Source organism: Kitasatospora sp. Ki12, assembly GCF_054601375.1.
Genome location: NZ_BAAIHT010000003.1, coordinates 1,196,146 through 1,310,059, shown reverse-complemented (window position 1 = coordinate 1,310,059; position 113,914 = coordinate 1,196,146). Strand labels below are relative to the sequence as shown.

The window sequence follows — 113,914 nt, the reverse complement described above, 5'->3', positions numbered from 1 at the left end:
CGACACGGCTGGGCCTCGGTCCGGGTGCTGGAGCCGGGGGAGCTGATGACCATGGAGTACCGGCAGGGGCGGCTCAACCTGGCGGTGCGGGACGGTGTGGTCGAGCGGAGCTGGGAGGGGTAGCGCTCGCTCCCCGGGTGGGTCCTGTTCGGCGGGTCCGTGGCCGGGCTGGTCCCTGGTCGGGTGGATCCGTGGTCAGGTGGGGGCTCAGTACGGCAGGGGGCGGCGGCCGAAACGGCGGTGGAGCCGCTGCTCGGCCGTGCCGACCAGGGGTTCCAGCAGCGGCAGCGAGAGCAGTACCAGCAGCCCGGCGGCCCAGCCGGCCAGCACGTCAGTGACCCAGTGGGTGCCCAGGTAGACCGTGGTCAGGCCGATCGAGCAGGCCGTGGCGGCGGCGATCACCGCGCCGGTGCGGCGCCAGCGGACGGCCAGATAGGCGAGCACGCCCCAGGTGACCACGGCATTGGCGGTGTGCCCGGACGGGAAGATGGTGCCGCCGGAGAAGAGCTCGGGCGAGCCGACGTACTGGGCGTAGTGCGGGCCGAGCCGGCCGGTGACGATCTTCACCGCGCCGACCGTGACATTGAGCAGGAGCAGGGCGACGCCCATGACCAGCAGCGGGCGCAGCCGGCCGAGGCGGCGGGCGCGCCAGGCGAGCCAGGCGAAGGCGGCGATCGCGGAGGGGCCGCGCTGCCCGGCGACCACCCAGGTGTCGAGCAGCGGCTCCAGCCGGGGCCACCGCTCGTACGGGCGCAGCAGGCGGACCGACCAGTCGAGGTCGACCAGGGCCGTGTTGAGCAGGACGCCGGCCAGCACCAGCAGGTAGCCGACGAGGGTGGCGGCGAGCAGGGCGGCCTGCCGCCGGCTCATCGGGGGCCAGCCCACCGGTGGCGGGCCCATCGGGCGGCGGCTCACAGGGGTCACGCGCAGGACGGGCTGGCCCGGCGGAGCGAGGCCCACCGGGGGCGGGCCGGGGTCGCGACGGTGGTGGCCGGCCGGGCCGCGGACGCTGCCGAGGGTGGCGGGACGTTCCCGGCCGGTGGTGGCGGTGTGGTGTTCCGACCGCTGTCGCGGAATGGGAGAAGGGGTACTTCCGGATTGCACGGGGTGACCTTACCCATCCGACCGGGGTTATTCCGGGGGTAATTGTCATTTTCCCGTGAAATCGACAATCGGGACGATGCGGGGTGGCCCGGGGAGTGATTTCGGCGATTTCGGGATCGAATGTCCGTGTGGTGTTCGAATGATTCTGCAAAAGCCCCGGTAAAGGAAACGGAGTGGGAGGCCGGTCCGCCCGGCTTCCCACTCCGTGGTAACCCTGTGTAGGTTCCGTGCTCAGTCGAGGGGGCCGCCCGCGACGTAGATCACCTGGCCGGAGACGAAGCCGGCGCCCTCGCTCGCCAGGAAGGAGATGGTGTGGGCGACGTCCTCAGGCTGACCGACCCGCTGGACCGGGATCTGAGAGGCCGCAGCCCGCTTGAAGTCTTCGAAGTCCATGCCGACCCGGGCCGCGGTGGCCGCCGTCATGTCCGTGGCGATGAAGCCGGGGGCCACGGCGTTGGCCGTGATGCCGAACTTGCCCAGCTCGATGGCCAAAGTCTTGGTGAAGCCTTGCAGGCCCGCCTTGGCGGCCGAGTAGTTGGCCTGGCCGCGGTTGCCCTGTGCGGAGGAGGAGGACAGGTTGACGATGCGGCCGAAACCGGCGTCGACCATGTGCTTCTGCACCGCGCGGGTCATCAGGAAGGCGCCGCGGAGGTGAACGTTCATGACCGTGTCCCAGTCGGACTCGGACATCTTGAAGAGCAGGTTGTCGCGGAGTACGCCCGCGTTGTTCACCAGGACGGCGGGGGCGCCCAGCTCGGCGACGACGCGGTCGACGGCGGCCTGGACCTGCTCGGCGTCCGAGACGTCGGCGCCGACGGCCAGGGCCTTGCCCCCGGCAGCGGTGATCCGGTCGACGGTCTCCTTGCCGGCCGCCTCGTCCAGGTCCAGGACGGCGACCGCGTAGCCGTCGGCGGCCAGTCGGAGGGCCGTGGCGGCACCCAGGCCGCGCGCGGCGCCGGTGACGACGGCGACCCGGGGGGCGGTGCTCTGCTCGGTCATGCGCGCTCTCGTCTCTCTCGGGGGTTGCCTCCCGGGGAGAGCCCCCGGAGAGGGTGGCCATACCCTACCGGCGAGTAGGGAGGGCGGCCAGGGTGGAGAGGCGCAGGTGACGGTCGGTAAGGACCGACCGGTCGGCTTTCTGCTGAGAACGCGTTACTGCAAGTGGTTGGCAGCGCGTAAATATGCCAATGTTGCCGAACCTGCGTCTACTATCCGCCCCTGCCTGCCAGCAAGGGCCCGCCGTTTGTATAGTGTCCGCCAGCAGCCACCGGCTGCACGGCTGGAGCGCCCTCCCTCATAGCTGGACGCCCACTCGCCGTTACTGCCCCACCCGGGTGTCCCACACACACCGGGTGTGACATCGGGACGGATACATGGTGCTGGGGGAGATCCCGACAACCCGCGTGTCCGCGCGACTGCAGCAGTCGCCCGGGCACCTGATTCGCGTTGCACAGCAGGTTCACACCCGTCTGTGGTCCGAGCACGTCGGAGCCGATCTCACGGCTCCGCAGTTCGCCGTGCTGCTGGTCCTGGCCCTCGAACCGGGCGCGGACCAGCGCACGGTCGGCGAGCGGGCCTCGCTGGACAAGGCCACGATGGCCGAGATGGTCGCGCGGCTGGTCCGCCGCGGCCTGGTGCTGCGCAGGCGTGACCCGGCCGACGGCCGGCGCAAGCTGCTCGCTCTCTCGCAGAGCGGGGCCCAGGCGGTGCGCGAGGCCACCGGTGGTGTGGTCCGCGTTCAGCGCGTCCTGTTCGAGCCGCTGACGGCGGAGGAGCAGGTCGAGATCGTCCGGGTGATGGCCAAGATAGCCAGGCTGGAGCCCGCGGCGGTCGCCGTCTTCACGGACGCGCGGCCGATACTGGACGCCCAGCGGGCGATCGGCTACCTGATCAGGGTCAGCCAGCAGGTGCACACCAAGCTCTGGTCGGAGCACGTCGGAGTGGAGCTGACGGCCCCGCAGTACGCGGTGCTGGACGCGCTGGAGCTCGAACCGGGCGCCGACCAGCGCACGGTCGGCGAGCTGGCCTCGCTCGACAAGGCCACGATGGCCGAGATGGTCAGCAGGCTGGTGCGCCGCGGTCTGGTGCAGCGCCGGCGCGATCCCTCGGACGGACGGCGCAACCTGCTCTCGCTCTCACCGGCGGGACAGGACCTGCTGCACCGTTCGGCCGCCGGGGTGGCCGAGGTCCAGCGGCTGCTGCTGGCTCCGCTGGAGGAGAGTGAGCACGAGGCCGCCCTCGCGCTCATCGGCAAGGCGGCCAGGTTCTAGGTCAAGCATTGGCAACAGCAGCCAAAACGATTCGCCAACGTATCGAGGGGTGCTGCCCGTTCTGCCTGTCGGTGTCGTGAATGTCGTGAATCGGATACACCGAGGACCGCCCGCTCCCGTTGGGGGCGGGCGGTCCTCGTTCCGGCCGGCGGTCGGGCTCCGTCAGGCCTGGTCCGGCCGTCGGGCTCCGTCAGGCCTGGTGCGGCCTCGTCACGGGCCTGCCGCGGAGGGCCCGGGTCCGGAGTCGGGGTCCGAAGCGGAGCCGGAGTCCGAACCGGGGCCTGGGGCCGGTGTCAGTTCCAGTCGAAGCCCTGCGGGTCCGGGCCGATGCGCTTGCCGGTGGCGACGGTGGCGATCGCGGCCAGGTCCTCGGCGTCCAGCTCGAAGCCGGCGACGTCCAGGTTCTCCCGGATCCGGGAGGGGGTGACCGACTTCGGGATGGCGATCACGCCGCTCTGCAGGTGCCAGCGGAGGACCACCTGGGCGACCGTGCGGCCGTGCTTCTCGGCGATCTTCACCAGGGCCGGCTCGGCGAGCAGCTCCCCGCCCTGGCCCAGCGGGCTCCACGCCTCGGTCGCGATGCCGTGCTCGGCGTGGAAGGCGCGCAGCTCCTCCTGCGGGAAGTACGGGTGCAGCTCGACCTGGTTCAGCGCCGGGACGACCGAGGCCTCGTCGATCAGGTGGGTCAGCTGCTCGGTGCCGAAGTTGGAGACGCCGATCGACGTGGCCCGGCCGTCCGCCTTCAGCTGCTCGAGGGCCTTCCAGACGTTGAGGTAGCTGCCGTGCATCGGGCGCGGCCAGTGGATCAGGTACAGGTCGACGTGGTCGAGGCCGAGCTTGGCCAGCGAGGCGTCGAACTCGCGCAGCACCGCGTCGCGGCCCTGCTCGCCGGACCAGTCGCGGGTGCCCGAGTTCCACAGCTTGGTGGTGATGTAGAGGTCCTCGCGGGCAACGCCGCCCGCGAGCGCCTCGGTGATCGCCGCACCGGTGCCGGCCTCGTTCTCGTAGATCGCCGCGGTGTCGATCGAGCGGTAGCCCGCCTCGATCGCGGAGCGGACGGCGGTGGTGGCCTCCGCGTCCGGGACCTGCCACACGCCGAAGCCGAGCTGCGGGATCCGGGTGCCGTCGTTGAGGGTGACGCTGGGGATGTTGCTCACGGGAAGGGGTGCCCTCCTGGTCGTTGGTGTTTCCAACGGTGGGCAACTGGCGCTGGAACGTGATTGTTCCCGCCAAACGGGCGAATTTTGGGTGGAGTTTTGCAGGGGTCCGACCGGGGCGGAGGGGCCTCGGGGGTGGGGTCGGGGGCTGGGAGGGGCATCGGACCGGTCATCGGGCCGGGGCTCGTAGGGCCATTCGGGTGAACCGGGGTGGGCGGGGCGTGGGCCGGTGCGGGCGGTCGGACCGGGGCGGGCGGGGCCTGCCGGGCGGTCCGGCGGGGGCCGGGCGGCCGTGGGGGCGGAAAACCTGTTGCGGCGGTCACATCGGGGTTGGCAGGCTCGCGGACATGACCTCCTGAGATCAGGGCCCTTCGTGCCCATCCCGTCCGTCCGCCCGTCCGGCAGTCCCGGATGTCGTCGACGCCGACGCGTCCGTTGCGCGCGTCGCCGTCCGTCGCGCCGCTCGTCCGTCCCGTCGCCGTCCGTCGCGCCGACCGTCCGCCGCCCGGTGGCCGCCGCCCGTCGGCTCGGGCCCGTACGTGCCCCCGTTCGCGCGCTCCCCCCGTACCTCCGCACCGTCCGCATCGGAGTGTCATGCCGCTCACCCCACTGCCGCTGGCCGATCCCGGCAGTCCCGACCTCTCCTCGCCGCCGGCCTTCCTGCGTTGGCTGCGGCGCAGCCAGCGGCGCGGGCAACTGCTCGCCACCTGTTGGAACCTGCTCGAGATGGGGTGCCAGGCCGCCCTGCCGATCGCGCTCGGACTGGGCGTGCAGGCCGCCGTCGACGGCGACGCCGGCGGGATCTGGCGGGCCGGCGGGCTCGCCCTGCTGCTCGCCGTGGGAGCCGCGCTCGGCGCCGTCATGACGCACCGCCAGGCGGTCTGGAACTGGATCCACGCCGCCTGCCAGATGCGGCAGTTGGTGTCCCGGCAGGCCTCGGAGCTCGGGGCCGGGCTGTCCCGCCGGATCGCCACCGGCGAGGTCGTGGCGGTCGGCAGCGGGGACGTCGAGCGGATCGGCTGGTACGTCGAGCTGATCGCCCGGGTCCGCTCCGCGGTGATCGTCTGGCTGGCCGTCAGCTCCGTGGTGCTGGTGGTCGAGCCGGTGCTGGGCATCGGCGTGCTGCTGGGCGTCCCGGTGCTGGCGGCCTCCGTCTGGCCGCTGATCGGGCCGTTCGAGCGGCGCTACGAGCAGCAGCGCGCACTCGGCGGCAAGGCCACCGAGCTGGCCGCCGACACGGTGGCGGGGCTACGGGTGCTGCGCGGCATCGGCGGTGAGGAGCTGTTCCTGGAGCGCTACCGGGCCGCCTCCCAGAAGGTCAGGGCGGCCGCGGTCCGCTCGGCCCGGATCTGGTCGCTGATGCAGGCCCAACAGGTCCTGCTGCCGGGCCTGTTCGTGGTCGGCGTCACCTGGTACGGCGCCCGACTGGCGGCCCGTGGCGAGCTCGCCGTCGGCACCCTGATCGCGGTGTACGGCGCGACCGCCTTCCTGGCCGCGCCGTTGCGGATCCTGGGCGAGGCGGCGCACGCCTGGAGCGTCGCCCGGGTCTCCGCCGGGCGGGCGGTCCGGGTGCTGTCCCTCGAACGGAACGGCGGCGCGGGCGAGGCCGCCGCGCTCACCAAGCCGGCCAAGGCCGACCTCCACGACCCGGCCAGCGGGCTGACCGCGCGGGCCGGTGAGCTGACCGCGGTGGTCTGCGGGGACCCGGACTTCGCCGGGGCCCTCGCCGAGCGGCTCGGCGGCCACGTCCCGCTGGGCGAGGGCGAGCGGGGGCAGCCCTCCGTGCGGCTCGGCGGGACGGAGCTGGACGCGGTGCCGCTGGCCGAGGCCAGGGCGGCCGTGCTGGTCCACGACAAGGAGCCGGTGCTGCTCTCCGGCACGCTGGCCGAGCTGTTCGACATCCCGTCCTCGGGCCGGGTCGTGCCCGCCGAGGCGCTGGCGGCGGCCCGCTCGGAGGACGTGCTGGAGGCGCTGGTGGCCGGCTCCCCGGAGTGCGCCGGCGATCCGATGCGGGCCCGGATCACCGAGCGGGGACGCTCGCTGTCCGGGGGCCAGCGCCAGCGGCTCGCCCTGGCCCGCGCACTGCTGGCGGACCCGCCGGTCCTGGTGCTGGACGAGCCCACCAGCGCCGTGGACGCCCACACCGAGTCCAGGATCGCCACCGGGCTGCGGGAGACCAGGGCCGGCCGCACCACCGTGGTGTTCGCGACCAGCCCGCTGCTGCTGGACCAGGCCGACCGGGTGGTGCTGCTGCAGGACGGCCGGGTGGCCGCGGCGGGGCGCCACCGCGACCTGATGCGGACCGAGCAGGCCTACCGGGCCGTGGTCACCCGCGACGAGGAGGCCGCCCAGCCGGTGGGTGAGGCCGTGTGAACGCGATCCCGCACCGGTTCGTCGACTGCCGTGCCACACGAGCGAGGAGTACGTCATGAAGCCCCCCGTCCATGAGGAACAGGGGCCGGCCACCACCCTGCCGGTCGGGTCCCCGGCCGCCGTGCGCGGGTACCTGCTGCTGCTCGCGCGGCGGCACCGCGCCGGGTTCTCCGCGGTGGTGGCGCTGCACTCGGTGGCCACCCTGGCCGGGCTGGTCGGGCCGTGGGTGCTCGGCAGCCTGGTCGAGTCACTGGCCACCGACACCGCGGGGTCCGCCATCACGGTCGCGGTCGCCTGGTACCTGCTGGCGCTCGTGGCGCAGGCCGCGTTCACCGGCTGGTCGCGGATGCGCGGCGCGGTGCTCGGCGAGCGGGTGCTGGCCGACCTGCGCGAGGACTTCCTGGTCCGCTCGGTCGCCCTGCCGACCGGCGTGCTGGAACGGGCGGGCACCGGCGACCTCGTCTCCCGGGGCACCACCGACGTCGACCGGCTGGACAAGTCGGTGCGCGAGGCGGTGCCCGAACTCGCCGTCGCCGTCGTGTCCTTGCTGCTGGTGCTCGGCGCCCTGCTGGTCACCTCGCCGCTGCTCGCGCTGACCTCGCTGATCGGGCTGCCGCTGCTGCTGGCCACCTCCCGCTGGTACTTCCGGCGCGCGCCGCAGTCCTACCGCAACGAGTCGGCCGGGTACGCCGCGGTGAACACCGTCCTGGCCGAGACGGTGGACGCCGGGCGGACGGTCGAGGCACTGCGCCTGGGTGACCGGCGGATCGGGCTGACCGACCGCAAGCTGCACGAGTGGCTGGCCTGGGAGCGGTACACCATGTGGCTGCGCACGGTCTGGTTCCCGACCATCGACGCCGTCTACACCTCGGCGGTGCTGGCGACGCTGCTGTTCGGCGGGCTGTTCACCCTGAAGGGCTGGATCACCGTCGGCCAGTTGACCACCGGCGTGCTGTACGCGCAGATGCTGACCGGTCCGGTGGACCTGATCCTGCGCTGGTACGACGAACTGCAGATCGGTCAGGCCTCGCTGGCCCGGCTGGTCGGCGTGCGCGAGGTGCCGGAGCACGAGGGGGACGAGTCGGCGCGTCCGGACGGCCGCCGGGTGGAGGCCCGGGACGTCCGGTTCGGCTACCGCGAGGGCGCGGACGTCCTGCACGGGATCAGCCTGGACGTCGCGCCGGGCAGCCGGGTCGCGCTGGTCGGGCCGTCCGGCGCGGGCAAGTCCACCCTCGGTCGGCTGCTGGCCGGGATCTACGCCCCCGGCCGCGGCAGCGTCACCCTCGGCGGGGCGGCGCTGTCCCGGATGCCGGCCGAGCGGGTGCGCGGGGAGGTGGCCCTGGTGAACCAGGAGCACCACGTCTTCGTCGGCACCCTGCGGGACAACCTGCGGCTGGCCGCGCCCGACGCGGACGACACCGAGCTGCGGGCCGCCCTGGACGCGGTGGACGCCGGAGCCTGGGTGGACGCCCTGCCCGAGGGGCTGGACACCGAGGTCGGCTCCGGCGGCACCTCGCTGACCCCGCCGCAGGCGCAGCAACTCGCCCTGGCCCGGCTGGTGCTGGCGGATCCGCACACCCTGGTGCTGGACGAGGCCACCTCGCTGCTGGACCCGCGGGCCGCCCGGCACCTGGAGCGCTCGCTGTCCCGGGTGCTGGAGGGCCGGACGGTCATCGCCATCGCCCACCGGCTGCACACCGCGCACGACGCGGACGTGATCGCGGTGGTCGAGGGCGGGCGGATCAGCGAGTACGGCAGCCACCCGGAGCTGGTCGCGGCCGGCGGCCCGTACGCGGCGCTCTGGCGCTCGTGGCGGGACGAGCGGTAGCGCGGCGGGACGAGCGATGGTGCGGCCGGGGGAGTCCGAGCGGCCGGGGGCGGGCGGATCGGCGGAGGTGTCGGCGGAGGCGCCGGTGGAGGTGTCGGAGGCGGCATCGGTGGATCGGTAAACCCGTGCGGGGCCGGATTGCCCCGTGCGGGTTACTCCCTGGCCCGGAAGGGCGCGTAACCGGGCAAAACGGCCACCCGGCCCGCAGACTGCTCCGGTGACCAAGACTTCGGACGGTTCGTCCCGCCCCCCGCGCGGTGAGATCGGCGGGATCCCCACGCGGTACATCGGGATCGGCGTCATCGTGATCCTCGCCGTGTGGTTCCTGTTCGCCAACCTCGACAAGGTGAAGATCCAGTTCTGGGTGTTCACCGTCACCGCGCCGCTCTGGATCGCCCTGCTGGCCACGCTGATCGCGGGCGCCGTGCTGGGCTGGCTGCTGAAGGGGCGGCGCAGCCGGTGACGACAGCTCCGGAACCGGCCGCGGGCGGCGGCCAGACCTTCACCCCGCTGATCGAGCTGCGCGGGGTCAACAAGCACTTCGGCGACCTGCACGTGCTGCAGGACATCGAACTGACGGTGGGCCGCGGCGAGGTCGTCGTGGTCATCGGGCCGTCCGGCTCCGGCAAGTCCACGCTCTGCCGGGCGATCAACCGGCTGGAGCCGATCGAGAACGGCACCATCCTGATCGACGGCGAGCCGTTGCCCGCGGAGGGCAAGGGGCTCGCCCGGCTGCGCGCCGAGGTCGGCATGGTGTTCCAGTCCTTCAACCTGTTCGCGCACAAGACCGTGCTGCAGAACGTCTCGCTGGCGCAGATCAAGGTGCGCGGCCGCCCCAAGGCGGAGGCCGACGCCAAGTCCCGCGCGCTGCTGGAGCGGGTGGGCCTGGAGTCGCAGGCCGACAAGTACCCGGCCCAGCTCTCCGGCGGGCAGCAGCAGCGGGTCGCGATCGCCCGGGCGCTGGCGATGGACCCCAAGGCCCTGCTGTTCGACGAGCCGACCTCGGCGCTCGACCCCGAGATGATCAACGAGGTGCTGGACGTCATGCGCCAGCTCGCGCACGAGGGCATGACGATGATCGTGGTCACCCACGAGATGGGCTTCGCCCGGGCCTCCGCGAACCGGGTGGTGTTCATGGCGGACGGCCGGGTCGTCGAGGACCGTGCCCCGGAGGACTTCTTCAGCGCCCCCGAGAGCGAGCGCGCCCGGGACTTCCTGTCCAAGATCCTGAAGCACTGAGGCGGCGCCGTGAACCGTGAGACGACGCCCGGAGCGCGGGCGAGGAAGGCCGGCGCGAGGGTACGGTCCCGGGTGCTCGCCGCCGCCCTGCTGCTCAGCGCGCTGGCGGCGGGCTGCGGGAAGGCCGGCACCCCGCCGCCCAAGGGTCCGCAGCCCAGCGCGCTGCCCAGCTACCAGGTGCAGGACGCCTCCGCGATCACCGGCTCGTCGACCCTGGACGCCGCCCGCGGCCGGGGCCACCTGGTGGTCGGGGCCAAGGAGGACCAGCCCTACCTGGGCCAGAAGAACCCGGCCACCGGTGTGTACGCCGGCTTCGACATCGAGATCGCCAAGATGCTCGGCGCCTCCCTCGGCTTCCCGCCGGACAAGATCCAGTTCAAGACCATCGCCTCGGCCAACCGCGAGACCGCGCTGCAGAACGGCCAGGTGGACTACTACGTGGGCACGTACACCATCAACGACAACCGGAAGAAGCTGGTGGGCTTCGCCGGGCCGTACTTCGTCGCCGGGCAGTCGCTGCTGGTGCAGAAGAACAACACGAGCATCCACGGCCCGGACGACCTGAAAGGGAAGAAGGTCTGCTCGGCGGCCGGCTCGACGCCGTACCAGCGGATCAAGTCGCAGTACCCGCAGGCCAAGCTGATCGGCTACGACACCTACTCGGCCTGCGTGGACAACCTGATCACCGGCCAGGTGGACGCCGTGACCACGGACAACGCGATCCTGCTCGGTTACGCGGCCAAGGTGCCGGACGAGCTCAAGGTGGTCGGCCCGCTGTTCTCGACCGAGCCGTACGGGATCGGGGTGCCGAAGAACGACACCGTGCTGCGGTCGGCGCTGAACGACGCGCTGGAGCAGCACGAACAGAACGGCGACTGGAAGAAGGCCTTCGAGGCGACCCTCGGCCTCTCCGGTGAAGCCGCGCCGGCCCCGCCGCAGATCAACCGGTACTGAGAGGGCGGCCGCGCCGTGAAAACGCTGACCGACAACTGGTCGACCTACTGGGACGGCTTCCTCGGCACGCTCTCGCTCTTCGCGGTGAGCGCCGTGCTGTCGCTGGTGCTGGGGGTGCTGATCGCGGGCTTCCGGGTCTCGCCGGTCAGACCGCTGCGGGTGTTCGGGACGGTGTGGGTGACGGTCCTGCGCAACACCCCGCTGACCCTGCTGTTCTTCATCGTCGTGCTGGGCCTGCCCCGGTTCGACATCACCCTGCCCTTCTACACCTTCGCGGTGCTCGCGCTCGGCTGCTACACCTCAGCCTTCGTCTGCGAGGCGATGCGCTCGGGCGTCAACACCGTGCCGACGGGGCAGGGCGAGGCGGCCCGGAGCCTGGGCATGAGCTTCGGGCAGACGATGAGCCTGGTGGTGCTGCCGCAGGCGTACCGCTCGGTGGTGGCGCCGATCGGCAGTGTGATGATCGCGCTGGCGAAGAACACGGCGATCGCCGGTTCGTTCAGCGTCACCGAGCTCCTGGGCACCTACCGGACCATCAACGAGCTGGGTTACAGCATCGTCTGGACCTTCGTCTGGATCGCCGTCGGCTACCTGATCATCACCCTGGCCGTCAGCGCCGTCTTCAACCTGCTGGAACGACGAGTGGCGGTGTCCCGATGACGGTCGAATCCTCGGCGCTGTACGACATCCCCGGCCCGAAGGCCCTCGCCCGGCACCGGCTGTACGGCGGGATCGCGCTGCTGCTGATCGCGGCCGTGATCGGCTGGCTGGTCTACATGATGTTCCACACCCACCAGTTCACCCACGCCAAGTGGCAGCCCTTCGAGTACCGGGGCGTACAGGACCTGCTGCTGCGCGGGCTCGGCAACACGCTGCAGGCCTTCGGCTGGACGGTGCTGTTCGCCCTGCCCTTCGGCGCGCTGTTCGCGGCCGGGCGGCTGTCCGACCACCGGGTGGTGCGCTGGTTCGCCACGCTGGTGGTGGAGTTCTTCCGGGCCATGCCGGTGCTGGTGATGATCTTCTTCGTGTTCGTCGCCCTGAAGGTGCAGCCGCTCTGGGCGCTGGTGGCCGGGCTGGTGCTCTACAACGGCTCGGTGCTGGCCGAGGTGTTCCGGGCCGGCGTGCTCGCGGTGCCCCGGGGGCAGCGCGAGGCGGCGTTCGCGCTGGGCATGCGCAAGACCCAGGTGATGACGTACGTGCTGGTGCCGCAGGCCAACCGGGCGATGCTGCCGGCCATCATCAGCCAGCTGGTGGTCGCGCTCAAGGACACCTCGCTGGGCTTCCTGATCACCTACGAGGAGTTCCTGCACGCGGGCAAGCTGATCGCCACCAACCTGGACTACGACCTGCCGTTCATCCCGGTGGTGATCGTGATCGCCCCGATCTACATCGGCATGTGTCTGCTGCTCTCCTGGCTCGCCCGCTTCGTCGAGAAGCGCAGCCGGCGCAGTCCGAGCACCCGGGGCGGAGCGCCGGTGGTCAAGGCGGGCGTGGCGATGGGGCTGCCGCCGTCGGCGCAGCAGTGAGTCGGCGCGGCGGTGAGTCGGCGCGGCGGTGAGTCGGGCCGCGGTGAGTGGGGGACAGCAGAGAGTCGGAACAGCAGTGGGGGGCGTGGTTCGAGGCTTAACCATAGGGACGGGATGGGTCGGGGTCGGGAACTCCAATTTCCTCTTATGATTGCGGGGCCGGCCGGGACCGCCCGACGGCCCGGAGGACGACGACCCGGACGGGAGGGCCATGGAGCCGGTGTTCGACTCGCGGCACATCAGGACCTTCCACGAAGTCGTCCGGGCCGGCTCGTACTCGGCCGCCGCCCGCGAACTCGGCTACACCCAGCCCGCCATCACCCAGCAGATGAAGGCCCTCGAACGCACCGTCGGCGTGCCGCTGTTCACCCGCGCCGGACGCGGACTGCGGCTCACCGAGGCGGGCGAGGCGCTCTCCCGGCACGCCGAACTGATCCTCGGCAGCATGTCCGCCGCCCAGCAGCAGCTCGCCGCGCTCGCCCGGCTCCGTGCCGGGCGGGTACGGGTCTGCGCCTTCCCCAGCGCCAACGCCACCCTGATACCCGAGGCGATGGCCCGGCTGCTGGCCGAGCACCCCGGCGTGCGGGTGGAGCTGCTCGAAGCCGAGCCGCCCGACTCCGTCCAGCGGCTGCTGCGCGGGGAGTGCGACATCGCGCTCGCCTTCCGCTACCCGGGCGCGGCCACCGAGGTGCCGGACGGGCTGGACGAGATCCCGCTGATGGAGGACCTGCTCACGGTGCTGCTGCCGGTCGGGCACCCGCTCGGCCGCCGGCACGCCGTCCGGCTCGCCGACCTCGACGGCGAGCGCTGGATCGCCGGCTGCCCCCGCTGCCGGGCCAACCTGCTGCACGTGTGCGCGGAGGAGGGCTTCGCGCCCGACATCGTCTTCTCCACCGACGACAACCTCGCGGTGCAGTCGCTCGTCGCCGCCGGGGTCGGGATCGCGCTGATGCCCGCGCTGGTGCTCTCCTTCATGTGCCACCGCAAGGTCACGGGGCGCGCCGTCGAACCGCACCTGCGCCGGCAGGTGGGCGCGTACGTGCTCCGGGAGCACCGCCGGATCCCGGCCACCGCGCTGGTGCTGGACCATCTGCGGCAGGCGGCGGCGAGCCGGGTGGGGTGCTGAGGGAGGGGGTCGGCGGGGTGCCGGCGAGTGACCCATAAGGACGGGTAGGGGAACGGCTTACAAACCCTCCTTAGACGTGATAGGTCGGCAGGCCCGAACCTGCTGGCATGACACCCCCAGCCACGGTCGACAGCGACCGGCTCACCGAGCGGATGACCGCGCTGATCAGTGAGATCCGCGCCGTCGTGGACCGCGGGCTGCCCCCGGAGCTCACCGCCTACCTGGTCGGCGAACGCCTCGCCCCGCACCTGCACGCCGACCCGGACGGGCCCGACGCCCTGCTCACCCCCGCCCAGTGCGAGGGCGACCCGCAGCGCTACCGACAGCACGTCCTGCACGCCGAGGAGGACGGCGGCTTCTCCGTCGTCGCCCTGGTCTGGCTGCCCGGACAGCGGACCCCGATCCACGACCACGTCTCGTGGTGCGTGGCCGGCGTCCACCGCGGCCAGGAGAGCGAGACCCGCTACCGGCTGGTCTCCGACGGACGCACCGCCCGGCTGGTCGAGACCGAGCACGTGGCCGGCCCGGCCGGCACCGTCGCCGCCTTCGCCCCGCCCGGCGACATCCACCTGGTCCGCAACTCCTGCAGCACCACGGCCATCTCCATCCACGTCTACGGCGCGGACGTCTCGCGGCTTGGCACCAGCATCCGGCGGGTCTACCGGCTGCCCGCCGACCAGGAGCAGTGAGCGGCGGCGTGGCACTGACCCTCCGGCAGCGCGCTGCCCGTACCCACTCCCTGCCCCCGATGCGCGGGGACGCCCCCGGACTGCTGCTCGCGGCCCTCGGCGTGGCCGCCGCCCTGGGCGTCCACGCGGCCGTACCGGCCGTGCCCAAGCTCACCGCCGCCGTCGTGCTCGGCATGGCGGCGGCCCACCTGCCCGGGCTGCGCCCGGTGGTCCGCGGGATCGCCCGGCCCGGACTGTCCACGGCCGGGAAACGGCTGATGCGGATCGGGATCGTCCTGCTCGGGCTCAAGCTCAGCCTGGACGACGTGGTCGGCCTCGGCTGGGCCACCGTCGCCATGGTGCTCGCTGTCGTCGCGGCCACCTTCGCGGGCACGCTCTGGCTGGGCCGGCGGCTCGGCCTGCCCGGCGACCAGCCGCTGCTGGTCGCCACCGGGTACTCGATCTGCGGCGCCTCGGCGATCGGCGCGGTCAGCCAGGCGGCGGGCAGCGAGGAGGAGGACGTCGCGGCCTCGGTCGCGCTGGTCACCCTGTGCGGGACGCTGGCGATCGCCGTCCTGCCGCTGCTCCAGCAGCCGCTCGGGCTCGGCGAGGTCGAGTTCGGGCGCTGGGTCGGCGCCAGCGTGCACGACGTCGGGCAGGTCGTCGCCACCGCGCAGACCGGCGGGGCGGGGGCGCTGCGGGAGGCCGTCCTGGTCAAGCTGATGCGGGTGGTGCTGCTGGCGCCGCTGGTCGCGGGGGTGGCCGTGGTGGTGCGGCGGAACCTGCGGGTGGCGAGGGCGGGTGCGGGTGTCGGTGCTGCGGGCGGGGCGGGTGCTGCGGGCGGGGTGGCCGGGGAGCCGGTGAAGACCGGGAGCCGTCCGCCGATCGTGCCGCTGTTCGTGGCGGGGTTCCTCGCGATGATCGTCCTGCGGACCACCGGGGTGCTGCCCGAGCGGGCGCTCGGGCTGGCCGGGGACACCCAGGAACTGCTGCTGGCCGCCGCGCTGTTCGGTCTGGGCAGTGCCGTGCACCTGCCGACCATGGCCCGCACCGGTGGGCGGATCGCCCTGCTCGGGCTCGGATCCTGGGTCGTCGTGGCCGGCGTCTCCTACGCGGGAGTACTGATCACGACCTGACGGGCACCGGCGCGGACTCGGCTATTGTCGGGCGGGTACTCGTCCGCACCGGGACGGTCCCGCGACCGCACCGGGACGGTTCCACAGCCGAGTTCGCGCGCGTTCGCCGGAGTTCTCCGCCGTCCGCCCGCATTCGCCGAGGAGAACGCATGACCACCGCACTGCCCGAACGGGACGGCCCCGAGGCCGTCGTCACGCTCGACCGACGGGAGGGCCCGTACGGCGAGGTGGTGTTGCGGCAGCGCGGTGGGCACTTCGAGATCATCGCCAACGGCTGCTTCCTGATGGACACCGCCGACGGGCGCTCGGAGCGGCTGCTCATCCAGGCCGCGCTGGACGAGCTGGACCGCACCGGCAGCCGGACCGAGCGGCCGACCGTGCTGATCGGCGGCCTCGGGGTCGGCTTCTCGCTCGCGTACGCGGTGGCCGAGCCGCGCTGGGGGCGGATCGCCATCGTCGAGCGGGAGACCGCGATCATCGACTGGCACCGGAACGGCCCCCTCGGCGCCTTCTCGGACGGCGCGCTGGAGGACGAGCGGGTCGCGGTGCTCCACACCGACCTGCTGGAGTACCTCGCGGCGGCGGACGGCGAGCGCTACGACGCGCTGTGCCTGGACATCGACAACGGGCCGGACTGGACCGTCACCGACTCCAACAACGGCCTGTACGGCGCCGACGGGCTCGCGGTGCTCTGGCACCGGCTGCGGCCGGGCGGGGTGCTGGCGGTGTGGAGCGCGCAGCCGTCGACGGCCTTCGAGGAGGCGCTGCGGGCGGCGGGCTTCGCGGACGTCGTGACGCACGAGATCCCGGTGTCCCGAGGGGTGCCGGACGTCGTGCACCTGGCCCGGCGCGCGAGCTGAGGACGAACCCGGCCTACGGGTCGGGCAGTTGGTGGTGATCGGCTGGGGGCTTGCCGCCGATCCGGCGTTCCCCCGGGGCAGTTGAGGGTCTGGCGGACGGTGGTGGTGGGTGGTGGCTGAGAGCGGGACTCCCTCGGAGCGGATCGCGGCCGAGCTTCGACGGCGCATCGTGGCAGGGGAGTTGGCGCCCGGAGCACGGGTGCCGTCGACCCGGCGGATCACCCAGGAGTGGGGCGTGGCGATGGCCACGGCGACCAAGGTGCTGAACCGGCTGCGGGAGGAGGGGCTGGTTCGGGCCGTTCCCGGGGTGGGGACGGTGGTGGTCGGTGGATCGGTGGCCGGCGCGACGGTGGCTGGTGGGACGGTGGCCGGTGCGAACGTGGTCGAGGCCAAGGGGTCCGGAGGCGGCGCGGTCGCTCCGGGCGCGCGGGAGGTGTCGGGCGCGTCCGGGGTGCGGCGGGCGAGGGGAGGCGGCGAGCGCGACCTCACCCGGGCGCGGATCGTGGCGGCGGCCGTCCAGGTGGCGGACGCGGAGGGCCTGGCGGCGATGTCGATGCGCCGGGTCGCGACCGACCTGGGGGTCGCGACGATGTCGCTCTACCGCCATGTGCCCGGCAAGGACGAGCTGTTGCGGCTGATGATGGACGTGGCCTTCGGCGAGCAGCCGCTGCCCGAGTCACCGGCGTCGGGCTGGCGGGAGGGGCTGGAGACGGTCGCCCGGCTGCAGTGGCGGATCTACCGGCGGCACCCGTGGCTGGCGTCCACGATGTCCTTCACCCGGCCGGTGCTCGCGCCCGACGCGGCGCTGCACACCGAGCGCTCGATGGCGGCGCTGGCGGGACTGGGGCTGAGCTGGGACGAGATGGCCCAGGCCGCCGTCGCGCTGGCGGCGTTCGTGTGCGGGCTGGCAGTGCATTTCGAGCGGGAGGCGCAGGCCGAGCAGGACAGCGGGCTGTCCGCGGACGAGTGGATGGACCACCTGGGCACCGAGGACCACGACCGGCTGATGTCGGACCCGGAGCGGTTCCCGATGTTCGACGCGATGAACCGGGGGCCGGAGATCGACCTGAGCCTGGAGGCGCTGTTCGAGTTCGGGATGGCGCGGATGCTGGACGGGATCGAGACCGTGATCGCGCGCCGGGGAGCGGCTGGGAGCTGAGCGGGGACGGCTGGCGGGGGACGTCTGACAGGAGACAGCTGACAGCTGACAGATTTCAGATTTCAGATTTCAGCGAACGAAATCTGAAATCTGTCAGCTGTTCGTTGTTCGCGGCCTGTACCCGTGCCCGTGCCCGGGTTCGTGTCCGTGGCTCAGCCGAAGGGGCGGTGCTCCGGCGGTGCGTCGGCCTGGGGTGCCGCCGCGGGCTCCGCCGGCGGTGCGGACGGGACGTCCATCATGGCGAAGGGGTCGAAGTCCGGCGGGGGGATCATGACCGGCGTGCCCTTGGGCCGGTCCTCCTCGCCGTCCGCGGTCTCCGGCGCGGTGGCCGGCGCCGCCGCGACGGGATCCGGGACGATCGGCGGGGCCGAGGGCGGTGGCGGGACGGCCGGGCCCTGCGGGGCGAGGGTGGTGCCGAAGGGGTCGTGCTTCTGCTCGGCCGCGACCGTCGTGCCGAGCGGGTCGGCGGCCGGGGGCGCCGCGGCGGGCTGGACGGCGGGTGCCGCGTCGCCTGCCGGGCTCGGGAGGCTGTCCATGGCGAAGGGGTTGAAGTCCGGCGGGGGGATCATGACCGGCGTGCCCTTGGGCCGGTCCGCCGCGTTCGGCTCGGCCGCGGTGGCGGGCGAACCGGTGGCGGGCGACTCGGCGACCGGCGCGAAGGGGTTGAAGTCCGCGGGCGGTACGCGCACCGGAGTGCCGCGCAGGTGGACCGGCACCTCCTGCGGCTCCTCCGTCCGCGTCTCCTCGACGGGAGCCACGGCCGGGGCGGCCACCGCCGGAGCAGCCACAGCCACAGCCGGAGCGGGTGCCTGGGCCGCTTCGCCGTCCCAGCCGAACTGGATGCTCTTCAGCAGCTCCGCGAACGCCTCGGTGTACAGCTCCCAGTCCTCCGGCCGCGCCGTGGACAGCTGGGCGCACAGCACCGTCCCGCCGTCCGGCAGCGGTACGAAGGCCTGGACGGCCGAGGTGACCACCCAGCGCCGCTGTCCGTCGCCGGCCAGCGGTCCGGGCACCGGGACGGTCCGTCCCTCGACCAGGACGGCGGCCGGGCCGGCCGGCAGCAGGACCGTCCACACCTCGGCGTGCCGTCGGACGGTGGCCAGTTCGGTGGCGAGCGCGGTGATCGGCAGCGGGTGCCGGGCGAGCGAGATGACGAGGGCGGCGTCCGAGGCGCGGCCGTCCAGCTCCAGGGCGCAGATTCCGGCGTACGCGACGCCCGCGTCGTGGGTCAGGTCGGCCAGGGTGGCGGAGAGCACCGCGAAGTCCCGGCGGGCCTCGGTGCCGGTGGCGCTGAACAGTTCCTCGGCGACCTCGGCCAGATGACCGGTCAGCTCCGCGGCCGCCGCCGCGGTGGCCGGGGTGGTCCGGTCGGCCGGGTCCGCGTCGGCGGGCAGCGGGGGCACCGTCCGGGCGGAGACGCCGGGGTGCCCGGCGGGGGAGGTCAGCGGGTGGAAGCCGGGCGGGACGACCAGCCGGACCTCGGCGCCCGAGCCGGTGGGCAGTTCGACCGGCTGCCGGGTCTGCTGTCCGGCGGCCAGCGCGGCCAGCGCGGGGGCGAACGGCGGGCGCAGCTTGGCGTCGGCGAACTCGCCGGTGACCGGCAGCTGGAAGAGCGCTGCCGAGGTGGTGCCCCGGTCGGCGATCGCGCCGCGCACCGCCCCGCCGCCGTAGCGGGACTGCAGTGCGCCGATCGCCCGGTCGGAGATCCGCTCACCGGTGCCGGGCCGGGCGGTGCCGGCGGTGATCACGGTGCCGAGCCGGTCGAGGGCGGTGTACACCGGGCCGTTGGGGGCCAGCGGCAGGCCGAACAGCGCCTCGGCGGCGGGGTGCCCGGTGGCTCGCAGGGCACTCAGCGAGGCCGCCGGGTGGCGCGAGGTGTGCTCGTCGAAGAGGGCGTCGGTGAGCGTGCCGAGGGTCGCGCAGACCTGCTCGGCCGCTGCGAAGGGATTGCCCTCCGCGCTGAACTGGACGTCCTGGGTCAACTGGTGAGCCCCCCGCTCTGCTCCGTCTGCCGTCGGTGGTTCGGGTGGGACCGGGCCCGCCGAGGTGGCGTGCCGTCGGATCCCCGCCCATTCCTATCAGAGCCCACCGTCGGGACCGAACCGCAGGATGACCCGATGATCACTCGGGCCGGTGCGGTGACCGCCGGTCCGACGATCGGTCCGACCGCCGGGCCGACCTCACCCGACGTCACCCGGCCTCAGCCGGTGGCGGTTCCGGCGGCCGGTTCGCCGGGGGTCCCGGTGGCGAGCGCGGTGACCGCGTCGAGGATCCCCGGGACGGCCAGCAGCCCGGCGAGGTCCTGCACCAGGCGCCCGGTCGGGCCCTCCGGGCGCTCGTCGGCGAAGAAGGAGCCCAGTTCGGCGGCGAGCGCCGGCTCCCGCGCCGCGGTGAGGGTGAGCGACGCGACGAACTCCTGCACCAGGTGCAGCTGCAGTTCCTCCAGCGGCACCGAGCGCTCGCCCAGCCACTCCAGCGAGGTGATCTCGGCGTTGGCGATCCAGGCGCGGACGGTCAGTCGCAGCCCGGCACTGGGCGAGGGGAGCGCCAGATGGGCCAGGATCTGCTCCTGAGCGGCCCGGCGCACCTCGTCGATCACCGCCGAGGTGCCCGCGCTGGCCGCCACCGAGCCGCCCCGCAGCAGAGCCGCGAAGCCCGGCCCGTGGCTCTGCACGAAGTCCAGGTAGCGGCCCATCACCCGGTACAGCCGCTCGGACAGCGGCCCCTCCATGGGCTCCTCGAAGCGGGCCGACAGCTCCTGCCCGGCCCGCCGCAGCGACTCCTCGTACAGCGCCTGCTTGCCCGGGAAGTAGTGGTACACCAGCGGCCGGGAGGCGCCCGCGGCGGCGGCGATGTCGTCGATGGACACCTCCTCCGGCGGGCGCTGGCTGAACAGCTCCAGCGCCACGGCGATCAGCTGCTCCCGCCGCTCGTCCACGCTCAGCCGCCGGCGGGGCCGCGCACCCGCCGCCGCCCGGTCGGGTGCGGAGGTCCGTGCTGCTCGGTCGGCCGTCGGGGACGGCGTACGGGAGGCCATGCGCGCCAGCCTATCCGGCGGCCGTCCGGTGGCCCATGCGGCCGGCTCGCCGGGGCAGGCACGGGCGCCACCGCCGCCCGTGCGGCCTACCCGGCCCGGAAGTCCAGGTAGCGGCGGTAGGCCTCGACGCCGTCGGGGACGAAGGTGTCGCGGGTGAGGCGCTCGGCGAGCTCCCCGGGGGTGAGCCAGGCGTGCCAGGCGATCTCGGACTCCTGCGGGGAGACCGGCCCGTCCCAGTCGGCCTCGTACATGTCGCACCACCAGCTGAGCTTGCCGCCGTCGGGCTCCCGGAAGAGGAACTTGAACAGCGGGCGCGGGGCGACGCCGTGGACGCCGAGCTCCTCCTCGGCCTCGCGGACGGCGGCCTCGGGGTAGCTCTCGCCGGAGCCGACGACGCCGCCGACGAACATGTCGTACGCGCCGGGGGCGAACAGCTTGGTGCCGGTGCGGCGGTGGACGAAGATCCGTCCGGCCGGGTCGCGGACCAGGATGAAGACGCAGCGGTGGGTCAGGCCGCGTCGGTAGACCTCGCCGCGCAGGGCGGTCCCGATCACCCGGTCCTGCTCGTCGACGACGTCCAGCAGCTCTTCGGCAGGGTTGGTCATGGTGGACAGGTTAGGGTTTCGGGGCCCGGTTCGAACGGATTTCCACGAACCATCGAACGCGGGCGGACGATCGGGATCGGGACGGGCTGAAGGCGGCACGCGATGGTGGAGATCTGGGGCGAGACGGCCGAGGGGTTCGAGCCCGTACGGGCGGCCTTCGCGCGGAACTTCGCGGAGTTCGGCGAACTCGGCGCGGCCTTCGCACTGTACGTGCGCGGCCGCAAGGTGGTCGACCTGTGGGGCGGCGACGCCCGGCCCGAGGTCGGCGGGCGGCCCGCGCCGGCGGTGCCGTGGACGGCGGACACCGCCCAGGTGCTGCGCTCGGTCACCAAGGGCCTGACCGCGACCACCGCGCTGCTGGCGGTCGAGCGCGGTCTGCTGGACCCGGACGCGCCGGTGGCCTCGTACTGGCCGGAGTTCGCGGCCGAGGGCAAGGGCGGGGTGCCGGTGCGCTGGCTGCTCTCGCACCAGGCCGGGGTGCCCGCGCTGGACGTGCCGCTGCGGCTGGAGGACGTGCTCACCTGGGAGCGCGCGGCCGCCGCCGTCGCCGCGCAGGCGCCCGCCTGGGAGCCCGGCACGGCGCACGGCTACCACCCGTACACCTTCGGCTGGCTGGTCGGCGAGGTGGTGCGGCGGGTGACCGGGAGGACGGTCGGGCAGTACTTCGCCGAGGAGATCGCCCGGCCGCTCGGGCTGGACCTGTGGATCGGGCTGCCGGCCGGGGCCGCGCCGCGGGTCGGCAAGCTGGTCGACCTGCCCGCCCCCGAGGCCGCCCGGACCGGGCCGAGCGGCCTGCGGCTGCGGCCCAAGCAGTCCGTCCGCGACGCCTACCAGGACCCGACCTCGCTGACCGCCCGCTCCTTCGCCTCGGTGCGCCCCGGGGTGGACCTCAACGATCCGGCGGTGCAGGCGGCCGAGATCCCCGGCGCCGGCGGGATCGGCACCGCCCGTTCGCTGGCCCGGTTCTACGCGGCGCTGATCGGCGCGGCCGACCGCCCGGACGGCTCCGGGGCGCTGCTGCCGCCGCTGCTCGGACCGGAGGTGCTGACCCGCGCGGTCGGCCCGGCGGTGAGCGGCCCGGACCGGGTGCTGATCGTCAACTCCACCTTCGGCCTGGGCTTCTGGCGGCACGGCCCGACCGCGCCGATGGCCTCCCCGGCGAGCTTCGGGCACCCGGGGCGGGGCGGCTCGCTGGGCTTCGCCGATCCGGACCTGGGCCTGGGCTTCGGGTACGTCACCAACGGCATGCAGCCCGGGGTGACCGGGGACGCCCGCTCGCGGAACCTGATCCGCGCGGTGCGGGGGTGCCTGGGGCTGTCCTGAGCGCGGGGCGGGCCTGGGCGCGGGGGCCCGGGCGCGGTGGCGTCACCGGACGCGGGGCTACGCCTGGCCGGTCTCGAAGCGGCTGATCTTCCCGCCGTCGACGGTGAAGCGCCAGGCGGTGCGCATCTCGCCCCAGGTCTCGTTGGTGAAGTTGGCGACCAGCGCGTGGCCCCCGCTCGACTCGGTCTGGACGTCCATCCGGCCGTTCGAGGTGAAGATCTCCCGGTCGATCCACTGCGACAGGTCGCGGTCGGAGCCGTCGTCGGACATGGTCGCGTCCGGGGTGAGCGCGGCCAGGAAGGCCGCGCGGTCGCCCGCGTTGACCGCGGTGACGAAGGCGCGGACGGCGGGGTCGCTGAGCTTGGCGGGGGAAATGGTCATCTGCCGGGACTCCCAACGGGGATGAGCGGACGGGGGAGTCCTGTCTACGGCGTTCGCGCGGGCCGTTCGGGCATGTCGGCGGCGCGTCGGAAAAATCGGTGCATTCATGTGCTTAGATCCAGAAACAGGCGATTTGTCCTGACAGTCCGCCACGGGGAGTGGCGGTGGAGCGGGAGGCCGGCCCCGGCCTCCCGCTCCACCTTTGCCGTGAGCCGGGTTCGAGCCCGGCCCGCGCCTGCCCCGGGCCCGGCCTAGAAGAAGCCGACCGCGTCGGGGGAGTAGCTGACCAGCAGGTTCTTGGTCTGCTGGTAGTGCTCCAGCAGCGTCTTGTGGTTCTCGCGCCCGATCCCGGAGTTCTTGTAGCCGCCGAAGGCAGCATGGGCCGGGTAGGCGTGGTAGCAGTTCGTCCACACACGGCCAGCCTGGATGGCGCGTCCGGCCCGGTGGGCGGTGTTGAGGCTGCGGGTCCACACGCCCGCGCCGAGCCCGTACTGGGTGTCGTTGGCGAGGGCGACGGCCTGGTCGAAGCCGTCGAAGCGGGTCACCGAGACGACCGGGCCGAAGATCTCCTCCTGGAAGACCCGCATCGAGTTGTCGCCCTCGAAGACGGTCGGCGTCACGTAGTACCCGCCGGCGAGCGCGCCGCCGAGGTCGGCGCGCTCGCCGCCGGTGAGGACCTTGGCGCCCTCGGCCTGGCCTATCTCGAAGTAGGAGAGGATCTTCTTCAGCTGCTCGACGCTGGCCTGGGCGCCGACCTGGGTCTCGGTGTCCAGCGGGTCGCCCTGGCGCATCGCGCGCACCCGCTCCAGGCCGTCGGCGAGCAGCCGCTCGTAGATCGAGGACTCGATCAGCGCGCGGCTGGGGCAGGTGCAGACCTCGCCCTGGTTGAGGGCGAACATCGCGAAGCCCTCCACCGCCTTGTCGTAGAAGGCGTCCGAGGCGGCGGCGACGTCCCCGAAGAACACGTTGGGGCTCTTGCCGCCGAGCTCCAGGGTGACCGGGATCAGGTTGTCGGCCGCCGCGCGGGCGATCAGCCGGCCGGTCGAGGTCTCGCCGGTGAAGGCGAGCTTGCGGATCCGCGGGCTGGCGGACAGCGGCGCGCCGGCCTCCTCGCCGAAGCCGGTGACGATGTTGAGCACGCCGGGCGGCAGCAGGTCGGCGGTCAGCTCGGCGAGCAGCAGCACCGAGGCCGGGGTCTGCTCGGCGGGCTTGAGCACCACCGCGTTGCCGGCCGCCAGCGCCGGGGCGAGCTTCCATACCGCCATCAGGATCGGGAAGTTCCACGGGATTATCTGGCCGACCACGCCCAGCGGCTCGTGGAAGTGGTACGCGACGGTGTCCTCGTCCAGCTGGGAGAGGCTGCCCTCCTGGGCGCGCAGCGCACCGGCGAAGTAGCGCAGGTGGTCGACGGCGAGCGGGAGGTCGGCGGCCAGCGTCTCGCGGACCGGCTTGCCGTTCTCCCAGCTCTCCGCGACGGCCAGCTGCTCCAGGTTGGCCTCCATCCGGTCGGCGATCCGCAGCAGCACCTGTGCCCGCTCGGCGGCCGGGGTGCGGCCCCAGGCCGGGGCGGCGGCGTGGGCCGCGTCCAGGGCGGCCTCGATGTCCTCGGCGGTGCCCCGGGCGACCTCGGTGAACACCTCGCCGGTGACCGGGGTCGGGTCGCCGAAGTACTCGCCGCGCACCGGGGGCGTCCAACCGCCACCGATCCAGTGCTCGTACCGGGAGCGGTAGGCGACGATGCTGCCGGGCGTGCCGGGGGGCTGGTAGACCGTCATGCTCTGGTGTCTCCTCGCGACGTCGGGCGCCGCCCGGGCCGTACGGCCGGAGCAGCGCGCCGGGCCGCCCGGTCGGGGCGGCCCGGCGGGAGGGGCAGGACACGCACATGGGCCGGACGCCCGCTGGGGGCGCCCGCCGTCGAGCACCCTAACCGCCGGGCGCGCGCCGCGGCTACGGTCCGTACGAGGGTTCGTACGGAGGGTGCGCGTTCCGGCCGTTCTCACGGGTGCGGGCCCGGGTGCGGGGCCGAGCGCGGGCGCGGACACGGGCGCGGGGCACGGGCGGAGGGGGTGCGGCGGCGGTCGGGTGGGGGCGTGACCCGGCGCGGGGGGCGGTGGACCGGCGCGGGGCGGCCCGCCCGCGCGGGGGCGGGCGCGCGGGCGTGGCCCTCGCCGCGGGCGCGGTCGGCTTCGCCGGCCGGCTGCCCCGGTCGGCGTGCGGCGGCCGGTGTTCGACGGCCGGGCGGGCGTCAGACCGCGTGGTACCGACCGGTGCGGGCCTCCCAGCTGAGGTAGCCCGCCAGCCAGGTGAGCAGCCCGTCCGCGTACCGCTGGGCGATCGTGCGCTCGATCCGGGACAGGCCCAACTCGCGGTAGACGTCGGGGAGGCGGTCGCGCAGCTCGGCGCAGCGCTCGACCATCAGCTGCGCCTCCGCGATGACCGCCGAGCAGGCCTCCTCGGCCGAGCAGTGGCGCTCGCGCTGGACGATCATGACGAGGTTGTTCACGTCCCCGCGCGGCGCCTCCAGCGGGTAGGACCGCACGTCGTTGCTGAGCGACGGTATGTCGGCCGCCAGCTGGCGGAGTTGACGCAGCACCGGGTGGTGGAGGACGGCGGCGGGGACCTCGAACTGGCCGATCCGCTCGACCATGTCGAAGATCGTCTCCATCGCCGCGGTGCCCCGTCTGAGTTCCAGGTAGCCGTCCCGGTCCGGGGGTCGGGCGGAGATCCGGCCGGCCGCCTCGGCGGGGTGACTGGCCAGGTAGTACTCCCAGTTGTACGCGGCGCGGGCCTGCCAGCGGGCGGGCATGCCGCGCACGCTGCGGTTCCAGAGGTCGGCGAAGGCGGTCTCGACCGCGGAGCCCTGGTCGGGGCGGGCGCCGTGCAGCACGGCGATCAGGCGTTCGCAGATCGGCGCCACTTCCGAGGGACGGCGGCCGAGCGGGCCGTCGAACTGGTCGTCGAAGAGGAAGTAGAAGCCCATCAGGTCGGCGGCCAGGGCGAGTTCGTCCGGTCCGGCGTCCGGGTAGCCGAGCGCGGCGAGGTCCACCACCTCCCAGTGCGCGTAGCCGGGGCGGTCGGCGTCGGGGAGCAGCGGGTGGCGGACCAGCCAGGCGCGGTGCAGCGCGGTGGCGTGCGCGCCGTGGGGACTGCGGCGGTGCGGGAACGGGATCTGAAGTGAGGTGTCGTCAGACATCGGACTCCCGGTGCAGCGGAGGGTGGGGGCGCTTGTGGTTCGAACACTGAGGGTGTGGGGAGTTGACGCGGCGAGATGTGGATGATGAGGGTGGGGGGCGCAAGATCATCTGAGCCTCGCGGGCCGTAGGGTATCTGATGCAATGATCGGACGTTAGGGATATAGGGCAATTGCCCTTGGCAAGCCGTCCAAACCCTCACCGTCTGCCCCAGCCTGCACGAATGCCGCACGGTGAGGCCCACGCGGCGCTACCCTCGGCTCCACGCAGTGATGGAGCTGTGACGGGTTCGGGCGAGGCGGAGGCGCGACGGTGACCGAGCAGGAGAACGAACTTCGGACCGGAGCCGGTTCCGGTCGGGACGGCGACGGCACCGCGCCCCGGGTCCGACTGCGCGACCGTGACGCCGAACTGCGCTCGGTGGAGGCCGCCGTCGACCGGCTCTGCCGCGACTTCGCCGCCGGCGGCACCGAGATCGGCGACCTGCTCGCCTTCTCCGGCCGCCCCGGCATCGGCAAGACCACCCTGCTGCACGAGGTCCGACGGATCGCCAAACTGCGCGAGGGCGCCACCGTGCTGTTCGCCCGAGGCGGCGAACGGCAGTTCAAGGAGCCCTACCACGTGCTGCGCCAGCTGCTCCAGCCGGTGCTCAGCCACCTGCGGCCGGACGAGTTCCGGCAGGTCATGGGCACCTGGGAGGAGGTCGTCGGACCGGCCATGGGCCTCAAGCAGCCCAAGGCCGGCGCCCGCCGCCTCGACCCGCAGGGCGTGCGGGACGGCCTCGACTACGTCCTCACCCAGCTCGCACCCCGCCGCGCCCCGATGGTGATGATCGTCGACGACCTGCACTGGGCCGACGCGGAATCCCTGTCCTGGCTCACCAAGTTCGCCGTCCGCTCCGGCGAACTGCCCGTCCTGCTCGTCTTCGCCTTCCGCGAGGACGAGAACGACTGGCCGACCGAGACCCACGACTTCCGCCGGGACCTCGTCGGCCTCAAGGGCCGCAAGCACGAACTCAACCGGCTCAACCTCAACTCCGTCACCGACATGATCCGCGCCGAACTCGGCGACAAGGCCGAGGACGCCTTCTGCTACGAGTTCTGGAACGTCGTCAACGGCAACCCCTTCGAGGCCGGCCGCCTGCTCGACCAGGTCCGTGACCAGGAGCTCGAACCGGTCGAGGAGAACTCCCGGCAACTGCGCGAACTCGCCGTCGACGCCACCGGGATGACCCTCAAGAGCTGGCTGGACCAGCTCGGTGCCGCCACCCTGCGGTTCGCCTGGGCCTGCGCCATGCTGGGCACCGACATCCGGATCGACCTCGCCACCCGGATCTCCACCCAGAGCACCGAGGGCGCCCGCGACTCCATCAAGCAGCTGCGCAAGCAGCGCGTGCTCACCCAGTCGCCCAACGGGAACCTCGAGTTCGTCCACCCGCTGATCGCCAGCTCGATCTACAACACCATGCCGGATGCCACCCGCCTGGGCATGCACGGCATCGCCGCCGTCGAGATCGAGAACGCCGGACTCGGCCTGCTCGCCGCCTCCCGCCACCTGGTCGAGACCCACTCCGGCGAGGGCGACGACCGGATCGTCAAGAAGCTGCGCCGCGCCGCCGTCGAGCACCAGCTGATCGGCGCCCCCGAGGCCGCCCAGCGCTGCCTCAACCGCGCGCTCAACGAGCCGCCCGCCGACGAGATCAAGGCCGAGGTGCTGTACGAACTCGGCTGCTCCGCCCTGCTGACCGACCCCGTCGCCACCGTCAACCAGCTCAAGCTCGCCCTCGACCCCGACGAGGTGCCGCTCCGCCCCGAACTGCGGGTGGACGCCACCTTCCGGCTGTCCGAGGTGCTCGCGCACAGCGGCGAGCTGCGCCAGGCCGCGCTGGTCTGCCAGGAGGAGGCGGGGCAGACCGCCGACCCGGCCGGGCGGCAACGGCTCCAGGCCGCCTCGTTCATGTGGCACGCCTTCCGCAAGTCCGAGGAGGACGGCTGCGGCCGCTCCGCCCGGCTCGCCGAGATGTGCGACCGGCTGACCGGCCGGGAGGCCGCCGACCGGGCCGTGCTCGCCATGCGGGCCTGGGACCTCACCCTGCGCGGCGCCCCCTCCGCCGAGGCGCTCGCGCTCGCCGACGAGGTCCTCGACGGCGGCCGGCTGCCCAAGGGCCTCGGCTGGACCGACACCACCTGGGGCTTCGAACTGCCCTCGATGCTCTGTCTGACGTACATCTACAACGACCGCGTCGCCCAGGCCGAACGGCTGGCCGCCGACGCCATCATCCAGTTCGAGATCGCGGGCTGGAGCGGTGCCCACCGGGGCTTCGCGTACTTCCTGATGGGGCTGGCCCGGTTCCGCCGCGGCCTGCTCGCCGAGGCGGAGGACTTCCTGCGCCGGGCGTTCCGCATCTCCGAGCGGATCGGGCGCAAGCTGCCGCTGGCCTGGGACGCCGTCGGCGTGCTGGTGGACACCCTGATCGCCCGCGGCCGGGTCGAGGAGGCCTGGGAGTTCGCCAACGACTTCGGCTTCCACCCGCCGTACCACGCGACCGCCATGGTGCTGCCCGACGCGGCCTCGCTGTACGGCAAGCTGCTGGTCGCCAAGAACCGGTACGCGGGTGCCGCCGCCGCGCTCACCGAGGCGGGCGCCCAGCTGGAGGTCCGCGGCTGGCGCAACACCGTCTGGGCGCCCTGGGCCGGCCACCTCGCCATCGCGATCGCGGACGACGAGCCGGAGCGCGCCCGCGAGTACGCCCAGACGGCCGTCCGGGACGCGCGGACCTTCGGCACCGCCTCGGCGATCGGCAGCGCGCTGCGGCTCCAGGCACAGGTCGAGGACGGCCAGCAGGCGGTCGACCTGCTGGAGCAGGCCGTGACGTACCTCGGGCAGTCCCCGGCCGGCTACGAGCACGCCGTCGCGCTGGTCGACCTCGGCGCCGCGCTGCGCCGGGTCGGACGGCTGGAGGACGCCCAGGAGTACCTGTACCAGGGCATCGAACTGGCCCAGCACTGCTCGGCGGAGGGGCTGGTCGACCAGGCGCGGCGGGAGCTCGCCAACTACGGGCTGCGGCCCAACCGGCTGGGCCTGCGCGACTTCGGGGACACCCTGGACACGCTCAGCGGGCCGGAACTGGAGGTCGCCCAGCGGGCGGTGCAGGGCCTGCCGCCGCAGCGGATCGCCGAGGAGCTCGGGCTGCACATCGGCCTGGTCAACCGGCGGCTGGCCGCGGTCTACCGCAAGGCGGGCAGCGGGCCGGACGGGCTGGCCTCGGCGCTCGGACTGCCGCCGCAGCAGCGGGAGGCGACCCGGCCTGGGGCGGAGGACGAGGAGTAGGGGAGCAGGAGCGGGCGGCCCCGCGCGGACGGTGGCGGTCGGTCAGAGCGGCCGTCGCCCACGGGCGGCTCGTACCCACGGGCGGCGGGTGCCGACGGCGGCGCACGCTGGCGCGGTTACGCCCCCGCCGACGCCGCCCTCGCTAGGCTGACGGACACGGGGGGCTGCCGTGGTGCCCCTCCCGACGGACCAGGAAGCGGGCGGTCGCGGTGCGCCGCGGCCGACAGTGAGGAGCAGGCCATGGCGAGCGAGGCCACCAGCGTTCGGCACGAACCCCTCGACCCCTCGGGAGCGGGGGCCGCGATCGGGCGCTGGACGCTCACGGCCGGCCCGTACGAGGCGAGCGTGCTCACCCTCGGCGCCACCCTGCACACCCTGAGCGCGCCGGACCGTTCCGGCCGCTCCGCCCAACTGCTGCTGGCCTCCGACGAGTTGTCCCAGATCCTCGGCCCGGCCCGGCACTACGGCACGGTGGTGGGCCGGTACGCCAACCGGATCGACCACTCCTCGGTCACCATCGACGGCGAGGAGCACCGGCTCGCCCCGACCGGCGCCGGCATGACCATCCACGGCGGGCCGGACGGCTTCGCGCAGCGGATGTGGGCGGCCGAGCCCGTCGAGGGCGGGGTGCGGCTGCGGCTGCACAGCCCGGACGGGGACCAGGGCTTCCCCGGCGCGCTCGACGTCACCGTCGACTACACCCTGGACGCCTCCGGCGAGCTGGTGATCCACTACCGCGCGGTGAGCAGCAAGCCGACCGTCGTCAACCTGACCAACCACGCGTACATCAACCTCGCGGGTGAAGGCAGCGGCGACGTGCTCGGCCACCTGCTCACCCTGGACGCCGACGAGTACACCCCGGCCGACGAGCGGCAGATCCCGTACGGGCGGACCGAACCGGTGGCCGGCACGCCGTTCGACTTCACGGTGGCCACCCCGATCGGCAAGTCGGTGCACGACCCGCACCCGCAGCTGGCCGGGCCGGGCGGCTACGACCACAACTGGGTGCTGCGCCCCCGCCCGGCGGACGGCGCCCCGGCGCGGGCGGCGCTGCTGGAGGACCCGGCCAGCGGCCGCACCCTGGAGGTGCTGACCACCGAGCCGGGCATCCAGGTCTACACGGCGAACAAGTTCCAGGGCGCGGTCACCGGCGCGAGCGGCGTCCCGTACGGGCCGTTCGCCGGGATCGCGCTGGAGACCCAGCACTTCCCGGACTCCCCGAACCACCCGGCGTTCCCGAGCACCGTGCTGCGGCCGGGCGAGGAGTTCCGCTCGACGACCGTGCTGCGGCTGGGGACCAACTAGCCGGTCCGGCGGCTCAGGGCCGCAGGTCCCGGCGCATGCAGAGCCGGGGCCAGCGGTCCAGGCCGTGCTCGGCCTCCTTGCGGCGGATCTCGCGCAGGCCCGTGGTGGTCTCGGCGTCGGACAGCGGACGGAAGCCGCAGCGCGCGTAGTAGGGGGCGTTCCAGGGCACCTCGGCGAAGGTGGTGAGGGTGAGCGCCGGGGCGTCGGTGGTCCGGGCGAGGTGCTCGATCAGCGCCCGGCCGATGCCGCGGCGGGCGTGGTCGGGGTGGACGGAGACCTGCTCGATGTGGAGTGCGCCGTCCACCGGCTCGGCCAGCAGGTAGGCGGCGATCGTGCCGTCGGGGGCTTCGGCGGCGAGGGCGAGGCCGTGGTCGAGGTAGTGCGCCAGCTCCTCCGGGGCCGGGGGGTCGTCCTCGGCGATCTCCGGCATGCCGATCGCGGCGAAGGGGGCGCCGGCAGCCCCTTCCAGCTCGGTGAGCAGCGGAAGTTCGTCCCTGGTGACGGCTCTGATGCGCATGGGTCCAGTGTGCGGGAGGTGGCTTTCGGCCACGCAGGGTGGTCCCGTCGGTCGACCGGGGAGGGGTGAATCGGGCGAACCGGGGCAAGTGGTGGCGGAAGCCGACTACCGTGTGGCAACGTCCAGGACACGTGGATGTAACGATCGCCATTTCTTGCAGAAACTTGCTGCAAGGACTTTCCGTCGATCTTTCACCGCTGTTAACTTCCTTCCCGAGCCCGACGGCAGCAACGGTGCGGTCGGCACGAGGCAGCCATTATGCGCCTGTCTCCGAACATCTCGGGCACCCCCACCCTCCCAAGGAGTTCTCATGCGGCGTGGCATCGCGGCCTCTGCCCTCGTTGTGGCCCTCGCGGTCTCGATGGCTGCCTGTGGCAGCAGCGGCTCCAGCTCGGACGGCAAGGCCGACGGGCCGGTCACCCTCACGTACTGGGACACGTCGAACGCCACCAACGAGGCGCCGAACTACCAGGAGCTCGTGAAGAAGTTCCAGGCCGCCAACCCGAACATCACGGTCAACTTCGTCAACGTCCCGTTCGACCAGGCGCAGAACAAGCTCCAGACCGCGATGGGGGCCAAGGGCGCTCCGGACGTGTTCCGCTCCGAGGTCGGCTGGACCGCCGCCTTCGCCAAGGCCGGCTACCTGGAGCCGCTGGACGGCACCCCGGCCGCCGCCGACACCTCCGCCTTCCAGCCCAGCCTGATCCAGCAGGCCAAGTACGAGGGCAAGCTGTACGGCGTCCCGCTGGTGACCGACACCCTCGGCCTGCTCTACAACAAGGAGCTCTTCGCGAAGGCCGGCATCACCGCGGCGCCGAAGACCTGGGACGAGCTGAAGGCCGACGCCGCCGCCGTCAAGGAGAAGGCCGGCGTGGACGGCTTCTGGCTGAAGGCCGCCGACGGCTACTACGCGATGCCGTTCCTGTTCGGCGAGGGCACCGACACCGTCGACGCCGCCGGCAAGAAGATCACCGTCACCTCGCCGGAGGCCGTCAAGGCCGTCGAGACCTACAAGACGATGTTCACCTCCCCCGGCACCGCCAAGGCCGACGTCACCACCGACGCCTACGCGCACATGATGGACGCCTTCAACAGCGGCAAGGTCGCGGCGATCATCCAGGGCCCCTGGGAGATCACCAACATCTACAAGGGCTCGGCCTTCGCCGACAAGAGCAACCTCGGCATCGCCGCCGTTCCCGGCGGCTCCGCGGGCAAGGCCGGCGCCCCCACCGGCGGCCACAACATCGCCGTCTACGCCGGTGCGGACAAGGCCCACAAGGCCGCCGCCGAGAAGTTCGCCGCCTTCATGACCTCGGCCGAGAGCCAGGCGTTCATCGCGCAGAAGAACTCCACGCTGCCCACCCGCTCCGACGCCTTCACCGCCGACGTCAAGGCCGACCCGGGCATCGCGGGCTTCCAGAGCATCCTGGACAGCGCCAAGCCGCGCCCCGAACTGCCCGAGTACAGCTCGCTGTTCGCCTCGCTCGGCACCAACCTGGGCAAGGCCGTCCAGGGCGGTTCCACCCAGGACGCGCTGAACACCGTCGCCACCGACTACGCCAAGCTCCTGCCGGGCTTCGCCAAGTAGTCCCCGAGCCCGGCCTGCCGCCCCCGGCAGGCCGGGCCGTCGGCTCCCAGTCGGCTCAATCGGCTCCGTCGGTTCCGTCGGTTCCGTCGGTCCCGTCGGCCCCCGAGAACCCCCCGAGAAGGTGCAAACGATGTCAGTCGCCGTGCAGGGCGCCACCGGCAAGGGCAGCCGGGAGCGCGAGCAGCGTCCGAGCCTGCGGGAACGCGTCAAGCGCTCCTACGCCAAGCACTGGTACGCCTACGCGATGATCGCCCCGGTCGTGCTGGTGCTCGGCGCGCTGGTGATCTACCCGCTCGTCGAGGGCGTCTGGCTCACCCTCACCGACGCCAACAGCCTCAACGTCGCCCGCAAGATCGGCGTCAACGAGATCCCGGCCAGCTACAACTTCGTCGGCTTCCACAACTACGCCGACATCCTCTGGGGCCCCGGCTCGTACGACCGCTTCTGGTCGCACTTCGTCTGGACCATCGCCTGGACGGCGGTCTGCGTCTTCCTGCACTACAGCCTCGGCCTCGGCCTCGCCCTGCTGCTCAACAAGAAGCTGCGCGGGCGCGCCGCCTACCGGATGCTGCTCATCCTGCCCTGGGCCGTGCCCACCTTCGTCACCGTCTTCTCCTGGCGCCTGATGCTCGCCGACGGCGGAGTCGTCAACGGCATCCTCTCCGCCCTGCACCTGCCCGAGCCCGGCTGGCTCACCGACCCGTGGGCGCAGAAGGCGGCCGCGATCCTGGTGAACACCTGGGCCGGCGTGCCGTTCATGATGATCTCGCTGCTCGGCGGCCTGCAGTCGATCCCGGCCGAGCTGTACGAGGCCGCCGAGATGGATGGTGCCACGCCCTGGCAGCGCTTCCGGCACGTCACGATGCCCGGGCTGCGCGCCGTCTCCTCCACCGTCGTGCTGCTGGGCGTGATCTGGACCTTCAACCAGTTCAACGTCATCTTCCTGCTGTTCGGCACCGGCGCCCCCGACGCCCAGCTGCTGGTCACCTGGGCCTACCGCCTCGGCTTCGGCCAGATCCCCCGGGACTACGCGCAGTCCGCCGCGTACGGCGTGATCCTGCTGTCCATCCTGATCGTCTTCACCGCCTTCTACCGGCGCTGGCTCGCCCGCAACGAGCAGGCCAACGGCTGAGGCCCCGGACCCAGTTGACCCACGAAGGCAGGTAACCCGATGAGCACCACCACCGAACGCCCGGCCCCCGCGGCGACCGCGGCCCCGGCCGCCCGGCCGGCCAAGGTCCGCCGGCGCGGCGAGAGCAGCCCGCTGGTCCGGGCGCTGTCCCACGGCACCCTGACCGTGGCCAGCCTGATCGCGCTGTTCCCGGTCGGGTGGATCCTCTTCGTCTCGCTCGGCCCGGACAAGACCGACTACCTCCACCCCGGCCAGATCCTCGACAAGCTCACGCTGTCGAACTACCAGCACGTGCTGTCCGACACCGACTTCTTCACCTGGTTCGGCAACGCCCTGCTGGTCTCCGGCATCACCACCGTCTTCGGCGTGCTGCTCGCCGCGACCACCGGCTACGCCGTCTCCCGGATGAAGTTCCCCGGGCACAAGCCGCTGATGTGGTCGCTGCTGGTCACCCAGATGTTCCCGATCGCGGTGCTGATCGTGCCGATGTACACGATGCTCTCCGAACTCGGCCTGCTGGACAGCTACACCGGTCTGATCCTGGTCTACTCGACCACCACCGTGCCGTACTGCGCCTGGCTGCTGAAGGGCTACTTCGACACCATCCCGGTGGAGATCGACGAGGCCGGCCGGGTCGACGGGCTCAGCCCGTTCGGCACCTTCTGGCGGCTGGTGCTGCCGCTGGCCCGCCCGGGCCTGGCGGTCGCCGCCTTCTACTCCTTCCTCACCTACTGGGCCGAGGTCCCGTTCGCCTCGACGTTCATGCTCAGCTCCGACAAGTACACGCTGGCCGTCGGCCTGCAGACCTTCGTCAGCGAGCACGACGCCCAGTGGAACCTGATGGCCGCGACCGCGGTGCTGATCGCGATCCCGTCCGCGGCGTTCTTCTACCTGGTGCAGCGCCACCTGGTCACCGGCCTGACCGCCGGTGCCTCCAAGTCGTGACGCCTGACGCCGCACACCACGCGCGCAAGGCTCCCCGCTCCTCCGATCCCCAAGGGATACCGTCCATGACCCAGAACCTGGCCGACACCCCCCGGCCTGTCGCCGACACCGCCCACGAGGCGGCCACCCCGGCTCCTGCGGCGGGCGGCACCTCCAGAGACTGGTGGCGGGACGCGGTCATCTACCAGGTCTACCCGCGCAGCTTCGCCGACTCCAACGGCGACGGCATGGGCGACCTGCCCGGCATCCGCAGCCGCCTGCCCTACCTGCGCGACCTCGGCGTGGACGCGGTCTGGCTCTCGCCGTTCTACGCCTCGCCGCAGGCGGACGCCGGCTACGACGTCGCCGACTACCGCGCGGTGGACCCGATGTTCGGCACCCTGCTGGACGCCGACGCCCTCATCCGGGACGCCCACGAGCTGGGCCTGCGGATCATCGTCGACCTGGTCCCCAACCACTCCTCGGACCAGCACGAGTGGTTCCAGCGCGCCCTGCGCGAGGGCCCCGGCTCCCCGCTCCGCGACCGCTACCACTTCCGCCCCGGCAAGGGCGACAAGGGCGAACTGCCGCCCAACGACTGGGAGTCCATCTTCGGCGGCCCGGCCTGGACCCGCACCGAGAACCCGGACGGCACCCCCGGCGACTGGTACCTGCACCTCTTCGCCCCCGAGCAGCCCGACTTCAACTGGGAGAACCGGGCCGTCGCCGACGAGTTCCGCTCGATCCTGCGCTTCTGGCTCGACATGGGCGTGGACGGCTTCCGCATCGACGTCGCCCACGGCCTGGTCAAGGCCCCCGGCCTGCCCGACCTCGGCGGCGCCGACCAGCTCAAGCTGCTCGGCAACGACGTCATGCCGTTCTTCGACCAGGACGGCGTGCACGAGATCTACCGCAGCTGGCGCGAGATCCTCGACGAGTACCCGGGGCAGCGGATCGGCGTCGCCGAGGCGTGGACCCCGACCGTCCAGCGCACCGCCAACTACGTCCGCCCCGACGAGCTGCACCAGGCCTTCAACTTCCAGTACCTGGGAACCGATTGGGACGCCACCGCGCTGCGCGAGGTGATCGACCTCTCGCTCGACTCGATGCGCCCGGTCGACGCCCCCACCACCTGGGTGCTGTCCAACCACGACGTCACCCGGCACGCCACCCGCTTCGCCAACGAGCCCGGCCTCGGCACCCAGATCCGCACCCCCGGCGACCGCGCACTCGGCCTGCGCCGCGCCCGCGCCGCCACCCTGCTGATGCTCGCGCTGCCCGGCTCCGCGTACGTCTACCAGGGCGAGGAGCTCGGCCTGCCGGACGTCACCGACCTGCCCGACGAGGTCCGTCAGGACCCGTCCTTCTTCCGCCAGGCCGGACAGGACGGCTACCGCGACGGCTGCCGCGTCCCGATCCCGTGGTCCGGCACCGAGGCCCCGTACGGCTTCGGCCCGGCCGCCGGCGGGCCGTCCTGGCTGCCGCAGCCGGCCGCCTGGGCCGAGCTGAGCGTCGAGGCGCAGACCGGCGACCCCTCCTCCACCCTGGAGCTCTACCGCAGCGCCCTGGCCGTCCGCCGGGCGCAGGCCGACCTCGGCGCCGGCACCGGGGTCGAGTGGCTGGACGGCCCCGAGGGCACCCTCGCCTTCCGCCGCGGCTCCTTCGTCTGCACCGTGAACACCACCGGCGAGCCGGTGCGGATACCGGCCCCGGGCGCGCTGCTGCTGGCCTCGACCGAGCTCGTGGTGGACGGCGGCGAGACGGTGCTCGCTCCGGACAGCACCGGCTGGTGGGCGGTCTGACGTGGTTGCAATAGGCTCTGGGACCGTGACTACGGCGCGACTCTCAGACATCGCGGCACAGGCGGGGGTCAGCGAAGCCACCGTCTCCCGCGTGCTCAACGGCAAGGCGAACGTCTCGGCGGCCACCCGGCAGACCGTGCTGGCGGCCCTCGACGTGCTCGGCTACGAGCGGCCGACCCGGCTGCGCCAGCGCAGCGCCGGGCTGATCGGGCTGATCACACCGGAGTTGAGCAACCCGATCTTCCCCGCTCTGGCGCAGGTGATCGAGCAGGCGCTCAGCCGGCACGGCTACACGCCGGTGCTGTGCACCCAGACCCCGGGCGGATCCACCGAGGACGAACTGGTGGAGATGCTGGTGGACCGGGGCGTGGCCGGCATCGTCTTCGTCTCCGGGCTGCACGCCGACACCACGGCCGACCACGACCGCTACGCGCGGCTGTCCGGGCGCGGGGTGCCGTTCGTGCTGATCAACGGCTTCAGCGAGAAGATCGACGCGCCGTTCATCTCGCCGGACGACCGGGCCGCGATGTGGATGGCCGTCCAGCACCTGGCCGAACTCGGGCACGAGCGGATCGGGCTGGCCGTCGGGCAGCGCCGGTACGTGCCGGTGCTGCGCAAGATAGAAGGCTTCACGGCGGCGATGCGCGAGGTGTTCGGGCGGACCGAGGAGGAGGCCGAGAACCTCGTCCACCACACGCTTTTCAGCGTGGAGGGCGGACACGCGGCGGCCGGCGCGCTGCTCGACAAGGGCTGCACGGCGATCGCCTGCGGGAGCGACATGATGGCGCTCGGGGCGATCCGGGCGGTGCGGCAGCGCGGGCTGTCGGTGCCGCAGGACGTGTCGGTGGTCGGCTTCGACGACTCGCCGCTGATCGCCTTCACCGAGCCGCCGTTGACCACGATCCGCCAGCCGGTCGAGGCGATGGCCACGGCCGCGGTGGACGCGCTGCTGGAGGAGGTCGGCGGGAACGCCGCCCAGCGCGGGGAGTTCATGTTCCAGCCGGAGCTGGTGATGCGCGGCTCGACCGGGGCCTGCGCGCGCTGAACCGGCCGTACGACCGACTGAAGGGCCCCGGAGGGCAGTTGGCTCTCCGGGGCCCTTCGGCGTGCGGTCGGTGGGCCCTCACTCGCGACGGGCCGGCCCTCGCGGGCGGGGGATTCAGCCCTCCTGGGCGGTGGGGCGGTCGACGGTGAGGCGGTGGCCGTCGGCCGATTCGCCGGTACGGGTCTCGGTGCGGCGGCCGCGGGCCAGGTAGTCGCGCAGGACCAGTTCGACGGCGTCCTGCGGGTTCTTGGTACCGGAGAGCATCATCGCGTCGATCGCGAGGTTCGCGTCGAGCGTGACGGTGACCTGGGCCATGTGACTCCTCCTCGGGTGCAGAGCAGCAGCATGCCCGCCCGCGCGGGGTTCCACCACGGAATTCGCCGGAACCCCGGGGCCTCGCAGGGGAAGCGGCCGGGGCCCGCCCGGCCTTCCAGGCCCGCCCGACCTCCCGGGCATGCCGGAACCCCCGGGGAGGAGCGATCGGACTCTCCCCGGGGGCGGCTCAGCCTTCGGCTGCCCGTCGTGCTCAGACGCGGCCGGCGAAGTCCGGGGCCCAGGCGGCCACGGTCATCTCGCGCACGCCCGCGCTCGGGTTGGCGGCCTCGACGTACTTGCCGCCGCCGACGTAGATCGCGACGTGGTAGACGCCCGAGTCCTGGCCGTTGTTGGACCAGAACAGCAGGTCGCCCGGCTGCAGGCTGTCCAGCGAGACGTGGGTGCTGGCGGCGGCCTGGTCGGCGGCGACGCGCGGGACGGAGATGCCCGCGGCGCGCAGCGCGGCCTGGGTCAGGCCGGAGCAGTCCCAGCCGCCGTTGCCGGTGCCGCCGTAGACGTAGGCCTGGCCGACCTTGGACTCGGCGAAGGAGACCGCGGCGGCCATGCTGCCGGTCGCGGCCGGGGCCTGGGTCTGCGCCGGGGCGGCGGGCTTGGCGGCCGGGGCCTGGGTCTGGGCGGCCGGCTGGGCGTTCACGGAACCGCCGTTCGCGGACTGACCGGACTTCTGCGAGCGGTTGAACCAGGTGAAGTCCGAGCCGGACTTGCCCGTGGTGGCGGCCTGGTCGGTCGAGGCCGACTGCTGGGCCTGGCCGTCGCCGAAGGACAGGTGCTGGCCCGGGTAGATGGTGTCGGGGCCGTCGGTCAGGGTGGCGCGGTTGAGGTCGTACAGCCGCTGCCAGCCGCCCTGCACGTTGTGCTTGTCGGCGATCGAGGACAGCCAGTCGCCCGCGACGACGGTGTAGTCGCCGTCCTGGGTCCACTGGTGACCCTTCTGGGCCCAGTCGCTGGTCGCGGAGCCGGTGGCGGCCTTCGCGTCGTCCTGGGCGGGCGCGGCCGGCTTGGCCGGCTTGGCGGCCGGGGCCGGGGTCTGCGCCGGCTTGGCGGCCGGGGCGGCGGGCTTGGCGGCCGGAGCGGCCGGAGCAGCGGGCTTGGCGGCGGTCGAGCCGGCCGAGGTGTCGACGGCGGCCGGGGCGCCGCCCTTGGTCAGGCCGGCCTTGACGGAGCAGACCGGCCAGGCGCCGGGGCCCTGCGAGGCGAGGACCTTCTCGGCGACCGAGATCTGCTGGTCCTTGGTGGCCAGGTCGGCGCGCGAGGCGTAGGCGGAGCCGCCGAAGGCCGACCAGGTGCTGGAGGTGAACTGCAGGCCGCCGTAGAAGCCGTTGCCGGTGTTGATGGCCCAGTTGCCACCGCTCTCGCACTCGGCGACCTTGTCCCAGGTGGCGACGGAGGCGGCGGAGGCGGTGCCGGTGACGAGGCAGGGGATCGTGAGGCCGACGCCCGCGACGCCGATGGCGGCGATCACGCGACGGGTGCGGCTGGACAGACGGGTGCCATTGGTGGGCAGCATGAAGACGCGATCCTCTCCCACGCCTGCGAGGTGAGCTGTCGGATTCGGGCTGGAGTTGCCCGGCCGCGCGCTGCGCGGCTTCACCCCTAGCCCTGGACCGTTCCGAAGACCGGTCCGGGGCGACTTACCTGTGGGTCCCCCGCTCCTGCCGTGATGCGTTTTCGCGCTGCCAGGACATCCGACGGCAGGACTCGGCGTCGCGGATGAACTGGGTCCGTGTGGCCACGAACGGGGAGCACGTTAAGCAGACTTAAGTTCAAACTGCAAACACCTGTGACGCGCATCACGGTTTAGCGGGAACTGCCAAAATGGCTATCGATCATGATCGGAAATGATCGTTTTCCGGCAATCCTTTTGCGGATGCCCACAACTGTCTTCGCCTCAGACGTGGCGTGACGGTGTGTCGAAGCACAATGCGGCGCACTCGCCGGACCGGGGGAGTGTCCGGGATTCGAGCGCCGGGGGGTGCGCCTGCCATTTACGCCGAAAAACACCAGAACGGACATTACATTTCATTGCCCGCTTAACTCTCGTACGGTGCAAGCCGCAAGGACATGGGGCGTGGCGCGTGGGGCGCGGCGCGTGGCGGGTGGGACGCGGAGGGCGCGCGAGGTGCGGCGGGAACGACGAAAGGGCCCGGAACGGAAGTCGTTCCGGGCCCCGTGAGCGCGCGGAAGGGCGCGCGGTGTCCAGTTACTGCCCGACTGGCCCCTCGGCGGCCGCGTGGGCGCCGCGGACGCCCTCGACGGCCCCCTCGGCCCCGGCGGCGGCCGCGGCCTCCGCCTCGGCGCGCGCCAGGTCCTCGGCGGACGGTGCGGGCAGCGCGGCCAGGTAGGTGGAGGCGATCAGCTGGCCGACGGTCGGGTAGGCGCCCAGCGGAGCCGCCGACGGGCAGCCGGTCTCCTCGGCGGCCGTGGCGAGCAGCTCGGAGTCGGCCTCGGGGCCGATCACCAGCGGGGCCAGCGCGGGGCGCTGGGAGCCGGTCTCCTTGAGGTGGTTGACGGCCGCGGCGACCGAGCCGGGCACGTCGAGGGCGGCGGCCACGACCGGGACGGCCAGCCGGGCGGCCAGCAGCACGCCGGTGATGCCGGCCGCGGCGGCCGCGTCCTCACCGCCGACGGTGGTCAGGACCACGCCGTCCGCGGCGGTCGCGATGGCGAACAGCCGGGCCCGGTCGGCGCGGGCCAGCCCGGCCTCGGAGAGGCGGACGTGCACGGCCTCGGCGAGCAGCGGGTGCGGGCCCAGCGCGTCGGTGACGGGGGCGCCGTACTCGGCGGCGAGCGCGTGGAGTTCGGTCAGGAAGCCGTGCGGGCCGGGCACCAGCGGCACCAGGACGGGCATCGGCAGCCCGGCCTCGGCGGCCAGGGCCAGGAGTTCGGCGACGGTGCGGTCCTCGCCGCCCCCGGCCTCGGCGGAGTCGCCGGGCAGGTAGCCGACGGCGGCCTGGACGCCGTTGTGCTCGCTGCGGACGATCGAGAGCAGCTCCTCGACGACCGACCGGGACTCGGGCCCGGCGGCCGCGGGCACGGCCAGCACCAGCGCCGGGGCGCCGGAGGGGATCTCGGGGCGCTCGGGACGACGGTGGCGCCCCCGCGCACGGGAGCCTGGAGTGCGGACGGGCAGTGGCGCGCCCGGGATGGCTGCGGTGCTCATGCCGGAGATCGTAGGACATCGGCCCGTCAGGCCTGCAGTCGGCTGCCGTACGGGTTGCGCGCGGCCGGGGTGCGGATCCGGTGTGCCCGCGGTGTCGATCCGGTCGGTTTGCCGACAATTCGGACATTCCTCACCCAACCCCCGTGCGGGCGCGGACCATTGCCTTGACGTACTCAATGACGCGTGGCGTTGCAGGTGTGGCGCGTGAGATGTCTCACAGGCTCCAGGTCGCCTGACGGAGCGTCACAGAGATGCGACTCCCGGCATCCGAAGATCAACATTCAGCGGGGAACCGCTCACGGCCGGTTATCGGAGGCTCGACGATTCCATCGGCTATGTCCGTTTACGTACCGTCAGGAGAAGGCCCCGTGAAGACTTCGGGGCTCCGGGTGAAAAGGCCCGTGCACCTGCAATGTCCCGTGCTGATGCACGTGCACTGCGGCTATCATCGCGTCAAGTGAGGCGTTGTGCCGGGCCGGTACGGGGCCGGTCCGTTCGTTCGGCGGTGCCGGGGGCGCCGCGCTGGACGACAACTCCGGAGCTCTTCGGGAGATTTCTATGCACGACTCGCACGACTCGCAGGATTCGCAGCACACGCACGGCTCGTACGACACCTACAACGGGATGGCCGCCGCCGATCTCCAGGGGGTGGTCTGGCAGAAGAGCCTGCACAGCAACTCCCAGGGCAACTGCGTCGAGTTCGCGGCCCTGCCGGGTGGCGACGTGGCGATGCGCAACTCGCGCTTCCCGGACGGTCCGGCGCTCATCTACACCAGGGCCGAGATCGCGGCCCTGCTGCTGGGGGCCAAGGACGGGGAGTTCGACCACCTGGCGGTCTGACCGGCCGCCGTGCTTCACCATCGGGGGGCCGTCGTGGGTGCCGACACCACGACGGCCTTTGTCTTTTGCCGGGTCTTCGCCCGGGTGTCCTCGCGGGTCTCTTCCCGGGCGCCCTTCCGGCGCGTGTCCGGGGCGGCCCTGCGGTGCGGTCCGTCGACCGGGCCATGCGGAAGGGCCCGGGGTGTGGTCCTCCCGGGACTTCCCTCGGCCAGACGCTCGGTCGGCCACTCGACCGGCCACTCGACCGGTCACTCGGCCAGGCACTCGACCGGCCACTCGACCGGCCACTCGACCGGGCATTCGGCCGGCTACCCGTCGCGCCGCCGCTAGGCCGAACGCCGGTGCCGCCCACCGGCGTCGAACGGCCCGCCGAGCGCGTCCAGTGCCGAACGGCCACCGACCCCCGCGTGCGGGTCGAACGCGCCGTCCGCCGGCTCCGCCTCGAACATGGCCCAGACCACCTTGCCGCTGCCCAGCGGGTGCCAGCCCCAGGAGCGGCTGAAGGACTCCACCAGGTGCAGTCCGCGGCCGGATTCGGCGACGAAGTCCGCTTCCCTGGCCACCGGGCCGGCACTGCTCGGATCGCTGACCGCGCAGACCACCTGGGGTGCGCGGTGCACCAGGCTTATTCGGATCGGCAGCCGCCCGTCCGGGGTCGGCTGTGTGGGAAAGTCGTACTCGCCCGGGGCGCCGCCCGTCGGGTCGGGCCGTGCGCCGATCGCATGCCGGAGCGCGTTCGTCACGAGCTCCGAGGCCACCAGCGCGACGTCGTCGAACAGCTCCGGCAGTCCCCAGCGCTGGAGCGTGGTCCGGGCGAAGTCGCGCGCGGTTCTGACGGCTTCGAAGCGAGGAGCGAGCGTACAGGTGACCACATGGGGGTCAACCGCCAAAGCCGTACCGGTGCTCATGAAGAGCTCCTCCCATAAGGGGGCGGACACGGCTGGACCCGCCGGGGTCATGCCGGTCACCTCCGACTCGCTCGGCCGCTCGGCCGCTCCCTCGACCAGGCGCGCGCGCACTCGAACGCCCGATGGCGCGGGGGACGCCGTCGGGCCGGTGCACGGAGTCGCGCGTGGGGTGGACGCGGAACCCGCGGGATTGCCAGGGATGTGCAGGTGCACGTGCACCATGGTGGTGTGCGCTCACTGCAGATGCAAGAGTCGATTCACGTGCAGTCGCACTATTGGCATATGCAAGCGCCGGATGCACGTGCATCCTGGTGTGAGGAGTGCGGAACTGATAGGAACATCCGTCAGTATCGGCACCGTGAGCGCTCAACTGATGGCAGACTGTGCGCTGTTTGCCCTAGGTGGAGGTTTCGACCGCATGACCACAGTTCAGCCGGGCGGCGGCTCGATGGTCCGCCGGATCCTCCTCGGCTCGCAGCTACGTCGCCTGCGTGAGGCGCGCGGCATCACCCGCGAGGACGCGGGCTACGCGATCCGGGCCTCCGAGTCCAAGATCAGCCGAATGGAACTCGGGCGCGTCAGCTTCAAGGAGCGCGACGTCGCCGACCTGCTCAGCCTGTACGGCGTCGACGACGGCATCGAGCGGGAGGCCCTGCTCGGCCTGGTCCGCGAGGCCAACAAGTCCGGCTGGTGGCACAGCTTCAACGACGTGCTGCCGGGCTGGTTCCAGACCTACGTCGGCCTGGAGGAGGCCGCCCAGCTGATCCGCACCTACGAGGTGCAGTTCATCCCCGGGCTGCTGCAGTCCGAGGAGTACGCACGGGCGGTTTTCGGCCAGAGTCGGCCGGTCATCAGCGAGGAGGAGATCGAGCGGCGGGTCAGCCTCCGCCTGCGCCGCCAGAAGCTGCTGACCGAGGGCGGCAGCCCGCGGCTGTGGGCGGTCATCGACGAGGCCGCGCTGCGCCGGCCGGTCGGCGGGCCCAAGGTGATGCGCGGTCAGGTGCAGTACCTGATCGACGTCGCCGAGCAGGCCAACGTGGTGATCCAGGTCATGCCGTTCCGCTTCGGCGCGCACGCGGGCGAGTCCGGTGCGTTCACGATCCTGCGCTTCCCGGAGCAGGACCTCGCGGACGTGGTCTACCTGGAGCAGCTCACCAGCGCGCTCTACCTGGACAAGCGGGACGACGTGGACGCCTACATCCAGGTCATGGAGCGGCTCTGCGTGGACAGCCTCACGCCGGAGCGCACCATAGACCTGCTCGCCTCGATCCTGAAGGAGCGCTGAGCCGCTGCCACCCGGGGTCGGTGAGGTCTCTCCCTCACGGGCCCCCGGGCAGTAGGCCGCCACCGCCAGGTCGCCGATGCGAGGCCGTCACCGCCAGGTCGCCGATGCGAGGCCGCCACCGCCAGGCCGCCCACCCGCCGTCAGCCGCGGGCCGGCGGCCTTTCGCGTTCCGGCGGGTGGGGCTGCGGCGGGCGGCCGAGGTGCCAGGCGAGGTCGTAGCGGCGGAAGAGGTCGGCCCTGATCGGGGCCAGCGGGATCTCGGCGCCCGGCAGCAGCACCCCGATGCACCCGCCCATCAGCGCGCTGCGCAGCACCGCGTGCTCGGCGACCGGGTCCGGCGCGCCCCAGTCGCGCAGCAGTCCCTGCAGGATCGCGCCGAGTTGCTGCTGCTCCGGGTCCTGGACGAAGGCGCCGGTGTCCGGGTCGAGGATCAGGGCCAGGTGCGAGCGCATCACCCGGGGGTGTTCCATCGCCAGTGCGAGGACGGCGTCGATGGCGCGGGCCAGCCGGTCCTCGGGGGTGGCGCCGGGAACCAGTTCCGCCAGCGCGCCGGAGAGCGCCTGGTGCATCATCCGGTGCGTCGCGGACTGCATCAGCAGCCGTTTGCCGTCGAAGTAGTAGGAGAGCAGCCCGCGGGCCAGTCCGGCCCGCTCGGCGATGTCGGTGAGGGTGGTGCCCGCGTAACCGCGCTGGTCAACGAGTTCGACGGTGGCCCGCATGATGCGTCGACGGGAGCGCTGCCGCATCTCCTCATTGACCGAATCCCCGCGAGGTGCCATCGTGACTGCTCCGAACGTTCGTTGGCTCCGGGCCAATATACTGGCGAAGCCGACAGCCGCCCTGTGGAACCGCGCCCCGGCGGGCGCCGCCCGGGCGGCCGGTACGAAGACGGCCGGCTCCACCAACACGGGGGTTTGGTGGAGCCGGCGCCATTGCCCCACGGCCTGGGTTCGGCCGGGGGCGGGGCCCGCGGTGCGGTGCTCGATCAGTGCTCGGTCAGGACTCCGGTCCGGGCCTTCGCCGACCCGGTCGACTGATAATCATAATCCGGCACCGGTGCGGGAGTTGAATTCCGGCGTCGGTCCACCAGCGCTCCGACCGTCGCGACCACCAGGCCGACCAGCGCGACCGCGGCGACGAACACCAGGGCCGGGCGGTAGCCGTCCAGCTGGGCCTGCGGGCTGTCCCCGCCCGCGCTGCCGGCCGTGATCAGCGCGGTCGCCCCGGCGAGCACCACCGCGGTGCCGACCTGGATCGCGGTGTTCACCAGGCCCGAGGCCAGGCCCTGCTCCTCGTCGGCCACGCCGTCGGTGGCGGCGATGTTCACCGAGGGGAAGGCCAGCGCGAAACCGACGCCGAGCAGCAGCATCGACGGCAGCACCAGGCCCAGGTAGGAGCTGTGCTCGTCCAGCCGCAGGAAGAGGGCGAAGGCGCCGACCAGGGACAGCAGGCCGATCGGCAGCAGCCGCCCGGTGCCGAAGCGGTCCACGATCGGGCCCATGAACGGCGCCGAGAGGGCGATGAACGCACCGGCGGGCAGCAGTCCGAGGGCCATCTGCAGGGCGGACCAGCCGAGCAGGTGCTGCAGGTAGAGCGTGACCACGAACTGGAAGCCGCCGTACGCGCCGGTCATCGCGAAGGCGACCAGGTTGGCCCGGGCGACCGAGCCGTTGCGGAAGATGCCGAGCCGGACCAGCGGGTGCGCGGCGCGGCTCTCGATCCGCAGGAAGGCGGCGGCCAGCGCGACGACCACGGCCAGCGAGCCGAGCGTGCGCGGGCTCAGCCAGCCGGCGCCCTGGGCCTCGGTGACGGTGAACACCAGCAGCAGCACGGTGGCGGTTCCGGTGATCGCGCCCAGCACGTCGTAGCCGCCCTTGGCGCGCTCCTCGACCGGGCGGGGGAGCAGGCGGACCGCGAAGACCAGGGCGAGCAGCGCGACCGGGACGGGCATCAGGAAGGTCCAGCGCCAGCCGACCGAGGTCAGCAGGCCGCTCAGCACCAGGCCGAGCGAGAAGCCGCTGGCGGCGCAGGTGGTGTAGATCGACAGGGCCCGGTTGCGGGCCGGCCCCTCGGCGAAGGTCGTGGTGATGATCGACAGGCCGGCCGGGGCGGTGAACGCGGCGCTGACGCCCTTGAGGAAGCGGGCGGCGATCAGCAGTCCGCCGTCGTCGACCAGGCCGCCGGCCAGCGAGGCGGCGGCGAAGACGGCCAGGGCGACCAAGAAGACCCGGCGTCGGCCGAGCAGGTCGGCGGCGCGGCCGCCGAGCAGCAGCAGGCCGCCGTAGCCGAGCACGTAGCCGGAGACCACCCATTGCAGGGTGGAGGTGGACAGGTGGAGTTCGGTGCCGATGGAGGGCAGGGCGACGCCCACCATCGAGACGTCCAGGGCGTCCAGGAACATGGCGGCGCAGAGTACGAGCAGGGTGCCCCAGAGGCGGGGTGTCCAGTGCGGCCCGCTGGTTGACGAGGCGTCGGGGGACGTGACGGTCGCGGTGGTCATGGGGAGGACAGTACATGCGTGTGCATTCAATGCAAATGAATTAGATGTGAACGCAATAATTTCCTGTGCACGTGCTAGGCTGGCGGCGTGGCTGAACTCGACTCCCCGGCGGAGGCCGGTCTCGTCGCGCAGTGGCGCGAGCTGCTGGCGCGGCACGCGGCGGCCGCCTGCACGCTCGACCGCGAGCTGGGCGACCGGTTCGGGCTGGGCATGAGCGAGTTCGAGGTGCTGGAGCGCCTCGTCGAGGGGTGCGCCGCCAATGGTGCCCACGCGCTGCGGGTGAGCGATCTGGCACCCACCGTCCACCTGAGCCAGAGCGCGCTCTCCCGGCTGATCGCCCGCCTGGAGAAGGCCGGACTGGTCACCCGGGCGATGTGCGAGAGCGACCGGCGGGGCATCGTGCTCACCCTCACCGACGCCGGCCGGGAGCGCTACGAGCAGGCCAGGCCGCTCCACCGCGAGGTGCTGGAACTGACCCTCGGCGGCGAGCCCGCCAAGGGCTGCGAAGTCCCGTCGGGCTGACCGGCGGGAAGGGCTCGGGCTGTTCGGTTCAGAGGAGACCGTCGGTTCAGAGGAGTGAGCGCAGGCCCGGGGCGACGGCGAGCAGGACGGCCGCGGCGGGGGCGGCGAGAGCCGCGACGGTGAGCTGCAGCCGGTGCGACACGGAGAGCCGCGGACGCCCCGCGAGCAGTCGGTCCACCCGCTTCGGGGACTGTGCCAGCCCGGGCGGGCAGGAGCCGAACACCCCGCGGTCCAGGTTGAGTTCGGCCAGTGCGAGGGCGGTGGTGTGCCGGCCGTGCCGGCGTGCGGCCCGGTCGTCGGCCGCCAGCTCGACCAGCTCCGCCACCTGGTCCCGGAAGGCGCGGAAGACGCCCACGCCCGGGAAGCCGGTGGCGAGCGCCTGCGAGAACTGCTGCAGCCAGTGGTGCCGGGCCCGGACGTGTCCGCGCTCATGGCTCAGCACCGCCGCCAGCTCCCGGTCGGTCAGCTGCTGGAGGGCGCCGGTGGTGACCACCAGGCGGGAGTTCGGGCCGGGCAGCGACCACGCCTCGGGGCGGACGTTCTCCAGCACCACCAGCCGCTCCCGGCGGCTCCGGGCGGCTTCGATCGACTCGGGCAACTCCGGTGCTCGGGTCGCCAGTTGGGCGTGTCGACGGTCGCGCAGCGCCTTGGCCGTCCACACCTCGCGGGTGAGCGCCAGCACCGTCTGCACCCCGCCGGCCGCCAGTACCGCGGCACACAGCCGGCCCCAGCCCTCGGCGTCCTGCAGACCGTACGCGTCCTCCACCCCGTGCGGGGCGCCCGCGAACACCAGGGCGCGCAGCTCCGGCAGGGCCGCGGAGGAGGCCAGCACCAGTCCCAGCGCGCAGCACAGCAGCACCGCCACCACGAGGCACTGCCACACCAGCAGTGCCAGCACCGGTTCGCGCTCCACCCAGCGGGCCCGGGTCAGCAGCCGGGGCGCGGCGGTCGAGAGCAGCAGTCCGAGCAGCAGCAGGCCGATCAGGGCAGGCATCGCATGGGCTCCCCGAGTACGCACGGAACGCGACAGCGCGCTCGCCGCCAACCTATGCGCTGGCGACGCCCGGTGGAACGGCTTTCGACCGGCCAGTGACCAACGCCACGCGGGCGGCGGGCGCTTGGCACGCGAACCGGGCCCAGGCGGTCGTCACATGGTCAGGAGCATGGCGAACATGCCGATGCCCATGGTGAGTCGGCAGGCCTGGGGCAGGCCGGCGGTGCCGACCGCGAGGGTGCCGCCCGGGGTGCGCAGCAGGCGGCTGCCGGCCCAGACGGTGTACCCGCCGAAGTAGAGGAGCAGGGGGCCGGTCAGCAGCGGGTCGCCCGGGCCGGCCGCGTGGTGGTGCTGGTGGCCGGGGGGCGCCGCCATCGCGAGGGCCATGTACGTCATGGCGAGCGCGCCGACCGCGTGGTGCAGCCGGTGGGCCCGGCCGGCCGGGGCGTGGGCGGCGGCGAGCAGGAAGGCGGCCGCGGGGAGGCCGAACAGCGCGGCCCAGACGGCGGCGGGGACGGTGGCGCCGGTGACGGCCATCGCGGCCATGCCGAGTCCCATCAGGGCCTCGGCGGCATCGGACTCCCGGGCGAGCGGGCGGTGCGCGCCCGATGCGCAGGGCGCGGGGGAGCGGCGCAGCCGGGCCAGGCAGGAGGCGCCGGCGGCCGCGGTGAGCAGGGCGAGTAACCAGGTGACGAGGATCGGTCCGTGCAACGGCGGCCTCCCGGGGCGACGGGCGACCGGGAGGCGGCGGACGGCTGTCGCCCTCCGCCGTCCCCCGTCCGCGGTGACGGTCGTCCCGTCCACGATCACCGCCGCCGCCTCGGTGCGACCAGGGCGCGTACGGGGGCGCACGGTGGTGACCGTCGTTGTGAAGCTCCGGGCCGCACACCTCCCGGCACCTCCCGGCACCTCCCGACACCTTCCGACACCTTCCGACGCCTTCCGTCGCCGCCGCGTACCGCCGTCGGCCGTCGGGCCTCAGCCCTGGAGCCGTCCCGAGGCCATCACCCGGCTGAGGAAGCGCCGGGTCCGCTCCTCCCGCGGATCGCCGAACACCTGCTCCGGCGGCCCCTGTTCGAGCACCACCCCGTCGTCCAGGAAGCAGACCCGGTCGGCGACCTCGCGCGCGAAGCCCATCTCGTGGGTGGAGATGACCATCGTCATCCCCTGCTCCTTGAGGTCCCGCACCACCGAGAGCACCTCCCCGACCAGCACCGGGTCGAGCGCCGCGGTGATCTCGTCCAGGAGCAGCAGCCGGGGCCCGGTGGCCAGCGCCCGGACGATGGCGACGCGCTGCTGCTGCCCGCCGGAGAGCCGGTCCGGGTACTCCTTCGCCTTGGCCGCCAGCCCGAGCCGGTCGAGCAGCTCCAGCGCCCGCGCCTCCGCCTCGGTCCGCGCGACGCCGTGCACCCGGCGCGGTGCGAGCGTGACGTTCTCCAGCACGGTCATGTGCGGGAACAGGTTGTACGACTGGAACACCACGCCGATCCGGCGCCGTACGGCGTCCTCGTCCGCCCGCGGATCGGTGATCTCCTCGCCGTCCAGGAAGATCGCGCCGTCGTCGATGCCCTCCAGCAGGTTGACGCACCGCATCAGCGTGGACTTCCCGGAGCCGGACGCCCCGATCAGCGCCGTCACCGAGTGCTCGGGCACGGCGAGGTCCACGTCGCGCAGCACCACCTGGGCGCCGAAGGTCTTGCGCACCGAATCCAGCCGGAGCACCTCCGCGGTCACACCGCACCTCCCTGGAACTGCCGCCGGTTCATCCGCGCGGTCAGCCAGTCGGCGAACCGGGTCAGCGGAACGGTCAGCACGATGAACACCAGACCCGCCAGCAGGTACGGCGTGAAGTTGAAGGACCGCGACGCGATGATCTTCGCCGCGTACACCGCGTCGATCGCGCCGCCGATCGAGACCAGCCCGGTGTCCTTCTGCAGGCTCACCAGGTTGTTGAGCAGCGGCGGCACCACCCGCCGGACGGCCTGCGGCAGCACCACGTACCGCATCGCCTGCGCGTTGGTGAGCCCGAGCGACCGCGCCGCGGCCCGCTGGCTCGGGTGCACCGACTCGATGCCGGAGCGGAACACCTCCGACACGTACGCCGAGTACGTGAGCACCAGCGCCGCCCCGCCCAGCAGCAGCGGATCGGTGGTCACCCCGGTCAGCCGCAGCGCCGGCACGCCCGTGATCATCACCAGCAGGCAGATGATCATCGGCAGCCCGAGGAAGAAGTCCACGTACGCGGTCACCAGCAGTCGCACCGGCAGGAACACCGGTCCGCGCAGCGTCCGCAGCACCGCGAGCAGCAGGCCGAACACCATGATCAGCACCCCGCAGCCCAGCATCAGCTCCAGGTTGAGCCGCAGTCCCTTCAGCACCTCGGGCAGCGCCTGGCGGGCGTAGTCGAGGTTGAAGAAGGTCCGTCGGGTCACCTCCCAGCCGGGGGAGTTGACGATCAGCAGGTAGAGCGCGACCGCCGTCGCCAGGGTCGACGCGGCGGCGATCAGCGCCGAACGGCGGGCCCGACCGCGCCGGTACGCCTCGTGCGCGAGCCGCCGCTCGGACGGGCGGTAGCCGTCGTCCGCGACCGTTCCCTTCGTGAGGGCCGCACCCGTTCCCTTCGTGAGGGCCGCACCCGTTCCCTTCGCGAGGCCCGCATCCGCGACCGCGATGTTGTCCGTGCCCGCGGCACCGTCCGCCGCGGGCTCCCCGTCCACGCCGGGGCTCATGTCAGCGCTCACTTGAGCACCGGTGCCGAGACGGCGTCGGAGAGCCACTGCTTCTCCAGCTTCGCCAGCGTGCCGTCCGCGCGCAGCGCGTCGACGGCCTGCGTCACGCAGCCGGTCAGCTTGGAGCCCTTGTCCAGCACCAGGCCGAACTGTTCGCCCCGCCCGGACGCCTCGAACTGGCCGACCACCTGGGCCTCCGGCACCTCGGCGCCGGTGATGTAGAAGGCGGTCGGCAGGTCCACCACCAGGGCCTCGATCTGGCCGTTCTTGAGCGCGGCCTTGGCGAGGTCGTTGGAGTCGAAGACGGCCGGCTGGCTGTTCGGCTTGATGGTGCCGGTGATGGTGTCCAGGCTGGTGGTGCCGACCTGCGCGCCGAGCTTGGCGTCCTTGAGGTCGGCGATGCTCTTCGCGCCCGCCGCCTTGGAGTTCTTCAGCGCGATGACGGCCTGGCGCACGTCGTAGTAGCCGGAGGAGAAGTCCACGGCCTGCTTGCGCTCGCCGCTGATGGACACCTGGTTGATGTCGAAGTCGAAGTCCTTGGCGCCGGGCGCGGTGGCCTTGCCGAAGGGCGCGACCACCCAGCTGACCTTGGACTTCGGGTAGCCCAGCTTCTCCGCCACCGCGTAGGCCACGGCCGACTCGAAGCCCTTGCCGTTCTCCGGCTTGTCCTCGGTGAACCAGGGGTCGTACGCGGGCTTGTCGGTGCCGACGGTCAGCGTCCCGGCGGTGCGCGTCGCCAGCGCCCCCGGCGCGCAGCCCGCCGCCGTGCCGGCCGTACCGGAGGCACCGGAGGCGGCGTCGGACTTCGGGTCCTGCGGCGCGCACGCGCTCAGCGCGCCCGCGGCGGCGACCAGCGCGGCGAGGGACAGGACGACGGACGGCTTGCGGAGAGTCATCTCGGGGCTCCAGAGGAAGGACCGGGCGGAACGGAAAGGCGGGACGGGAGGGCGCGGCGGGGCGGGCCGGTCCCGGCGGGTCACTTCCCCCCGGTGGCGGCGCCGGAACACACGCGGCATGGTCGGCGTACGGGCCCACGTCCGCGGCGCCCCCCGAGCCGGACCGGCAGCAGTCGGGTCGACGGCGGCCGGGCAGCGGCCGGTGGCCGGGTCAACAGCAGCGGCGACAACAGCTGCGACAAGAGCGGCGACGGCGGCAGCACGGACGGTGCGCGCGACAGCGACAGCAGGAGCGGACGTGTCGACGGGAGGGTGCCCGGAACGGGCTGTCGTGGCCTGCGGCCACCGTGATCACCGCCGGGAGCATGCCGGGAGGTTCGCATCAGAGCAGCTCATCTGTCCAGAACATCCAGATCACCGTCCACATGCCGGACAACGGGCCTTCCGGCGCAGGCTTTCGGGCCGGAGCGGCACTGCGCCGCAGCTTTGCCTGTCCGGGCCCCCTTGAACGGGAGAACCTTTCGTACTTATGGTGTCCCCGTTGAAATAACTCCTGTCGAAGTGAGTCCACGATGCAGAATCTTTCGCCAAGGCTCGCAGCGGCGGCCGACGCCCCGGTCTCGACCTTCGCCGGCCACCCGGCCTGGCTGCGCCTGAAGGAGGCCGTCGAGACGCTGCGCCCCCTGCAGTCCAAGGACGGCTCGATCGACCTGGCCGCCGTCCAGCGGCACACCGTCGACCCGCTGGTGGCGACCGTCCGCGCCGCCGTCGAGGAGCTCGCCCCGAACTTCCCGCACGACGCCGCCTACCTCGCCGCCGTCGACGCGGACCTCGCCAAGTGGGCCGACACCGGCTACCGCGAGCCCGACTTCCTGGACTCGCTGCTGGCGTTCCAGCCCGCCGACCAGCGCGAGGACGGCCTGGAGCACCTCGTCGTCTTCCCGATGTACACCCAGAACGGCAACCCGGACCGCAACCTGGAAGCCGTCCTGCTGCGCGTGGTGTGGCCCGACTGGCTGGCCGAGCTGGAGCGCACCCGCTTCGACAACCCGATGTTCGTGCCGATCACCTTCACGGACTTCACGGCCGGCTACGACACCAACTCCGCCGTGCTCTTCCCCGAGACGGTCTCCGTGCGCAAGGCGCCGGAACGATTCACCTGGGGCGGCATCTTCTGCGACCGCGAGGCCGCCCGCTTCCGCGCCGTCTCCACCAGCGCCGTCCAGCAGCTCGGCCTGGAGATCCCCGCCGACGCCGAGGGCCTGCTCCAGGACCAGCAGCGCGCGCAGGAGACCTTCGTCCTGTGGGACCTCGTCCACGACCGCACCCACAGCCACGGCGACCTGCCGTTCGACCCCTTCATGATCAAGCAGCGCAGCCCGTTCTGGATGTACGGCCTGGAGGAGCTCCGCTGCGACCTCACCACCTTCAAGGAGGCGGTGCAGCTGGAGTCCGAGGGCAACTCGCACGCCCGTGACGTCCAGTACGCGATCCTCTTCGACCGGATGTTCCGCTTCCCGGTCAGCGGTGACCGCGTGCGCAACTACGACGGCCTCGGCGGCCAGCTGCTCTTCGCCTACCTGCACAAGCACGACGCGCTGCGCTGGCGCGACAACCGCCTCAGCATCGACTGGGAGCGCGCCCCGCAGGTCACCAACGCGCTCTGCGGCGAGATCGAGAAGCTGTACCGCGACGGCATCGACCGGCCCAAGCCGGCCCACTGGATCGCCGCGTACGAGCTGGTCTCCCGGTACCTCACCCCGCACCCCGCCTCCACCTGGGCGAAGGGCCCCGAGGCCCTGCCGCTCGACATCACCGACGGCAAGGCCCTCAACAAGGCCCTGTGCGACGCCGTGCTCCCGGACGAGTTCCCGCTGAGCATGTTCTACGAGGCCCTCAACAAGAAGCTGAGCGGCGTCATCGCTTCCACCACCGGCATCACCGGTAACGGCATCCAGGGAGTCGCCGCGTGACCACCTCCACCAACGCCCCGCTGGCCGGCAAGGTCATCGCCGTCGCCGGAGCCAGCGGCCCGGCCGGCCGCGCGGTGCTGCGCCGCCTCGCCGCCGACGGCGCCACCGTGATCGGTGCCGACATCGACGCCCAGCGCCTGGAGTCCGCCCTGGACGCCACCCGCGTGGCCGTGCGCGGAGCCAAGGTCAGCGGCCAGGTCATCGACCTGCTCGACCCGCAGGAGGTCCACGACTGGGCCGACCACCTGGAGTCCGAGCACGGCCACGTCGACGGCCTCTTCCACCTGGTCGGCGGCTGGCGCGGCAGCAAGACCTTCTTCGACAGCCGGCTGGACGACTGGGACTTCCTGCACGACACCGTCGTGCGGACCCTCCAGCACACCTCGCTCGCCTTCCAGCCCGCGCTGGTCCGCAGCCCCGCCGGCCGCTACGCGATGATCTCCGCCTCGGCCGCGCACAAGCCCACCGCGGGCGGCGCCGCCTACGCGGCCGCCAAGGCCGCCACCGAGGCGTGGACCCTCGCGATGGCCGACTCCTTCAAGAAGGAGACCACCGACCCGAGCGGCGAGCCCACCGCGGCGGCTGCGATCCTGGTGATCAAGGCGCTGGTCAGCCCTGAAATGCGGGCCGAGAAGCCGGAGGCGAAGTTCGCCGGCTTCACCGACACCGCCGACCTCGCCGATCACCTGGCGGGCCTCTGGGACCGCCCCGCAGCAGAACTGAACGGACAGCACCTGTGGCTGACAGCCCGATGACCGACCTCACCCGTACCGACGCGGTACGGCGGCACGACCCCGCCGTCCGCGGCTTCGCCAGCGACAACTACGCCGGCGTGCACCCGGAGGTCCTCGCCGCGATCGCGCTCGCCAACGGCGGCCACCAGATCGCGTACGGCGAGGACGACTACACGAACCACCTGCAGGACGTCTTCCGCCGCCACTTCGGCGACAAGGCCGAGGCGTACCCCGTCTTCAACGGGACCGGCGCCAACGTGGTCGCCCTCCAGTCGCTGCTCCCGCGCTGGGGCGCCGTGGTCTGCGCCGAGACCGCGCACATCCACGTGGACGAGGGCGGCGCCCCGGAGAAGATGGGCGGCATCAAGCTGCTCACCGTTCCCACCCCGGACGGCAAGCTCACCCCCGAGCTGCTCGACCAGCAGGCCTGGGGCTACGGCGACGAGCACCGCGCGCAGCCGCTCGCGGTCTCGATCACCCAGAGCACCGAGCTCGGCACCCTCTACACCGCCGACGAGATCCGCGCGATCACCGAGCACGCCCACGAGCTGGGCATGCTCGTCCACGTCGACGGCTCCCGCCTGGCCAACGCCGCCGCCTCGCTCGGCCAGCCGCTGCGCGCCTTCACCACCGACGTCGGTGTGGACGTGCTGTCCTTCGGCGGCACGAAGAACGGCCTGCTGTTCGGCGAGGTCGTGGTGGTGCTCAACCCGGAGCGGGTGCGCAACATCAAGTACCTGCGCAAGACCTCGATGCAGCTGGCCTCGAAGATGCGGTTCGTCTCGGTCCAGTTCGAGGCCCTGCTCTCCGGCGACCTCTACCTGCGCAACGCCGGCCACGCCAACGCGATGGCCAGCCGCCTGGAGGCCGCGGTCCGGAACATCGACGGCGTCGAGATCGTCCGTCCGGTCCAGGCGAACGCGGTCTTCGCGATCCTCCCGCGCGACGTGAGCGAGCGGCTGCAGAAGCGTTACCGCTTCTACTTCTGGAACGAGCACACCGGTGAGGTGCGCTGGATGTGCGCCTTCGACACCACGGAGGCCGACATCGACGCCTTCGCGGCGGCCATCGTCGAGGAGATGGGCCGCGCCTGACGGTGCCCGAACAACGAATCGCCCCTGCCCGGGAGTCCGGGCGGGGGCGATTTGCATGTGGCGGGTCGGTCCCCGTACAGTTCCGGAGTCGCCGCGGGAGACCGGGGCGGCAAAGCGGAAAGCGAATCCGATGAATGAAACTCCGGAAAACGGGGCGGAAAACATCTGATAAGCTGGAAACACGAAAGAACGAAGCCCGGAGGGCCTGCTGGAAGGCGGCCTGAAGGAAGCGTCCGTTCCTTGAGAACTCAACAGCGTGCCAAAAGTCAACGCCAGATATGTTGACATCCCCGGCCTCAGATTTTTCTGGGGTTGGAGATTCCTTTTGAAGTAAAACACTAGCGAGGACGCAGTGCGCGGGGCCACCCTATTCCGGTGGTTGCCGTGCCGCTCAACGCGGTGTGAACCGGCCCTGCTTGATTGTCGGGGCCGAGTAAACATTCACGGAGAGTTTGATCCTGGCTCAGGACGAACGCTGGCGGCGTGCTTAACACATGCAAGTCGAACGGTGAAGCCCTTCGGGGTGGATCAGTGGCGAACGGGTGAGTAACACGTGGGCAATCTGCCCTGCACTCTGGGACAAGCCCTGGAAACGGGGTCTAATACCGGATATGACCTTCCTCCGCATGGGGGTTGGTGTAAAGCTCCGGCGGTGCAGGATGAGCCCGCGGCCTATCAGCTTGTTGGTGGGGTAATGGCCTACCAAGGCGACGACGGGTAGCCGGCCTGAGAGGGCGACCGGCCACACTGGGACTGAGACACGGCCCAGACTCCTACGGGAGGCAGCAGTGGGGAATATTGCACAATGGGCGAAAGCCTGATGCAGCGACGCCGCGTGAGGGATGACGGCCTTCGGGTTGTAAACCTCTTTCAGCAGGGAAGAAGCGCAAGTGACGGTACCTGCAGAAGAAGCACCGGCTAACTACGTGCCAGCAGCCGCGGTAATACGTAGGGTGCGAGCGTTGTCCGGAATTATTGGGCGTAAAGAGCTCGTAGGCGGCCTGTCGCGTCGGATGTGAAAGCCCGGGGCTTAACCCCGGGTCTGCATTCGATACGGGCAGGCTAGAGTGTGGTAGGGGAGATCGGAATTCCTGGTGTAGCGGTGAAATGCGCAGATATCAGGAGGAACACCGGTGGCGAAGGCGGATCTCTGGGCCATTACTGACGCTGAGGAGCGAAAGCGTGGGGAGCGAACAGGATTAGATACCCTGGTAGTCCACGCCGTAAACGTTGGGAACTAGGTGTTGGCGACATTCCACGTCGTCGGTGCCGCAGCTAACGCATTAAGTTCCCCGCCTGGGGAGTACGGCCGCAAGGCTAAAACTCAAAGGAATTGACGGGGGCCCGCACAAGCAGCGGAGCATGTGGCTTAATTCGACGCAACGCGAAGAACCTTACCAAGGCTTGACATATGCCGGAAAACCGTGGAGACACGGTCCCCCTTGTGGTCGGTATACAGGTGGTGCATGGTTGTCGTCAGCTCGTGTCGTGAGATGTTGGGTTAAGTCCCGCAACGAGCGCAACCCTTGTTCTGTGTTGCCAGCATGCCTTTCGGGGTGATGGGGACTCACAGGAGACTGCCGGGGTCAACTCGGAGGAAGGTGGGGACGACGTCAAATCATCATGCCCCTTATGTCTTGGGCTGCACACGTGCTACAATGGTCGGTACAAAGGGCTGCGATGCCGCGAGGCGGAGCGAATCCCAAAAAGCCGGCCTCAGTTCGGATTGGGGTCTGCAACTCGACCCCATGAAGTTGGAGTTGCTAGTAATCGCAGATCAGCATGCTGCGGTGAATACGTTCCCGGGCCTTGTACACACCGCCCGTCACGTCACGAAAGTCGGTAACACCCGAAGCCGGTGGCCTAACCCGTAAGGGGAGGAGCCGTCGAAGGTGGGACCAGCGATTGGGACGAAGTCGTAACAAGGTAGCCGTACCGGAAGGTGCGGCTGGATCACCTCCTTTCTAAGGAGCACATGGCCGCTTGCAGGCGAATGTTCTGCACGGTCGCTCATGGGTGGAACGTTGACTATTCGGCACGGTCTGGGACACCAGCGCTAGTACTGCTTCGGCGTGGAACGCGGATCTGGTTGCCGGGATCGTGTCGGGCACGTTGTTGGGTCCTGAGGGAACGGGTTTCCGTTGTCTCAGTGCCGGCCTCACTTGAGGTGGTCTTCGGATCATCGAGGGTGTGTGACTGGTCGTTGTTTGAGAACTGCACAGTGGACGCGAGCATCTGTGGCCAAGTTTTTAAGGGCGCACGGTGGATGCCTTGGCACTAGGAACCGATGAAGGACGTGGGAGGCCGCGATAGGCCCCGGGGAGCTGTCAACCGAGCTTTGATCCGGGGGTGTCCGAATGGGGAAACCCGGCAGTCGTCATGGGCTGTCACCCGCTGCTGAACACATAGGCAGTGTGGAGGGAACGCGGGGAAGTGAAACATCTCAGTACCCGCAGGAAGAGAAAACAACCGTGATTCCGGGAGTAGTGGCGAGCGAAACTGGATGAGGCTAAACCGTATTGGTGTGAGACCCGGCAGGGGTTGCCAATGCGGGGTCGTGGGATTTTTCTTGATCGGTCTGCCGGCCGGTCGGCGAGTCAGAAACCGTATGGGTAGTCGAAGGACATGCGAAAGGTCCGGCGTAGAGGGTAAGACCCCCGTAGACGAAATCTGTACGGCTCGTTTGAAGAACTCCCAAGTAGCACGGGGCCCGAGAAATCCCGTGTGAATCTGGCGGGACCACCCGCTAAGCCTAAATATTCCCTAGTGACCGATAGCGGATAGTACCGTGAGGGAATGGTGAAAAGTACCGCGGGAGCGGAGTGAAATAGTACCTGAAACCGTGTGCCTACAAGCCGTGGGAGCGTCGTTCATCAGCTTGCTGGTGGGCCGTGACTGCGTGCCTTTTGAAGAATGAGCCTGCGAGTTTGCGGTGTGTAGCGAGGTTAACCCGTGTGGGGTAGCCGTAGCGAAAGCGAGTCCGAATAGGGCGATACAGTTGCATGCCCAAGACCCGAAGCGGAGTGATCTAGCCATGGGCAGGTTGAAGCGCGGGTAAGACCGTGTGGAGGACCGAACCCACCAGGGTTGAAAACCTGGGGGATGACCTGTGGTTAGGGGTGAAAGGCCAATCAAACTCCGTGATAGCTGGTTCTCCCCGAAATGCATTTAGGTGCAGCGTCACGTGTTTCTTGCCGGAGGTAGAGCACTGGATAGGCGATGGGCCTTACCGGGTTACTGACCTTAGCCAAACTCCGAATGCCGGTAAGTGAGAGCGTGGCAGTGAGACTGTGGGGGATAAGCTCCATGGTCGAGAGGGAAACAGCCCAGAACACCGACTAAGGTCCCTAAGCGTGTGCTAAGTGGGAAAGGATGTGGAGTCGCAGAGACAACCAGGAGGTTGGCTTAGAAGCAGCCACCCTTGAAAGAGTGCGTAATAGCTCACTGGTCAAGTGATTCCGCGCCGACAATGTAGCGGGGCTCAAGCACATCACCGAAGTCGTGTCATTCACATGCGAAGGCCTAACGGCTGTGTGGATGGGTAGGGGAGCGTCGTGTGCCGGGTGAAGCGGCGGTGGAAACCAGTCGTGGACGGTATACGAGTGAGAATGCAGGCATGAGTAGCGATACAAGAGTGGGAAACTCTTGCGCCGATTGACCAAGGGTTCCTGGGTCAAGCTGATCTGCCCAGGGTAAGTCGGGACCTAAGGCGAGGCCGACAGGCGTAGTCGATGGACAACGGGTTGATATTCCCGTACCCGCTTTGAAGCGCCAACGCTGAACCTCTTGATGCTAAGCCCGTGAAGCCGTCCTGGAGCCTTCGGGCAAAGGGAAGTGGTGGAGCCGGTGACCCAACGGGTAGTAGGTGAGCGATGGGGTGACGCAGGAAGGTAGTCCAGCCCGGGCGGTGGTAGTCCCGGGGTAAGGGTGTAGGCCGAGTGATAGGCAAATCCGTCACTCATTGAGGCTGAGACCTGATGCCGAGCCGATTGTGGTGAAGTGGATGATCCTATGCTGTCGAGAAAAGCCTCTAGCGAGTTTCATGGCGGCCCGTACCCCAAACCGACTCAGGTGGTCAGGTAGAGAATACCGAGGCGTTCGGGTGAACTATGGTTAAGGAACTCGGCAAAATGCCCCCGTAACTTCGGGAGAAGGGGGGCCATTCCTGGTGATGGGTCTTGCACCTTGAGCTGGGGGTGGCCGCAGAGACCAGCGAGAAGCGACTGTTTACTAAAAACACAGGTCCGTGCGAAGCCGTAAGGCGATGTATACGGACTGACGCCTGCCCGGTGCTGGAACGTTAAGGGGACCGGTTAGCTCCATTTCGGTGGGGCGAAGCTGAGAACTTAAGCGCCAGTAAACGGCGGTGGTAACTATAACCATCCTAAGGTAGCGAAATTCCTTGTCGGGTAAGTTCCGACCTGCACGAATGGCGTAACGACTTCTCGACTGTCTCAACCATAGGCCCGGTGAAATTGCATTACGAGTAAAGATGCTCGTTTCGCGCAGCAGGACGGAAAGACCCCGGGACCTTTACTATAGCTTGATATTGGTGTTCGGTTCGGCTTGTGTAGGATAGGTGGGAGACTTTGAAGCAGCAACGCCAGTTGTTGTGGAGTCGCCGTTGAAATACCACTCTGGTCGTGCTGGATGTCTAACCTGGGTCCGTGATCCGGATCAGGGACAGTGTCTGGTGGGTAGTTTAACTGGGGCGGTTGCCTCCTAAAGGGTAACGGAGGCGCCCAAAGGTTCCCTCAGCCTGGTTGGCAATCAGGTGTTGAGTGTAAGTGCACAAGGGAGCTTGACTGTGAGACTGACGGGTCGAGCAGGTACGAAAGTAGGGACTAGTGATCCGGCGGTGGCTTGTGGAAGCGCCGTCGCTCAACGGATAAAAGGTACCCCGGGGATAACAGGCTGATCTTCCCCAAGAGTCCATATCGACGGGATGGTTTGGCACCTCGATGTCGGCTCGTCGCATCCTGGGGCTGGAGTAGGTCCCAAGGGTTGGGCTGTTCGCCCATTAAAGCGGTACGCGAGCTGGGTTTAGAACGTCGTGAGACAGTTCGGTCCCTATCCGCTGTGCGCGTAGGAGTGTTGAGAAGGGCTGTCCCTAGTACGAGAGGACCGGGACGGACGAACCTCTGGTGTGCCAGTTGTCCTGCCAAGGGCATGGCTGGTTGGCTACGTTCGGGAGGGATAACCGCTGAAAGCATCTAAGCGGGAAGCCTGCTTCGAGATGAGCACTCCCACCTCCTTGAGAGGGTAAGGCTCCCAGTAGACGACTGGGTTGATAGGCCGGATATGGAAGCCCTGTAAGGGGTGGAGTTGACCGGTACTAATAGGCCGAGGGCTTGTCCTCAGTTGCTCGCGTCCACTGTGTTGTTCTGAAACAACGACCCACCCGAATTCTTGGTCGGGTGTCGGTTGACAGTTTCATAGTGTTTCGGTGGTCATAGCGTGAGGGAAACGCCCGGTTACATTCCGAACCCGGAAGCTAAGCCTCACAGCGCCGATGGTACTGCAGGGGGGACCCTGTGGGAGAGTAGGACGCCGCCGAACAATCATTCCAAAAAGCCTCATCCGGATCCCGGATGGGGCTTTTTGCGTTTCCCGGGTGTTTTCGGGATAACCGGCTTACTCCTCCTCGGACTGTGCCTCCTCCGTCGGGGCCTGCCCCTGGGCCTGCGCGGGTCGTTGGGCCTCCGGCTGGGGGGTCTGGGTCGGCGCGGCCGGGGGGTCGGCCGTTCCCCAGGACGGGCGGTTGAGCCACTTGTCGGTGGTGGTGAGCCGGGCGACGCCGGTGCCGTCCGGCCGCATGCTGTAGAGGTCGGCGCCGGCGCCCGCGGGGGCCTCGGTGAAGACGATGGACTGGCCGTCGGGCGCGTAGGCGGCGGCGCCGTAGAAGGCGTCCGAGGGGGCGGGGGTGAGGGCGCCGATGGCGGTGCCGTCGGGGTGGACGGTGTAGATGCCGCCGCCGGGGGCGTTGTCGGGGCCGGCCGGGTAGGTGGTGAAAAGGATCCGGGTGCCGTCGGGGGACCAGTCGGCGCGGTCGCCGGCGCGTAGATCCCAGGGGGTGAGCTGGCGGAGCCCGGTGCCGTCCGCGTTGACAACGTAGACGGCCCGGCCGGCGGCGGGCTGCCCGCTGGCGCTGGTGCGGTACTCGAAGGTGAGCTGCTTGCCGTCGGGGGACCAGCTGGGGTTGCTGACCGAGCCGGAGTACGGCTTGTCGTTGGTGAGGAAGGTGAGCCGCTGGACGTCGGTGCCGTCGGGGCTCATCAGGTAGAGGTCCGAGTACTGGGTCTGGTTGTTGCCGGCCGGGTCCAGGGCGCCCCAGGAGCGGCTGAAGGCGAGCTGTTTGCCGTTCGGGGAGTACGCGGGGGCGCGTTCGTCCTCGTTGGCGCAGTCGGCGCCGCCGCCGGAGCTGTCGCAGAGCTGGCTGATCTGGTGGGCGCCTTCGCCGGAGGCGGCGACGGACCAGAGCCGGGCGGCGCCGGTCTGCGGATCGGTGCGGTCGAAGACGACGGTGGTGCCGTCGGGGGACCAGTCGGGGCGGTCGTCGCGGGCGCGGTCCGGCGGCTGGGTGATCTGGCGCTGGCCGCTGCCGTCGGGGGCGAGGGTGACGATGGCGCTGGTGCTGCGGGAGGTGTCGGTGTAGGCCCGGCTGACGATCAGTCCGTTGTGCGCGGTGACCGCGACGGGGGCCCCGGCCGCCGCCCCGACCACGCCGGGCGTCGCGGTGGGCGTGGTTTCTGGGGCGGCCGAGGGGGACTCCGGCCGGATCTCCGAGAGCGGGATCTCCCCGGGTTCGGCCCCGCAGCCGGTGAGCAGGGTGCCCAGAAGCAGAAGGCCCGCACCTGCGCTTGCGCGGGTGCGGGCTCTGCTCGTGGGTGTTTGCCGTGTGCCGGTGATCCGTGCCATCTCCGCCTCGACCTTTCCGACCGCTCGACCTGTGCCCCCGTCGCCGATTCAGGACGAAGGCCCCTGAAAGGAGCTGTCACTGTGTCAGACGGGGCGCGTCGGGGGCCGGGCGACACGCGACGGATCGCGCTTGCTAGGTCGCACGGAGTAGTGGCGGGCTCGGGCGGAGGCGGGCCGGAGTGGCGGAGAGGCCGGGTGCCGGTGGGGCGGGAGTCGTCAGCCCCGGGCGGCGCGGCGCTCGGCCTTGGCGAGGGCCTCCGCCTCGTCCTCGGCCTCGGCGACCTCCAGGGTGGGCGCGGTGCCGCCGAGGTGGGTGGGCAGCCACCAGGTGTCGTCCGGGCCGGAGGGCTTGCCGGGGTACTCGCGCTGGGCCTGGTCGAGCATCTCGGTCATGGCGGCGCGGAGCCGTCTGGTGACCATGACGGGCTTGTCGGTCGGCCCGAGGTGGATCGGCTCGCCGATCATGATGGTGACCGGGACGTGGCGCTTGGTCAGGGTCTTCGGCCGGCCCTTGGTCCAGAGCTGCTGGGTGCCCCAGAGGATGACGGGCAGCAGCGGGGTACCGGAGTCGGCGGCCATCCGGGCGGCGCCGGTCTTGAACTTCTTCAGCATGAACGAGCGGCTGATCGTCGCCTCGGGGAACACCCCGACGACCTCGCCGGCCTTGAGGGCGCGCACGGCGGCCTCGTACGCGGGCTGGCCGTCGGTGCGGTCCACCGGGATGTGCTTCATGCCGCGCATCAGCGGGCCGGAGATGCCGTGCTTGAAGACGTCGTCCTTCGCCATGAAGCGGGTCTTGCGCTTGCCGCCGCGGAAGGCGCCGAGGCCGGCGAAGAGAAAGTCCAGGTAGCTGATGTGATTGCTGACCAGTACCGCTCCCCCCCTGGCGGGGATGTGTTCGGCGCCCACGATCTTGATCCGCACGTCGAGCGCGCGGAAGGCGGTGAGTGCGGCGCCGATCACCGGCGGGTACACGAACTCTGCCACGGTCAGTCCTGACTTCCACGGGCCGGAGCCCGGTTCGGCGGGGGCCCGCGACGTCGCGGGCGGTGCCGACCGGAGCACGGCACTCCGCGGCGGTCACGGGTGATACACGGAGATGATCCCCCGAACGAGTGCCTGCTGTCACCTGAGGCGTGCAGTCAAGCCGATTTTCCCGGTGTGATCTCCGTGATGAATTCTCACGGGAACTTTTCCGTTCACCGGGCCGGGGGTTGCCGGGGCTGCTGGGGGAGGCGGGCCCTTGCGCGGCCGGGCGGGTTCAGGCCCCCGCGGTGAGCCGGCCCTGGGCGCGGCGGACCACCGGGTAGAGCTCGCAGCCGACGCAGTAGCCGAAGACGGCGTTGAGGAAGGCGGCGGCGAGGCCGGTGGAGGTGGCCAGCAGGCCGAGCCAGGTCACGCCGGTGATGTGGCCGAGGACGCCGACCGCGGTGAACACCACGAGGATGCCCTGGCCGAAGCGGAGCGGCCGCTCGTCCTCGGTCTCCGAGGGCGGGGCCAGGCGGGGCAGGACGAGGATCCGGAAGAGCCAGTCGTACGGGGAGAGCCGTAAGCCGCCGAACGCGGCGAGGGCGAAGACCAGGGTCTGGCCGGCGAGGAGGACGCTGCTGCCGGTGAGGAGGACGACGATCAGGACGGCCGAAGTGAGCGCGGCGGCGAAACGGGGACCTCGGGGGTCGGTCTGCACGGGGGCTCCGGGAGGGTCGCGACGGGCGGCAGCGGCGGACGGTGGCGACAGGCGGTTGCGGCGGGCGACGGGTGGCGGCGTCAGCGGCGGCCGGGGGCGGCGGCCCGGCCCGGGAGGGTGGGGCGGCGGGCGGTCGGCGGCGGCGGTGAGGAGCGCTCGGAGTCCACCGGCCGATCGTACGCGGCCCGCCCCCGGCGGTCGACCGTGCCTTTCGGGGCCCACGGGGGCTGGCGCAGACTGGGTGGATGACCGGGCTGGTGGTGTGCGTTGTCGTACTGGCGCTGGCGACGACGTTCGGGCTGTCGAGAGCCGGCCGAGACGGAAGGATGAGGGTGAGCATCGAGGACGGGACGGTACTGCTGTCGGAGGCGGAGCTGGGCGGGCCGCTGGGCGCGCGGGCGACGCTGGTGCAGTTCTCGACGGTCTTCTGCCAGCCGTGCCGGGCGACCCGGCGGGTGCTCGCCGAGGTGGCCGGGATGGTGGACGGGGTCGAGCACGTCGAGGTGGATGCCGAGGAACGGCTGGAGCTGGTCCGCCGGCTGGGGGTCCGGCGGACGCCGACCGTCCTGGTGCTGGACGCGGACGGCCGGGTGGTGCGCCGGGCGGTGGGGCAGCCGCGCAAGGCGGACGTGATCGCGGCGGTCGGCCGGGCGGTCCTCGGCCGGGCGGTCTGAGGAACCGGTCGGGTCCGGGGTCGGTCGGGGCTGGGCTCGCTCAGGTCCGGGGCCGCTCGGGTCCGGGGGCGGGACGGTTCGGGGGCTGCCCGGGGAGCGATTCCGTCGCGGTCGGACCGCCCCGTCAGGTGGAGTCGGCCCGCCGCTGGGGCAGGATGGGCGCAGGCTGCGGGCGCCGCCGCCGGGCGTAAGCTACTGGCCAGTAGTGACCACTGAGCCACTCGAGTATGCTGCCAGGAAGTTCCGGACCGGCACGGGAATTCGCTGCCCGGAGCGGGTGCGTTCCGTGTTCGCGCCCGCTTGCAAAGCCGCAGCCGCCGGACGAGACCAGTACAGGAGACAAGGCCGTGAGCTTGAGGATCGTTGTCTGTGTGAAGTACGTGCCGGACGCGACGGGTGACCGTCGTTTCGCGGACGACCACACCACCGACCGGGATGGCGTGGACGGCCTCCTGTCGGAGCTGGACGAGTACGGCGTGGAGCAGGCGCTGCGGATCGCGGAGGCGAACGAGGGTTCCGAGGTCACGGTGCTGACGGTGGGGCCGGACGACGCGAAGGACGCGTTGCGCAAGGCGCTGTCGATGGGTGCGGACAAGGCCGTGCACGTGAACGACGACGACATCCACGGTTCGGATGTGATCGGGACGTCGGCGGTGCTGGCGAAGGCGCTGGAGAAGACCGGGTTCGACCTGGTGATCGGTGGTATGGCGTCGACGGACGGCACGATGGGTGTGCTGCCGGCGCTGCTGGCGGAGCGTCTGGGTGTGCCGCAGGTGACGCTGCTGTCGGAGGTCTCGGTCGAGGGCGGTGTGGTGCGGGGCCGTCGTGACGGTGACGCGGCGACCGAGCTGGTCGAGGCGTCGCTGCCGGCCGTGGTGTCGGTGACGGACCAGTCGGGTGAGGCCCGGTACCCGTCGTTCAAGGGGATCATGGCGGCGAAGAAGAAGCCGGTGCAGTCGCTGGACCTGGACGACCTGGGGATCGAGGCGGACGAGGTCGGTCTGGCGGGTTCGTGGACGGCGGTGGAGTCGGTGGCCGCGCGTCCGGCGCGTACCGCGGGCACGGTCGTCAAGGACGAGGGCGAGGGCGGCAAGGCGCTCGCGGGCTTCCTCGCCGACCAGAAGTTCATCTAACCCCACCCGTTCGCGCATCCAACGATCGATCAGGAGCAACGAATCATGGCTGAGATCCTGGTTCTGGTGGACCACGCCGACGGTGTGGTCCGCAAGCCGGCCCTGGAGCTGCTGACCCTGGCCCGCCGTATCGGCGAGCCGTCCGCCGTCGTCCTGGGCGCCGGTGCCGCGGCCGGCGACATCGCCGCCAAGGCCGCCGAGTTCGGCGCCGCGAAGGTGTACGTCGCCGACGGCGCCGAGTTCGCCGACCAGCTGGTCGTCCCCAAGGTGGACGCCCTGGCCCAGATCGCCAAGGCCAACGACGTGGCCGCCGTCCTGGTGACCTCCTCCGGCGAGGGCAAGGAGGTCGCCGCCCGCGTCGCGCTGCGCCTGGGCTCCGGCATCATCACCGACGCCGTCGACCTGGAGGTCGGCGACGGCGGTCCGGTCGCCACCCAGTCGGTGTTCGCCGCCTCGTTCCAGGTGAAGTCCACGGTCACCAAGGGCGCGCCGGTCATCACCGTCAAGCCGAACGCCGTCGCCCCGGAGGCCGCTCCGGCCGCCGGCGCGGTGGAGTCCGTGTCGGTGGAGTTCACCGGCAACGCCGCCAAGGTCACCGCGCGCACCCCTCGGGTGTCCACCGGCCGCCCGGAGCTGACCGAGGCCGCGATCGTGGTCTCCGGCGGCCGTGGTGTCGGTGCCGCCGAGGGCTTCGGCGTGGTCGAGGAGCTCGCGGACGCGCTCGGCGCGGCCGTCGGCGCCTCCCGTGCCGCCGTCGACGCCGGCTGGTACCCGCACAGCAACCAGGTCGGCCAGACCGGCAAGCAGGTCTCCCCGCAGCTGTACATCGCGGCGGGCATCTCGGGCGCCATCCAGCACCGGGCCGGCATGCAGACCTCGAAGACCATCGTGGCCGTCAACAAGGACCCCGAGGCCCCGATCTTCGAGCTGGTCGACTACGGCGTGGTCGGCGACCTCTTCCAGGTGCTGCCGCAGCTCACCGCCGAGGTGACGGCCCGCAAGGGCTGATCCCGCGGGAAGGGTTTCGGAGGGCGTGGCGCCGGGTGCTCGGTGCCACGCCCTCCGTCGTGCCCGGCGGGCGGTGGTGGCGGGCGGTGCGCGGTGCGTGGAGAGGCGGCCCGTAGAGTCGGCGCGAGTGGGTGACGTACGGGCATGAGGCGGACTCATGGCGAGGGGTATGAGACAAGCTCATGCCCGGGGACATGAGGCGGACTCATGGCGCGCCCATGAGTCGAGCTCATGACCCGGACGGGTGACGCGCGGGGCACGACCCGGGCACATGAGCCGAGCTCATGAGCCGGGCGCATGACCTGAACGTGTGACGCGAGGGGCGTGACGCGATGGCGTGGGACGAGGACGAGGACGGTGGCATGGCACTGCTGACGGCACTTCAGGGCGGTTTCGGCGACGCGGCGGACGCGCTGCGGGTCGACGGCCGGGCGCTCTCCCGGGAGGAGCTGCTCGGCGCGGCGACCGCCGTCGCGGACCGGGTGGCCGGGGCCCCCGCGCTGGCGGTGCTCGCCCGGCCCACCGTCGAGACCGTCATCGCCGTGGTCGGCGGTCTGCTGGCCGGTGTCCCGGTGGTGCCGCTGCCGCCGGACTCGGGGCCCAAGGAGCGCGAGCACATCCTGCGGGACTCGGGCGCGGCCCTGCTCGCGCACGCCGTCGGGGAGGCGTTGCCGGAGGGAGGACGGGTGGAGGGCCTGCCGGTCGACCCCCAGCAGCGCTCCGCCACCACCCACGCCGAGCCGGCCGCGGAGTCGACCGGCTTCGTGCTCTACACCTCGGGCACCACCGGCGCGCCGAAGGGCGCGGTGATCCGGCGCGCGGCGATCGCCGCCGACCTGGACGCCCTGGCCGCGGCCTGGCAGTGGACCGCCGAGGACACCCTCACCCACGGTCTGCCGCTGTTCCACGTGCACGGGCTGCTGCTCGGCGTGCTCGGCGCCCTGCGCACCGGCAGCCGGCTGGTGCACACCGGGCGCCCCACCCCGGCGGGGTACGCGGAGGCCGGCGGCAGTCTGTACTTCGGTGTGCCCACCGTCTGGTCCCGGCTGGCGGCGGACCCGGAGGCGGCCGCCCGGCTGGCCCCGGCCCGGCTGCTGGTCTCCGGCAGCGCGCCGCTGCCCGTACCGGTGTTCGAGAAGCTGGCCGCGCTCACCGGGCACGCCCCGATCGAGCGGTACGGGATGACCGAGTCGCTGATCACCGTCAGCACCCGGGCGGACGGCGAGCGGCGGCCCGGCAGCGTCGGCCTGCCGCTGGAGGGGGTGCGCACCCGGCTGGTCGGCGAGGACGGCGCGCCGGTGGCGTACGACGGGGAGACCGTCGGTGAGCTGCAGGTTTCCGGTCCGACGCTGTTCAGCGGCTACCTCAACCGGCCGGACGCCGACGCCGAGGCGTGGACGGCGGACGGCTGGTTCCGGACCGGTGACGTCGCGGTGATCGGGGCGGACGGCTTCCACCGGATCGTCGGCCGGGCCTCGGTGGACCTGATCAAGAGCGGCGGCTACCGGATCGGCGCGGGCGAGGTGGAGGCCGCGCTGCGCGATCACCCGTCGGTCGCCGACGCGGCGGTGGTCGGCGTGCCGGACGAGGACCTCGGCCAGGCGATCGTCGCGTACGTCATCCCGGACGGTGCCGTGACGGGGGACCAGCTGACGGCCTTTGTGGCGGAGCGGCTCTCGGTGCACAAGCGGCCGCGCCGGGTCGTGCTGGTACCCGAACTGCCAAGGAACGCACTGGGGAAGGTGCTGAAGAAGCAGCTGCTGGCGGAGGCCGGCGGCCGGTGATGAGGGGGCGTCGGACGCCCTCCCGGTGACGGGTGTTCACCCTGATGCGCCGTCGGTGCTCACCGCCCGTGACCCATCCATTGGCGCACTCCACTGCGCGCCGTGAGCGGACGCGTGCCTAACGTGACACGCAGGCAGGACTGATCTGCCGAGCCGTGCGAACCGGTCCTTCCGGACGTACGGCGGGTTCGAAGCAGTTCCGCGGCCGCCGTCCGGCGGCAGTTCGCAGCGGTCGACACCGATCCGCCGCGATCCGCAACGTCGCAGCAGTGAAGGAAGTCAGCAGGATGACCACCGTCAACACCGGCGCGCCGGATGCCGCCGACGAACCGACCGCGCAGCAGACCGCTGCCACCGCCCGCTCCTCCCGTCCGTCCCGGGCCGCCCGGATCCGTCGGGGGATAGGCATGGTGGCCGTGATCGCGACCGGAGCGGGCGTGCTCGGCCTCGGCACCGGCGTGAGCCCCGCGGTCGCCGAGACCGCGCCGGCGCACGCCGGGTGGGACGGCTCGCGGTACTGGTTCAAGAACAGCCAGGGGCAGTGGCGCTGGACCTCGCACTACAGCGTGTACGTGGCGCGGACCGGGGGCGGCTCCTCGACCAAGTCCTCCTCGACCACCACGTCGAGCGGCGGGATCAAGCAGGGCTGGGACGGCTCGCGCTACTGGTTCCGCAACAGCAAGGGCGAGTGGCGCTGGACCACCCACTACGACATCTACCTGGCGCGGACCGGGGGCGGTTCCTCGTCCTCGTCCTCCTCCGGCTCGTCCTCCTCCGGCGGCTCGGTCGCCGTGGACCCGGACGTCGAGACCGCCGTGCAGTACGCGCTGGCCCAGCTGGGCAAGCCGTTCATGACGGCGGGCAACGGGCCGGACGGGTACGACTGCTCGGGCCTGGTGCAGCAGTCGTTCAAGCGCGGCGGCATCAGCCTGCCGCGGGTCGCCAACGACCAGTACGCCGCCACCACGCCGATCACGGCGAGCCAGCTGCGCCGCGGTGACCTGCTCTTCTGGTCGCCGGACGGGACCGCGCGGGGCATCCAGCACGTGGCGATCTACCTCGGCAACAACCAGTACGTCGAGGCCGCGCGGCCCGGGACCGACATCCGGATCTCGGGGATCAGCAGCGGCTACTACCCGGCGTACATGGGGCGGCCGTAGCGCGTCCGCGGGTCCGTGGATCCGCACGTCGGGGGCGTCCGGTCGGGTCGGCGCCCCCGACGCGTGCTGTGCGGGCTGTGCGTGCCGTGCGTGCTGTTCGGGCTGTTCGGGCTGTTCGAGCGACGGCCGGTCAGAGGTCCGTCGGGCGGGGGAGCGCGCCGCGGGCGCCGGGGGCGGTGACGGCGAAGGCCCCGGCGGCGACGGCGGTGGCGGCCGCGGCGGGGAGCTCGGCGCCGCGCGCGAGTTCGGCGGCGAGGGCGCCGCGGAAGACGTCGCCCGCTCCGGCGGTGTCGACCACCCGGACGGCGGGCGCGGGGAGGCGGTGCGACCGGCCGTCGGCGGCGACCAGCGCGCCCTCGCCGCCGAGGGTGATCACCACGCCCTCGGCCCGGTCCGCGAGGGCCAGGGCGGCCGCGGTGACGTCGGCGGCCCCGGTGAGCCGATGGGCCTCGGCGGCGTTGGCGACGACCAGCGGGCGGCGCCCGGTCGGGCCGGGGCCGGGCAGGGCTCCGGCGGGGGCGGTGTCGTGCAGCCAGCGGGTGCCGCCGGACGGTCCCTGGGCGGGCAGGGCGGCGGCGGTCGCCCGGATGCACTCGGCGGGGACCTCGTTGCTGGTGAGGACCACGTCGACGGGGAGCAGGTGGAGTCGGGCGAGGGCGGCGGTGACCTCCTCGGGGGTCAGATATGCGTTGGCGCCGGGGACGACGACGATGATGTTCTCGCCGGCCGGGTCGACCAGGACGATCGTCTGACCGGTGGGCGCGTCGGGGTGCGTGTGCACGGCGCCCGTCTCGACCTCCGCGCCGCGCAGGTCCGCGAGCGCCGCCTCGCCCTCGGCGTCGCGCCCGATCTTGGCGACCAGGTGGGTGGCCGCGCCCATCCGGGCCGCCGCCACCGCCTGGTTGGCGCCCTTGCCGCCGAACCCCTGGGCGGCGGCGTCGGCGAGGACGGTCCCGCCGGGGGACGGGAGCGCGGGACACCGGAGGATCCGGTCGGTGGTGACCGATCCGATGACGACGACCCGGCCGACGGGCAGCAGCTTCATCGTCCCTCTGTACGCGCCGGGGTCCGGGCGGCGCAAGCGGGTGGGCAACCGGCGGGCCGTGGAATGCGTGTCAGTGAGAGCGTGGACCGGGTGTCAGTGCGGGGGCGTGAGCGGCGCGCGGGTGGGCGTGCGCGGGAAGTCGGCCCACCCGACATCCTGTGCGGGGGCAATGGTGGAGGGGTGCAATTTTGATGTAGACCGGTCTGCATATTTCTGTACGCGGGCGCCTGGCCTGGGCACATGCCGCTGTCACGGGGCAGACCGGGACGCGCGGGCGGGTGCGTCGGGGAGGCATGGGGAGCCGCTCGGCGCGGGTACCACCACGGGTGGCGCTGGTTCAGCCGACGGGGGCGCTGCCCGGTGTGAACGGCATCGGGGGAAGTCGAGGGGCAGGGGACGTTGTGATCGTCTGGGTCAATGGCACATTCGGGGCGGGCAAGACGAGTGCCTGCCGCGAGCTGGTGGAACTGCTGCCCGGGAGCGTGCTCTTCGATCCCGAGCAGGTGGGCTTCGGTCTGCGCCGGATGCTCCCGGCCGACCGGCTGGCGGCGGTGTCAGACTTCCAGGACCTGGCGGCCTGGCGCCGGCTCGTCCCGGAGACGGCCGCCGCGCTGCTCAACGAGGTCGAGGGCCCGCTGGTGGTCCCGATGACGCTGCTCAGAGAGGACTACCGGGACGAGATCTTCGGTGACCTCGCCTCACACGGGGTCACGGTGCACCACTTCGTGCTGGACCCCGAAGAAACGATCCTGCGTGAGCGCATAACCCACCGCGAGGAGTGCCCGGGCGATCCGGAGGCCAGCGAACGGGTCCGTACCTGGTGCTTCGAGCACCTGCCCCGCTACCGCGCCGCCCGCCGCTGGCTGGTCGGGGACGCCCGCATGATCGACACCAGCGACCTCACGCCCCGGGAGACCGCCCTGCGGATCGCCGAGCTGGTCCGGGTCGGCGCGGCCCGCTGCCCGATCGTCCAGAGCCCCGACCCGACCGGGGACACCGTCGCCTCCGCCGTCCTGTTCTTCGACGAGCAGGACCGCGTCCTGCTCGTCGACCCCGTCTACAAGCCCGACTGGGACTTCCCCGGCGGCGTGGTCGAGCGCGGCGAGGCCCCCACCGACGCCGCGCTGCGCGAGACCGCCGAGGAGCTGGGCCTGCGCCTCGACCCGGCCGGGCTGCGCCTGCTCGCCGTCGACTGGGAGCCGCGCACCGGCCCCCGCCGCGGCGGTCTGCGGCTGATGTACGACGGCGGCCTGCTGGACGCGGCCGGCCGCCAGAACGTCCTGCTGCAGCCCGAGGAGCTGCGCAGCTGGCGCTTCGTCACCCTGGACGAGGCCGCCGATCTGCTGCCCCCGAGCCGGTACCGGCGGCTCGCGGCCGCGTTGGAGGCCCGGCGGATCGGGGAGCTGCGGTACCTGGAGGCGGGGTGCCGGGTGGCCGTCGGGCTGGCGAGCACGGCGGACGCGGCGTAGCTGTTCCGGCGGGGTGGCCTGGCTCAGCCCGGTTCGGCCTCGCTCGGTGCGGCTCGGTTGGATCGGGCTCGGCCGGGGCCGGACGAGCTCACAGGGGTGGCGGGGCGGCGGTACGGGAGGATGGGGTCATGCCGTTCACGCTGAGCCACCCCGCCGCCGTCCTCCCGCTGCTGCGCCGTGCCGGGGAGCGCGGGCCCCTGGTGGCGTCGGCGCTGGTCGCCGGGTCGATGGCGCCCGACCTGCCGTTCTTCGCCGAGTCCCTGCTGCCGGGGGTGTACGGCCACGGCGGGCTGACGCACCGCTGGTGGGCGGTGCCGACGCTGGACGTGGCGCTCGCCGGCGCGCTGGTGGCCGGCTGGCACGGAATGCTGCGGGGGCCGCTGGTGGCGCTGCTGCCCGAGCGGTGGGCGGGCGGCGCCGAGGCGCTGACGGTCCGGCGGGCCGGGGGCAGTACGGGCGCGAGTACGGGTACGGGCGTCGGCGCGGGCGCGGGTACGGCCGAGGGCGTGGCGTGGTTCGCGGCCTCGGCGGCGATCGGCGCGGCCACCCACGTCGGCTGGGACGCGTTCACGCACGGAGGTCGGCTCGGTGTCCGGCTGCTGCCCGTGCTGGACCGCTCGGTGGCCGGAGTCCCGCTGTACGAGGCGCTGCAGTACGGCAGTTCGGCCCTCGCGCTGGCGGCGATGGGCGGTTGGGCGTCGCGCGCGGTGGGGGCGGTCGAGCCGGTGCGGCCGGCCGTCCGGCTCGCCCCCGGACGCGGCGGGCGGCCGTCGTGGTGCTGGGCGCGGCGACGGCCGCCGGGGTGCTGCACCGGCTCAGTCCGCTGAAGCGGAACCTGGTGCCGGAGGTGTGCTTCGGCGCCGGGGCCGGGCTCGCGGTGGGCGCCGTCGGGTACGCGGCCGTGGTGGCGGCCGCCCGCCGGTGGCGCGGCGGACGGCCGGGACCGGGGGCCGGGAGCGGTGGCCCCCGGCCCGGGGCCGGTCAGGCCGGCGTCCGTCAGACGGAGCGCAGCTCGGCGTAGCGGCGGAGGAACAGCGCCTCGGAGAGGGCCATCAGCTCCAGCTCCCGCGGGTCGACGCTCTCGTTGACCGCGTGGATCTGGGTGGTCGGCTCCTCGACACCGATCAGCACGATCTCGGCCTGCGGGTAGAGCGAGCGCAGCGTGTTGCAGAGCGGGATCGACCCGCCCTCGCCGGACGCGACCATCTCGGTGCCGAAGGCCTCCGCCATGGCCGCGCCCATCGCCTCGTACGCGGGGCCGGTGGTGTCGGCGCGGAACGCGGAACCGCAGCCCTGGCGCTCGACGGTGAGCTTGGCACCGAGCGGGACCCGCGCCTCCAGGTGGGCGATCAGCGCGTCCTGGGCGGCGGCGGAGTCCATGCCCGGCGGGACGCGCAGGCTGATCAGCGCCTTGGCGGCGGCCTGGACGGAGGAGGTGGCGCCGATCACCGGCGGGGCGTCGATGCCGAGGACGGTCACCGACGGGCGGGCCCAGAGGCGGTCGGCGATGGTGCCGGTGCCGGTCAGCGCGACGCCGTCGAGCACCTTCGCGTCGGCGCGGAACTGCTCCTCCGGGTACTGCACGCCCTCCCAGGTCTGGTCGGCGCTCAGCCCGGCGACCGTGACGTCGCCGTTCTCGTCGTGCAGCGAGGCCAGCATCCGGACCAGGGACTGCAGCGCGTCCGGGGCGGCGCCGCCGAACGCGCCGGAGTGCAGGTTCCCGGCCAGGGTGGTGACCGAGGCCTCGACCACCGTCATGCCGCGCAGCGAGGCGGTCACCGTGGGCAGGCCGGGGGCGAAGTTGCCGGTGTCGCCGATGATGATCGCGTCGGCGGTGAGCAGCTCGGGGTGCGCCTCGGCGTACCGCTCCAGGCCGCCGGTGCCCTGCTCCTCCGAGCCCTCCACGATGATCTTCAGGCCGACCGGGTAGGCGTCCCCGTACACCTGGCGCAGCGCCCGCAGGGCGGTCAGGTGCATCAGGATGTTGCCCTTGCAGTCCGCGGCGCCGCGCCCGTACCAGCGGCCGTCACGCTCGGTCAGCTCGAAGGCGGGGCTGGACCAGCCGGCCTCGTCGAGCGGGGGCTGGACGTCGTAGTGCGAGTAGAGCAGGACGGTCGGCGCGCCCGCCGGGCCGGGCAGCTCGGCGTAGACGGACTGGGTGCCGTCCGGGGTGTCGAGCAGCTGGACGTTGGTCAGGCCCTCGGCGGCGAACGCGTCGGCGACCCAGCGCGCGGCCTTCTCGCACTCCTCGACCGGGAACTGGCGCGGGTCGGCGACCGACGGGAAGGCGACCAGCTCGGCGAGGTCGGTGCGGGCACGGTCCATCAGGGACCGGACGGCGTCGGCCAGGGGCTGTGACATCTGGGCTCCGAGGGGGTGGGGCCGCCCGTGGGGTGCCGCGGGCGGACGGAGTCGGTTGGGGTACCGCCGATCATAGGCGGGAGCGGAACCGGGAGCTCCGAGGGCCGGGCGCTCCGAGCCGGCCGGGCGGGCCGGGGGTCGGGGTCGGGCCGGGTGGCGCCGGGGGCAGGCGCGCGGTGTTCGGGTGGGCGCCGGGTGTTCAGGGCGCGCGGCGTCGGGTGGTGCGGCGTCCGGTGGGGCGGGCGGACGCATAGGATTGCTCGACGTGAATGACTCCGGAAGCTCCGATTCCCGCAGCCCGCTCGACAGCCCGCTCGACGGGACGGCCTCGCCGCTCGACGACGCGGCCTCGCCGCCGGACGGCGTCTGGGACGTCGTGGTGGTCGGCGCCGGACCGGCCGGCTCCTCGGCCGCTCACGCCGCCGCCGTCCAGGGCCGCCGGGTGCTGCTGCTCGACAAGGCCGAGCACCCCCGCTACAAGACCTGCGGCGGCGGCATCATCGGCCCGTCCCGGGACAGCCTGCCGCCGGACTTCCGGCTGCCGCTGCAGGACCGGGTGCACGCCGTCACCTTCGCGTACGACGGGCGGTACACCCGTACGAGGCGTTCTCAGCGGATGCTGTTCGGCCTGGTCAACCGGGACGAGTTCGACCTGCGCCTGGTGCAGGCGGCCAAGGCGGCCGGGGCGGTGCTGGTCACCGGAGTGACCGTCACCGGCGTCGAGCAGCGCGGCGGCGAGCACCGGACCGCGCTGGTGACGGCCGCCGACGGGCGCACCTTCGAGGCCCGCGCGGTGGTCGGCGCGGACGGCAGCGCGAGCCGGATTGCCCGGCACGTCGGCGTCACCTTCGACCAGATCGACCTCGGGCTGGAGGCGGAGATCCCGGTGCCGCCGCAGGTCGCGGCCGACTGGGCCGGCCGGATCCACCTCGACTGGGGCCCGCTGCCCGGCAGTTACGGCTGGGTGTTCCCGAAGACCGAGACCAGCAGCCTGACCGTCGGCGTCATCTCGGCGCGCGGCGACGGCGAGCGGACCAAGCAGTACCTCGCCGACTACATCCGGCGGCTGGGCCTGTCCGGCTTCACCCCCAGCGTCGAGTCCGGACACCTGACCCGCTGCCGGGCCGAGGACTCGCCGCTCTCCCGCGGCCGGGTGCTGGTCGCCGGCGACGCGGCCGGACTGCTGGAGCCGTGGACCCGCGAGGGCATCTCGTACGCGCTGCGCTCGGGCCGGCTGGCCGGTGAGTGGGCGGTGCAGGTCGCCGAGGCGGGCAACGCGGCGGCGGTGCGACGCGAGGCGCTGAACTACGCGTTCGCGGTGAAGGCCGGGCTGGGCGTGGAGATGCGCGCGGGCAAGCAGCTGCTGAACGCCTTCGAGCGGCGGCCGTACCTGTTCCACGCCGCGGTCTGCCTGGTGCCGGCCGCCTGGCGGGCCTTCGCGCGGAACACCCAGGGGCACACCACCTTCTCCCAGGTGCTGCGGCAGAACCGGGCGGCGCGGAAGCTGACGTCGATGGCGGCGCGGTAGGGCGGTCGTACCCGCGCGGGGCCGGTGACCCTCCGGTTCGGGAGGGCCGCCGGCCCCGCGCGCTTCCGCAACCAGACGGCGGGAGCGGCTACTTGAGGCCGGTGTCGAGCGCGGACATGAGCGTGCCGGACGGGGTGTCGCCGGACATCTCCCAGATCATGCCGCCGAGCAGGTTCTTCGACTTGAGGTAGGCCGTCTTCTGGGCGATCGACCAGGCGTCGTCGAAGGTCCACCACTGCCCGCCGGCCCCCGTGTAGCCGTACGTCGCAACGGACTTGGGGTCGTGGTAGACGGTGAGGCCGGGGACGCCGGTGATCAGGTTCTGGTACCCGCGGGTGCCGGCCTCCTCGGCGAACTGGCCCGGCGCGGCACCGGTCGCGGACTGCCAGACGCCCTTCGCGCCGCCGTCCGCCACGCCCTGCCAGCCGCGCCCGTAGAACGGGAAGCCGATGGTCAGCTTGCGCGGGTTGACCCCGGCGCCGAGGTAGGCCTGGACGGCCGCGTCCACGCTGAAGTGGAAGCCGTACGGGTCGTTCGGGTCCTGGTACAGGTTGCCGGCGTGGCCGGTGCGGTTCGGTTCCCAGGAGTTGTCGCTGCCCGAACCGTGGAAGTCGTAGCCCTGGACGTTGGCGATGTCCAGCGAGCCGAAGATCCTGCCCACGTCCCAGCCGGCGGTGACCTTCGCCGGATCGGCCGGGGTGAAGGCGGTGAGCAGCTTGTGCGAGCCGCCCAACGCGTCGAGCTGCTTGCGGAATTCGGCCAGCAGCAGGGTCAGGTTGTCCTTGTCGCCGGCGCTCCAGTGGTTGCCGGCGTGACCGTCGGCTGAGCCGGGCCACTCCCAGTCGAGGTCGATGCCGTCGAAGATCCCGGCGGCCACGCCGTCGCCGCCGGCGCCGTTGTAGACCGGCAGGTTGCCCTTGATCCAGGTGTCCACGCAGGACTTGACGAACTTCCGGCGGGAGGCGTCGGTGGCGGCGACGTCGGAGAAGTACTTGGAGTACGTCCAGCCGCCGAGTGAGACGACCACCTTCAGGTTCGGGTGCTTGGCCTTGAGCTTCTTCAACTGGTTGAGGTTGCCGCGGAGTTTGCCCCAGCCGTCGTCGGCCACGCCGTCCACCGACTGGTCGGCGCTCATCGGGCGGGCGTAGTCGGCGTCGGCGTCACCGGCTCCGGTGCCCTGGTCCGGGTCCTGCGGGTTGGCGGTGGTGCCCTTGGTGACGCCCGCGAGGCAGGTCAGGTTGACCGGATCGATGTTCTCGAAGGCGTAGTTGACGACGTCGAGCTTGGCGACGCTGCCCGAGGTCTCCAGGTTCTTGACGAAGTACTGGCGGCCGTAGATGCCCCACTGGACGAAGTACCCGACCCGGGCGTACTTCCCGGCGCCGACCAGGTCCGAGGTGGTCGCGGTGAGCGGCGCCGAGGCGGGCGAGGCGTTGTCGGCGGCGTCGCGGGCCTTCACGGTGAACGTGTAGGCGGTGGACGGCGAGAGGCTGCCGACGGTCGCGGCCAGGGCCTTGCCGGTGACCGTCGTCACCAGGGCACCGCCCTGGTAGACGTCGTACGCGGCGACCCGGACGTTGTCGGTCGCGGCGTTCCAGGCGAGCGAGACGTCCGTCGAACCGACCGCGGTGGTACGGAGGTTGGCCGGCGCGGTGGGCGGGACGGTGTCCGTGGCCGGGTCGAAGGTGGCGGCGGTGACGGGCGCGCTGAGCGGACCGGTGTTGCCACGGCTGTCCCTGGCCCGGACGGTCAGGGTGTACGAGGTGGCCGGGGTGAGGCCGGTGACCAGGGCGCTGGTGGCCGGGCCGGACGCGAGGACGGTGCCGCCGCTGCCGCCGTTGCCGCCGTCCAGGACGTCGTAGGAGGTGACCGGGAAGTCGCCGCCGGTGGCGGCCGGCCAGCTCAGGGCGAGGGTGTGCGCGGTGGACTCGGTGACCGTCGGGGCGCCCGGCGCGGACGGCGGGACGTCGGGGGTGCCGTCGCACTTGTCGCCGTTGATCCGGCAGTTGAGCGGGGTGGCGGCCGGGCCGCTGCCGACGAACCAGAAGCTGTACGGCTCGGTGGTGCCGTGGGCGTTGACGGTGGAGTTGTAGAACGCGGCGACCACGCTGACGTGCCGGCCGCTGATGGTGGCGGTGCCGTTGTAGCTGTTTCCGATGGTGACGCCGGCCGGGAGGTCGAACTCCAGGGTCCAGCCGGAGACTGCGGCCGCGGTGTCGTTGTGGACGATGTAGGTGCCTTGCCACCAGGAGCCGTTGTCGGCGGTGGTGAAGGTGGCGGTGAGCTTCCCGGCGGCGTTCGCCGGGGTGGCCAGCGCGGTGAGCGCGGCGAGAGGGAGGAGCAGGACGCTGAGCAGTGCGAGCAGTCTGCTGCGCATGCGTGGGCGTCCGGCCCGGGATCGAGCGGACATGGTTCTCCCTGTGGCTGTGGGGGTGGAACAGGGGGACGTAGAACCGGGGTTGATCCGTGCGCGACCGGTGCCCGCGCCGTGGGGGGCGGGGGCATGGGCACTGTAGGAGGACTGGACCAATGCGTCAACAGGTCTGTACCACTGGGGAGTTGGGCGGGTCGGGTGTTCGGTCGGCCCGCCCGCTATCCGTTCGCGCCCGTCAGCTCGTCCCCGAGCGGGCTGCGCAGGTACAGCACCGAGCGGCCGTGCCGGGCCCGGGTGACCAGGCCGGTGGCGGCGAGGACGGACAGGTGCTGGCTGACCGCGCCCGGGGTGACACCCAGCCGGTAGGCGAGGTCGGTGGTGGAGGCGGGCTCCGCCAGCAGCGCCAGCAGCCGGGCCTTCGGCGCGCCGACCAGGGCCTCCACCGCCCGCGCCGGTACCGGGGCGCCCCGGCCGGCCATCCCCGCCTGCCCGCGTGCCGGGTAACTGATCTGCGGTGCGCGCTCGTTGCTGATCATCGTGATCGCGCCGCGGACGAAGAAGGTCGGACACAGCACCAGGCCGCGCCCGTCCACCGCCGTCTCGACGTCCCCGCCCGTCCAGTGCCGGTTGATCGACAGCGCGCCGTTCTCCCAGCGGAGCCGGTGGTCCAGGTCGGCGAACAGGGCCGCCGCGCCGTGGTGGGCGAGCAGCCGGGCGCGGTAGACCAGGTCGGCCTCCAGGGTGGCGCGGGCCTGCGGCCACCAGGTGGGCGCGAGGCACGCCTCCCAGTACTCCTCCAGTGCGTCGGCGATCCGCGCCAGCAGCTGTTCCGGATCGGCGAGACCTGCCTGCAGCGTGGCGGGCAGCGGCTGGCCGTGCGGGAGGAAGGTCAGCTCCAGTTCGGGGCGCAGTTGCTCCGGCGGCAGTGCGCGGACGGCGGCGAGCTCGGAGCGGAACTCGGGGGAGGGGGAGACCGGTCGGGGGGTCAGGAAGTCGGGGACCCAGCGGTTCTGGGCGACGAGGGAGAGCAGCAGGCGGGAGTCCAGCCGCTCGAAGGCGGGCCGGAGCCGCTCGAAGGCCCCGCTCTGCAGGTGGTAGACGCCGGGGTGGGTCCACATCCGCAGGCTGAGCACGGCCTCGTGGATCGGGGAGACGGCGAACCAGGTGCTGGCGAGGTCGGCCAGGCGGAGCGTGTACCGGTGCACGGGCGTCCTTCTGCTGGGATCCGGCCGGAGGAGGGGAGTCCTTTGGGCTCAGGATTTAGCCAGAGCCTAAAGGAATACCCGCACCGCTCCGCCGGGCGGTGGGATCTTCGTATGACCACCTCGACGGCGGAGTCCTCCGCACCTTCCCCTGCCATGCCCGAAAGCGGATCCGAGAAGCCGGCTGTGCCCGAGAGCCGGACTGCCTCCGAGGGCCCGGCGGTGCCCGAGAGCCCGGCTGTTCCCGAGGGCCCGGCGGCGCCCGTCGACCCGTCCGGTACCGGCGCCGCCGCCGCCCTGCGGCGCCGGCTCCACCCCGACCCGACGGTCCGCCGGCTGGCCGGGATCACCCTGGTCAACACGGTGGGCAACGGCCTGTCCCTCTCCGTCGCGGTGCTGTTCTTCACCCGGGTCCTCGGCCTGAGCGCCGCCCAGCTGGGCCTCGGGCTGACCGCCGCCGGACTGTGCGGGGTCATCGCGAGCGTGCCGGCCGGCCGGGCCGCGGACCGCTGGGGCGCCCGGCGGGTCCTGGTGGTGCTGGTGTCGGTGCAGGCGGTTGCCACGGCCGGGTACGTGCTGGTGCACAGCTACCCGGCGTTCGTCGCGCTGGCCTGCCTGGTCTCCGCCGTGGACCGGGGCTCCGCCGCCGTCCGCAACGCGCTCTACGCCGAGGTGCTGCCCGCCGACCGGCGGGTGGCGGGCCGGGCCCACCTGCGGGTGGTCACCAACATCGGGATCTGCCTGGGTACGGCGCTGGGCGCGATCGCGCTCCAACTGGACACCAGGCCGGTCTACCTGACGGCGATCCTGGCCGACGCCGTCTCCTTCGCGGCCGTCGCCGTGCTGTTCCACCGCCTCTCCGTCCCGCCGCGCCCCTCGACCGCGGTCCGGTCCTCGACTTCGGTCCGGTCCTCGGCCGCGGGCGGACCGACGGCGAAGACCGGCGTGGCCGACCCGTCGGACCCCGCGGGCAAGGGCGTCAAGCAGGGACGGCGGCGGAACCCGGCGCTGCGGGACGGTCCGTTCCTGGCCGTGACGGTGCTGAACGCCGTGCTGTGCCTCCAGTTCGCCGTCCTCGAGGTCGGCGTGCCGCTCTGGATCGTGCAGGAGACCGAGGCGCCGCGGATCACCGTCGCGGGCACCCTGGTCGTCAACACCCTGCTGGTGATCACCCTGCAGATGCGGGCCACCCGGGGCACCGAGGAGCGCGCGGGGGCAGCCCGGGCCTGCGGACGTGCCGGTCTGGTGCTCGCCGCCTCCTGCCTGGTGATCTCGGTGGCACCCGGTCTGCCCTCGGTCCTCGCGGCCGCGGTGGTGCTCGGCGGCGTCATGCTGCAGTCGCTCGGCGAGGTCACCGCCCAGGCGGGCGGCTGGTCGCTCAGCTACGACCTCGCGGGCGAGCGTGACCACGGCGCCTACCAGGGCGTGTTCAACGCGGGCACGGCGGCGGCGCTGATGGCCGGCCCGGCGCTGGTCAGCACCGCGGTGATCGGGTACGGCACGGCCGGCTGGGTCGTCCTGGGCGCGCTGCTGGCGGCAGCGGGCCTGGGGATGCGCCCCGTCGTCCGGTGGGCCGGGCGACGGGACGCGAGCCTCGGGGCGGCGTGAACCCCGGCTACTCGGGGACCACCGCCAGGGCCTCGATCTCGATCAGCACCTCCGGCCGGAACAGCGCCACCACCTGCATCGCGGAGGCGGCCGGCAGCGGCAGGGAGCCCAGGTACTCGTCGCGGGCCTCCCGGACGGCCGGGAGGTAGGCGATGTCGGTCATGAAGAAGGTGAACTTCACGACGTGCTCGAAGCCGGCCCCGGCGGCGGCCAGGCACCGGCGCAGGTTCTCGAACACCTGCCGCGCCTGAGCCTTCGGGTCGTCCACGCCGACCAGGTTCCGCTGCTCGTCGAAGGCGACCTGACCGGACACCTGGACCAGCCGGCCGGTGCCGGTGACGACCTGGGTGTAGCCGGTGCCGGGCGCGACGCCGGGCGGCTCGGTGATGTGGGTGAGGTGAGAGGTGGTCATGGCGCGGATCCTCGGCCATGATCCGCCGGCACCGCAAGACCCGGCCCCGTACGGCCGACCCGCTCAGCGCACCACCTCGGGCAGCTCGCGCAGGAACGGACGGTCGGTGGCGGGGAGTTGGGCGGCCGGCCCGCCCGAGCGCAGCACCACGTCGAGGACGGCGTCCGGGTCGGCCGCGTAACCGCCGCTGGCCCAGGCCGCGTTGGCCTCCACCACGGCCCAACGGCCGTCCTCGGTACGGCCGACGTCCACCACGGAGGCGCTCGGCAGCGGCGCGTCGGACGTGGCGGCGGCCAGGACGTCGCGGGTGAACGCGAGCACCTCGGCGCACTCGCCGTCGGGCACCTGGGTGCCTCCGGGCGCACTGATGGTCCCGAGCGGGGCGACGGACAGGTCGCCGTCCACCGCGTAGCGAGAGCCGGCCCGCACCGCGCCGTCCAGCACGAACAGCCGGTACTCCGTGGCGAACCGCACCACGTCGCTCACCAGCACCGGGGTGTCGTCGTCCAGCAGCCCGGGCCCCGGCAGCGCGCCGCCGTCGGGGTAGACCCGGGCGGCGAACAGCTTGTCCACCGGCGGCTTGACGAAGGCCGGGCGCCGCAGCCGGCGCGCCTCGGCCAGGGTGGTGAAGGCGACCCGGCGTCCGGTCAGGGCGAGCGGCAGCCGGGTCAGCCAGTCGGCCGCCGGCTCCAGCAGGCCGAGGCCGAGCTCCCGGCCGACGGCGTCGCCGAACAGCGGCCCGCCGTACACGTGCACCGCCGCGCCGAGCAGCTCGCGCGGGGCCTGCCAGGACGTCGCCACGAACGCCCGCAGACCGCGCCGTCCGGCGGCGGTACGAAGCTGCAGGCCCGTCTCGTTGATGCGCGGGGCGAGGAGCAGGGCCGGGGTGTCGGTGGTCATGGCGATGATGCTGCCCTGGGCGGGTGGCCGTGACCAGTGGATTACGGTCCGGGCGCCCGCTGCCTCGGATCCGTCGGTGGTCCGGTCGGTGGTGCGGCAGGTGGTTCGGTCGGTCCGGGTGTCGGTTCGGTCGGCGGATCGGTGAGCGGGCCGGGTTGGCTCTGGCCGAGGGGCGGGTGGGCGTGCCAGAGTCGTCCGGGCGCGCTCCGGGGACCCCGGACCGCGCCCGCAGTCCGACCCACCCTCAGCCGGAAGGCAGGCCCACCGATGACCAGCGCCGAGCCCCTCGTCCGCGTCAGCACCGCCGACGCCGTCACCACGCTCACCCTCGACTCGCCGCACAACCGCAACGCGCTCTCCACCCGCCTGATGGCCGAGCTGCACGCCGGACTGGCGGCCGCCGCGGCCGACCCGGAGGTCCGCGTCGTCGTGCTCGGGCACACCGGCAAGGTGTTCTGCGCGGGCGCCGACCTCTCCGAGGCGACCGGCGCGGACCCGACGGTCGGCCCGCGCGGCCTGGTCGAGCTGCAGCGGGCGATCGTCGACTGCGCGAAGCCGGTGATCGCCGTCATCGACGGGCACGTCCGCGCGGGCGGCCTCGGCCTGGTCGGCGCGGCGGACCTCGCGGTCGCCGGACCGGCCTCGACCTTCGCCTTCACCGAGGTCCGGCTCGGCCTCGCGCCCGCCGTCATCTCGCTGCCGCTGCGCCCCAAGCTGGAGCCCCGCGCCGCCTCCCGCTACTACCTCACCGGCGAGGTCTTCGACGCCGCCGAGGCCGCCCGGATCGGCCTGATCACCAGTGCCACCGGGTCCGCCGAGGACACCGGCGTCGTGCTGAAGGGCCTGCTGGACGCGCTGCGCCAGGGCTCCCCGCAGGGGCTGGCGGAGTCGAAGCGGCTGGCCAACGCGGACGTGGTGCGCTCCTTCGAGCGGGACGCCGACGAGCTGGTGGGACTGTCGGCGCGGCTGTTCGGCTCGGAGGAGGCGCAGGAGGGCATGCGGTCGTTCCTGGAGAAGCGGCCCGCGCGCTGGGTGCGCTGACCGCGGGGCCGCTCCCCGGCTCTATCGACCCTTGAGGTTGGGGCCCGGACCGGTTGACGGTCAGGACCGCTCGTGCGTGAGGATCAGCGGACCATCGCCGTGGCGCGCCAGAGGTCGAGCAGGTCCAGGTCACCGGTCGGTTCGACCTTCCGGGCCCGGTCGGCCGACAGCCGGTTCCACAGCAGCAGGTAGAGCTCGTCGGCGGGGCCGGTGAGGGTCAGATCGGCCGGTTCGGGGCTCTCGCCGGTGGTGACGGTCAGCGGTTCCTGGGTGATCGCCAGGTGCCAGGAGCCGGGGCCGTCGTTGGCCCGGACCCGGAGGGTGCGCGGCCGGTCGCTGTGCAGCGTGGCCCGGCCGCGGGTCATGAAGCCGCGCAGCAGCTCGTCGATGCCGTCCAGGGCGAGCGCGGTGTCGACGACCGGTCCGGGCTCGCCGGCGGCCGAGTCGGCGTCGTGGCGGTGGACGGCGGTCTCGTGCGCCTGGCGCCGGGCCCAGAACGCCAGCGGGCTGGGCGCGGGCAGGAAGGTCCAGCACTCGACGTCGGCCGGGGCCTCGGCGAGCGTGCGCACCAGGGCGGCGTGGCCCTCGCGGAACCAGTCGACCAGCGCGGCGTCCGAGGGCATCGGCCCGACGACGGCCTCCTCGTCGGCCTCGTCCAGCGGCGCCCGCAGGCCCCGGGCGGGGAAGGCGGCGGCCCAGCGGTGGACGTGGCCGGTGTGCCGCAGCAGATCGCGCAGCTGCCAGTCCGGGCAGGTGGGGACGGGGGCGGACAGGTCGGTACGGGCGGCGGCGTCGGCGAGCAGGGTGCCCTCGTGGCGCAGCGCGTCGATGTGCTCGGTGATCTCCATGGCACGGAGTCTTCCACCGGGGGGTGTCACCGGTCGCGGGTTTCGGACATTCCTTCGGGGCCGCCGTCGAGCCTGTGGTCGAGGCCGTCGTCGGAGCGGTGTCGGGACCGCCGTCGGGGGCCGTCGGCGGGTCCCTGGCGGGGTCCTCGGCGGGGCCTTCGCGGGTGGGGCCGGTGGGGCCGACGGGGTCGGTGTGATGTTGGCCGCCCGGCGGCCGGGCGTGGGCTACGGACCGGTAACGTGAGCGCATGCCGATAACCCGTTCCCTCGTCTCCGCCGTCCGGGCGGGTGGCCGCCGTGCCGCCGGGCGCCTCGTCCACCGGGGCTGGCGCTGGGTGCAGCGGACCGGTGCGGTCACCAACCGGAGCCCGGGCCCGTACCGGTTCGGCGAGCTGGGGGACGGGACGACCCTCGCCTTTCCGCTCGGGGCGGTGTTCAACGAGCAGTGGATCACGATCGGGCCGTTCTCGATCATCGGCGAGCGGGTCACCATCAGCGCCGGCTTCCTGCCCGGCCTCGACCTCGGGCCGGAGCCGATCGTGCGGATCGGCGGCGGCTGCGTGATCGGCCGGGACAGCCACATCGTCGGCCACCAGTCGATCGTGCTCGGCGACGACGTGTGGACCGGGCCCGGCGTCTACATCTCCGACCAGGCGCACGAGTACCGGGCCACCGACCTGCCGATCGGCAAGCAGTGGCCGCGCAACGAGCCGGTGGAGGTCGGCGCCGGCAGCTGGATCGGCACCGGCGCGGTGATCCTGCCGGGGGCGCGGATCGGCCGCAACGTGGTGGTCGCGGCGGGCGCGGTGGTGCGCGGCGAGGTGCCGGACCACAGCGTGGTCGCCGGGGCGCCGGCCAAGGTCGTCCGCCGCTGGACCGCGGAGGACGGCTGGCAGCCGCCGCTGCGCCACGACGCGCCCCAGCCGGTGCCGGACGGCGTGACGGCGGAGCAGTTGCGGGCCCTGGTCGGCTGGGACCTGCGGCTGCCGGGGGAGCAGGGCTGACGGCACGCGCCGCTACTCCTGCCGGAACCCCGGAAGGAACAGTGGGAGCAGGCGCCCGACGGACCCGGATCGGTCCGGAACTACCGTACGGGCGAGGCCTGTTCGGCGTCCCGGGCGGCGAGGGCGGCGGTGATCCGCAGGATGTCGGCGGGGCGTGCCGGGTCGAGGCCGGTCAGGGCGGCGATCCGGCGCAGCCGGTAGTCGACGGTGTTCGGGTGCAGGTGCAAGGCGCTCGCGGTGTGCCGGCGGTTGAGGCCCCCGGCCAGGTGGGTGCGCAGGGTGGTGAGCAACTCCCCTCCGTCGGCCAGGGGTTCGATCAGTGCGGCGAGCCTGGCGCGGGCCCGGCTGGGCCGGGTCAGCTGGTACTCCAGCAGGACGTCGTCCAGCCGGTGCAGCCCGGGCGGACGGCCGAACGCCCGGGCGACGTCCAGGACTTCGTACGCGAGCGCGGCCGCTTCGGGGACTTCGGCGGGGGCAGCCGCGGCCGCCCCCGCCAGGACGGCCGCACCGGCGGCGCGGGCGACGGCGGCGACGGTGGTGGCGAGCTGCGCCCAGGGCGCGTCGGCGGTGGCGCTGTCGGGCCACTGCGGTGAGTCCGGTGGCTCCGCGGGTGCGTGGAGCGGGACGAGCACCAGTCCGCCCGAGGCGGTGAGCGTGCTGAGCGCCGACTGGCGGGTGCGGTGGTCGAGTTCGGCGGTGAGCCGGCGGAGCTTGCGGCGGGCGGCGATGCCCGGGTCGACGCCGGGCGAGTGCTCGTCCGGGTGGTCGGCGACGGACAGGCAGAGCACGGCGTAGCGGGCGGGCAGCCGGAGCCCGGCCCGGCCCGCGGCCTCCTCGGCGGGGGAGCCCGCGAGCAGTGCGGTGAGCAGGGACTGCCGGGCCGCGCACCGCCGGTCGGTGGCCGGCCGGCGCCCGTCCAGGTAGCCCGCGCCGGCGGCGGTGGTGGCTTCGCGGAGCTGGTCGAGCAGCAGCCGGTTGAGGACCAGCAGTTCGGCGGCGTCGCCGTCCCGGGCGTGCCGGGTGGCGAACTCCCAGCAGACCTCCAGGCCGAGGTGGTGGGCGAGCAGGACGGCGTCCAGCGGCAGGCCCTCCTCGGCGCGCCGGGCGGCGGCCTCCCGGACGGCGGTGAACTCCTCGGCGGGGGCGGGGAGTCCGGTGCGCACGGCGTGGGCGAGGGCGCGGATCCGGCGCTCGGTGTCCCGGGTGAGTTCGCCGGTGAGCTGTTCGCGGGGCAGGCGGCGGTAGACCGGCACCCGGTCCAGCAGGGCCGCGACCACGGCCTCGGCCAACTCGCGGACGCCGCCGATGAGCCGCTGGTCGGCCGGGAGGCCGCCGATCACCGGGGCGCGCCAGCCGGGCGTCTGCGCCGGGGCGCTCGGGGGCGGGCAGTGGGGTGCGTTGTGGTCGGTCACAGAGAACACCGTCCAGGTCTGGGGAACGCCCAAGGGCCGGGCCGGAGGGGCGACCGCATGATGGAGCCACTCGGGTTACCTGTTGGTAACAAAATTCAGCTGTGGAGGCAACAGTTGAGAACCCCACTTCTCCGCTTCTCCGCAAGTCCCTTGCGCCGTAGGCTCGGCGGCACGTTCGGCGCGGCCCTGCTCGCGGGTGCGCTGCTGGCGGGCGCGACGGCCGTCCCGGCGGGCGCGGCCCCGGCCGTGGCCGCCGGTGTCGAGGCTGCCGGTACCGACGCCGCCGGTGCTTCCGGTACCGCACTCCCGCCCGACGGCGACACGGTGGCCTCGCCGCCCGGCGCCAACGACTGGACCTGCCGGCCGAGCGCCGCGCACCCCGACCCGGTCGTCCTGGTGCACGGCACCTTCGCCAACCGCTACGAGAACTGGCTGGCGCTCTCCCCGCTGCTCAAGAGCCTCGGGTACTGCGTCTTCGCCCTCGACTACGGGATGATCCCCGGCGTCACCTCCAGCGGCAGCGGCCTGCTGCTCCCGATCGGGGGCCTCGGCCCGGTTCCGGAATCGGCCGCCCAACTCGCCCGCTTCGTGGACCTGGTGCGCAACGCGACCGGCGCGGCCAAGGTCGACATCGTCGGGCACTCCCAGGGCGGCATGCTGCCGAACTACTACCTGAAGTTCCTCGGCGGCGCGTCCAAGGTCGGCAGACTGGTCGGGCTGGCACCGTCCAACCACGGCACCACGCTCGACGGGATCGTCAACCTCGCACCGTACTTCCCGGGCGTCAGGGACCTGATCTACACCGTCTGCCAGGCCTGCCGGGACCAGGCCGTCGGCTCCGACTTCAACAAGACGATGGCCTCCCGGCCGGACACCGTGCCGGGCGTGCGCTACACGGTGATCTCGACCGTGTACGACGAGGTCGTCACCCCGTGGCGGACCCAGTTCCTGAACGGTCCGGACGTCGACAACGTGGTGCTGCAGAACCACTGCCCGATCTCGCTCGCGGAGCACGTCGCGATCGCGTTCTCGCCGACGGCGCTGCACCTGGTGACCAACGCCCTGGACCCGGCGCACGCCACGCCGGCGCTCTGCGGCTGAACCGCGACGGCGCTCCCGCCCCCGCTCCTGTGGCCGGGGGCGGGAGCGCCGTCGGCGTTCGTGGCGTCAGCGTTCGTGCGTCAGCGTGCGTCCGTCGGCGTTCGTGTGTCAGCGGGTCGTACGGAAGGTGATGACGGCGGTGACGCCGTCCGGGCGCAGCCCGTGGGTGCCCGGTACGGCCGACAGCGCGGCGTCGTAGCGGGCGAGTTCGACGGCGTCGGTGCCGCCGAGGACGGCCGAGCCGGCCAGGCAGACCAGGAGGACGGTGCCCTCGGCCGGGACCTCGACCGTGATTGGCGCGGTGGCCAGGTCGACGGTGGCCTCGACCCGCCCGCGTCGCGTCATCACGTTGAAGTCCACCACCGGGCCGGCCAGCAGGCGGCAGTCGGTGGTGGCGTCGCCGGAGAACGGGAACGGCCGGTAGGGCGCGTCGACCCGCTGCTCGACGCCGTCGACGGTGAGCGCCATTCCGGCACCCTCGACCAGGGTGATCACCCGGTCGATGCCGGGGAACGGGGAGAACGGTCCGGCCGAGGCCACGTCGGCCAGGCTGACCCGCCAGTCGAAGCGGTCCAGCCCGGACCCGGCCGGGAAGCCGGCGACCTCCCTGGTCACCCCGCCCCCGTTGAGCCACGCCGTTGCCGGGCGCTCGCTCGCCCGCAGTACCTGGAAGCGTTCGCTGGTCGTCATGGCCCCGCATCCTGCCACTGCTCGGGCGGGCCCGTCAGCGGCGGGGGTGGGGCGGGGGAGGGAGGCGAACAACGAACAGCGAACAGATGACAGCTGACAGATGTTGAAATCTGAAAGCTGTCATCTGTCATCTGTTTGCCGTCAGCCGTCAGCCGTCAGCCGTCAGCCGTCAGCCGTCAGCCGCTCGTCGCCAGCCGTCACCGGAACCGCCGACCGACCGAGAGCGGGAGCAGCGCCGCCGCCGTCGCCGCGACCGCGACCGTGGTGAGGGCCAGCGGCAGTCCGGCCGCGTCGGCCAGGAAGCCGATCACCACCGGGCCGATCAGCATCCCGCCGTACCCGAGGGACGAGGCGAGCGCGACCCCCTGCGGGCCGCCCGCCTCCCCGGCCCGGGCGATGGCGAGCGGGAAGAGGTTGGCCAGGCCGAGACCGCCCAGGGCGAACCCGCCGATCGCCAGCGGCGCCACCGGTGCGAGGGCGGCGACCAGCATCCCGGCCGCGGCCGTCAGCCCGCCGAGCATCATCAGCCGGGTCTGCCCGAGCCGAATGGACAGCCAGGTGCCGCCGACCCGACCGCCCGCCATCGCGAAGGCGTACGCGCCGTACCCGGCCGCCGCGACCGCGGAGCCCGCGTGGACGTCGTCGGTCAGGTGGAGGGTGGTCCAGTCGGCGACCGCGCCCTCGCCGTACGCGGTGCACAGCGCGGTGACGCCGAGCAGCAGCACCAGCAGCCGGGCGGACCGCCGCGCCGCGCCCGTGTCCCTGCCCGCGTCCCCGCCCGTTTCCCCGTCCCCGCCCGGGTGGCCCGCGGCTCCGGACGCACCGTCCGTACTGGGCTCCGCGCCGCCGCCCCGGCCGGGCACGACCGCCGGCGCCGCCGGCCCACGCAGCAGCACGACGCCCGCGCCGACCGTGACGGCCATGCCCAGCAGTCCGCTGAGCGCGAGCGCCCAGGCGGTGCTCAGCGGCCCGGCGAGCAGCCCGCTGACGCCGGTGCCGAGCAGGCCGCCGAAGCTGTACCCGGCGTGGAAGCTGGGCATGACGGGCCTGCGCAGCTGTGCGACCAGGTCGACGGCGGCGCTGTTCATCGCGACGTTGGCCCCGCCGTACCCGGCGCCGAACAGCACCAGCGCGGCGCCGAGCGCCGTCACCGAGTGGGTGTGCGCGGGTAGGAGGACGGCGAGGCTGAGCAGGGCGAGCGAGCCGACGGTCACCGGGCGCGAGCCGTACCGCACGCAGAGCCGGCCGACCGCGGGCATGGTGAGCACGGCGCCGATCGACAGGCAGAGCAGAGCGAGCCCGAGGGCGCTGTGCGAGGCGTTGACCTGCCTGCGGACGTCTGGGATGCGGACGACCCAGGCGGCGAAGAGGAAGCCGTCGACGGCGAAGAACGCGGTGAGCGCGATGCGCGTGGGGCCCCAGGGGCTGTCGGTCACCGGGGGTGTGCTGCGAGACTGGGAGGAGGGCCGGACCGGGCGGGGATGGGCACGGATTTTGTTACGAAGCGGCACAAAGTCACAATAGGGGCGTGCAGCTCTCACCATCAAGCCCGCGTCCCGGCACCGGGAACGACCCCGACGCGCCGCGCGACGGCCACCGTCGCGCGGCCCCCGACCGAGGCCGGACGCTGCTCGGCCCCGCCCTGTCGCTGATCCACACCGGCCAGACGCCGACCCGTTCGGCGCTCACCCGCGCGCTGGACGTGACCCGGGCCACGGCCGGCGCGGTGACCGCCGAACTCGAGGCGCTCGGCCTGATCACGGTCGACTCGCGTCCGGCCGGCGGGGGCCGCGGACGCCCCTCGCACCGGCTGGCGATCGACCCGCGGGGTCCGGTCGTGGTCGCCGGGCAGATCCACGCCGACGGGCTGAGCGTCACCCTGGCGGGCCTCGGCGGGCTGCTCGACCAGCCGGTCCACCTGCCGCTGCCGGCCGCCACCGACCCGGTCCGGATGCTGCGCGCCGTCGCCGAGGCGGGCGCCGGACTCGCCCGGGCGACCGACCGCCGCTGCCTGGGCGCCGCGCTCGCGCTGCCCAACCCGGTCACCGAGCCGGACGGCGCGGCGCTCGCCGCGCTGCACTTCGCCTGGCCGAGTGGCACCCCGGTCGCCGACCTGTACGACGTCGAGGTCGGCCGCGCCGACCACGGCCCGAGGTCCCTGCGCCCGCTGCCCACCGCGATCGCCAACGACGCCAACCTCGCCGCGCTCGCCGAGTACCGGCACGGCGCCGGCCGCGGCGCCCGGCACCTGCTCTTCGTCACCTCCGGCCACCGCGGCGTCGGCGGGGCGCTGGTGATCGACGGCCACCTGCACACCGGCAGCGCGGGCCTCGCCCTGGAGGTCGGCCACCTCACCGTCGACCCGCAGGGCCGCCCCTGCATGTGCGGCAACCGGGGCTGCCTCAACTCCGAGACCGACCCCGACGCGCTGTTCGCCGCCGCCGGGCTCGCCCCCGAGCCGGGCCGCCCGCTGCTCGACCAGGCGCGCGAGCTGTGCCGGGCGGCCGCTGCGGACGACCGGGCGCGCGCGGCGGTCGAGCACGTCATCGACCGGCTCGGGCTCGGGCTGGCCGGTGTCGCCAACATCCTCAACCCCGACCGGGTGGTCCTCAGCGGTCTCCACCTCGACCTGCTGGAGGCCGCGCCCGAGCGACTGCGCGCGGTGGTCGCCGACCGCAGCCTGTGGGGGCGCAGCGGACGGGTGCCGATCGTCGGCGCGGAGCTGGCGCACGGCGCGCTCGCGGGCGCGGCCGAGCTGGGCTGGGGCCCGTACCTGGCGGACCCGCAGTCGGTGCCGGTCGAACTCGGCTAGACGGGGGCCGAACGGGCCGGCCCGACCCGCGAGTCGCATCCTGAGGGGCGATAAGCGGAAGCTGGGTCTTCGAAAATGGTTACTTATCGTGACTCTCATATACTCGTAGTGAGCAGTGGGGGGCGATCACGAGGGAGAAGCGACCATGAGCACCCAGCCCGGCGCCGAGCGCGGCATCGAGCGCGACCAGCGGTCCGCCATCGAGCCGACCGTCGACGTCGACCGCTCCGACCAGGAGTACCGCGCCTGGCTGAAGGAGGCGGTGCGCAAGGTCCAGGCCGACGCCAACCGCTCCGCCGACACCCACCTCCTGCGCTTCCCGCTGCCGACCGAGTGGGGGATCGACCTCTACCTCAAGGACGAGTCCACCCACCCGACCGGCTCGCTCAAGCACCGGCTGGCCCGCTCGCTCTTCCTCTACGGGCTCTGCAACGGCTGGATCCGCCCCGGCAAGCCGGTGATCGAGGCCTCCAGCGGCTCCACCGCCGTCTCCGAGGCCTACTTCGCCCAGCTCGTCGGCGTGCCGTTCATCGCCGTCATGGCCAAGAGCACCAGCCAGGCCAAGATCGACCTGATCCAGTTCCACGGCGGCGAGTGCCACCTGGTCGAGCGCTCCGACGAGGTGTACGAGGCCTCCGCCCGGCTCGCCGAGGAGACCGGCGGGCACTACATGGACCAGTTCACCTACGCCGAGCGGGCCACCGACTGGCGCGGCAACAACAACATCGCCGAGTCGGTCTTCGCCCAGCTGCGCCTGGAGCCGCACCCGGAGCCGACCTGGATCGTCGCCACCGCCGGCACCGGCGGCACCTCGGCGACCATCGCCCGCTTCGTGCACTACATGCAGTACGACACCCGGATATGCGTCGCGGACCCGGAGAACTCCTGCTTCTTCGACGGCTGGGTGCGCCACGACCAGGACGCCGTCTGCGAGAGCGGCTCGCGGATCGAGGGCATCGGGCGGCCCCGGATGGAGCCGAGCTTCGTGCCGGGGGCGATCGACCGGATGATGCGGGTTCCGGACGCCGCGTCGATCGCCACCGTGCGGGTGCTGGAGCAGGTCCTCGGGAAGAAGGCGGGAGCCTCCACCGGGACGGGCCTGTGGAGCGCGTTGCGGATCGTCGCCGAGATGCGCGAGGCCGGGCAGACCGGCAGCGTGGTCGGCCTGATCTGCGACCCGGGGGACCGCTACCTCGACAAGTACTACTCGGACGACTGGCTGGCCGGCGAGCGGATCGACATCGCGCCCTACCGCGCCGTGCTGGAGTCCTTCCTCGCGGGCGGCCCCTGGGAGGGCTGACGCCCCGGCCGTCGGCCCGGTGGCGGGTTTCAGCGAACAGCTGACAGCTGACAGATTTCAGATTCTGTTATCTGTCGGCTGAACCCTGTCAGTCGTCAGTGGTCAGTCGGCACCCGCCGGATCACTGCCCGGCCGCCCGCGAGGTCGATGCCCGTGCGTTTCGGTGCGCCGTCGTGCTCGTCGTCCCGGAGTACGAGTTCGACCCGTCGCTGCTCCAGTTGCACCCGCTTGCTCGGGTAGAGCAGCGCGTGCAGTTCCTCCGTCGCGGTCGCGCCCGCGCCGCGTCCGCCGGTCGTACCCGCCGCCGGGCGGGCGCGCAGCTGCCGCACCACGGCGCCGAGGAAGAACAGAACCACCAGCCCGGCCGGTAACAGCAACCCGCCCGCGGCGCCCGTCAGAAGCATGCTCATGAACGCCTCAACGGCCCGGCGCGGCAGCCGAGTTCCCCGGCGCTCACCCCTGGATGCACCGGGCCGAGCGAGGCCCACCCGGGTGCGCTACGGCAGCGGTGCGGTCGGCAGGTCGGCCGGGACGAGGAGCTGGAGCTCCTCGGTCGAGGGGTCGGCGAGATGGGCGACCCGTACCGCGTGCCGTTCGACCATGGTCTCGAAGATCTGCCGGGCGGTGCGCCCGTTGCCGAAGTTGGGGCCGCGCTCCAGCCCTCCGAAGTGGTCCAGCAGCGCCTTCTCCGTCTCGTCGGAGAGCGCGTACTCGTGCTCCGCGCACTGGGCCCGGGCGATCTCCAGCAGCTCGTCCGCCGTGTAGTCGGGGAAGCCGATGGTGCGTGAGAAGCGGGACGAGACACCGGGGTTGGCGGAGAGGAAGCGTTCCATCTCGGCGGTGTAGCCGGCCACGATGACGACCACCTCGTCCCGGTGGTCCTCCATCAGCTTGACCAGGGTGTCGATGGCCTCGCGTCCGAAGTCCCGGGCGCCGTCCTCGGGGGCGAGCGCGTACGCCTCGTCGATGAAGAGCACCCCGCCGCGCGCCCGGTCGAAGGCGGCCGCCGTACGGATCGCGGTGGAGCCGATGTGTTCGCCGACCAGGTCCACCCGGGCCACCTCGACCAGGTGTCCGCGCTGGAGCACCCCGAGCGAGGCGAGGATCTCGCCGTAGAGCCGGGCGACGGTGGTCTTCCCGGTGCCTGGGGCGCCGGTGAAGACCAGGTGCCGCCGCAGCGAGGGCGCCTTGAGCCCGGCCTGGCGGCGGCGCCGGCCGACCGAGATCAGGTCGATCAGGGTGCGCACCTCCTGCTTCACCGTGGCCAGCCCGACCAGCGCGTCCAGCTCGGCGAGCGCCTCGTCGGCGGGCCGGCAGTCCGGGATCGGCGCGATCGCCGCCGAAGCGGCCGCCGAAGGCGTCAACGCCTGTGCGGCGGCGGCCAGTTGGCCGGTCCGCGGCGACGGCACATCCGCACCCCCGAACGACGACCCGAGCCCCGACCCGACGCCGGACCCGCGCCCGGAGCCGAGGCCGAGCCCCGACCCGAGCCCGCTGCCCGGCGCCGCCGCATGCGCCGCCGCCCCGACGTCGTCCGAGACGCACCCCTCCGCGACCGGCCCCGGTTCGGAGAACTCGAACCCGGCCCGCTCGTTCTGTTCCGCCCGGCACCGGGTGAGCTGGGTCCGGCAGCCGTCGATGATGTGGAAGCCGAAGCCCTTGCCGTGCGAGACCCGGCAGTCCTCGAAGGTGCCGCGTCCCTGTGCCGAGACGTACACCCCGGCGTCGCTGCTGGCCCGTACGGTGCAGTCGCGCAGCACCGGGTCGGCGCCCTTGGTGACGATCACCCCGGTCGCCACGTCGGAGATCTCGCAGTCGGTGAGCAGCCCGCCGCTGCCGTGGTCGCGGAACCAGAGTCCGGTGCCGGCCTCCTGCACCCGACAGGCGGCCAGGGACACGGTGGCGCCGCCGCTGACCGAGACCGCCGAGCTGCGGATCCGGCTGAACGAGCAACCCTCGGCGGTGGCGGCGGAGTCCCGGTCGAGGACGAACAGGGCGTCCGGCAGGTCGTGCAGCGAGCAGTCGGTGAGGGTGAGCCGGGCACCGTCGCTGACCCACAGCGCCGGGTACTCGCCGGTGGAGCTGTGGATCTCGCTGGACTCGGCGACGGCCTCGGTGCCCTGGTCCCAGACCGACAGCGCGCCGCGCCCGAAGTCGCGGACGGTGCTGTTCACGAGGCTGAGCCGGGAGCGTCCGCGCAGGTCGGCGCCGTTCTCCGGCAGGTCGTGCACCCGGCAGCCGGTCAGGACCAGTTCGGCCTCGCCGTCCAGGGTCAGCCCGTTGCCGGTGACCCGGTGGATCTCGCAGTCGACCAGCCGGCCGCCCGCGTGCGCCTCGGCCTGCACGCCGCTGCCGCGGATCTCGTAGATCTCGCAGCCGGTCAACTCGGCCGCGCTGCCGGGGTCGGAGAGCAGCACGCCGGCGCCGGAGGCGTGGTGGACGCGGCAGCGGTCGAGGGCGGCGGTCGCGCCGCCGAGGACGGCGAGCCCGGCCTGGCCGGCGGTGGCGACCTCGCAGTCCTCGAAGGCGGCGGCGGTGCCCTCGCCGCGCAGCCGCAGCCCGAGCCCGCCCGGGTTGGCGACCACGCAGCCGCGCAGGGTCGGCCGGGCGCCGTCGACGATCTCGATCCCGGTGGCCGAGCGGGTCTCGATCCGGCAGCCGCTGAAGGAGGGCGTCGCCCCCGCACCGGTGACCAGGACGGCCGGGGTGGAGCTGTCGCCGCCCTCGACGACCAGGTCGCGGACGGTCGCGGCGGCGGTGACCGTCACCGCCACCCCTGACGGCGGTTCGATCCGTACGGTGCCCGGGCCCTGGGCCGGAACGATCGTCACCGGCTTGTCCAGCAGCACGTTCTCCCGGAAGGTGCCCGGCCGGACGGTCACGGTGTCGCCCGGCTCGGCGGCGGCCAGGGCCTCCGCGAGCGTGTCGTACTCGCCCGCGCGGCGACGCCAGCGGGATGCGCTGTCCTGGGTGACCCGGACCCTGTGCTCAGCCATGACGGTCTGTCGTCCCCACCTTCGTCGAGCCGGCGTTCAACGGACCGAACGCGCTGCGGTGCGCGGGCCGTCCGCCCACCGTAGCGCGCTCGCACGGGTGGTCCGGCCGCTCGTCGTCGCTCGGACACCGGTAGAGCCCACCGCGGCCACAGGTTCCGACCACTTGTTCAACGAGCGCGCACAGCGGTAGTTCCGCGCGGCGACGGCCGGCGAGACACCGTTCCCCGCGAGGACGCTCGGTGCGACGACGATCGGTGCGAGGGCGTTCCCCGCGAACACGTTCGGTGCGACGGCGTTCCTCGTGCCCGCACCCCGCGACGGCTCTCCGGCGTACGGCCCGGGCTCAGCGCTCGTCGACCGACCAGTGCGCCCCGTCCTCGAGCACCTCGACGTCGTCGCCCAGGTGCAGCGTGCCGAGCACGTCGCCCTCGGCGCCGGCCGGCCGCTCGGGGATCAGGTTCTGCCCGAACGAGGCCTTGCGCAGCAGCCGGTGGTGCCGGGCCAGGGTGCGCAGCGGCTCCTTGCCGCGCCGTTCGCCGGTCTCCTGGTCGGTGGTGGTGATGACGCAGCGGCCGCAGGGCTTGACCACCTTGAAGGTGAGCCCGCCGATCCGGATCCGGCGCCAGCCGTCCTCGGCCCAGGGCTCGGCGCCGGCGATCACCACATTGGGGCGGAAGCGCTCCATCGGCAGGGGCCGGTGGTCCTCCGGGTGGTCGGCGGCGATCAGCTCGTTGAGCCGGTCCAGCGAGGCGGTGGTGGTGAGCAGCAGCGGGAAGCCGTCGGCCATCGAGACGGTGTCGCCGGGCTCGCTGAAGTCGGGGTCGACGGGGCGGGCGCGCGGGTCGTCCAGGTGCACCAGGCGGTAGTCGCCGAGGTGTTCGGCGATCCACTGGTGGGCTTCCTTCGCGGCCTCGGCGGCGTGGAAGCGGGTGCCCCAGACCTCGACCTCGGCGAGCGGGTCACCGGACGCGACGGCGGGGGCCGGGACCTCGATCCGGGAGCCGTCGGGGGCGGTCAGCACGAGCGAGCCGTCGGGCAGCAGCGCGGGCCGGATCTGTCCGAGGGCGGCGTCCTCGCGCTGGCTGACGAAGCGTCCGGTGGGGTCGGCGAGCATCCATCGGCGGTCTCCGGCCAGACCCCACGGTTGGACGACGGCGGTGTCCGGGCTCAGGCGGTACATGGACTTGACGGGGTAGACGTGGAGTCCGGTGAGCTGCATTCCCCCATCCTGCCAGCAGGTTTTCCGTCTCTGCACAGGCCCCCGTCCCCGCACGGGTGCGCATCCGGATGCGCACCGACCCCCGGATGCGCACGGACCGCCCGGGACGCCGTGGGGGGCGTTCCGGGCGGTCCGTGGATGACCCGTTTCTCCGTTCGCCCGGCGTTCAGGGGTCGCCGGGTTGTGCTCAGGTGGTGCGGGTGCGGGCCGCGTGGGGGACGGCCTCGATTGTCAGCGCCTCACCGGCCCTGGTTTCAGTAGCCCTGGCCCTGCGACTGGTAGCCGCCGCCCTGGAACTGGTTGGGCTCGCCGTACGGGCCCGGGCGCTGCGGCTGCATCGGGCGGACCGGCGCGACCGGCGACATGGCCGGGCGCAGCTGGGCGCCGCCGAAGGACTGGTCGCCGCTCTGACCCTGGAAGCCGGGGCCGCCCGAGGCCTGGCCGCCGAAGGACTGCGGGCCGCCGAAGCCCTGCGGCCCGCCGGGCTGGCCCTGGCCGAAACCGCCCGGGCCGGCCTGCTGCGCGCCGAAGGACTGCTGGCCGGCCTGGCCGCCGATGAAGGTGTTCTGGCCGCCGAAGCTCTGGCCGCCGGACGGCTGGTAGCCGCCGCTCGCGGTCTGGGTGAAGGCCGGGGTGCCGGGCTGCGGCCGCTGGTACGGCTGGGGGGTGCCGTAGCCGGGGACCGGCAGCTGGGGGGAGGCGTACGCCGGCGCGGGCTGCGCGGGGATGTACGCCGTGGCGGGGCCGGCGGAGGGACCGCTGCTCGGGCCGGGGCCCAGGGCGAGGCGGGCGGGCGGCAGCGCGGGGAGGTTGCTGCCGGCACTCTCGTACCCGTTGCCGTACCGGTTCTCGTAGGACTGGCCGACGCCTGGTCCGTATCCGGACGACAGCGCCGGCGGCAGGGCGGCCGGCACGTTGATGGGTGCGATCTGGGGGACGCCGCGCTCAGCCACGAGGCTGTCGTAAATCGGCGTGCCGGAGGAGAAGGACGGAGAGGGGTAGCCGACTCCGTCGTAGGAGCGGGGCGAGGTCATGGGGCATACGGTAAGCCCACAATGCGCCTGCTGAGGAGAGCGGGAGGGGGAGCAGTTCGAGTGTTTACACAGTCTTCGCTCGCACAAAGGTTTCGAAAGTAGGAAGAACGGACATATCGGAGATCGGTTCCGGACAACCTCGGCGCTCCGTCAGTGATCGAACAGCGACCGGACGGCGCGGCCAGGTGGGCCTGCGGTGACCGGCGGATGGACGGTCCGGGCCCCTGCGGAGAAACTTTTGCGGACGGGGCGTGCGCGGGCGCATTCGAGCCCCCGCCGAGGGTGCGGCGAGGGCTCGTGAATGTTTCGGGGATAAAGATCCCGTCAGCGCGTTGATCGCCTGGTCCGAGGCCTGTCGGGTGGTCGTGGCCGCTTGTGGCCGGGCGCCGACGGCGGTCGGGAGTCGCCGGCGGCTGCGGGCGGTCGTGCGGGGCTCGGTGGCCGAAGCCGTGCGGTGCGCCGCCGGCGTTGTCGGTGGCTGCTGCTAAGGCCGCTGCCGGGGCGTCCGCGGGTCAGTGCGACTGCAGCGCCTGGGCCTGCGCGGGTCAGTGCGACTGCAGCGCCTGGGCCTGCGCGGGCAGGCCCGGCTTGCCGATCTCCGAGGTGCAGAAGGAGCAGCGGGTCGCGGCGGCCGGGATCGAGCTGAGGCACTCGGGGCAGTCCGTCTTCGCGACCGCCGCGGGCTCGGCCGAGTCGAAGCGCGACTGCAGCTTGCCGACCGGCAGCACCACGGCGAAGTAGATGACGGCGGCGGTCAGCACGAAGCCGATCAGGGCGTTCACGAACAGCCCGTACGGGAACCGGGTGCCGGCCACCTCGAAGGTCTTCTGGGTGAAGTCGCCGACCGCGCCGGACGCGACGCCGACCAGCGGGGTGAGGAACGCGCTGACGAACCCGGTGACGACGGCGGTGAAGGCCGCGCCGATCACGATACCGACCGCGAGGTCCACCACGTTTCCGCGCAGCAGGAAGCTGCGGAATCCCTTGAGCACCGGGTGACTCCAAATCCGTACGGGGGAGGGGGAGGCGGGGCACGCGGAGGCGCCCCGGCCGCACATCCTGCCGAGCGTCCCGGGTCGAGGTCCAACCGCGTTCACCCGATCCGCGTAACCGCCGCAACGACCCGCAGTGCCGGGCCGGGCGGTGCGCGGGCGCTCCGCGTACCGCCCTATCGCGGGCGGGGGGAGACGTTAACTCGACTGTTTGACATGGAAATTGACGTGCCATTTGACGTCGGCGGGAGGGGCCCGGGCTGCCTCGACCTGCCGCCGTGGCGGAGCGGCGGCGCGACGGGACCGGGTGCGGCACGGCGCGACGGGAGCGAACCGGAGCGCGGCGAGGGGTGAGACGGGGCGCACGGTGGTCGCAACCGGCGCACGACGGCGGGTTTCTGGCGCACATCGGGTGTACGAGCGCGGGCTGATGGGCCACCATCAGGTTGCGCGAAGGGGCTGTCCCGGGCGGAGCACTGTGCCAAGGTCGGTCCATGCCCGACCATATGTCGGCCGATCCGGCCGGAACCCGTCCGCGCGTCCTGCACCTGATCAGTGATTCGCGCCGCGGCGGCGCCCAGAACTTCGCCCGTGACCTCCACCGGGAACTGGGCCGCCGGGGCCAGTCCTCCGCGCTGTGCGCCCTCGCCCCGCACCCGGCCGTCCACCCGGGTTCGGGGGAGTCCGACCCGGGCGACTGCCCCGACGCCTCCGGTCTGCGCACCGCCGCCGTCCTCGGCCCCGGCCGCCTGCGCCCGAGCACACTGCGGGCCCTGCGCTCCGCCGCGCGCGCCGCCGACGTCGTGCTCGCCCACGGCTCGGACACCCTGGCCGCCTGCGCCCTCGCCCTGGCCGGCACCCGCACCCCGTTCGTCTACGTCTCCGTCGGCCACCCGCGCTACTGGACGGCCAACCGGCTCCGCCGGACCCGCGGTGCCACGCTGATGCACCGGGCCGCCGCGGTCACCACCCTCACCGACGAGGCGCGGGCGGTGCTCCAGGAGCAGTTCGCGCTGCCCGACGGCAAGGTGCACGTGATCCCCAACTCCCGTGCCGCGGAGAGCTATCCGCCCGCCGACGGCCGGGACGACCGGCGCGCCGCCCGGCACGCGCTGGGCCTTCCGGCGGACGTCCTGCTGGTCGCCTGGATCGGTGCCATAGCGCCCGAGAAGCGGCTCGACCTGGCCCTCGACGTGCTCGACCGGCTGCCCGACGTCCGGCTCGCCGTCGCGGGGGACGGGCCGCTGCGCGAGTCGCTGGCCCGCCACCCTGCCGCCGCCCGCGCCCACTTCCTCGGCCCGCTGCCCGACCCGGCGCCGCTCTACCGCGCCGCCGACGCGCTGCTGCTCACCAGCGACAGCGAGGGTGTGCCCGGAGCGCTGATCGAGGCCGCCCTGGCCGGCGTGCCCGCCGTCGCCACCGACGTCGGCTGGGTGCGCGAGGTCGTCCGGGACGGCGCCACCGGTGCGCTCGTCGCTCCCGGGGACCCGCTCGCCCTGGCCGAGGCGCTGGGCAAGGTGCTGGCCGTCAACCGCGCGGGCCTCGGCGCGGCCGCCCGGGCGCACGCGCTGGAGCACTTCGAACTGGGCGCGGTGGTGGACGCCTGGCAGCAACTGGTGGCCGAGGTCTGGACGGCGGGTGAGGCGCCGGCCGACCGGCCGGCGGGGGAGGGCTGACGGGGCGGCCCGAGCTAAGCCGTTCGGGCGAATCCCGGCCTGGCGTCGCGCACCGACTCGCCGGTAACGAAGCGTCGCCAGCACACTGCCCGGTGTGAACTCGAAGTCGCTGCTGCGGTCCACCGTCCTGTTCGCCGTCGCCGCCGGGATCGCCGTATCCCCTCTCCAGGCCGGCGCGGCGACCCACCAACCCCTGTCCGAGGGCAAGCAGTTCGTAAAGCTCGACCATCCGCAACCGGTGCGCGAGAGCGCCCGGACGGAGGCGGTCGAGTTCTTCTGGTACGACTGCGGCCACTCCCAGGCACTCGAGAAGCCCCTGCAGGCCTGGGCGGAGAAGCATCGCGACGACGTGTCGCTGCGCCGCGTCCCGGCGATCTGGCAGGGCAGCCCGGAGGAGAACGCGCAGCGCGGCCATGCGCGGATGTACTACACGCTGGAGCGCCTGGGCCTGGTCGAGCGCCTGCAGACGAGCGTCTTCCGCTCCGTCCACGAGGAGGGTGCCGACCTCGTGACCGAGGCGGCGTCCACCGACTGGGCCGTCCACCACGGCATCGACGCCCAGCTCTTCGGCCAGACCTACCGGTCCGCCGAGGTCCGGCAGTCGGTGGAGGACGCCGCCGCCGCGTTCGTCCGGTACGGCATCAACGAGCTGCCGACGGTCATCGTCCAGGGCGAGTACCGGACCTCGCCGACCAAGGCCGGCGGTGTCGAGGCGATGCCCGAGGTGCTCGACTACCTGGTGCAGCAGGAGCAGCTGAAGAAGGGCTGATCCCCACGGGAGCGGTGACGACAGGTCAGCTCGCTCGTGCGGAACGCCCATCCGGAGTCGGAGGGCCGGAGTCGCCCGCCGGCCCTCCGGGTCTTGCCTAACCATTCAAAAGCGGTTTAATGGTTAGCATGAGCGAGCTGACGATCCCGCAGGTCCACCACCGCCACGTCGACGTCGACGGGCTGCGCGTCTTCTACCGCGAAACCGGCCCGGCCGACGCCCCCGTCCTCCTGCTGCTGCACGGCTTCCCCTCCGCCTCGCACCAGTACGCCCGGCTGCTCGACGCGCTCGGCACCCGCTACCGCCTGATAGCCCCCGACTACCCCGGCTTCGGCCACAGCGACAGCCCCGCACCCGACGCCTTCGCCTACCGCTTCGACACCCTGGCCGACGTGATCGAGGGCTTCTGCCTCGCCCTCGGCCTGGACCGCTTCGCGCTGTACGTCTTCGACTTCGGTGCCCCCGTCGGCCTGCGCCTGGCCACCCGTCGTCCGGAGTGGATCACCGGCCTGGTGGTCCAGAACGGCAACGCCTACGAGGAGGGGCTCTCCGGCCAGGCGAGGGAGTTCATCGCCAACCGGCGCGGCGTCCCCGGAGCCGCGGCGGCCGCCCGCTCGATCCTCACGCCGGAGATCACCCGCGGCCAGTACGAGGGCGGCACCGGCGACCCGAGCCTGGTCGCCCCCGACGGCTGGACGCTCGACCAGCACTTCCTCGACCTCCCCGGCCGCAAGGACATCCAGGTCGAACTGGCCCTCGACTACTTCTCCAACGTCGAGCTCTACCCGGCCTGGCAGGCCTGGCTGCGCGCCGCCCAGCCGCCCACGCTGGTCCTCTGGGGCCGCAACGACCCGTTCTTCACCGAGGCCGGCGCCCGCGCCTACCTGCGCGACCTGCCCGGGGCCGAACTGCACGTCTTCGACACCGGGCACTTCGCGCTGGAGGAGAAGCTGCCCGAAATCGCCCCGCTGATCGACGACTTCCTCGCCCGCACCCAGAAGTAGCGGTCTGGCAGAGGCGGCACGCAGGGCCGGCGAACCGGGGAGTGAGTCGAAGATCCGCTCAGTCGCGGCGCAGCAGGTACGTGACGAAGCCGAGCGTCCCCCGGTAGCCGTGCAACCACTCCGTGCGGTGCCGGTCCGCGGCCTCCCGGGCGGCGGCCGCGTCCGGGTGGTCGGGGTGGTCCAGCACCCACTCGGCGAGCGTGCCCGTCCAGGCGAACTCGTAGTCGTCCCACTCGTGTTCCGTGCTGACGTACCCGGACACCGGCGTCCAGCCCTCCGCCATGACCCGGTCGGTGGTGGTCGCCAGGTCCGCGTAGTCCTCCCGCGCCGCGCCCAGCCCGTCCAGCGCGGCGTGTGACGGCTCGCGCTGCCAGAACGCGTCGCCGACCAGCAACCGGCCGCCCGGGGCCAGGAGTTCGCGGGCCGCGGCGAGCGTCGGCAGCAGTCCGCCGAAGGCATGGGTGGAACCGACGCACAGCACCAGGTCGAAGGGCTCCTTCGCGGTGAACTCCGTCGCGTCCTGGTGGTGCAGACCGATCCGGCGCTCGACGCCGAGGGCGGTCGCGGTCTCCCGCGCCAGGGTCAGGGCCCGGGCGTCCAGGTCCACCCCCACGGCCTGCCAGCCCGGGCGCGTGGCCAGCGCCCGGAGCAGCCAGGCGCCCTCGCCGCAGCCGAGGTCCAGCGCCCGGCCCTCCTCCCGCCCGGCCGTCGCACGGTCCAGCAGGCGGGCCACCGACTCGTCCGCGAGCGGGGCCGCGATCGGGTGGTGGGCGTGGGCGAGGCGGGAGATCTGCTGACGGTCCATCCGAGCAGTATGAGGCCGATCGGCGTACGGTGCCCGGGAATTCCGGGGTCCGCAGGGGGAAACGGGCTGCTCGCGGGCGTGTACGGGGGTCACGCCCGCGAGTACGTCCGGCCCTTCCACGCGGCGCCCCGGCCGCGCCAGTGCTGCACCGCGGAGTCGACCGTCATCAGGAGGTACAGCCCCGCCGTGAACGGCAGCAACAGTACGGCCGGGGCCGGCTGCCCGTAGTACCGGACCATCGGCAGGTACGTACCCGCCATCAGCGCCCACGCCGCCCCGCCCGTCACCGCCACCGCCGGGGCCCCCGCCACCAGCCCGGCCACCGTCGCCGCCGGCGGCACCAGGTAGACCAGCCCCAGCCCCAGCACCGTCCCGAGCAGCAGCAGCGGCGAGTGCCGCAGCTGGGCGTACGCGCTGCGCGACACCATCCGCCACAACTGCTCCAGCCGCGGGTAGGGGCGCACGCTGTCCACCTCCCCGGCGAGGCCCAGCCACGTCCGGCCGCCGGTGGACTTCACCGCCCGGGCCAGCGTCACGTCGTCGATCACCGCGCCCCGGATCGCCGCCACCCCGCCGGCCCGCTCCAGCGCCTCGCGCCGCACCAGCGAGCAGCCGCCCGCCGCGGCCGCCGTCCGGGCGCCCGGACGGTTGCTCCGGCGGAACGGGTACAGCTGGGCGAAGAAGTACACGAAGGCCGGCACGATCAGACGCTCCCAGCCGGTCTCCACCCGCAGCCGGGCCATCTGCGACACCAGGTCCAGGCCGTTGCCCTCGGCCGCCGCCACCAGCTCGGCGAGCGAGTCCGGGCCGTGCGCGATGTCCGCGTCCGTCAACAGCAGGTACTCGACGTCCGGGCCGGCCAGCTCCACGCCGTGCCGCAGCGCCCACAGCTTGCCCGTCCAGCCGGCCGGCAGCGGCGGGGGAGTGGTGACGGTCAGCTCCAGCCCGTCGATCGTCCGCAGCTCCGCCGCCAGCGCGCCCGTGCCGTCCGAGCTGTGGTCGTCCACCAGGATCACCCGCGCCCGCCCCGGGTACTTCTGCGCCAGCAGCGTCGGCAGGCTCAGCGGCAGCACCGCGGCCTCGTCCCGGGCCGGCACCACGACCGCCGCCTCCGGCCAGCGCAGCGGCGGGCGGCGCGGCGGCAGCCGCACGTCGGTGCGCCAGAACGAGCCGTGGCAGCACGCCAGCCAGAGCCAGACCAGCAGGGAGAACGCGGCGATCCACAGCAGGACGGTCACTCCGGCAGTCTGCCGCAGAACAGGGTCCCACGGGTGGATCGACTAAAGTCTTGACCCGTGAAGATCGCACTGATGGACTCCGGAATCGGCCTGCTGGCCGCCGCCGCCACCCTCCGGAAGCTGCGCCCGGACGTGGACCTGGTGCTGTCCTCCAACCCGGCTTCGATGCCCTGGGGGCCGCACACGCCCGAAGAGATCACCGAGCTGGCCCTCGGCTGCTCCCGGGCGGCCGCCGCGTTCGCACCCGACGCGCTGGTGGTCGCCTGCAACACGGCCTCGGTCCACGCGCTCGCCGCACTGCGCGCCGAGCTGGAGCCCGGGCTGCCGGTGATCGGCACCGTCCCGGCGATCAAGCCCGCCGCCGCGCTGGGCGGCCGGGTCGCCATCTGGGCCACCCCGGCCACCACCGGCAGCCCCTACCAGCGCGGGCTCATCCGTGACTTCGGCGGCACGGCGGACATCACGGAGGTCGCCTGCCCGGGCCTCGCCGACGCCGTCGAGCACGGTGACGACGACGCCATCACCGCCGCCATCGCCGACGCCGCCGCCCGTACGCCCGTCGGCACCGAGGTGCTCGTGCTGGGCTGCACCCACTACGAACTCGTCGACGAACGCATCCGCGCCGCCGTCGCCCCGACCGCCGCCCCGGCGCTCACCCTGCTCGGCTCCGCCGACGCCGTCGCCGCCCAGGCCCTCCGCCGCGTCGCCGACCCGACCCGCAAGGGCACCGGCACCCTCACCGTCCTCCACGCCGGCGTCCCCGCGGTCCTCCCCCCGGCCGCCGCCCTCTACCCGCAGGGCAACGTCCTGGCCACCCTCATCGGCTGACCCACCAGCACAGCGGCACCCACCTGGACCTCCCCGCCCACCGGGGAGGTCCAGGTGTTTTCGGTGGGCGGCGCGGAATCCGGGACTCGGCCAGGTCGGCTTTTCATGGGAAATTCCGGCTGATCCCCCGATATCCCACCGCCCACCCGGGTCGGGTGCGGAAGGAATTCGGACCTGCGGATTTCCGGCACGAGTCAGCTGAATAGGTCGGCGTCCTATGCCTGCGCTGAGCACACGAGAAGTCGGACCGGCCGACCTCTCGTTCAGGCCCGGCCTGACGCCTCGCGCACGGTGGCGTTGGGCGCGGGCCGCGCAGAGGTGAGGGAGTGCTCGCCCGCAGCGCACAGGAAGTCGGCCAGGCCGACTTCCTGTGCTAGCCGGGCCAGGAAGGCTGGACCGATCCTGTGGCGGCCGCCAGAGGGGGTGCGAGGGAAGTTGGCACGGTCGACTTCCCGCGCACGGAGGCGTTGGAGCGGTGTCTACTCGCATAGATTCCTGCGCGCGTGCTCGGCTGTGGCGCGCAGGAAGTCGGCCAGGGCGACTTCTCGGGCCGCGGAGGCGGCGGACGCGGGTCGCAGCGTCGTCTACTCGCGTAGAAGTGTGGGAGTGCTCGCCCACGGCGCACCAGAAGTCGACCTGGCCGACTTCTGGTGCGGGCGCTGGCTGGCCGCCAGGCGCGGGAGGTCGGCTGGCCCGGCCGTTCCGTGCGGCGGGTGCGGCTTGGGTGGCGGTGGGTGGTGACGCAGGAAGTCGATGCGGCCGACTTCTGGCGCCGGCGCACCCGGGCCGACAGTTCTACTCGCGTAGATGCGCGTTGGCGCGCGAGAAGTCGGACTGGCCGACTTCTCGGGTGCGGGTTGTCTCGGCGTCCGGCGGGTGGGGTGGACTCGACTTCTCGCGTGCTGGGCGGAGGGTTGTGGCGCTGGCCGGCGGGGCGTCTGCGGGCGCGGTGTCTACACGCGTAGATCAGGGGGAGGGCTGCTTGATGTGCGCGGGAAGTCGATCTGGTCGACTTCTCGCGCAGGGGTGGTTGGTGATGGTGGGGCGGATGGTGCGGGTGATGCGATGGTGTGCAGAAAGATGGCCGAATTGACTTGCCTGCCTCGCTTTGCGCAGGAAGTCGGCCATGTCGACTTCCTGTGCAAAGCGCTACCCGCGTAGATATTCACCGTTTGCCTCGGTGGCATTTCGGGCGCCTGCTGGGCAATTCGCGCGTGGGAAGTCGGTGTGGCCGACTTCCCACGCGGCGGTGGTCAGGCGACGGCTTGGCGGCGCCAGCGGCGGTAGGCGGGTTCGAGGCCGGAGAGGATCGTGTCGAACCGGCGGGTGCTGGTGGTGGAGTCGACCTGGAGGCGGCTGATCTGGAGGGGGTGGGAGGGGAGCCGGGGGCCGAGGCGGTGGTCGGAGAGGAAGCCGAGGCGGTAGCCGAGCTCCTGCAGGACGGTTTCAGCACGTGGGTCGTGGCCGCCGTCCGGGTAGGCGAAGGCCGTCGGGGGTTCGCCGAGCCAGCGGGTGAGGGCCTCGTGGGCGCCGGTGATCTCGGTGCGGACGGTGTCGTCGTCGCAGCGTCCGAGGCACGGGTGCCCCTGGGTGTGGTTGCCGATCGCGACGCCGCCGTCCCGGAGGGCGAGGAGGTCGGCGGGGGTGAGCTGTTCCTGGCTGGGCGGTCGGCGGTCGGCGCTGACCCGCAGTTCGTGCAGGCTGCGCCGGCGGTCCGGGTCGGGCATGGCCTTGAGCCGGCGGAGCAGCTGGGACGGGTGCCCGCAGTCGAGCGAGCGCGCCCGGCCCCCGTGCCGGGCGAGGAAGTCGGCCTCGTGCCACCAGAACGGCCGCTCGGTGCCGATGAGCTCCGAGATGACGAAGGCGGTGGCCGGGATGCCGCGGGCGTCGAGGGCGGGGAGGGCGTGGGTGAGGACGCTCCGGTCGGCGTCGTCGAAGGTGACCAGGACGCTCCGGGGCGGCAGTGGCCGCCGCTCGGTCACGGCCTGGAGGACGGCGGTGAGCGAGACGGGGGTGGCGAGCCGCTGGAGCCGGTCGAGCTGGGCGCCGAACGACCGGTGGTCGGTCACCCCGTGGTAGGCGAGTACGGCGAGGCGCTGGGCGGCCCGGGCCCGGAACAGCGGTTGGACGGGGGCGAACCGCAGCCATTCGCCCCGTGCGTCCTGCTGTTCCGCGTCTGCCGGGAGTCGGCGACGGCCCCCGCCGTGCCGGTTCCCGTCGTGCCGGTCGGCCGCCCACCCGGCGGGTGGCGGCAGCGCGCGCACGCCGGGCAAGGGCCTGGCGCGGGCCATGGAGATCGATGTTGTGGACTGGGACTGCGGCACGGTTCCCCCTCGTTCGCCGAGCGGCGTGGCGGTACCGCCGGAGGACGGAGCCCGGCCTCCGACCCCAGGGGTCGGCGGCTCCGGCCCCTGGATTTCCTGTTCTCGGTGGGGGTTCACACCCATCCCCCGAACGGCTCCTGGATCACTCAATGCCATTGAGACCGTTGCACCGCGGGGATGGTTGTACCGGGGGGACGAGGATTTTTCGTGGACTGATTGTGGAGCCGAAATGCGCATCCGGTTCTTGTCCGGGCCCTTGACATGTGCTCCGGATCGGCCTCGCAACAACCGCTGTCACAACCCCCGCCTTAAACCCCGCCGAGAGATTTTGGCAGGACCCTGCCACTAGTCCCGTCGCACCCGAGTCGGCCTCGATTCGCCGGTCGCGCAGTGTGTCCGTCGGTTGACGCTCTGAGGGCTGCCTGCCGCCCCGGCCGGGGGTACCTTGGGCTCATGGCAGATGCGGACCGTGACCCTTTCCACTTGCACGGTGCTTCCCGGATGGCCCGCGCGTGCAGTGGTGGAGCCCTGGTCACCCACCAGCTCCCGTTGGCCCTGGTGGGCCTGGCCTGCCTGGTGGCGGGCATCATCGTGGCGGTGATCGTCCCGGACAGCGGTGGCCCGGCCTGGGCGATGGCGGTGGCCGGCTGCCTGGCGGCGGGTGTCCTGCTGCTCGGCCGGATCGCCTTCGGCCTCTTCCGCGACCGGCGGCGCACCGCGGTCTGACGGTGCTCTGACGGCGTTCGGCCCGGGGGGTGGACGTCGGCCCGGCGCGGACCCGTACCGGATCCAGGGGCTGAACAACAAGGGGCCGAACCCCGTAGGTCGATCGCGTTCGGCATTTCAAAACGACAGATCGAGCGAAATTGGTCAGGTCGACCGGATATCGTCCTGCCGGGCAATTTTGGGCCCCCTTCTTTCACCATTCCCGGACAATCACTACATCGCGCCTATACTGTGAATACGTTCTTCCGGCTCGAAGCGCCGTGGAGGGGGAGCGATGAGCGGCAGATCGATTAATGCCATGTCCGCCTCATGAAACGCGGTGGCGATCTCGTCGTCGCCGCCCTGGCCGCGATCGTGGCTCTGCCGCTGGCCCTGTCGATCGCCGTCCTGCTTCGCTGCACCACCGGCGGTCCGGTGCTCCAGCGGCAGATCCGGACGGGGCGGCACGGCCGCGAGTTCCAGGTCCTGCGCTTCCGAACGGGCGGGGGCGGCCGGCTCGGCGCCCTGCTGCGCCGCACCGGCCTGGAGGAGCTGCCGCGGCTCTGGAACGTCGTCCGCGGCGAGATGGGGGTGATCGGTCCCCGACCGCTCCGGCCCGACCAGCTCGACCGCTCCTCCTGCCACCAGTGGGCCCGGCTCGCCGTACGCCCCGGACTGACCGGCTGGGCCCAGTTGCACGGACACGCCGCCGAACTCGACCTCTGGTACGTCGAGCACCGCTCGCTCCGGCTCGACCTGCACATCCTCGGCCGCACCGTCCTCGCCCTGCTGCGCCCCAGCACCGAGCGGCCGCGGCCCGCAGGAGACCGGCGGGGCTGACGACGGCCCGCCCGAGCCGGCTCCCGCCGAACACTCGCGCCGGGCCGGCCGGGAACCGCCCGGCTAGGCTGCGGTACATGGCAATTCCCCCCTTCCTCGCCGAACTCCGCTCCGTCGTGGGTCACCGCCCGCTCTGGCTCAGCGCCGTGGTCGCCGTCGTGCTGGACGACCGCGACCGGGTGCTGCTCGCCCGCCGGGCCGACGACGGCCGCTGGGCGCCGATCGGCGGGATCCTCGACCCCGGTGAGCAGCCCGCCGACGGTGTGGTGCGCGAGTGCGAGGAGGAGACCGGCGTGGTGGCCGCGCCCGAGCTGCTCGCCTCGGTCACCGTCTCGCCGCAGGTGACGTACCCGAACGGCGATGTGACGCAGTACCTGGTGCTGACCTTCCGCTGCCGCGCGATCGGCGGCGAGGCGCGGGTGAACGACGACGAGTCGCTGGAGGTCGGCTGGTTCGCGCTGGACGAGCTGCCGCCGATGGTCGAGTCCGAGCACGAGCGGCTGCGCCACGCGCTGGAGTGCGAGGGCCCGGCCGTCTTCACCTGGGAGGGCAAGGAGCGCCCCTGAGCTCAGCCCACGCTCTCCCCGCACGGCCCGCCGGTCAGCCCTTGTGCTGCCGGTAGGCCTCCTCCGCCGCGTCCAGTACCGCCGCCAGGTCGCCGCCCGCGGTGGCGGTCGCGGTGGCGGCCACCGCGCCCTCGACGAACGGGGCGTCGGCGAACCGGACCGGGAACGGCAGGCCGTGCTCGTCGGCCTCGGACAGCAGGGTGCGGACGGTGGTGACGGCGCCGCCCAGGTCGGCGAGCACCACCACGCCGTGGCCCTGGTCGACCCGCCGGGTCGCCGCGGCCACCAGGACGGCGCTGATGCCGGGACCGTCCGACGGGGCGCCGCCGGTCGCGGAAACCGGCGCGGGGGAGTCGGATCCGGTCAATGCGAGCGCGAGGTCGCGCACGGCGGTGGCCAGTTCCTGGCTGTGCGAGACCAGGACGATCCCGACCCGGCCGTGCACGGGGGGCCGGGGCGGCGTCGGCCGGGGCAGCGTGGTGGGCGAGGGGGGCGTACGGGGCGCCGGAGGATGGGCCGAGGGGGCGTCGGAGATGGGGATGACGTCGGCGCGGGTGCCGTCCCGGCGGCTCATCGGCTGCTCCCTTGGGCGGGTCGGTGGGTAGGTCGGTGGGTGGGGGTGGGCGGGGTCGCCCGGCGGTCCGGTCCGGCCCCGTGGGGGCCCGCGGAGGCCCCCGTACGGCCGGCGGGGTCCTGCCGGGTCCCTCCCGGGCCCGGGCGGCGCCCTGGCAGCACTCTGGCAGCTGCCCGCGCCCCCTGCCGGTCGGGACACGCCTCGACCTTCTCGAGCGTGCCTCGAGCCGGCCTCCGGGGGTGTCCGCCCCGGTCGGGGGAGTCCTCGTCAACCCGCTGACCGGGGCCGGGAGGTGTGGCTAGGCTGGCTCGGGAAAGCCGTCGGGAGGAGATCGGTCAGTGGCAGTGAACAGTGGGACGGACACGGGGACCGGTGGCGCGCAGCGGGAGCTGGCGCCGAGCGGGAAGCCCAGGGTGGACTTCACCGGTGCGGAGTGGCTGTGCAGCAGCCAGGGGGTCGGAGACGTCCAGATCGCTTTCGTGGACGGGTACATCGGGATGCGGGACGGCCGCCAGGAGGACGGGCCGGTCCTGGTCTTCACGCCGGCGGAGTGGCGGGCGTTCGTGCTCGGCGCCCGGGACGGCGAGTTCGACCTCACCTGAGGCGCTCACCTGAGCCGCTCACCTGTGTCGTTTGCCTGAGCGGCACGTTCGGGACGCGTGGGTGAACCAGTGCGGAGCGGGCCCCGGAACACCGACCGGGGCCCGCTCCGCAGGTGGTTTTCCGGTCGGAACATCACAACTGATGATCTATTGAGCGTGCCCCGTCAGAATTTCTGTTGACTGTTAGACAAACGCAGCTCAGAGTATGAGCACAGGCAGACGCCGTGCCCACCGCCCCCACGCGGCCAGACACGGCGCCTGCTGTGCGGCCCGGCAGCGTTGCCAGGCCATCCTCCCAGTCATCCCCTGCGCACCGGGGTGCGTCGGCCGGTCCCGGCCCACGAAGGGCCGGCAGTCGCCGGGAGGCTGGCGCCGAGACCGAGAGCGACTCGGACAGCGGCACCGAATGCTCGGGACCCGCACGCCCCCACGCGGCGGCGTCCCGAGCAAGATCCACGGGAGCGACGGGCCGGGGCCCCGCGGATCTGGCTTGTGATGCATGGAACTGTTGGCTTGTGTGTTTGTGCAGTGTGCGATGACGATGACGAAGCTGGGTGCTCGGCAGTTCGGCACGACAAGTGCACAGTGAGGGAAACGCGTGTAGGGCCGCGTTGCGACATGCCGTCCCCCCGGAGGGTGAAACCCAGAACGGCTGTCGTGCTGAACCGAACGTAGCCCGGACGGTTGCTCAGAGTCAACATTGGTCTCTGAGCGTCGATCTCCCGACCGTCCCCCGTCGGTGCCCCACCCACCCCGCGAGCGCGGTGTGCCGGACACGTACGATGTTCCCATGTCTTTTCTCCGCCGTCGCTCCGGACAGCCCGCCGGCCCGGACTTCGACGTGCTCGCGATGGACCCGGGTGACTGGCCCGGCGACTTCGGTGCGGCCATGATGACCGGCCCGGACGGCTCCTGCCAGGGGATTTTCCTGCGCTACGACCTGTTCGGCGGCAGAGGCCCGGCGATGTTCATCGGCAACCTCCCCGAGGGCTCGCCCGCCCGGGAGACCGGCGACGACGTGCCCTTCGAGGTGCGGCAGCTGCTCGCGGCGCTGGAGAACGACGAGCCGGTCGACTTCGTCTCGGCCGAGGACTTCCCGGTCATGCTCGGGGACGACCTGCTGATCGTGAAGAAGGTCAAGGTCAGCGAGGAGCGCGTGTTCTGCGCCCAGTTCGGCCGCAGCGACGGCGTCCTGGTCACCATCGCGTCCTGGGACCGACCGATTTCGGACGACCTGTATCAGCTGCTGAAGCCGCTCCCGGCGGACATGTTCCACCAGGGCTGATTCCGGTCGGCCCGAAACCGACGGGCCCGGATGCGCTCCGGCCGGCCGGTGTCCGGCCGGTGTTCGCCCGTGGGCCGGACGCTGCTTGACGGTATCGATCAACGGTTCGTACAGTCGCGAACATGCCGTGCCGTCTCCCCATGCTGACCCGTCGCAGGCATCTGGATCTGCGGCGCACCGCCAGTGCGGCGTGTCCGGGTCGCTGAGGGGGATCCGTCCCCCGGCGGCGGGAGGTCGGCCGAATCCGGTCGACGCCGAAAACCCGGGGGCGGGCCGTTTTCCTGACCTCCGGGGCCGCCGTTCGGTACCCGCGCGCCCGTACGGCGTGCCGCCCGCATTCGCCGAGCCCACGCTGCCGCCCGGAGGCACAGCATCATGACGACCCGCGCCGCCAACCGTTCGTCCGTCGACCGTTCGTCCGCAGGTCGATCGTCCGCCGACCGATCGCCCGGGGGGAGCGCTCCCAGTGGCGACCTCCCGCTCGACGATCGGGCCGCAGGCGCCCGCTCGGCCAGCGCTCGTTCGGCCGACGATCGTTCCGCCGGTGATCGTTCGGGTGCCGAGCGCTCCCGGGGAAGCGCTCCGGCACCGTCGACTTCCGGCCAGACCGGTTCCGGTCGCCGGGCGCGCGATGACGCGGCGTCCGACGGTCTGACGGCTGGTCAGCCGACGTCAGGTCACCCGACCCCCGGTCAGCCGACGCCCGATCACCCCGCCTCCGAGCGTACGGCGGTCGAGGCCGCGTTGGCCGGGCTGCCCCGGGTGGTGGACCTGCTCGCCGCCCGCGCCGAGGAGCACGACCGGGACGCGACCTTCCCGTACCAGGGCATCGAGGCGGTCCACGAGGCCGGGCTGCTCACCCTCACCGTCTCCCGGAAGTACGGCGGACCGGGCGGCACGCTCGCCGACACCGTCCGGGTGCTGTCCCAACTCGGCCGAGGGGACGCCTCGGTGGCCGTGGTCACCGCGTTCACCCTGCTCCGGCACGCCGAGCAGGCCCGCCGCGCGGACTGGCCGGCGGCCGGCTACCGGCGGCTGCTCACCGAGTCCCGGCGCGGCCCCGCGCTGGTCAACACGCTGCGGGCGGAACCCGGCGCGCAGCCGGGCGGCCTGCCGGAGACGGTGGCCCGACGGGACGGTGACGGCTGGCTGCTGACCGGCCGGAAGACCTACTGCACCGGCGCCGAGGCGCTGGCCTGGATGGCGGTCACCGCGCGGACCGACGAGGAGGAGCCGAGGATCGGGACCTTCCTGGTCCGCGGCGAGAGCGAGGGCCTGGAGATCGACCCGACCTGGGACCAGCTCGGCCTGCGGGCCAGCGCCAGCCACGACGTGGTGCTCGACCGGGTCCGGGTGCCGGCGGACCTGGCGCTCGGCCTCGGCACCCGCGAGTCGGCGGGCGACGGCACCGAGGCCGAACTCGCCCGCGCCTGGC

Annotated in this window: 97 protein-coding genes, 3 rRNA genes and 1 riboswitch (2 of these 101 running past the window's edge); of the genes, 56 read left to right on the top strand and 44 right to left on the bottom strand. The window is 72.6% G+C overall.

The genetic code is table 11. The features are described from left to right. A protein-coding gene (locus ACYP53_RS36385; protein WP_189913615.1) for an I78 family peptidase inhibitor crosses the window boundary here: on the top strand, positions 1-123 show its 3' portion. It extends 99 nt beyond the left edge of the window; 123 of the gene's 222 nt are visible here — the last part of the coding sequence; its start codon lies off the left edge, out of view; it ends in the stop codon at positions 121-123. A gap of 84 nt (positions 124-207) precedes the next feature. On the opposite strand, the gene ACYP53_RS36380 is transcribed toward ACYP53_RS36385, so the two are convergent. Further along, positions 208-870: a phosphatase PAP2 family protein gene (locus tag ACYP53_RS36380; protein WP_189913614.1), complete on the bottom strand. Its 663-nt coding sequence runs from the start codon at positions 868-870 to the stop codon at positions 208-210. A 465-nt stretch (positions 871-1,335) separates the two neighbouring features. Further along, the gene (gene fabG, locus ACYP53_RS36375) at positions 1,336-2,103 is read right to left on the bottom strand and encodes a 3-oxoacyl-ACP reductase FabG (protein WP_189913613.1); all 768 of its coding nucleotides are present in this window, start codon (positions 2,101-2,103) and stop codon (positions 1,336-1,338) included. A 374-nt stretch (positions 2,104-2,477) separates the two neighbouring features. Between fabG and ACYP53_RS36370 the strand changes: the two genes are divergently transcribed. Continuing rightward, on the top strand, positions 2,478-3,374 hold the full coding sequence (locus ACYP53_RS36370) for a MarR family winged helix-turn-helix transcriptional regulator (RefSeq protein WP_268256524.1): 897 nt from the start codon (positions 2,478-2,480) through the stop codon (positions 3,372-3,374). A 293-nt stretch (positions 3,375-3,667) separates the two neighbouring features. Here ACYP53_RS36370 and ACYP53_RS36365 read toward each other — a convergent pair whose 3' ends face one another. Further along, complete coding sequence (locus ACYP53_RS36365; protein WP_459650558.1) at positions 3,668-4,531, bottom strand: aldo/keto reductase; 864 nt, start codon at positions 4,529-4,531, stop codon at positions 3,668-3,670. A 594-nt stretch (positions 4,532-5,125) separates the two neighbouring features. Here ACYP53_RS36365 and ACYP53_RS36360 point away from each other — a divergent pair. From ACYP53_RS36360 to ACYP53_RS36305, 12 genes are all read left to right on the top strand, one after another. Continuing rightward, positions 5,126-6,904, top strand: coding sequence for an ABC transporter transmembrane domain-containing protein (locus tag ACYP53_RS36360; protein WP_459650557.1), 1,779 nt, complete (start codon positions 5,126-5,128; stop codon positions 6,902-6,904). Between the two features lie 55 nt (positions 6,905-6,959). After that, positions 6,960-8,732 carry an ABC transporter ATP-binding protein gene (locus ACYP53_RS36355; protein ID WP_459650556.1) on the top strand — a complete coding sequence of 591 codons (1,773 nt, stop codon included), beginning with the start codon at positions 6,960-6,962 and terminating at the stop codon, positions 8,730-8,732. A 217-nt stretch (positions 8,733-8,949) separates the two neighbouring features. After that, positions 8,950-9,195 (top strand): lipopolysaccharide assembly protein LapA domain-containing protein, encoded by a 246-nt coding sequence (locus tag ACYP53_RS36350; RefSeq protein WP_189913609.1) that lies wholly within the window; start codon positions 8,950-8,952, stop codon positions 9,193-9,195. A 47-nt stretch (positions 9,196-9,242) separates the two neighbouring features. Continuing rightward, positions 9,243-9,971: an amino acid ABC transporter ATP-binding protein gene (locus ACYP53_RS36345; RefSeq protein WP_189914067.1), complete on the top strand. Its 729-nt coding sequence runs from the start codon at positions 9,243-9,245 to the stop codon at positions 9,969-9,971. A 72-nt stretch (positions 9,972-10,043) separates the two neighbouring features. Next, positions 10,044-10,925: a glutamate ABC transporter substrate-binding protein gene (locus ACYP53_RS36340; RefSeq protein WP_459650961.1), complete on the top strand. Its 882-nt coding sequence runs from the start codon at positions 10,044-10,046 to the stop codon at positions 10,923-10,925. A gap of 15 nt (positions 10,926-10,940) precedes the next feature. Beyond that, complete coding sequence (locus ACYP53_RS36335) at positions 10,941-11,585, top strand: amino acid ABC transporter permease (protein WP_189913607.1); 645 nt, start codon at positions 10,941-10,943, stop codon at positions 11,583-11,585. Then, on the top strand, positions 11,582-12,451 hold the full coding sequence (locus ACYP53_RS36330) for an amino acid ABC transporter permease (protein WP_459650555.1): 870 nt from the start codon (positions 11,582-11,584) through the stop codon (positions 12,449-12,451). The genes ACYP53_RS36335 and ACYP53_RS36330 overlap by 4 nt, the downstream gene beginning before the upstream one ends. A 220-nt stretch (positions 12,452-12,671) precedes the next feature. Next, on the top strand, positions 12,672-13,577 hold the full coding sequence (locus ACYP53_RS36325; RefSeq protein WP_189914066.1) for a LysR family transcriptional regulator: 906 nt from the start codon (positions 12,672-12,674) through the stop codon (positions 13,575-13,577). Between the two features lie 107 nt (positions 13,578-13,684). Then, positions 13,685-14,266, top strand: coding sequence for a cysteine dioxygenase family protein (locus ACYP53_RS36320; RefSeq protein WP_391552015.1), 582 nt, complete (start codon positions 13,685-13,687; stop codon positions 14,264-14,266). A 59-nt stretch (positions 14,267-14,325) separates the two neighbouring features. After that, the gene (locus tag ACYP53_RS36315; RefSeq protein WP_459650960.1) at positions 14,326-15,381 is read left to right on the top strand and encodes a YeiH family protein; all 1,056 of its coding nucleotides are present in this window, start codon (positions 14,326-14,328) and stop codon (positions 15,379-15,381) included. A gap of 149 nt (positions 15,382-15,530) precedes the next feature. Beyond that, positions 15,531-16,241 carry a spermidine synthase family protein gene (locus ACYP53_RS36310; protein ID WP_189913604.1) on the top strand — a complete coding sequence of 237 codons (711 nt, stop codon included), beginning with the start codon at positions 15,531-15,533 and terminating at the stop codon, positions 16,239-16,241. A gap of 109 nt (positions 16,242-16,350) precedes the next feature. Further along, positions 16,351-17,400, top strand: coding sequence for a TetR/AcrR family transcriptional regulator C-terminal domain-containing protein (locus ACYP53_RS36305; protein ID WP_459650554.1), 1,050 nt, complete (start codon positions 16,351-16,353; stop codon positions 17,398-17,400). A gap of 152 nt (positions 17,401-17,552) precedes the next feature. Here ACYP53_RS36305 and ACYP53_RS36300 read toward each other — a convergent pair whose 3' ends face one another. From ACYP53_RS36300 to ACYP53_RS36290, 3 genes are all read right to left on the bottom strand, one after another. Continuing rightward, the gene (locus tag ACYP53_RS36300) at positions 17,553-19,382 is read right to left on the bottom strand and encodes a hypothetical protein (RefSeq protein ID WP_459650553.1); all 1,830 of its coding nucleotides are present in this window, start codon (positions 19,380-19,382) and stop codon (positions 17,553-17,555) included. Between the two features lie 218 nt (positions 19,383-19,600). Then, positions 19,601-20,437 (bottom strand): TetR/AcrR family transcriptional regulator, encoded by an 837-nt coding sequence (locus ACYP53_RS36295; protein ID WP_459650552.1) that lies wholly within the window; start codon positions 20,435-20,437, stop codon positions 19,601-19,603. 86 nt (positions 20,438-20,523) lie between these two features. Then, a complete protein-coding gene (locus ACYP53_RS36290) occupies positions 20,524-21,042 on the bottom strand; it encodes an NUDIX hydrolase (RefSeq protein ID WP_459650551.1) in 519 nt (172 codons plus the stop codon). Positions 21,043-21,144: 102 nt separating this feature from the next. Between ACYP53_RS36290 and ACYP53_RS36285 the strand changes: the two genes are divergently transcribed. Then, positions 21,145-22,365, top strand: a complete 1,221-nt coding sequence (locus tag ACYP53_RS36285; protein WP_459650550.1) for a serine hydrolase domain-containing protein — start codon at positions 21,145-21,147, stop codon at positions 22,363-22,365. A gap of 57 nt (positions 22,366-22,422) precedes the next feature. Here ACYP53_RS36285 and ACYP53_RS36280 read toward each other — a convergent pair whose 3' ends face one another. The 3 genes from ACYP53_RS36280 to ACYP53_RS36270 form a co-directional block, all read right to left on the bottom strand. After that, positions 22,423-22,746 (bottom strand): nuclear transport factor 2-like protein, encoded by a 324-nt coding sequence (locus tag ACYP53_RS36280; protein ID WP_189913598.1) that lies wholly within the window; start codon positions 22,744-22,746, stop codon positions 22,423-22,425. Between the two features lie 251 nt (positions 22,747-22,997). Beyond that, on the bottom strand, positions 22,998-24,521 hold the full coding sequence (gene exaC, locus ACYP53_RS36275) for an acetaldehyde dehydrogenase ExaC (RefSeq protein ID WP_459650549.1): 1,524 nt from the start codon (positions 24,519-24,521) through the stop codon (positions 22,998-23,000). Between the two features lie 470 nt (positions 24,522-24,991). Further along, on the bottom strand, positions 24,992-25,939 hold the full coding sequence (locus tag ACYP53_RS36270; protein WP_189913597.1) for a terpene synthase family protein: 948 nt from the start codon (positions 25,937-25,939) through the stop codon (positions 24,992-24,994). A gap of 310 nt (positions 25,940-26,249) precedes the next feature. Between ACYP53_RS36270 and ACYP53_RS36265 the strand changes: the two genes are divergently transcribed. Both ACYP53_RS36265 and ACYP53_RS36260 read left to right on the top strand, forming a co-directional pair. After that, a complete protein-coding gene (locus ACYP53_RS36265) occupies positions 26,250-29,267 on the top strand; it encodes an ATP-binding protein (protein WP_459650548.1) in 3,018 nt (1,005 codons plus the stop codon). A gap of 240 nt (positions 29,268-29,507) precedes the next feature. After that, positions 29,508-30,572 (top strand): aldose epimerase family protein, encoded by a 1,065-nt coding sequence (locus tag ACYP53_RS36260; protein WP_189913595.1) that lies wholly within the window; start codon positions 29,508-29,510, stop codon positions 30,570-30,572. Positions 30,573-30,585: 13 nt separating this feature from the next. On the opposite strand, the gene ACYP53_RS36255 is transcribed toward ACYP53_RS36260, so the two are convergent. Further along, complete coding sequence (locus ACYP53_RS36255; protein ID WP_189913594.1) at positions 30,586-31,089, bottom strand: GNAT family N-acetyltransferase; 504 nt, start codon at positions 31,087-31,089, stop codon at positions 30,586-30,588. A 310-nt stretch (positions 31,090-31,399) separates the two neighbouring features. Here ACYP53_RS36255 and ACYP53_RS36250 point away from each other — a divergent pair, with 310 nt between their 5' ends. The 5 genes from ACYP53_RS36250 to ACYP53_RS36230 all read left to right on the top strand — a co-directional run bounded on the left by ACYP53_RS36250 (position 31,400) and on the right by ACYP53_RS36230 (position 37,580). Beyond that, a complete protein-coding gene (locus ACYP53_RS36250) occupies positions 31,400-32,677 on the top strand; it encodes an extracellular solute-binding protein (protein WP_189913593.1) in 1,278 nt (425 codons plus the stop codon). Between the two features lie 130 nt (positions 32,678-32,807). Beyond that, entirely contained in the window at positions 32,808-33,809 is a 1,002-nt protein-coding gene (locus tag ACYP53_RS36245) for a carbohydrate ABC transporter permease (RefSeq protein ID WP_189913592.1), read from the top strand. A gap of 39 nt (positions 33,810-33,848) precedes the next feature. After that, on the top strand, positions 33,849-34,754 hold the full coding sequence (locus ACYP53_RS36240) for a sugar ABC transporter permease (protein WP_189913591.1): 906 nt from the start codon (positions 33,849-33,851) through the stop codon (positions 34,752-34,754). Positions 34,755-34,819: 65 nt separating this feature from the next. After that, positions 34,820-36,535, top strand: a complete 1,716-nt coding sequence (locus ACYP53_RS36235) for a glycoside hydrolase family 13 protein (protein WP_189913590.1) — start codon at positions 34,820-34,822, stop codon at positions 36,533-36,535. Positions 36,536-36,560: 25 nt separating this feature from the next. Continuing rightward, positions 36,561-37,580, top strand: a complete 1,020-nt coding sequence (locus tag ACYP53_RS36230) for a LacI family DNA-binding transcriptional regulator (protein WP_459650547.1) — start codon at positions 36,561-36,563, stop codon at positions 37,578-37,580. A 114-nt stretch (positions 37,581-37,694) separates the two neighbouring features. Here ACYP53_RS36230 and ACYP53_RS36225 read toward each other — a convergent pair whose 3' ends face one another. The 3 genes from ACYP53_RS36225 to ACYP53_RS36215 all read right to left on the bottom strand — a co-directional run bounded on the left by ACYP53_RS36225 (position 37,695) and on the right by ACYP53_RS36215 (position 41,076). Next, entirely contained in the window at positions 37,695-37,895 is a 201-nt protein-coding gene (locus ACYP53_RS36225) for a hypothetical protein (RefSeq protein ID WP_189913588.1), read from the bottom strand. Positions 37,896-38,106: 211 nt separating this feature from the next. Beyond that, positions 38,107-39,423, bottom strand: a complete 1,317-nt coding sequence (locus ACYP53_RS36220) for a transglycosylase family protein (RefSeq protein WP_459650546.1) — start codon at positions 39,421-39,423, stop codon at positions 38,107-38,109. A gap of 7 nt (positions 39,424-39,430) precedes the next feature. Beyond that, positions 39,431-39,591, bottom strand: a riboswitch (cyclic di-AMP (ydaO/yuaA leader). Positions 39,592-40,116: 525 nt separating this feature from the next. Continuing rightward, entirely contained in the window at positions 40,117-41,076 is a 960-nt protein-coding gene (locus ACYP53_RS36215; protein ID WP_229928274.1) for a sirohydrochlorin chelatase family protein, read from the bottom strand. Between the two features lie 558 nt (positions 41,077-41,634). Between ACYP53_RS36215 and ACYP53_RS36210 the strand changes: the two genes are divergently transcribed. After that, positions 41,635-41,916 carry a DUF397 domain-containing protein gene (locus tag ACYP53_RS36210; protein ID WP_189913586.1) on the top strand — a complete coding sequence of 94 codons (282 nt, stop codon included), beginning with the start codon at positions 41,635-41,637 and terminating at the stop codon, positions 41,914-41,916. Between the two features lie 326 nt (positions 41,917-42,242). Here the strand turns inward: ACYP53_RS36210 and ACYP53_RS36205 are convergent, their stop codons facing one another. Further along, positions 42,243-42,824 (bottom strand): ATP-binding protein, encoded by a 582-nt coding sequence (locus tag ACYP53_RS36205; protein WP_229928273.1) that lies wholly within the window; start codon positions 42,822-42,824, stop codon positions 42,243-42,245. Between the two features lie 418 nt (positions 42,825-43,242). Between ACYP53_RS36205 and ACYP53_RS36200 the strand changes: the two genes are divergently transcribed. Beyond that, positions 43,243-44,109 (top strand): helix-turn-helix domain-containing protein, encoded by an 867-nt coding sequence (locus ACYP53_RS36200; RefSeq protein WP_189913585.1) that lies wholly within the window; start codon positions 43,243-43,245, stop codon positions 44,107-44,109. Between the two features lie 140 nt (positions 44,110-44,249). Here the strand turns inward: ACYP53_RS36200 and ACYP53_RS36195 are convergent, their stop codons facing one another. Then, on the bottom strand, positions 44,250-44,855 hold the full coding sequence (locus tag ACYP53_RS36195; RefSeq protein WP_229928272.1) for a TetR/AcrR family transcriptional regulator: 606 nt from the start codon (positions 44,853-44,855) through the stop codon (positions 44,250-44,252). A 239-nt stretch (positions 44,856-45,094) separates the two neighbouring features. Continuing rightward, on the bottom strand, positions 45,095-46,609 hold the full coding sequence (locus ACYP53_RS36190; protein ID WP_189913583.1) for an MFS transporter: 1,515 nt from the start codon (positions 46,607-46,609) through the stop codon (positions 45,095-45,097). Between the two features lie 87 nt (positions 46,610-46,696). On the opposite strand from ACYP53_RS36190, the gene ACYP53_RS36185 reads away from it, so the two are divergent. Further along, positions 46,697-47,131: a MarR family winged helix-turn-helix transcriptional regulator gene (locus ACYP53_RS36185; RefSeq protein WP_189913582.1), complete on the top strand. Its 435-nt coding sequence runs from the start codon at positions 46,697-46,699 to the stop codon at positions 47,129-47,131. 46 nt (positions 47,132-47,177) lie between these two features. Here ACYP53_RS36185 and ACYP53_RS36180 read toward each other — a convergent pair whose 3' ends face one another. The 5 genes from ACYP53_RS36180 to ACYP53_RS36160 all read right to left on the bottom strand — a co-directional run bounded on the left by ACYP53_RS36180 (position 47,178) and on the right by ACYP53_RS36160 (position 51,750). After that, a complete protein-coding gene (locus ACYP53_RS36180) occupies positions 47,178-48,125 on the bottom strand; it encodes a M56 family metallopeptidase (RefSeq protein ID WP_189913581.1) in 948 nt (315 codons plus the stop codon). A 153-nt stretch (positions 48,126-48,278) separates the two neighbouring features. Then, entirely contained in the window at positions 48,279-48,836 is a 558-nt protein-coding gene (locus tag ACYP53_RS36175; RefSeq protein WP_459650545.1) for a DUF5134 domain-containing protein, read from the bottom strand. Between the two features lie 267 nt (positions 48,837-49,103). Continuing rightward, positions 49,104-49,859: an amino acid ABC transporter ATP-binding protein gene (locus ACYP53_RS36170; protein WP_459650544.1), complete on the bottom strand. Its 756-nt coding sequence runs from the start codon at positions 49,857-49,859 to the stop codon at positions 49,104-49,106. Beyond that, positions 49,856-50,866, bottom strand: a complete 1,011-nt coding sequence (locus tag ACYP53_RS36165; protein WP_459650543.1) for an amino acid ABC transporter permease — start codon at positions 50,864-50,866, stop codon at positions 49,856-49,858. The genes ACYP53_RS36170 and ACYP53_RS36165 overlap by 4 nt, the downstream gene beginning before the upstream one ends. Beyond that, on the bottom strand, positions 50,863-51,750 hold the full coding sequence (locus tag ACYP53_RS36160; RefSeq protein ID WP_189913579.1) for an ABC transporter substrate-binding protein: 888 nt from the start codon (positions 51,748-51,750) through the stop codon (positions 50,863-50,865). The genes ACYP53_RS36165 and ACYP53_RS36160 overlap by 4 nt, the downstream gene beginning before the upstream one ends. A 572-nt stretch (positions 51,751-52,322) precedes the next feature. Here ACYP53_RS36160 and ACYP53_RS36155 point away from each other — a divergent pair. The 6 genes from ACYP53_RS36155 to rrf all read left to right on the top strand — a co-directional run bounded on the left by ACYP53_RS36155 (position 52,323) and on the right by rrf (position 61,110). After that, a complete protein-coding gene (locus ACYP53_RS36155; RefSeq protein ID WP_189913578.1) occupies positions 52,323-53,723 on the top strand; it encodes a DUF6421 family protein in 1,401 nt (466 codons plus the stop codon). Then, a complete protein-coding gene (locus ACYP53_RS36150; RefSeq protein WP_189913577.1) occupies positions 53,720-54,478 on the top strand; it encodes an SDR family NAD(P)-dependent oxidoreductase in 759 nt (252 codons plus the stop codon). Before ACYP53_RS36155 ends, ACYP53_RS36150 begins: the two co-directional genes overlap by 4 nt. Then, positions 54,475-55,551 (top strand): threonine aldolase family protein, encoded by a 1,077-nt coding sequence (locus ACYP53_RS36145; protein ID WP_189914061.1) that lies wholly within the window; start codon positions 54,475-54,477, stop codon positions 55,549-55,551. Before ACYP53_RS36150 ends, ACYP53_RS36145 begins: the two co-directional genes overlap by 4 nt. A gap of 440 nt (positions 55,552-55,991) precedes the next feature. Beyond that, positions 55,992-57,515, top strand: a 16S ribosomal RNA gene (locus tag ACYP53_RS36140). Between the two features lie 275 nt (positions 57,516-57,790). Next, positions 57,791-60,910: ribosomal RNA gene (locus ACYP53_RS36135) — 23S ribosomal RNA — on the top strand. Between the two features lie 83 nt (positions 60,911-60,993). Next, positions 60,994-61,110 (top strand): 5S ribosomal RNA (gene rrf / locus ACYP53_RS36130). The 16S, 23S and 5S rRNA genes sit together here, the layout of an rRNA operon. Before the next feature lie 75 nt (positions 61,111-61,185). Here rrf and ACYP53_RS36125 read toward each other — a convergent pair. The 3 genes from ACYP53_RS36125 to ACYP53_RS36115 all read right to left on the bottom strand — a co-directional run bounded on the left by ACYP53_RS36125 (position 61,186) and on the right by ACYP53_RS36115 (position 64,156). Next, a complete protein-coding gene (locus tag ACYP53_RS36125) occupies positions 61,186-62,469 on the bottom strand; it encodes a TolB family protein (protein ID WP_189926862.1) in 1,284 nt (427 codons plus the stop codon). A gap of 216 nt (positions 62,470-62,685) precedes the next feature. After that, positions 62,686-63,456, bottom strand: coding sequence for a lysophospholipid acyltransferase family protein (locus tag ACYP53_RS36120; protein ID WP_189926864.1), 771 nt, complete (start codon positions 63,454-63,456; stop codon positions 62,686-62,688). A gap of 274 nt (positions 63,457-63,730) precedes the next feature. Then, positions 63,731-64,156, bottom strand: coding sequence for a DUF4395 domain-containing protein (locus ACYP53_RS36115; RefSeq protein ID WP_189926866.1), 426 nt, complete (start codon positions 64,154-64,156; stop codon positions 63,731-63,733). Positions 64,157-64,401: 245 nt separating this feature from the next. Between ACYP53_RS36115 and ACYP53_RS36110 the strand changes: the two genes are divergently transcribed. From ACYP53_RS36110 to ACYP53_RS36090, 5 genes are all read left to right on the top strand, one after another. Beyond that, a complete protein-coding gene (locus ACYP53_RS36110) occupies positions 64,402-64,830 on the top strand; it encodes a TlpA family protein disulfide reductase (RefSeq protein WP_459650542.1) in 429 nt (142 codons plus the stop codon). Positions 64,831-65,177: 347 nt separating this feature from the next. Beyond that, complete coding sequence (locus ACYP53_RS36105) at positions 65,178-65,963, top strand: electron transfer flavoprotein subunit beta/FixA family protein (protein WP_391556173.1); 786 nt, start codon at positions 65,178-65,180, stop codon at positions 65,961-65,963. A gap of 45 nt (positions 65,964-66,008) precedes the next feature. Further along, a complete protein-coding gene (locus ACYP53_RS36100; protein WP_459650541.1) occupies positions 66,009-66,971 on the top strand; it encodes an electron transfer flavoprotein subunit alpha/FixB family protein in 963 nt (320 codons plus the stop codon). Between the two features lie 362 nt (positions 66,972-67,333). Further along, positions 67,334-68,755 (top strand): acyl-CoA synthetase, encoded by a 1,422-nt coding sequence (locus ACYP53_RS36095; protein WP_459650540.1) that lies wholly within the window; start codon positions 67,334-67,336, stop codon positions 68,753-68,755. 287 nt (positions 68,756-69,042) lie between these two features. Next, complete coding sequence (locus ACYP53_RS36090) at positions 69,043-69,915, top strand: C40 family peptidase (RefSeq protein ID WP_189923984.1); 873 nt, start codon at positions 69,043-69,045, stop codon at positions 69,913-69,915. A 130-nt stretch (positions 69,916-70,045) separates the two neighbouring features. On the opposite strand, the gene ACYP53_RS36085 is transcribed toward ACYP53_RS36090, so the two are convergent. After that, a complete protein-coding gene (locus tag ACYP53_RS36085; RefSeq protein ID WP_459650539.1) occupies positions 70,046-70,960 on the bottom strand; it encodes a PfkB family carbohydrate kinase in 915 nt (304 codons plus the stop codon). 401 nt (positions 70,961-71,361) lie between these two features. Between ACYP53_RS36085 and ACYP53_RS36080 the strand changes: the two genes are divergently transcribed. Together ACYP53_RS36080 and ACYP53_RS36075 are read left to right on the top strand one after the other, a co-directional pair. Next, positions 71,362-72,429, top strand: coding sequence for an NUDIX hydrolase (locus ACYP53_RS36080; RefSeq protein WP_189923986.1), 1,068 nt, complete (start codon positions 71,362-71,364; stop codon positions 72,427-72,429). A 128-nt stretch (positions 72,430-72,557) separates the two neighbouring features. Next, positions 72,558-73,256, top strand: a complete 699-nt coding sequence (locus ACYP53_RS36075; protein WP_459650538.1) for a DUF4184 family protein — start codon at positions 72,558-72,560, stop codon at positions 73,254-73,256. 169 nt (positions 73,257-73,425) lie between these two features. Here ACYP53_RS36075 and ACYP53_RS36070 read toward each other — a convergent pair whose 3' ends face one another. After that, positions 73,426-74,790: a M20/M25/M40 family metallo-hydrolase gene (locus ACYP53_RS36070; RefSeq protein ID WP_459650537.1), complete on the bottom strand. Its 1,365-nt coding sequence runs from the start codon at positions 74,788-74,790 to the stop codon at positions 73,426-73,428. A 265-nt stretch (positions 74,791-75,055) separates the two neighbouring features. Here ACYP53_RS36070 and ACYP53_RS36065 point away from each other — a divergent pair, with 265 nt between their 5' ends. Further along, positions 75,056-76,318: a geranylgeranyl reductase family protein gene (locus ACYP53_RS36065; RefSeq protein ID WP_373313912.1), complete on the top strand. Its 1,263-nt coding sequence runs from the start codon at positions 75,056-75,058 to the stop codon at positions 76,316-76,318. 88 nt (positions 76,319-76,406) lie between these two features. Here ACYP53_RS36065 and ACYP53_RS36060 read toward each other — a convergent pair whose 3' ends face one another. Then, the gene (locus ACYP53_RS36060; protein ID WP_459650536.1) at positions 76,407-78,695 is read right to left on the bottom strand and encodes a glycosyl hydrolase family 18 protein; all 2,289 of its coding nucleotides are present in this window, start codon (positions 78,693-78,695) and stop codon (positions 76,407-76,409) included. Between the two features lie 215 nt (positions 78,696-78,910). After that, complete coding sequence (locus ACYP53_RS36055) at positions 78,911-79,897, bottom strand: ArsR/SmtB family transcription factor (RefSeq protein WP_229929117.1); 987 nt, start codon at positions 79,895-79,897, stop codon at positions 78,911-78,913. Positions 79,898-80,080: 183 nt separating this feature from the next. On the opposite strand from ACYP53_RS36055, the gene ACYP53_RS36050 reads away from it, so the two are divergent. Then, positions 80,081-81,502, top strand: a complete 1,422-nt coding sequence (locus tag ACYP53_RS36050; protein ID WP_459650535.1) for an MFS transporter — start codon at positions 80,081-80,083, stop codon at positions 81,500-81,502. A gap of 7 nt (positions 81,503-81,509) precedes the next feature. Here the strand turns inward: ACYP53_RS36050 and ACYP53_RS36045 are convergent, their stop codons facing one another. Together ACYP53_RS36045 and ACYP53_RS36040 are read right to left on the bottom strand one after the other, a co-directional pair. Next, positions 81,510-81,914, bottom strand: coding sequence for a RidA family protein (locus ACYP53_RS36045; RefSeq protein ID WP_189923992.1), 405 nt, complete (start codon positions 81,912-81,914; stop codon positions 81,510-81,512). 63 nt (positions 81,915-81,977) lie between these two features. Continuing rightward, the gene (locus ACYP53_RS36040) at positions 81,978-82,814 is read right to left on the bottom strand and encodes an ATP-grasp domain-containing protein (RefSeq protein ID WP_189923993.1); all 837 of its coding nucleotides are present in this window, start codon (positions 82,812-82,814) and stop codon (positions 81,978-81,980) included. A gap of 267 nt (positions 82,815-83,081) precedes the next feature. Here ACYP53_RS36040 and ACYP53_RS36035 point away from each other — a divergent pair, with 267 nt between their 5' ends. Continuing rightward, on the top strand, positions 83,082-83,855 hold the full coding sequence (locus ACYP53_RS36035; protein ID WP_189923994.1) for an enoyl-CoA hydratase family protein: 774 nt from the start codon (positions 83,082-83,084) through the stop codon (positions 83,853-83,855). Positions 83,856-83,938: 83 nt separating this feature from the next. Here the strand turns inward: ACYP53_RS36035 and ACYP53_RS36030 are convergent, their stop codons facing one another. After that, complete coding sequence (locus ACYP53_RS36030; RefSeq protein ID WP_459650534.1) at positions 83,939-84,703, bottom strand: maleylpyruvate isomerase family mycothiol-dependent enzyme; 765 nt, start codon at positions 84,701-84,703, stop codon at positions 83,939-83,941. Positions 84,704-84,951: 248 nt separating this feature from the next. Between ACYP53_RS36030 and ACYP53_RS36025 the strand changes: the two genes are divergently transcribed. Continuing rightward, the gene (locus ACYP53_RS36025; protein WP_459650533.1) at positions 84,952-85,707 is read left to right on the top strand and encodes an acyltransferase; all 756 of its coding nucleotides are present in this window, start codon (positions 84,952-84,954) and stop codon (positions 85,705-85,707) included. 80 nt (positions 85,708-85,787) lie between these two features. On the opposite strand, the gene ACYP53_RS36020 is transcribed toward ACYP53_RS36025, so the two are convergent. Next, positions 85,788-87,119, bottom strand: coding sequence for a PucR family transcriptional regulator (locus tag ACYP53_RS36020; RefSeq protein ID WP_459650532.1), 1,332 nt, complete (start codon positions 87,117-87,119; stop codon positions 85,788-85,790). A 150-nt stretch (positions 87,120-87,269) separates the two neighbouring features. Between ACYP53_RS36020 and ACYP53_RS36015 the strand changes: the two genes are divergently transcribed. Continuing rightward, positions 87,270-88,220: an esterase/lipase family protein gene (locus tag ACYP53_RS36015; RefSeq protein ID WP_229929119.1), complete on the top strand. Its 951-nt coding sequence runs from the start codon at positions 87,270-87,272 to the stop codon at positions 88,218-88,220. A gap of 108 nt (positions 88,221-88,328) precedes the next feature. Here ACYP53_RS36015 and ACYP53_RS36010 read toward each other — a convergent pair whose 3' ends face one another. After that, a complete protein-coding gene (locus ACYP53_RS36010; RefSeq protein ID WP_459650531.1) occupies positions 88,329-88,910 on the bottom strand; it encodes a HutD/Ves family protein in 582 nt (193 codons plus the stop codon). 197 nt (positions 88,911-89,107) lie between these two features. Next, on the bottom strand, positions 89,108-90,421 hold the full coding sequence (locus tag ACYP53_RS36005; protein ID WP_459650530.1) for an MFS transporter: 1,314 nt from the start codon (positions 90,419-90,421) through the stop codon (positions 89,108-89,110). Between the two features lie 17 nt (positions 90,422-90,438). Between ACYP53_RS36005 and ACYP53_RS36000 the strand changes: the two genes are divergently transcribed. After that, positions 90,439-91,722, top strand: a complete 1,284-nt coding sequence (locus ACYP53_RS36000) for an ROK family protein (protein WP_459650529.1) — start codon at positions 90,439-90,441, stop codon at positions 91,720-91,722. Between the two features lie 145 nt (positions 91,723-91,867). After that, the gene (locus tag ACYP53_RS35995) at positions 91,868-93,022 is read left to right on the top strand and encodes a PLP-dependent cysteine synthase family protein (RefSeq protein ID WP_459650528.1); all 1,155 of its coding nucleotides are present in this window, start codon (positions 91,868-91,870) and stop codon (positions 93,020-93,022) included. Between the two features lie 95 nt (positions 93,023-93,117). Here ACYP53_RS35995 and ACYP53_RS35990 read toward each other — a convergent pair whose 3' ends face one another. From ACYP53_RS35990 to mscL, 5 genes are all read right to left on the bottom strand, one after another. Next, entirely contained in the window at positions 93,118-93,432 is a 315-nt protein-coding gene (locus tag ACYP53_RS35990) for a DUF6191 domain-containing protein (RefSeq protein ID WP_459650527.1), read from the bottom strand. Positions 93,433-93,519: 87 nt separating this feature from the next. Further along, entirely contained in the window at positions 93,520-96,018 is a 2,499-nt protein-coding gene (locus tag ACYP53_RS35985) for a right-handed parallel beta-helix repeat-containing protein (RefSeq protein ID WP_189924002.1), read from the bottom strand. 343 nt (positions 96,019-96,361) lie between these two features. Further along, positions 96,362-97,237 carry an MOSC domain-containing protein gene (locus tag ACYP53_RS35980; protein WP_189924003.1) on the bottom strand — a complete coding sequence of 292 codons (876 nt, stop codon included), beginning with the start codon at positions 97,235-97,237 and terminating at the stop codon, positions 96,362-96,364. 254 nt (positions 97,238-97,491) lie between these two features. Next, the gene (locus tag ACYP53_RS35975) at positions 97,492-98,271 is read right to left on the bottom strand and encodes a DUF6643 family protein (protein WP_189924005.1); all 780 of its coding nucleotides are present in this window, start codon (positions 98,269-98,271) and stop codon (positions 97,492-97,494) included. 545 nt (positions 98,272-98,816) lie between these two features. Then, positions 98,817-99,263 (bottom strand): large conductance mechanosensitive channel protein MscL, encoded by a 447-nt coding sequence (gene mscL / locus ACYP53_RS35970; RefSeq protein ID WP_189924008.1) that lies wholly within the window; start codon positions 99,261-99,263, stop codon positions 98,817-98,819. A 494-nt stretch (positions 99,264-99,757) separates the two neighbouring features. Here mscL and ACYP53_RS35965 point away from each other — a divergent pair, with 494 nt between their 5' ends. The 3 genes from ACYP53_RS35965 to ACYP53_RS35955 all read left to right on the top strand — a co-directional run bounded on the left by ACYP53_RS35965 (position 99,758) and on the right by ACYP53_RS35955 (position 102,712). Further along, positions 99,758-100,939, top strand: coding sequence for a glycosyltransferase family 4 protein (locus tag ACYP53_RS35965; protein ID WP_459650526.1), 1,182 nt, complete (start codon positions 99,758-99,760; stop codon positions 100,937-100,939). A gap of 94 nt (positions 100,940-101,033) precedes the next feature. After that, positions 101,034-101,708: a thiol:disulfide interchange protein DsbA/DsbL gene (locus ACYP53_RS35960; RefSeq protein ID WP_189924012.1), complete on the top strand. Its 675-nt coding sequence runs from the start codon at positions 101,034-101,036 to the stop codon at positions 101,706-101,708. Positions 101,709-101,836: 128 nt separating this feature from the next. After that, a complete protein-coding gene (locus tag ACYP53_RS35955; protein ID WP_229929121.1) occupies positions 101,837-102,712 on the top strand; it encodes an alpha/beta fold hydrolase in 876 nt (291 codons plus the stop codon). A gap of 58 nt (positions 102,713-102,770) precedes the next feature. On the opposite strand, the gene ACYP53_RS35950 is transcribed toward ACYP53_RS35955, so the two are convergent. Both ACYP53_RS35950 and ACYP53_RS35945 read right to left on the bottom strand, forming a co-directional pair. Next, positions 102,771-103,517 (bottom strand): SAM-dependent methyltransferase, encoded by a 747-nt coding sequence (locus ACYP53_RS35950; protein ID WP_459650525.1) that lies wholly within the window; start codon positions 103,515-103,517, stop codon positions 102,771-102,773. A gap of 89 nt (positions 103,518-103,606) precedes the next feature. Next, positions 103,607-104,746 carry a glycosyltransferase gene (locus ACYP53_RS35945; RefSeq protein WP_459650959.1) on the bottom strand — a complete coding sequence of 380 codons (1,140 nt, stop codon included), beginning with the start codon at positions 104,744-104,746 and terminating at the stop codon, positions 103,607-103,609. A gap of 66 nt (positions 104,747-104,812) precedes the next feature. Between ACYP53_RS35945 and ACYP53_RS35940 the strand changes: the two genes are divergently transcribed. After that, on the top strand, positions 104,813-105,583 hold the full coding sequence (locus ACYP53_RS35940; protein WP_459650524.1) for a glutamate racemase: 771 nt from the start codon (positions 104,813-104,815) through the stop codon (positions 105,581-105,583). A gap of 966 nt (positions 105,584-106,549) precedes the next feature. Here the strand turns inward: ACYP53_RS35940 and ACYP53_RS35935 are convergent. Both ACYP53_RS35935 and ACYP53_RS35930 read right to left on the bottom strand, forming a co-directional pair. Beyond that, positions 106,550-106,711, bottom strand: a complete 162-nt coding sequence (locus ACYP53_RS35935; RefSeq protein ID WP_459650523.1) for a hypothetical protein — start codon at positions 106,709-106,711, stop codon at positions 106,550-106,552. A gap of 125 nt (positions 106,712-106,836) precedes the next feature. Continuing rightward, complete coding sequence (locus ACYP53_RS35930) at positions 106,837-107,907, bottom strand: polysaccharide deacetylase family protein (RefSeq protein WP_459650522.1); 1,071 nt, start codon at positions 107,905-107,907, stop codon at positions 106,837-106,839. Positions 107,908-108,390: 483 nt separating this feature from the next. Between ACYP53_RS35930 and ACYP53_RS35925 the strand changes: the two genes are divergently transcribed. From ACYP53_RS35925 to ACYP53_RS35915, 3 genes are all read left to right on the top strand, one after another. Then, positions 108,391-108,633 carry a hypothetical protein gene (locus tag ACYP53_RS35925; RefSeq protein ID WP_459650521.1) on the top strand — a complete coding sequence of 81 codons (243 nt, stop codon included), beginning with the start codon at positions 108,391-108,393 and terminating at the stop codon, positions 108,631-108,633. Positions 108,634-108,942: 309 nt separating this feature from the next. Further along, positions 108,943-109,452: a sugar transferase gene (locus tag ACYP53_RS35920; RefSeq protein WP_459650520.1), complete on the top strand. Its 510-nt coding sequence runs from the start codon at positions 108,943-108,945 to the stop codon at positions 109,450-109,452. Positions 109,453-109,529: 77 nt separating this feature from the next. After that, entirely contained in the window at positions 109,530-110,018 is a 489-nt protein-coding gene (locus ACYP53_RS35915) for an NUDIX hydrolase (protein ID WP_459650519.1), read from the top strand. Positions 110,019-110,052: 34 nt separating this feature from the next. Here ACYP53_RS35915 and ACYP53_RS35910 read toward each other — a convergent pair whose 3' ends face one another. Then, on the bottom strand, positions 110,053-110,592 hold the full coding sequence (locus tag ACYP53_RS35910) for a PTS-dependent dihydroxyacetone kinase phosphotransferase subunit DhaM (protein ID WP_459650518.1): 540 nt from the start codon (positions 110,590-110,592) through the stop codon (positions 110,053-110,055). A 389-nt stretch (positions 110,593-110,981) separates the two neighbouring features. Here ACYP53_RS35910 and ACYP53_RS35905 point away from each other — a divergent pair, with 389 nt between their 5' ends. From ACYP53_RS35905 to ACYP53_RS35890, 4 genes are all read left to right on the top strand, one after another. Next, positions 110,982-111,194: a DUF397 domain-containing protein gene (locus ACYP53_RS35905; RefSeq protein ID WP_097239819.1), complete on the top strand. Its 213-nt coding sequence runs from the start codon at positions 110,982-110,984 to the stop codon at positions 111,192-111,194. Between the two features lie 790 nt (positions 111,195-111,984). After that, a complete protein-coding gene (locus tag ACYP53_RS35900) occupies positions 111,985-112,479 on the top strand; it encodes a hypothetical protein (RefSeq protein WP_189924029.1) in 495 nt (164 codons plus the stop codon). Between the two features lie 122 nt (positions 112,480-112,601). Then, positions 112,602-112,685: a putative leader peptide gene (locus ACYP53_RS35895; RefSeq protein WP_373313917.1), complete on the top strand. Its 84-nt coding sequence runs from the start codon at positions 112,602-112,604 to the stop codon at positions 112,683-112,685. Positions 112,686-113,223: 538 nt separating this feature from the next. Then, a protein-coding gene (locus tag ACYP53_RS35890; RefSeq protein WP_229929123.1) for an acyl-CoA dehydrogenase family protein crosses the window boundary here: on the top strand, positions 113,224-113,914 show its 5' portion. 440 nt of this gene lie beyond the right edge of the window; 691 of the gene's 1,131 nt are visible here — the first part of the coding sequence; the start codon lies at positions 113,224-113,226; its stop codon lies off the right edge, out of view.

Bases quoted from the DNA above. Each gene is read 5' to 3' on its own strand.
- ACYP53_RS36315 (WP_459650960.1), top strand. From the start codon at position 14,326: ATGCGCGGGGACGCCCCCGGACTGCTGCTCGCGGCCCTCGGCGTGGCC.
- ACYP53_RS36380 (WP_189913614.1), bottom strand. From the start codon at position 870: ATGAGCCGGCGGCAGGCCGCCCTGCTCGCCGCCACCCTCGTCGGCTAC.
- ACYP53_RS36070 (WP_459650537.1), bottom strand. From the start codon at position 74,790: ATGTCACAGCCCCTGGCCGACGCCGTCCGGTCCCTGATGGACCGTGCC.
- ACYP53_RS35955 (WP_229929121.1), top strand. From the start codon at position 101,837: ATGAGCGAGCTGACGATCCCGCAGGTCCACCACCGCCACGTCGACGTC.
- ACYP53_RS36160 (WP_189913579.1), bottom strand. From the start codon at position 51,750: ATGACTCTCCGCAAGCCGTCCGTCGTCCTGTCCCTCGCCGCGCTGGTC.
- ACYP53_RS36075 (WP_459650538.1), top strand. From the start codon at position 72,558: ATGCCGTTCACGCTGAGCCACCCCGCCGCCGTCCTCCCGCTGCTGCGC.
- ACYP53_RS36145 (WP_189914061.1), top strand. From the start codon at position 54,475: ATGACCGACCTCACCCGTACCGACGCGGTACGGCGGCACGACCCCGCC.
- ACYP53_RS36320 (WP_391552015.1), top strand. From the start codon at position 13,685: ATGACACCCCCAGCCACGGTCGACAGCGACCGGCTCACCGAGCGGATG.
- ACYP53_RS35895 (WP_373313917.1), top strand. From the start codon at position 112,602: ATGCCGTGCCGTCTCCCCATGCTGACCCGTCGCAGGCATCTGGATCTG.
- ACYP53_RS36295 (WP_459650552.1), bottom strand. From the start codon at position 20,437: ATGGCCTCCCGTACGCCGTCCCCGACGGCCGACCGAGCAGCACGGACC.
- ACYP53_RS35995 (WP_459650528.1), top strand. From the start codon at position 91,868: ATGAGCACCCAGCCCGGCGCCGAGCGCGGCATCGAGCGCGACCAGCGG.
- ACYP53_RS36245 (WP_189913592.1), top strand. From the start codon at position 32,808: ATGTCAGTCGCCGTGCAGGGCGCCACCGGCAAGGGCAGCCGGGAGCGC.
- ACYP53_RS36155 (WP_189913578.1), top strand. From the start codon at position 52,323: ATGCAGAATCTTTCGCCAAGGCTCGCAGCGGCGGCCGACGCCCCGGTC.
- ACYP53_RS36290 (WP_459650551.1), bottom strand. From the start codon at position 21,042: ATGACCAACCCTGCCGAAGAGCTGCTGGACGTCGTCGACGAGCAGGAC.
- ACYP53_RS36100 (WP_459650541.1), top strand. From the start codon at position 66,009: ATGGCTGAGATCCTGGTTCTGGTGGACCACGCCGACGGTGTGGTCCGC.
- ACYP53_RS35980 (WP_189924003.1), bottom strand. From the start codon at position 97,237: ATGCAGCTCACCGGACTCCACGTCTACCCCGTCAAGTCCATGTACCGC.
- ACYP53_RS36255 (WP_189913594.1), bottom strand. From the start codon at position 31,089: ATGCGCATCAGAGCCGTCACCAGGGACGAACTTCCGCTGCTCACCGAG.
- ACYP53_RS36215 (WP_229928274.1), bottom strand. From the start codon at position 41,076: ATGAGCACCGCAGCCATCCCGGGCGCGCCACTGCCCGTCCGCACTCCA.
- exaC (WP_459650549.1), bottom strand. From the start codon at position 24,521: ATGACGGTCTACCAGCCCCCCGGCACGCCCGGCAGCATCGTCGCCTAC.
- ACYP53_RS36225 (WP_189913588.1), bottom strand. From the start codon at position 37,895: ATGGCCCAGGTCACCGTCACGCTCGACGCGAACCTCGCGATCGACGCG.
- ACYP53_RS36095 (WP_459650540.1), top strand. From the start codon at position 67,334: ATGGCACTGCTGACGGCACTTCAGGGCGGTTTCGGCGACGCGGCGGAC.
- ACYP53_RS36190 (WP_189913583.1), bottom strand. From the start codon at position 46,609: ATGACCACCGCGACCGTCACGTCCCCCGACGCCTCGTCAACCAGCGGG.
- ACYP53_RS36060 (WP_459650536.1), bottom strand. From the start codon at position 78,695: ATGCGCAGCAGACTGCTCGCACTGCTCAGCGTCCTGCTCCTCCCTCTC.
- ACYP53_RS36360 (WP_459650557.1), top strand. From the start codon at position 5,126: ATGCCGCTCACCCCACTGCCGCTGGCCGATCCCGGCAGTCCCGACCTC.
- ACYP53_RS35985 (WP_189924002.1), bottom strand. From the start codon at position 96,018: ATGGCTGAGCACAGGGTCCGGGTCACCCAGGACAGCGCATCCCGCTGG.
- ACYP53_RS35910 (WP_459650518.1), bottom strand. From the start codon at position 110,592: ATGAGCCGCCGGGACGGCACCCGCGCCGACGTCATCCCCATCTCCGAC.
- ACYP53_RS36180 (WP_189913581.1), bottom strand. From the start codon at position 48,125: ATGCCTGCCCTGATCGGCCTGCTGCTGCTCGGACTGCTGCTCTCGACC.
- ACYP53_RS36110 (WP_459650542.1), top strand. From the start codon at position 64,402: ATGACCGGGCTGGTGGTGTGCGTTGTCGTACTGGCGCTGGCGACGACG.
- ACYP53_RS35915 (WP_459650519.1), top strand. From the start codon at position 109,530: ATGGCAATTCCCCCCTTCCTCGCCGAACTCCGCTCCGTCGTGGGTCAC.
- ACYP53_RS36085 (WP_459650539.1), bottom strand. From the start codon at position 70,960: ATGAAGCTGCTGCCCGTCGGCCGGGTCGTCGTCATCGGATCGGTCACC.
- ACYP53_RS36195 (WP_229928272.1), bottom strand. From the start codon at position 44,855: ATGCGGCAGCGCTCCCGTCGACGCATCATGCGGGCCACCGTCGAACTC.
- ACYP53_RS36310 (WP_189913604.1), top strand. From the start codon at position 15,531: ATGACCACCGCACTGCCCGAACGGGACGGCCCCGAGGCCGTCGTCACG.
- ACYP53_RS36285 (WP_459650550.1), top strand. From the start codon at position 21,145: ATGGTGGAGATCTGGGGCGAGACGGCCGAGGGGTTCGAGCCCGTACGG.
- ACYP53_RS36025 (WP_459650533.1), top strand. From the start codon at position 84,952: ATGCCGATAACCCGTTCCCTCGTCTCCGCCGTCCGGGCGGGTGGCCGC.
- ACYP53_RS36220 (WP_459650546.1), bottom strand. From the start codon at position 39,423: ATGCTGCCCACCAATGGCACCCGTCTGTCCAGCCGCACCCGTCGCGTG.
- ACYP53_RS35950 (WP_459650525.1), bottom strand. From the start codon at position 103,517: ATGGACCGTCAGCAGATCTCCCGCCTCGCCCACGCCCACCACCCGATC.
- ACYP53_RS35965 (WP_459650526.1), top strand. From the start codon at position 99,758: ATGCCCGACCATATGTCGGCCGATCCGGCCGGAACCCGTCCGCGCGTC.
- ACYP53_RS36205 (WP_229928273.1), bottom strand. From the start codon at position 42,824: ATGAGCACCGGTACGGCTTTGGCGGTTGACCCCCATGTGGTCACCTGT.
- ACYP53_RS35935 (WP_459650523.1), bottom strand. From the start codon at position 106,711: ATGGCCGACTTCCTGCGCAAAGCGAGGCAGGCAAGTCAATTCGGCCAT.
- ACYP53_RS35920 (WP_459650520.1), top strand. From the start codon at position 108,943: ATGAAACGCGGTGGCGATCTCGTCGTCGCCGCCCTGGCCGCGATCGTG.
- ACYP53_RS36045 (WP_189923992.1), bottom strand. From the start codon at position 81,914: ATGACCACCTCTCACCTCACCCACATCACCGAGCCGCCCGGCGTCGCG.
- ACYP53_RS35900 (WP_189924029.1), top strand. From the start codon at position 111,985: ATGTCTTTTCTCCGCCGTCGCTCCGGACAGCCCGCCGGCCCGGACTTC.
- ACYP53_RS35975 (WP_189924005.1), bottom strand. From the start codon at position 98,271: ATGACCTCGCCCCGCTCCTACGACGGAGTCGGCTACCCCTCTCCGTCC.
- ACYP53_RS36125 (WP_189926862.1), bottom strand. From the start codon at position 62,469: ATGGCACGGATCACCGGCACACGGCAAACACCCACGAGCAGAGCCCGC.
- ACYP53_RS36035 (WP_189923994.1), top strand. From the start codon at position 83,082: ATGACCAGCGCCGAGCCCCTCGTCCGCGTCAGCACCGCCGACGCCGTC.
- ACYP53_RS36330 (WP_459650555.1), top strand. From the start codon at position 11,582: ATGACGGTCGAATCCTCGGCGCTGTACGACATCCCCGGCCCGAAGGCC.
- ACYP53_RS36280 (WP_189913598.1), bottom strand. From the start codon at position 22,746: ATGACCATTTCCCCCGCCAAGCTCAGCGACCCCGCCGTCCGCGCCTTC.
- ACYP53_RS36250 (WP_189913593.1), top strand. From the start codon at position 31,400: ATGCGGCGTGGCATCGCGGCCTCTGCCCTCGTTGTGGCCCTCGCGGTC.
- ACYP53_RS36240 (WP_189913591.1), top strand. From the start codon at position 33,849: ATGAGCACCACCACCGAACGCCCGGCCCCCGCGGCGACCGCGGCCCCG.
- ACYP53_RS36200 (WP_189913585.1), top strand. From the start codon at position 43,243: ATGACCACAGTTCAGCCGGGCGGCGGCTCGATGGTCCGCCGGATCCTC.
- ACYP53_RS36370 (WP_268256524.1), top strand. From the start codon at position 2,478: ATGGTGCTGGGGGAGATCCCGACAACCCGCGTGTCCGCGCGACTGCAG.
- ACYP53_RS35990 (WP_459650527.1), bottom strand. From the start codon at position 93,432: ATGAGCATGCTTCTGACGGGCGCCGCGGGCGGGTTGCTGTTACCGGCC.
- ACYP53_RS36270 (WP_189913597.1), bottom strand. From the start codon at position 25,939: ATGTCTGACGACACCTCACTTCAGATCCCGTTCCCGCACCGCCGCAGT.
- ACYP53_RS36210 (WP_189913586.1), top strand. From the start codon at position 41,635: ATGCACGACTCGCACGACTCGCAGGATTCGCAGCACACGCACGGCTCG.
- ACYP53_RS36260 (WP_189913595.1), top strand. From the start codon at position 29,508: ATGGCGAGCGAGGCCACCAGCGTTCGGCACGAACCCCTCGACCCCTCG.
- ACYP53_RS36235 (WP_189913590.1), top strand. From the start codon at position 34,820: ATGACCCAGAACCTGGCCGACACCCCCCGGCCTGTCGCCGACACCGCC.
- ACYP53_RS36030 (WP_459650534.1), bottom strand. From the start codon at position 84,703: ATGGAGATCACCGAGCACATCGACGCGCTGCGCCACGAGGGCACCCTG.
- ACYP53_RS36355 (WP_459650556.1), top strand. From the start codon at position 6,960: ATGAAGCCCCCCGTCCATGAGGAACAGGGGCCGGCCACCACCCTGCCG.
- fabG (WP_189913613.1), bottom strand. From the start codon at position 2,103: ATGACCGAGCAGAGCACCGCCCCCCGGGTCGCCGTCGTCACCGGCGCC.
- ACYP53_RS36010 (WP_459650531.1), bottom strand. From the start codon at position 88,910: ATGACGACCAGCGAACGCTTCCAGGTACTGCGGGCGAGCGAGCGCCCG.
- ACYP53_RS36040 (WP_189923993.1), bottom strand. From the start codon at position 82,814: ATGACCACCGACACCCCGGCCCTGCTCCTCGCCCCGCGCATCAACGAG.
- ACYP53_RS36090 (WP_189923984.1), top strand. From the start codon at position 69,043: ATGACCACCGTCAACACCGGCGCGCCGGATGCCGCCGACGAACCGACC.